The 115,343-nt window shown below is 46.4% G+C and carries 88 protein-coding genes and 1 tRNA gene (2 of these 89 cut by a window edge); 45 read left to right on the forward strand and 44 right to left on the reverse strand.

What is annotated here, in order from left to right; all coding sequences use genetic code 11:
* A protein-coding gene (locus H6F56_RS20590; protein WP_190671965.1) for a stage II sporulation protein M crosses the window boundary here: on the reverse strand, window positions 1-141 show its 5' end (the start). It extends 816 nt beyond the left edge of the window; only the first 141 of its 957 coding nucleotides appear in the window; its start codon is at window positions 139-141; its stop codon lies beyond the left edge, outside the window.
* Between the two features lie 227 nt (window positions 142-368).
* On the opposite strand from H6F56_RS20590, the gene H6F56_RS20595 reads away from it, so the two are divergent.
* Entirely contained in the window at window positions 369-1,151 is a 783-nt protein-coding gene (locus H6F56_RS20595) for a hypothetical protein (protein WP_242032103.1), read from the forward strand.
* Between the two features lie 18 nt (window positions 1,152-1,169).
* Entirely contained in the window at window positions 1,170-1,952 is a 783-nt protein-coding gene (locus H6F56_RS20600; RefSeq protein WP_190671971.1) for an RDD family protein, read from the forward strand.
* Between the two features lie 113 nt (window positions 1,953-2,065).
* Here H6F56_RS20600 and H6F56_RS20605 read toward each other — a convergent pair whose 3' ends face one another.
* The 5 genes from H6F56_RS20605 to speB form a co-directional block, all read right to left on the reverse strand.
* On the reverse strand, window positions 2,066-3,193 hold the full coding sequence (locus tag H6F56_RS20605) for a geranylgeranyl reductase family protein (RefSeq protein ID WP_190671976.1): 1,128 nt from the start codon (window positions 3,191-3,193) through the stop codon (window positions 2,066-2,068).
* A 105-nt stretch (window positions 3,194-3,298) separates the two neighbouring features.
* Window positions 3,299-3,847 (reverse strand): ribosome recycling factor, encoded by a 549-nt coding sequence (gene frr / locus H6F56_RS20610; RefSeq protein WP_190671979.1) that lies wholly within the window; start codon window positions 3,845-3,847, stop codon window positions 3,299-3,301.
* On the reverse strand, window positions 3,834-4,562 hold the full coding sequence (pyrH, locus tag H6F56_RS20615) for a UMP kinase (protein ID WP_190671982.1): 729 nt from the start codon (window positions 4,560-4,562) through the stop codon (window positions 3,834-3,836). Before pyrH ends, frr begins: the two co-directional genes overlap by 14 nt.
* Window positions 4,563-4,763: 201 nt before the next feature.
* Entirely contained in the window at window positions 4,764-5,303 is a 540-nt protein-coding gene (locus H6F56_RS20620; RefSeq protein WP_190672274.1) for a thioredoxin family protein, read from the reverse strand.
* Between the two features lie 103 nt (window positions 5,304-5,406).
* Window positions 5,407-6,318, reverse strand: a complete 912-nt coding sequence (speB, locus tag H6F56_RS20625) for an agmatinase (RefSeq protein ID WP_190671985.1) — start codon at window positions 6,316-6,318, stop codon at window positions 5,407-5,409.
* A 215-nt stretch (window positions 6,319-6,533) separates the two neighbouring features.
* Between speB and H6F56_RS20630 the strand changes: the two genes are divergently transcribed.
* The gene (locus H6F56_RS20630; RefSeq protein WP_190671988.1) at window positions 6,534-7,481 is read left to right on the forward strand and encodes an alpha/beta fold hydrolase; all 948 of its coding nucleotides are present in this window, start codon (window positions 6,534-6,536) and stop codon (window positions 7,479-7,481) included.
* Window positions 7,482-8,008: 527 nt separating this feature from the next.
* On the forward strand, window positions 8,009-8,731 hold the full coding sequence (locus tag H6F56_RS20635; RefSeq protein ID WP_190671991.1) for a rhomboid family intramembrane serine protease: 723 nt from the start codon (window positions 8,009-8,011) through the stop codon (window positions 8,729-8,731).
* Window positions 8,732-8,778: 47 nt separating this feature from the next.
* Here the strand turns inward: H6F56_RS20635 and H6F56_RS20640 are convergent, their stop codons facing one another.
* From H6F56_RS20640 to H6F56_RS26970, 6 genes are all read right to left on the reverse strand, one after another.
* Window positions 8,779-10,980 (reverse strand): GumC family protein, encoded by a 2,202-nt coding sequence (locus H6F56_RS20640; protein ID WP_190671994.1) that lies wholly within the window; start codon window positions 10,978-10,980, stop codon window positions 8,779-8,781.
* 176 nt (window positions 10,981-11,156) lie between these two features.
* Window positions 11,157-13,064 (reverse strand): polysaccharide biosynthesis/export family protein, encoded by a 1,908-nt coding sequence (locus tag H6F56_RS20645; RefSeq protein WP_190671997.1) that lies wholly within the window; start codon window positions 13,062-13,064, stop codon window positions 11,157-11,159.
* A 209-nt stretch (window positions 13,065-13,273) separates the two neighbouring features.
* Window positions 13,274-14,008, reverse strand: coding sequence for a cyanoexosortase B system-associated protein (locus H6F56_RS20650; RefSeq protein WP_190671999.1), 735 nt, complete (start codon window positions 14,006-14,008; stop codon window positions 13,274-13,276).
* A gap of 111 nt (window positions 14,009-14,119) precedes the next feature.
* Window positions 14,120-15,004 (reverse strand): cyanoexosortase B, encoded by an 885-nt coding sequence (crtB, locus tag H6F56_RS20655; RefSeq protein ID WP_190672002.1) that lies wholly within the window; start codon window positions 15,002-15,004, stop codon window positions 14,120-14,122.
* Between the two features lie 85 nt (window positions 15,005-15,089).
* Entirely contained in the window at window positions 15,090-16,238 is a 1,149-nt protein-coding gene (locus tag H6F56_RS20660) for a DegT/DnrJ/EryC1/StrS family aminotransferase (RefSeq protein WP_190672004.1), read from the reverse strand.
* A gap of 169 nt (window positions 16,239-16,407) precedes the next feature.
* The gene (locus tag H6F56_RS26970; protein ID WP_255513762.1) at window positions 16,408-16,533 is read right to left on the reverse strand and encodes a hypothetical protein; all 126 of its coding nucleotides are present in this window, start codon (window positions 16,531-16,533) and stop codon (window positions 16,408-16,410) included.
* A gap of 131 nt (window positions 16,534-16,664) precedes the next feature.
* On the opposite strand from H6F56_RS26970, the gene H6F56_RS20665 reads away from it, so the two are divergent.
* On the forward strand, window positions 16,665-17,501 hold the full coding sequence (locus H6F56_RS20665; RefSeq protein ID WP_190672006.1) for a dienelactone hydrolase family protein: 837 nt from the start codon (window positions 16,665-16,667) through the stop codon (window positions 17,499-17,501).
* 50 nt (window positions 17,502-17,551) lie between these two features.
* On the opposite strand, the gene H6F56_RS20670 is transcribed toward H6F56_RS20665, so the two are convergent.
* Together H6F56_RS20670 and uvrB are read right to left on the reverse strand one after the other, a co-directional pair.
* A complete protein-coding gene (locus tag H6F56_RS20670; protein ID WP_190672008.1) occupies window positions 17,552-18,661 on the reverse strand; it encodes an acyltransferase family protein in 1,110 nt (369 codons plus the stop codon).
* Window positions 18,662-18,774: 113 nt separating this feature from the next.
* Window positions 18,775-20,778, reverse strand: coding sequence for an excinuclease ABC subunit UvrB (uvrB, locus tag H6F56_RS20675; protein ID WP_190672278.1), 2,004 nt, complete (start codon window positions 20,776-20,778; stop codon window positions 18,775-18,777).
* A 337-nt stretch (window positions 20,779-21,115) separates the two neighbouring features.
* Here uvrB and H6F56_RS20680 point away from each other — a divergent pair, with 337 nt between their 5' ends.
* The 4 genes from H6F56_RS20680 to H6F56_RS20695 all read left to right on the forward strand — a co-directional run bounded on the left by H6F56_RS20680 (window position 21,116) and on the right by H6F56_RS20695 (window position 23,132).
* Window positions 21,116-21,298: a CsbD family protein gene (locus tag H6F56_RS20680; protein ID WP_190672011.1), complete on the forward strand. Its 183-nt coding sequence runs from the start codon at window positions 21,116-21,118 to the stop codon at window positions 21,296-21,298.
* 462 nt (window positions 21,299-21,760) lie between these two features.
* A complete protein-coding gene (locus H6F56_RS20685; protein ID WP_190672015.1) occupies window positions 21,761-21,949 on the forward strand; it encodes a CsbD family protein in 189 nt (62 codons plus the stop codon).
* Window positions 21,950-22,072: 123 nt separating this feature from the next.
* Window positions 22,073-22,513 (forward strand): hypothetical protein, encoded by a 441-nt coding sequence (locus H6F56_RS20690; RefSeq protein ID WP_190672018.1) that lies wholly within the window; start codon window positions 22,073-22,075, stop codon window positions 22,511-22,513.
* 106 nt (window positions 22,514-22,619) lie between these two features.
* Window positions 22,620-23,132, forward strand: a complete 513-nt coding sequence (locus H6F56_RS20695; protein ID WP_190672021.1) for a hypothetical protein — start codon at window positions 22,620-22,622, stop codon at window positions 23,130-23,132.
* Window positions 23,133-23,293: 161 nt separating this feature from the next.
* Here the strand turns inward: H6F56_RS20695 and urtA are convergent, their stop codons facing one another.
* Window positions 23,294-26,113, reverse strand: coding sequence for an urea ABC transporter substrate-binding protein (gene urtA, locus H6F56_RS20700; RefSeq protein ID WP_190672024.1), 2,820 nt, complete (start codon window positions 26,111-26,113; stop codon window positions 23,294-23,296).
* Window positions 26,114-26,516: 403 nt separating this feature from the next.
* Here urtA and H6F56_RS20710 point away from each other — a divergent pair, with 403 nt between their 5' ends.
* Both H6F56_RS20710 and H6F56_RS20715 read left to right on the forward strand, forming a co-directional pair.
* A complete protein-coding gene (locus tag H6F56_RS20710) occupies window positions 26,517-27,947 on the forward strand; it encodes a DNA-methyltransferase (RefSeq protein ID WP_190672031.1) in 1,431 nt (476 codons plus the stop codon).
* A 185-nt stretch (window positions 27,948-28,132) separates the two neighbouring features.
* Window positions 28,133-29,008 carry a DsbA family protein gene (locus H6F56_RS20715; protein WP_190672033.1) on the forward strand — a complete coding sequence of 292 codons (876 nt, stop codon included), beginning with the start codon at window positions 28,133-28,135 and terminating at the stop codon, window positions 29,006-29,008.
* Between the two features lie 46 nt (window positions 29,009-29,054).
* On the opposite strand, the gene rpe is transcribed toward H6F56_RS20715, so the two are convergent.
* On the reverse strand, window positions 29,055-29,762 hold the full coding sequence (rpe, locus tag H6F56_RS20720) for a ribulose-phosphate 3-epimerase (protein WP_190672036.1): 708 nt from the start codon (window positions 29,760-29,762) through the stop codon (window positions 29,055-29,057).
* A gap of 100 nt (window positions 29,763-29,862) precedes the next feature.
* Here rpe and H6F56_RS20725 point away from each other — a divergent pair, with 100 nt between their 5' ends.
* The 3 genes from H6F56_RS20725 (at window position 29,863) to H6F56_RS20735 (ending at window position 33,600) form a co-directional block, all read left to right on the forward strand.
* Window positions 29,863-31,524: a S8 family serine peptidase gene (locus H6F56_RS20725; protein ID WP_199313118.1), complete on the forward strand. Its 1,662-nt coding sequence runs from the start codon at window positions 29,863-29,865 to the stop codon at window positions 31,522-31,524.
* 95 nt (window positions 31,525-31,619) lie between these two features.
* A complete protein-coding gene (locus H6F56_RS20730; protein WP_190672040.1) occupies window positions 31,620-31,982 on the forward strand; it encodes a hypothetical protein in 363 nt (120 codons plus the stop codon).
* Between the two features lie 259 nt (window positions 31,983-32,241).
* Complete coding sequence (locus H6F56_RS20735) at window positions 32,242-33,600, forward strand: LCP family protein (protein WP_190672043.1); 1,359 nt, start codon at window positions 32,242-32,244, stop codon at window positions 33,598-33,600.
* A 48-nt stretch (window positions 33,601-33,648) separates the two neighbouring features.
* Here H6F56_RS20735 and H6F56_RS20740 read toward each other — a convergent pair whose 3' ends face one another.
* The 10 genes from H6F56_RS20740 to H6F56_RS20785 all read right to left on the reverse strand — a co-directional run bounded on the left by H6F56_RS20740 (window position 33,649) and on the right by H6F56_RS20785 (window position 40,341).
* Complete coding sequence (locus H6F56_RS20740; RefSeq protein WP_190672046.1) at window positions 33,649-34,452, reverse strand: COP23 domain-containing protein; 804 nt, start codon at window positions 34,450-34,452, stop codon at window positions 33,649-33,651.
* A gap of 893 nt (window positions 34,453-35,345) precedes the next feature.
* Window positions 35,346-35,678, reverse strand: a complete 333-nt coding sequence (gene petJ, locus H6F56_RS20745; RefSeq protein ID WP_190672049.1) for a cytochrome c6 PetJ — start codon at window positions 35,676-35,678, stop codon at window positions 35,346-35,348.
* A gap of 177 nt (window positions 35,679-35,855) precedes the next feature.
* Window positions 35,856-36,359 carry a photosystem II cytochrome PsbV2 gene (gene psbV2 / locus H6F56_RS20750; RefSeq protein ID WP_190672052.1) on the reverse strand — a complete coding sequence of 168 codons (504 nt, stop codon included), beginning with the start codon at window positions 36,357-36,359 and terminating at the stop codon, window positions 35,856-35,858.
* Between the two features lie 145 nt (window positions 36,360-36,504).
* Entirely contained in the window at window positions 36,505-36,996 is a 492-nt protein-coding gene (psbV, locus tag H6F56_RS20755) for a photosystem II cytochrome c-550 (protein ID WP_190672056.1), read from the reverse strand.
* A 46-nt stretch (window positions 36,997-37,042) separates the two neighbouring features.
* Window positions 37,043-37,189 carry a hypothetical protein gene (locus H6F56_RS20760; RefSeq protein ID WP_190672059.1) on the reverse strand — a complete coding sequence of 49 codons (147 nt, stop codon included), beginning with the start codon at window positions 37,187-37,189 and terminating at the stop codon, window positions 37,043-37,045.
* Window positions 37,190-37,192: 3 nt separating this feature from the next.
* Window positions 37,193-37,390, reverse strand: coding sequence for a translation initiation factor IF-2 (locus H6F56_RS20765; protein ID WP_190672062.1), 198 nt, complete (start codon window positions 37,388-37,390; stop codon window positions 37,193-37,195).
* 191 nt (window positions 37,391-37,581) lie between these two features.
* Entirely contained in the window at window positions 37,582-38,523 is a 942-nt protein-coding gene (gene accD / locus H6F56_RS20770; protein WP_190672065.1) for an acetyl-CoA carboxylase, carboxyltransferase subunit beta, read from the reverse strand.
* Between the two features lie 383 nt (window positions 38,524-38,906).
* Window positions 38,907-39,116, reverse strand: coding sequence for a hypothetical protein (locus tag H6F56_RS20775; RefSeq protein ID WP_190672068.1), 210 nt, complete (start codon window positions 39,114-39,116; stop codon window positions 38,907-38,909).
* A gap of 67 nt (window positions 39,117-39,183) precedes the next feature.
* A complete protein-coding gene (locus H6F56_RS20780) occupies window positions 39,184-40,005 on the reverse strand; it encodes a prepilin peptidase (protein WP_190672284.1) in 822 nt (273 codons plus the stop codon).
* Window positions 40,006-40,080: 75 nt separating this feature from the next.
* On the reverse strand, window positions 40,081-40,341 hold the full coding sequence (locus H6F56_RS20785) for a hypothetical protein (RefSeq protein ID WP_190672071.1): 261 nt from the start codon (window positions 40,339-40,341) through the stop codon (window positions 40,081-40,083).
* A 97-nt stretch (window positions 40,342-40,438) separates the two neighbouring features.
* Here H6F56_RS20785 and H6F56_RS20790 point away from each other — a divergent pair, with 97 nt between their 5' ends.
* Together H6F56_RS20790 and H6F56_RS20795 are read left to right on the forward strand one after the other, a co-directional pair.
* Window positions 40,439-40,696: a hypothetical protein gene (locus H6F56_RS20790; RefSeq protein ID WP_190672074.1), complete on the forward strand. Its 258-nt coding sequence runs from the start codon at window positions 40,439-40,441 to the stop codon at window positions 40,694-40,696.
* A 145-nt stretch (window positions 40,697-40,841) separates the two neighbouring features.
* On the forward strand, window positions 40,842-44,006 hold the full coding sequence (locus H6F56_RS20795; RefSeq protein ID WP_190672077.1) for a HEAT repeat domain-containing protein: 3,165 nt from the start codon (window positions 40,842-40,844) through the stop codon (window positions 44,004-44,006).
* Between the two features lie 142 nt (window positions 44,007-44,148).
* On the opposite strand, the gene H6F56_RS20800 is transcribed toward H6F56_RS20795, so the two are convergent.
* Window positions 44,149-44,220: transfer RNA gene (locus H6F56_RS20800), tRNA-Val, on the reverse strand.
* Window positions 44,221-44,336: 116 nt separating this feature from the next.
* A complete protein-coding gene (gene radC, locus H6F56_RS20805) occupies window positions 44,337-45,068 on the reverse strand; it encodes a RadC family protein (protein ID WP_190672081.1) in 732 nt (243 codons plus the stop codon).
* 417 nt (window positions 45,069-45,485) lie between these two features.
* On the opposite strand from radC, the gene H6F56_RS20810 reads away from it, so the two are divergent.
* The 5 genes from H6F56_RS20810 to H6F56_RS20830 all read left to right on the forward strand — a co-directional run bounded on the left by H6F56_RS20810 (window position 45,486) and on the right by H6F56_RS20830 (window position 50,555).
* The gene (locus tag H6F56_RS20810; RefSeq protein ID WP_190672287.1) at window positions 45,486-46,832 is read left to right on the forward strand and encodes a DNA phosphorothioation system restriction enzyme; all 1,347 of its coding nucleotides are present in this window, start codon (window positions 45,486-45,488) and stop codon (window positions 46,830-46,832) included.
* 246 nt (window positions 46,833-47,078) lie between these two features.
* On the forward strand, window positions 47,079-47,252 hold the full coding sequence (locus H6F56_RS20815; RefSeq protein WP_190672084.1) for a hypothetical protein: 174 nt from the start codon (window positions 47,079-47,081) through the stop codon (window positions 47,250-47,252).
* Window positions 47,249-49,321: an AAA family ATPase gene (locus H6F56_RS20820; RefSeq protein WP_190672087.1), complete on the forward strand. Its 2,073-nt coding sequence runs from the start codon at window positions 47,249-47,251 to the stop codon at window positions 49,319-49,321. Before H6F56_RS20815 ends, H6F56_RS20820 begins: the two co-directional genes overlap by 4 nt.
* A gap of 100 nt (window positions 49,322-49,421) precedes the next feature.
* Window positions 49,422-50,063, forward strand: coding sequence for a Uma2 family endonuclease (locus H6F56_RS20825; protein WP_190672090.1), 642 nt, complete (start codon window positions 49,422-49,424; stop codon window positions 50,061-50,063).
* A 21-nt stretch (window positions 50,064-50,084) separates the two neighbouring features.
* Window positions 50,085-50,555 carry a DNA phosphorothioation-associated protein 4 gene (locus tag H6F56_RS20830; protein WP_190672093.1) on the forward strand — a complete coding sequence of 157 codons (471 nt, stop codon included), beginning with the start codon at window positions 50,085-50,087 and terminating at the stop codon, window positions 50,553-50,555.
* 118 nt (window positions 50,556-50,673) lie between these two features.
* Here H6F56_RS20830 and H6F56_RS20835 read toward each other — a convergent pair whose 3' ends face one another.
* Window positions 50,674-52,278, reverse strand: coding sequence for a DGQHR domain-containing protein (locus tag H6F56_RS20835; protein WP_190672096.1), 1,605 nt, complete (start codon window positions 52,276-52,278; stop codon window positions 50,674-50,676).
* Between the two features lie 341 nt (window positions 52,279-52,619).
* On the opposite strand from H6F56_RS20835, the gene dndB reads away from it, so the two are divergent.
* Complete coding sequence (gene dndB, locus H6F56_RS20840) at window positions 52,620-53,672, forward strand: DNA sulfur modification protein DndB (RefSeq protein ID WP_190672098.1); 1,053 nt, start codon at window positions 52,620-52,622, stop codon at window positions 53,670-53,672.
* Here dndB and H6F56_RS20845 read toward each other — a convergent pair.
* A complete protein-coding gene (locus H6F56_RS20845) occupies window positions 53,630-53,827 on the reverse strand; it encodes a hypothetical protein (RefSeq protein ID WP_206753421.1) in 198 nt (65 codons plus the stop codon). The genes dndB and H6F56_RS20845 overlap by 43 nt on opposite strands.
* A gap of 76 nt (window positions 53,828-53,903) precedes the next feature.
* On the opposite strand from H6F56_RS20845, the gene H6F56_RS20850 reads away from it, so the two are divergent.
* From H6F56_RS20850 to H6F56_RS20880, 7 genes are all read left to right on the forward strand, one after another.
* Entirely contained in the window at window positions 53,904-55,157 is a 1,254-nt protein-coding gene (locus H6F56_RS20850; RefSeq protein WP_190672105.1) for a DNA sulfur modification protein DndB, read from the forward strand.
* Between the two features lie 208 nt (window positions 55,158-55,365).
* Complete coding sequence (dndC, locus tag H6F56_RS20855; protein WP_190672108.1) at window positions 55,366-57,045, forward strand: DNA phosphorothioation system sulfurtransferase DndC; 1,680 nt, start codon at window positions 55,366-55,368, stop codon at window positions 57,043-57,045.
* Between the two features lie 36 nt (window positions 57,046-57,081).
* Window positions 57,082-59,076 (forward strand): DNA sulfur modification protein DndD, encoded by a 1,995-nt coding sequence (gene dndD / locus H6F56_RS20860; protein WP_190672112.1) that lies wholly within the window; start codon window positions 57,082-57,084, stop codon window positions 59,074-59,076.
* 83 nt (window positions 59,077-59,159) lie between these two features.
* A complete protein-coding gene (gene dndE, locus H6F56_RS20865) occupies window positions 59,160-59,552 on the forward strand; it encodes a DNA sulfur modification protein DndE (RefSeq protein WP_190672115.1) in 393 nt (130 codons plus the stop codon).
* Between the two features lie 120 nt (window positions 59,553-59,672).
* Entirely contained in the window at window positions 59,673-61,277 is a 1,605-nt protein-coding gene (locus H6F56_RS20870) for a DNA phosphorothioation-associated putative methyltransferase (RefSeq protein WP_190672118.1), read from the forward strand.
* An 819-nt stretch (window positions 61,278-62,096) separates the two neighbouring features.
* A complete protein-coding gene (gene hppD, locus H6F56_RS20875) occupies window positions 62,097-63,218 on the forward strand; it encodes a 4-hydroxyphenylpyruvate dioxygenase (RefSeq protein ID WP_190672121.1) in 1,122 nt (373 codons plus the stop codon).
* Between the two features lie 464 nt (window positions 63,219-63,682).
* Entirely contained in the window at window positions 63,683-68,788 is a 5,106-nt protein-coding gene (locus tag H6F56_RS20880) for a DUF11 domain-containing protein (RefSeq protein ID WP_190672123.1), read from the forward strand.
* Window positions 68,789-68,867: 79 nt separating this feature from the next.
* Here H6F56_RS20880 and cutA read toward each other — a convergent pair whose 3' ends face one another.
* The 3 genes from cutA to H6F56_RS20895 form a co-directional block, all read right to left on the reverse strand.
* Window positions 68,868-69,209, reverse strand: coding sequence for a divalent-cation tolerance protein CutA (cutA, locus tag H6F56_RS20885; RefSeq protein WP_190672125.1), 342 nt, complete (start codon window positions 69,207-69,209; stop codon window positions 68,868-68,870).
* A 62-nt stretch (window positions 69,210-69,271) separates the two neighbouring features.
* The gene (locus tag H6F56_RS20890) at window positions 69,272-70,156 is read right to left on the reverse strand and encodes a pentapeptide repeat-containing protein (RefSeq protein ID WP_190672128.1); all 885 of its coding nucleotides are present in this window, start codon (window positions 70,154-70,156) and stop codon (window positions 69,272-69,274) included.
* Window positions 70,157-70,760: 604 nt separating this feature from the next.
* Complete coding sequence (locus H6F56_RS20895; RefSeq protein WP_190672131.1) at window positions 70,761-73,178, reverse strand: VIT domain-containing protein; 2,418 nt, start codon at window positions 73,176-73,178, stop codon at window positions 70,761-70,763.
* Window positions 73,179-74,027: 849 nt separating this feature from the next.
* On the opposite strand from H6F56_RS20895, the gene H6F56_RS20900 reads away from it, so the two are divergent.
* The 6 genes from H6F56_RS20900 (at window position 74,028) to H6F56_RS20925 (ending at window position 80,479) form a co-directional block, all read left to right on the forward strand.
* The gene (locus H6F56_RS20900) at window positions 74,028-75,230 is read left to right on the forward strand and encodes a methyltransferase domain-containing protein (RefSeq protein WP_190672132.1); all 1,203 of its coding nucleotides are present in this window, start codon (window positions 74,028-74,030) and stop codon (window positions 75,228-75,230) included.
* 404 nt (window positions 75,231-75,634) lie between these two features.
* Window positions 75,635-76,675 (forward strand): methyltransferase, encoded by a 1,041-nt coding sequence (locus tag H6F56_RS20905; protein ID WP_190672135.1) that lies wholly within the window; start codon window positions 75,635-75,637, stop codon window positions 76,673-76,675.
* Between the two features lie 28 nt (window positions 76,676-76,703).
* Window positions 76,704-77,819, forward strand: a complete 1,116-nt coding sequence (locus H6F56_RS20910; RefSeq protein ID WP_190672139.1) for an inorganic phosphate transporter — start codon at window positions 76,704-76,706, stop codon at window positions 77,817-77,819.
* Between the two features lie 70 nt (window positions 77,820-77,889).
* A complete protein-coding gene (arsS, locus tag H6F56_RS20915) occupies window positions 77,890-78,900 on the forward strand; it encodes an arsenosugar biosynthesis radical SAM (seleno)protein ArsS (RefSeq protein WP_190672142.1) in 1,011 nt (336 codons plus the stop codon).
* Between the two features lie 26 nt (window positions 78,901-78,926).
* Entirely contained in the window at window positions 78,927-79,661 is a 735-nt protein-coding gene (locus H6F56_RS20920) for a TVP38/TMEM64 family protein (protein WP_190672145.1), read from the forward strand.
* Window positions 79,662-79,807: 146 nt separating this feature from the next.
* A complete protein-coding gene (locus tag H6F56_RS20925; RefSeq protein ID WP_190672147.1) occupies window positions 79,808-80,479 on the forward strand; it encodes a TVP38/TMEM64 family protein in 672 nt (223 codons plus the stop codon).
* 66 nt (window positions 80,480-80,545) lie between these two features.
* Here the strand turns inward: H6F56_RS20925 and H6F56_RS20930 are convergent, their stop codons facing one another.
* The 3 genes from H6F56_RS20930 to H6F56_RS26515 form a co-directional block, all read right to left on the reverse strand.
* Window positions 80,546-81,214, reverse strand: a complete 669-nt coding sequence (locus H6F56_RS20930; protein ID WP_190672152.1) for a glutathione S-transferase family protein — start codon at window positions 81,212-81,214, stop codon at window positions 80,546-80,548.
* Between the two features lie 411 nt (window positions 81,215-81,625).
* Window positions 81,626-83,278, reverse strand: coding sequence for a serine/threonine-protein kinase (locus H6F56_RS20935; RefSeq protein ID WP_190672155.1), 1,653 nt, complete (start codon window positions 83,276-83,278; stop codon window positions 81,626-81,628).
* 408 nt (window positions 83,279-83,686) lie between these two features.
* The gene (locus tag H6F56_RS26515; protein ID WP_190672158.1) at window positions 83,687-86,062 is read right to left on the reverse strand and encodes a methyltransferase domain-containing protein; all 2,376 of its coding nucleotides are present in this window, start codon (window positions 86,060-86,062) and stop codon (window positions 83,687-83,689) included.
* Between the two features lie 370 nt (window positions 86,063-86,432).
* Here H6F56_RS26515 and H6F56_RS20945 point away from each other — a divergent pair, with 370 nt between their 5' ends.
* From H6F56_RS20945 to H6F56_RS20955, 3 genes are all read left to right on the forward strand, one after another.
* Window positions 86,433-87,038, forward strand: a complete 606-nt coding sequence (locus H6F56_RS20945; RefSeq protein ID WP_190672161.1) for a peroxiredoxin — start codon at window positions 86,433-86,435, stop codon at window positions 87,036-87,038.
* A 235-nt stretch (window positions 87,039-87,273) separates the two neighbouring features.
* Window positions 87,274-87,816 carry a peroxiredoxin family protein gene (locus H6F56_RS20950; RefSeq protein WP_190672292.1) on the forward strand — a complete coding sequence of 181 codons (543 nt, stop codon included), beginning with the start codon at window positions 87,274-87,276 and terminating at the stop codon, window positions 87,814-87,816.
* A gap of 55 nt (window positions 87,817-87,871) precedes the next feature.
* Complete coding sequence (locus tag H6F56_RS20955; RefSeq protein ID WP_190672164.1) at window positions 87,872-88,477, forward strand: glutathione S-transferase N-terminal domain-containing protein; 606 nt, start codon at window positions 87,872-87,874, stop codon at window positions 88,475-88,477.
* Between the two features lie 272 nt (window positions 88,478-88,749).
* Here H6F56_RS20955 and H6F56_RS20960 read toward each other — a convergent pair whose 3' ends face one another.
* Together H6F56_RS20960 and H6F56_RS20965 are read right to left on the reverse strand one after the other, a co-directional pair.
* Entirely contained in the window at window positions 88,750-90,168 is a 1,419-nt protein-coding gene (locus H6F56_RS20960; protein ID WP_190672167.1) for a hypothetical protein, read from the reverse strand.
* 451 nt (window positions 90,169-90,619) lie between these two features.
* Window positions 90,620-92,830, reverse strand: a complete 2,211-nt coding sequence (locus H6F56_RS20965) for a GAF domain-containing protein (RefSeq protein ID WP_190672169.1) — start codon at window positions 92,828-92,830, stop codon at window positions 90,620-90,622.
* Window positions 92,831-93,342: 512 nt separating this feature from the next.
* Between H6F56_RS20965 and crtR the strand changes: the two genes are divergently transcribed.
* Window positions 93,343-94,251 carry a beta-carotene hydroxylase gene (crtR, locus tag H6F56_RS20970; RefSeq protein WP_190672172.1) on the forward strand — a complete coding sequence of 303 codons (909 nt, stop codon included), beginning with the start codon at window positions 93,343-93,345 and terminating at the stop codon, window positions 94,249-94,251.
* Between the two features lie 245 nt (window positions 94,252-94,496).
* Here the strand turns inward: crtR and H6F56_RS20975 are convergent, their stop codons facing one another.
* Window positions 94,497-95,768 (reverse strand): hypothetical protein, encoded by a 1,272-nt coding sequence (locus tag H6F56_RS20975; protein WP_199313120.1) that lies wholly within the window; start codon window positions 95,766-95,768, stop codon window positions 94,497-94,499.
* 83 nt (window positions 95,769-95,851) lie between these two features.
* Between H6F56_RS20975 and H6F56_RS20980 the strand changes: the two genes are divergently transcribed.
* The gene (locus tag H6F56_RS20980; protein ID WP_190672174.1) at window positions 95,852-98,452 is read left to right on the forward strand and encodes a dynamin family protein; all 2,601 of its coding nucleotides are present in this window, start codon (window positions 95,852-95,854) and stop codon (window positions 98,450-98,452) included.
* Between the two features lie 367 nt (window positions 98,453-98,819).
* Here the strand turns inward: H6F56_RS20980 and aroH are convergent, their stop codons facing one another.
* Window positions 98,820-99,200, reverse strand: a complete 381-nt coding sequence (gene aroH, locus H6F56_RS20985; RefSeq protein WP_190672177.1) for a chorismate mutase — start codon at window positions 99,198-99,200, stop codon at window positions 98,820-98,822.
* 256 nt (window positions 99,201-99,456) lie between these two features.
* Window positions 99,457-100,272 carry a signal peptide peptidase SppA gene (gene sppA / locus H6F56_RS20990; protein ID WP_190672180.1) on the reverse strand — a complete coding sequence of 272 codons (816 nt, stop codon included), beginning with the start codon at window positions 100,270-100,272 and terminating at the stop codon, window positions 99,457-99,459.
* Window positions 100,273-100,621: 349 nt separating this feature from the next.
* Between sppA and H6F56_RS26975 the strand changes: the two genes are divergently transcribed.
* From H6F56_RS26975 to H6F56_RS21010, 5 genes are all read left to right on the forward strand, one after another.
* Complete coding sequence (locus H6F56_RS26975) at window positions 100,622-100,750, forward strand: hypothetical protein (RefSeq protein ID WP_255513764.1); 129 nt, start codon at window positions 100,622-100,624, stop codon at window positions 100,748-100,750.
* A gap of 5 nt (window positions 100,751-100,755) precedes the next feature.
* Window positions 100,756-101,847, forward strand: a complete 1,092-nt coding sequence (locus tag H6F56_RS20995) for a DMT family transporter (protein WP_190672182.1) — start codon at window positions 100,756-100,758, stop codon at window positions 101,845-101,847.
* Between the two features lie 247 nt (window positions 101,848-102,094).
* Entirely contained in the window at window positions 102,095-103,387 is a 1,293-nt protein-coding gene (locus H6F56_RS21000) for a peptidoglycan-binding protein (RefSeq protein ID WP_190672186.1), read from the forward strand.
* 81 nt (window positions 103,388-103,468) lie between these two features.
* Window positions 103,469-104,584 (forward strand): glycosyltransferase family 4 protein, encoded by a 1,116-nt coding sequence (locus H6F56_RS21005; protein ID WP_190672189.1) that lies wholly within the window; start codon window positions 103,469-103,471, stop codon window positions 104,582-104,584.
* Window positions 104,585-104,665: 81 nt separating this feature from the next.
* On the forward strand, window positions 104,666-105,601 hold the full coding sequence (locus H6F56_RS21010; RefSeq protein WP_190672193.1) for a S66 peptidase family protein: 936 nt from the start codon (window positions 104,666-104,668) through the stop codon (window positions 105,599-105,601).
* Between the two features lie 131 nt (window positions 105,602-105,732).
* Here H6F56_RS21010 and H6F56_RS21015 read toward each other — a convergent pair whose 3' ends face one another.
* The 3 genes from H6F56_RS21015 to H6F56_RS21025 form a co-directional block, all read right to left on the reverse strand.
* On the reverse strand, window positions 105,733-106,509 hold the full coding sequence (locus tag H6F56_RS21015; RefSeq protein WP_190672196.1) for an MBL fold metallo-hydrolase: 777 nt from the start codon (window positions 106,507-106,509) through the stop codon (window positions 105,733-105,735).
* 50 nt (window positions 106,510-106,559) lie between these two features.
* A complete protein-coding gene (locus tag H6F56_RS21020) occupies window positions 106,560-113,873 on the reverse strand; it encodes a putative Ig domain-containing protein (protein ID WP_190672200.1) in 7,314 nt (2,437 codons plus the stop codon).
* 722 nt (window positions 113,874-114,595) lie between these two features.
* Window positions 114,596-115,343: the final stretch of an Ig-like domain-containing protein gene (locus H6F56_RS21025; protein ID WP_190672204.1), read on the reverse strand. 3,131 nt of this gene lie beyond the right edge of the window; the window shows 748 of its 3,879 coding nt (coding positions 3,132-3,879); its start codon lies beyond the right edge, outside the window; its stop codon occupies window positions 114,596-114,598.

The following is a 115,343-nucleotide window of genomic DNA, read 5'->3' on the forward strand; positions in this document are numbered from 1 at the left end:
TACAGAACGATATAAACTAGCCATTTGCCGGATTTCATCTGCTTTTAAAGATTTCAAACCTTTTTTCTCAATTTGCATTAAAAGTGCATCCAACTGCTTCCAGTTCGGTTCCCGTCTTGCGATCCAGCGCTGAATATTCATAAAGTTTCTTAAAACCTTGCCGGTGACTATGCCTAGGGTAGCTTAAGATAGCGTCAAGCAAGCACGTCATTATCAACGAGAGGATTTTACTTATGTCTAAAAATCTTAGTCCCCAAAGTCCAATCCAACCGCTGGGTATCGGTAATGTAGTGAGTGCAGGAGTGCGAATCTATCGCTCTCATCTTAAGTCCTATTTGGGATTAGCTATCCAAGCGTCTTTGTGGGTGATGCTTCCCTTGGTACTGCTGGCGCCTGTCAGTGCATTTCCTGCTTATTTTCAAGCTAACCCTTTAGCTACGTTAGCTCTTGTTACAATTGCGTTAGCTCTACTGATTTATGGCTTTGCAAAATATTACGCTCTTTCCGCGCTCATCTCGCGCTTAGCTTTTACTGAATTAATAAACAAACCTGAAAGTGTCACTACAGCAAAAGACAAAATAAATTCCCATTTCTGGTTATTCTTTTGGTTAAATGTTCGGATTGGATGTTTGCTTTTTCTAGTTTACTTTGGATTGGCAATTTTAGGAGGTATTGTTGCTGTTATTCTGGGCGCTGTGCTAGGTTCAATATTCGGTCAAGCCGGCTCCCTTTTATCCTTAATTCCACTTGTATTAATTATCTTGTTTGGACTGACGTGGTTTTTCTCTCGATGGCTGATTGCTGAAGTTCCACTAGCCGTTGAGGAAGGAGTTAACATCCGGCAAAGCATTGCCAGAAGTTGGGAACTAAGTAAAAATTCTGCTTTTAGAATTCAAGCTATCGTCCTAATTTGTTTTTTAGTAACCGTTCCTCTTGTTCTGGTTACTAATTTTTTACCCTCAATCTTTCTCCTCAGAATTGAGCCAAATTCTCCCCGCTATTGGATTGTGTATTTCATTTCTTTAATTACGGGTTTATTAGGGGGTGCTTTGGTATTGCCGTTCTGGCAAGCTATCAAAGCTGTTTTATATTATGATCTTCGCAGTCGGAGAGAAGGGTTGGGTCTAAAACTGCGTGATCGGGAAGTTTAATAATCTATACTAGGTGCCATGCGTTTTTTTAATCGGGTCACACTTCAGACACCAGAAAGTGTAGAACTGGAATTCACACTAGCCGGCATTGGAAATCGATCCTTGGCGCTGCTAATCGATTATTTGATCTGGGGTTTAATTCTCTTTCTAGTTTTGATTGTCTGGTATTTTTTTGCAACTCAGTTAGTTGATTTGTTGGACACACTGATCAACATTAACGATCTGCAACTGTGGCTGATCTCGATTTGGATTCTGATTACATTCTTTATCTATGTGGGGTATTTTGTTTTCTTTGAAACCCTATGGCAAGGGCAAACACCGGGCAAACGCTTTGCTGGGATTCGCGTAATTCGAGATGATGGGCGCACAGTTGGATTGCAACAAGCGACGTTGCGGGCGCTGCTGCGGCCTGTTGATGATACTTTGTTTATCGGAGCAGTTTTGATAATGCTGACTCGCCGGGAGAAACGCTTAGGAGATATGGCAGCCGGCACGGTGGTGATTCAAGCAGATCGAGCAGTTGCACCGGCACGCTTTCCCATATCTGAGCCGGCACAACAGCTAGCAGAACAGTTGCCATATTTGGCCAATTTACCTGCGTTGCTACCAGACGACTTTGCCGTTATTCGAGAGTATTTGCAACGGCGTAGCGCGATGGAACCCAAAGCTAAATCTGAATTAAGCCGGCAGCTAGCGAGTCAGGTTAAAAATGTAATTGCCTTAGAAGAGTTACGAGAGAAAGTCAGCGCTGACGTGTTTCTAGAAGCTGTGTATCTGGCTTATCAATCGAATAGGACTTAAGAAAAAATGAGGGGAGAAATACATCATCACCCTCATCTATTCATTGCTCAGAAATACTAGGCACTGGGCATTGGGCATTGGGCGCTTAGAAACACTCAGCACTCAGATGTTAATCACCGGCCACCCGTTAAGAAACTCTTACTCAGGCGTTTAATTGCACGATCTGCTACATCAGAGTAACGCAAGTCTCCACACAAGACTCTCCCTAGCGTCTGAGTGGCTGCGGGGCGCTTGACACCAACTCTATAAGCAACACCGGGGAATTGGAAGAAGACGCCCGATAAGCGCTGCGCCCAAACCATATCACTGCCCCATTCTTCCTGGATCGTCTGGGTGTATTTTTCCAAAGCATCACCGGCACCAGAAAGTGCCCGATCAATTGCTTCTGAGGCTTTTAAACCACTAAACATTGAAGGGCGAATTCCTTCTGCCGTAAACGGATCAACCACACAAGCTGCTTCGCCAGCTAAAACGGCATTTTGGGTGTGCAGCTTTTGGTTGCCATCCCACAAACAAAGTGGATGAGTGTATTGCTTGCCTGTGCCGGCATTCAAACCCAACCCAGCCGCATACTCAGCTAAAACGCTGTTGAAATCTTTCGGGTCACCGCCTCGGAAAGTGCTAATCCCAATCGAATAGCCATCTGCTTTCGAGAAGTTCCAAATAAACCCATTTTTCTGCAAGCCAAATTCAAAATTGACTAGCGGATTGGTTGCCGCTTGCGCGGAGTCAATTTCCAATGCGCCGGCTAACCGCTTTTTTGGTTCCTTGAAGCGCAACCACTTGGCCATTGGCCCTTTGGCTCCATCCGCTGCAATCAAATAACGACCTTCAACCGGCCCATTTGCCGTATTTACTTGCCAACGGTCATTTTTGAACTCAATGCCGGTGACTTCCGTATTGTCTCGCAGTTCGGCTCCCTGGCTTTGTGCTTGCTGGATCAGGAAGTGGTCAAATACATCCCGCCGCACCATCCAAATTGGCTCTTTGACTTGCAGATCCACTTCCACAGGATCTTCCATCTTCCAAGTGGAGCGCACTCGGTTAACTTTTAAAGAAATCGCTGGCGAAAAATCAAAATCAAACCACTCAGCAATCGCGGGAGACACCCCACCGCTGCAGGGTTTATATCGTGGCAGAGATTCTTTTTCCAGCACAAGAACCGAGCGCCCTCGCTTTGCCAAGTGATAAGCAGCAGTTCCACCGGCGGGTCCTGCACCGACAATGATGCAATCAAACATCTTTAGGTAATTGTTAATTGTTAATTACTAATTGCCAGCTCTCATGTGTAAGTTACCGGATAAAATCTTCCTCAACTTTACACATTTGAGCGCTGAGCGTTAATTTTAGACCGTCGTGATATCTTTTTCTTTTTCTGCTAGCAATTCCTCAACCCTTGCGATGTACTTATCCGTCAGCTTTTGAATTTTATCTTGCAAATCCCGCGATTCATCTTCTGTAATGTCTCCATTCTTCTCCTGCTTGCGAGTAGAATCGACACCATCGCGCCGGATATTGCGAATCGAAACTTTTCCTTCTTCCGCATATTTCGCAGCAATCTTAACCAATTCCTTGCGGCGATCACTCGTTAGCGGCGGAATGTTCAACCGAATCACTGATCCATCGTTATTGGGTGTCAAACCGACATCTGACAGAGAAATTGCCTTCTCAATCGTGTTCAAGCTGCCGCGATCATAGGGCTGAATCGTGATCGTGGTTGAATCCGGTGTGCTGATATTCGCTAAGGATTTGAGCGCGGTTGGAGTGCCGTAATACTCCACCGTCACCCGATCAAGCAGCGACGCATTCGCGCGACCTGTGCGAATTGTATTAAACGAGCGTTGAGTTGACTCAACGGCCTTTTGCATATGGCTTTCAACGTCAGCTAACTTCACAAAAACCTCCCACAATTGTTCCGACAGGTTCACCCATAACTGCTCGGTGGATGTTGCCTCCGACCGAAATATCAAAGACCATGATAGGAATGCTGTTTTCTTTACACAGCGCGATGGCTGTACTGTCCATCACCCGCAGGTCATGGGCCAAAACATGGCCATAGGTCAAGCTTTTAAACCGGCGAGCGCCTGGATTGAGATGGGGATCGGAATCATAAATCCCGTCTACCTTGGTCGCTTTAAAAATTACATTGGCATCAATTTCAGCAGCCCGTAAAGCGGCTGTTGTGTCCGTGGTAAAGAAAGGGTTTCCAGAGCCGGCACCAAAAATCACAGTCCGTCCCTTTTCTAAGTGGCGAATCGCACGCCGCCGAATATATGGCTCTGCCACTTCCTGCATCGCGATAGCTGTTTGCACCCGCGTTGGCACCCCAACTTTTTCTAGGGCATCTTGTAAGGTCATGGCATTCATGACTGTAGCAATCATGCCGATGTAGTCTGCTGTGGCCCGATCCATCCCCGCAGAAGCCCCTTTGACTCCCCGAAAGATATTACCGCCACCGACTACAATGGCTATTTGGACGCCACTAGCCGCGACATCGGCCACCTGTTGAGCGATTTCATGAACCACTACTGGATCGATGCCATAGCCCAGGTCGCCCATTAGGGCTTCACCGCTCAGCTTCAGCAGAATCCGCCGATAAACTATCCCCATGCTGCGACTATGTTATTAACGTCAAATTCCTCCACCTTAAGATACCAGTAGAGGGGCATTTTGCAACGTTTCTACTCAAAATCCCAAAGAAAAAATAGGGGCTAGATGAGAAATCTCTCTAATCCTCAATGCCCCTACCTTTAGGTTGGCGAAGCCTTGACCCTACCTTTAGGTTGGCGAAGCCTTGACCCATGCCCTTCATTACTGTCTCCACTTGACAGAGCAGCCGATTGCTTCGGTGAAGGCAACACTCACCGGCTCTCCCTGAAGCAATTGTGTCAGTGCGTTCCGTAAATAAGGCACTCCCACTGCTTCTGGGTCATTAGCATTATCATCAATTTGTCCCCGGTAACGCACGAGGCCGTTTGTGTCTAACAAAAATACCTCAGGCGTTTTCTGTACTCCAAAGCAGTGAGCCACATCTTGGGTGACATCCCGAATATAGGGAAAATTCACTTGATTGCTGGCTGCGAAGGTTTTCATATTCTCAAAGCTATCTTCGGGGTACTGGATCGCGTCATTGGCGTTAATCCCGATTAAAGTAAAGCCTTGAGCTTGAAAATCCGCTTGAATTTGTTTGAGCCGGTCGAGATAGAGGCGCACATAAGGGCAGTGATTGCACATGAATATGACGCCTACAGCCCGAAAACTTTCGAGATATCGGGCTAAATGGTGTACCGTATCGTCAATTCCCGGCAGTTCAAAATCGGGAGCGTAGCTGCCAATCGGAGTATCTGTCATTTCCATGAGAACTCACTTTCCATCGCGCGTAAATCACAATAACTCATATCACTGTCATCGGCCATCGTCGTTTTTACGCAATTGACCGATGACAAATGACCAGCTACCAGCCTTGAGCCAACGCTTGGTATCCAATAAGTTTATAAACCAGTTTGGCCGCTGTGAATTCTGAAACCACGGAATCGGCAACCGGCGCTAATTCCATCACGTCACAGCCAATCACTTCGTGGGATTTGCACACTCGGCGTAAAAAGGTTGTCAAACTGTACCAATTCAACCCGCCCGGTTCTGGGGTGCCAACGCCCGGTATTAAAGTGGGATCAAGTCCATCAAGATCAATTGTGAAAAATACCCGTTTTGTGGGGATGCTGGCAATCGCGCGTTCCATCCAATCGGGTTGGCTGACAATATCGCGTGCTCGGAACACCGGCAGCTGTTTTTCTTTGATCAGATCGGCTTCTTCTTTACAAATGCTGCGAATGCCGATTTGTAAAGTTGGCAAACCCATATCTACGATCCGACGCATTACACAGGCGTGGTTGTGAATCGATCCGTGGTATTCATGGCGTAAATCCCCGTGAGCGTCGATTTGAACGACAGTAAACGGTTCATTTGGATAGGCCATCCGATAAGCTTCTACAACGCCGGTGGTGATACTGTGTTCGCCACCCAAGGCAATAACAAATTTACCTTCTTGAATCAGATGGTAAATTGTCTTGCTGGTCACTTCCAGCATTTCCTCTGAGGAAACGGACTGGCCATTGCGGGTATCTGCGATTGCGGAATGAGTGAAAATTCCTACTTCATAGCAGATTTCCCGATCTAATTCCTCGTCATAGCATTCAAGCTGATCCGAGGCATTGAGAAGGTGAGCCGGCCCGTTTTCGCAACCTCGCCGATAGGTGGTTGTTGCTTCGTATGGAATGGGCAAAATGACGACGCGGGACTCATCGTAGGCAACCTCGATCTCAGACCCAAGAAATGGCTGCAAAGCAGCAGAAGTTTGAACCGGCATGGCAGAAGTAATAAAAAGCGAGTTGCAACATTTCGATCCTTACATACTGTGCTGCGGTTGGTACACTCTCCTGAGACCCCTGATAACGATGTGCGCTTGCCTGATCGCAATCAAAGGGGTGCTGCGGCTAATGGCATTCTTCTGGAATTTATTACAAAATTTTAAGAAGACGCCCGCTGACGATTGGCCATTAGCTTTTAGATAATTTTTCTCCCATGACTTTCTCTGCTGCAACCCCATCAACCCCTGCTGCCGGCACGACTGCAAACACTCACACCTGGACTTGGCGAGGCTTTCCCATCTGTTACCAAACCCAAGGCGAGGAAGGGCCAGTGGTTGTCCTTATACATGGTTTTGGGGCTTCTTGTGGCCACTGGCGCAAAAACCTGTCGGTGTTAGCGGCCAATTGCCGCGTCTACGCCTTAGATTTAATTGGCTTTGGTGGCTCAGCTAAACCTACCCCAGGCCCTGAAATTTCCTACACGTTTGAAACGTGGGGACAGCAAATTGCAGATTTCTGCCGAGAAGTTGCCGGCACTCCCGCTTTTTTAATCGGCAATTCCATCGGTTGTATTGCCGCAATGCAAGCGGCTGTTGATCATCCCGATATTGCCTTGGGGGTGGCGCTGCTAAACTGTTCCTTGCGGCTGCTGCATGATCGCAAACGCGCCCAACTTCCCTGGTATCGCAGCTTGGGTGCACCCATTGCACAGAAAATTCTAGGGATCAACTGGATAAGCCAGCTATTTTTTAACCGGCTCGCTACACCGGCAACCGTGCGGAAGATTCTTTTGCAAGCCTATAAGCGCCCAGAAGCCGTGACAGACGAACTTATTGAGATGCTCCTCGTGCCGGCTCGTGATCCGGGTGCGGTGGGCGTATTTGTGGCGTTTACCGCCTATTCTCATGGGCCGCTGCCAGAGGATTTGCTGCCTCAGCTACTTTGTCCGGCGCTGATGTTATGGGGAACCGCAGATCCGTGGGAGCCGGTGGCGTTGGGGCGACAGTTGGCCCAGTTTTCTACTGTACAGAAGTTCATTCCCTTGGAGGGAGTGGGCCACTGTCCTCAAGATGAAGCGCCAGAGTTGGTCAATCCAATTTTGCAGCAATGGATTTTGGAGCAGTCAGAGTTGCTAGATGCGCGTAATTCAGGTCACTTTTGATTGATTAACTACTCTACTGATTAAAAAGATTTTGGAAGCCAGCTATCAATCCTGAAACATCAATGTCAGGATTGAACGTGCCGGTAACCCGGCAATTTACTGAGCAGTGTCCACTGTGCTTTCTATAAACCAGCCATAGGTATAGTTGCCGGTTTTAGGCGCTCGCTTACCCTGATGCCTATTGGTCAAGTCAAGTGGTTGTCAGTGGGAGCTGTTGATGCATGATTTTCCACAGTGAACGGTCTATCACGACTTTTAATTGCTCTCAATGAGGCGCTGAAATAAATAGAAATTCGTTTCGTTTCATAATTGGTTTTGCTAGTGTTATTTTTACTTAAGCTTAAATTTCTAAAGGCAATAAGAATTCTTTTTAAGAATCCAAAACTTTAGTTAAATTGGGATAATTTTTGAATCTAAAATTTAAAATCTAAAATTTAGAATTCAATAATCTGCCGATTGGCAGACGGAGAGAGCCGGCCAAATAGAGTATCTTGTTGGGAACTTTATCATAGTGAGGAAAAGCAACTGTGGTTCCCTTACGCGATGTAAATCCAGTCCGCATCACCCCATACGTTACTTACGGGTTGATTATCACCAATATCTTGGTATTTATTTATGAGATAACTTTGCCTCCGCCGGTGCTTGAGTCCTTTTTCAGAACTTGGGCTGTGGTTCCTAGAGACTTAACAATGGTCTTGGAAGGAACAGGCGTGGGATCTTCCCCTTTTCCGGAATGGCTGACCCTGATTAGCTCCCAATTTCTACACGGTGGCTTTCTCCACATCGCCGGCAATATGCTATTCCTCTGGATTTTTGGCAACAACGTAGAGGAATCTTTAGGTCATATCAAATACCTGATTTTTTACCTGGGTTGCGGTGTACTTGCCGCCCTAACTCAATGGTTTTTTGCCAGTGGCTCTGATATCCCTTCTCTGGGTGCAAGTGGAGCAATTGCCGGCGTGATGGGAGCGTATATTCTCAAATATCCCAAGGCAGAGATTGTCACCTTAATTCCCCTCGGTTTCTTTTCAACCCTGGCTCGCATTCCTGCTTACTTCTTTCTGGGTTTTTGGTTTGTGCAGCAAGCATTTAACGGCATCGTTGGTCTGAATGCGCCGGCAGATATCGGGATGCAAGGTGGCGGCATCGCTTATTGGGCGCACGCCGGCGGCTTTGTTTTTGGAGCCATTTTAGGGCCGTTGCTTGGCTTATTTAATGATTCAAAAGAGTCAAGGGCTGAACAACTTTAGATTTGAGATTTTAGATTTTGGATGCGTTATCTAAAATCTAAAATCTATTATTTAAAATTCCTAACGTTATGCACTTCAGCTTGAGGGCGTTGTGGTTTGCGTCCATCTTGAGGAGACTGTGGCCCACTCATCGGCACATAATCAGCCGGCTCAGGGAACGGTGCAGTGCTGTAAACTTCCACTGTCGTATCCGCGCCGTTAATAATGGCTCCCAAAAGTTGAATTTCTTCCGATTCAGTTAATAAATCAACATACTCAGTCATTAAACCCGATTCTGTGAACAGGGGCCGAGCCACCAGCACCATACCATCGGTGTGAGGTTCCAGCAACAGGGCATCATTACACGCACTCAGCGCCGGCGTATCTACAATTACAAAATCGAAGCGGCCCCGAACATCCTTGAGTAGGCGTTGCATCTCACTCGATTCCAAAATCCCACCCGGTTGCCGAACCGGCCCTGGTGATGGCACCACATACAGGTTCTCAATTTCTGGAACCAGGCGAATGCAGCTATTTGGCTGGCCATAGTAGCGCAGAGGCTCAATCGAATTTTCAGGATCGGTGGCCACCTTCAAACATTGCGCCTGAGAAGGGGAACGCAAATCCGCCTCAATCAGCAGCGTACGTTTGCCGGCCCTTGCTGAAGCAATTGCCAAATTATAAGCACAAAACGTCTTACCTTCCTTTCTGCCAACACTGGTCAGCAACAACACCTTCACAGGTTTCTCAGTAACGCGACGCAGATTTGTCCGCAACCGCTCGTAAAATTCCAGATAAGGAGAATCCGACTCCACCATCACCGGCATCTCGTGACTGTCTAGGTCAAAAACCATGACAGCCGGTAAAATTCCTAAAAGCGGCACCTCCCGTTCCTGTAGAGATCCGCGCACCTCTTCCATCGTGTAAAACTTGCCATCTAGCATAGACAGCAAAAAGATCAGCACGCCACCGCTGAAAATTCCCACCACAGCGCCGGCTGCCAGCGTCATCACGATCCCCATCCCCGGCTTATTGTGGCGAGCCACCTTGATCCCTTGCGGCGCAATACTCAAACTGCTAACCGTTTCCGCCCCTGCAGTTCGCGTATCGGCTAACAGCGTTTGCATCTGATCGTAAAGCGCTTTTTGAATCGCCACCTGCTGCTGCCGGCGATCCCGTTCGAGCTGCTTATTCGGAATACTCGCATATTCGTTCCTGAGTTCCTGTTCTGTGCGAACGGACGCCTCAAATTGCTGTTGCAGCCGCTCTCGCTCGGTTTGCAAACCCATTAGTGACCCAGCCACCTGCTGCCGCGCCGGATCTAAACTACTGTTTTGCCGGATTTCCGAACCGCTCATCAGAGGCGCTGCCGCCCCATTTCCGCCGATCACCTCAGCCGAGCGCTGCCGCAATAACTCCTCATAAGCTTGTTGCTTGCGGCGTAACTCCACCATTCTGGGGTGATCGTCGCGCAAATCTCGCTTCAAAATTTCCATTTCCGATTCAGTGGCGTGCATTTGCACGTGTAGGTTCGCCAGAATCGGATCAGCACTCAGCGCTTGAGAAACATAAGCCTGATCCGGCGTCAATCCCAGCCGGCTCGACAAGCTGCGAATTTGCGCCTCAGTTCCCTCTATTGCCAGTCGCAGTTGCCGTTGCTGTTCTTGAGAAGTCGCAATCGCACTCGGCAACGCCCCAATCCGGGCCACCGATAGCGCCGCCCCTTCAATGCGATCAAACTGTTCGAGTTCTTGTTCAGCCGCCTTCAGCGCCTCTGTTACCGGCACTAAACGTTTTTGAATTTCTTGAACGGTGACATCCACGCGGGTTGAGTTGACCTTGTTGCTATAGTCAACCATTGCCTTCATCAGCGCAGCCACCGTTGCTTTCGCTTTATCTTGATCGGGCGAGGTGTACTGAATTTGAATAAACGGCGGTGCCCCTTCCTTAGGCAGCCAAACTTTGGCGTTTTTTTGAATATTATTGGGAGATTCCTTCATCTGAGCTGACACTGATTGGATCACATCAGGAGATAACAGAAACCCCTCCGTAATGGTTGAGCCTTGCTCTTGAATTTGAGGCGTTGTTTTCGCAAAAGTCACCAGAGGCCGGTTAGACGTGAGCACTCCATCAGCGAGATAGATAGGAGCCGGATCGGGCTGGATCGCCACGACCCCTGAAGCGCCGCACACCGCCACAAAAGCAGCCACTCCAAACCATTTGTATTTGCCTACGGCGATGAGATAACGCTTAACAATTGGGGGGGTCATAGCAGCCGGCTCCGGAAGATTTTAGATCTTAAATTTTGGGTTTTAAATCGCTGATTTATTCAAAAGTCAACCCTTAATTAAATTATGACGCGAATGAGTATTTAACTTATCCAAGTTCTCCCTTGCATTCCCATTTTTTTATCCGTCTCCCCTTGTCCCACTTTTCTACTCCGGACTCATCTCCGGCTTCCTGGAGGGGCAAATATATTTCCAGCGCTATTTTGTAAAGAATCAAAAAATAGGAGAAAACCGAGAATATCGCGGAAAGGCTGAGTAAACGTATTGAGGGCGTAGGTAATTCGAGAAACAAAATTCCGACCAATAACAATTACATCGTTATCTTGCAGGAGAGGATTTTGAGCCGGCTCGCCTCGAAGTGCCTGTTTACCGTCAATTTCTAGGGTGACTGCTCTGCCTTGTTCTGGATCAAACCGAATCAGGGCAATTTTTCGCAGGTTGGCGGTGTCTAGAGGAACGTTGTTCAAGGCATCGACAAACGTACTACCACTGGGAAGCGTCACTGTACCCGCCGCACCACTAGCGTAACTTAAAACTCGAACGATGATGTTGGGTTTGGCCAGAGTAGATCGGCTGACGAGCTGCCGGTCATAGGCCCGATCTTGGCCCGGTTCCAGTCTGGGGACGATCACTGCATCGCCGGTTGCCAAGCGTAAATCGGGTAAAGCGGCTGAAGTTTGCAGGGGGGTAAAAAGGTCGAGGGTTTCCTCGCTGAAGCGCCCATCAGCGAGTGCCCGACGCACCCGCACCGCCCGCAAATCTGCATTTTGGGTAATGCCACCGGCAGTGAGTAAAGCGTCTGAAACCCGCGTTGCGCCGCCCTGTAGCGGGTAAAAACCGGGCTTTGCGATTTCGCCGGTGATGGTGACTTGAACGGGTGCCTGGGATGCTAACGTCGAATTAGCGACTAACTCGCTGACCTCATCGCTATCTGAGCTAATAGGCCGTTTTGGCACAATAATCGCATCGCCTTCTGCTAGAGGAAATGTCGGCAGAACGCCTCCTTGCAAAGCGCTGAGCAGGTCAAGATTTTGCTCAATCACAGACCCATTTCCTAGGGCACGGCGCACCCGCACCTGTGCCAAATCTGAGGCTGCTGTGGCCCCACCGGCAGCCAGCAACGCGTCATACACGCGCGAAAATCCGGGCTGTAGGGCATACAAACCCGGTCTGCCTACTTCTCCCGTGACGCTAACGGCAACGGGTGTTTTTGCCGCCAAATTTGAGTTAGCGAGCGCCGCAGTGTCGTAACCCTGAGCTTGAGGAATTGTCTGTTTTGGCACGACGATTGCATCACCGTCTTCTATCCGAATACTGGGGGGTGTGCTGCCGGTTTGCAAAGGCGTGAGCAAATCAATATTTTGCTCAACGACGGAACCGTTGGGTAAGGTGCGGCGCACGCGCACAAAGCGCAAATCTGCGGCGGAGGTGGTGCCCCCGGCTAGGAGAATTGCCGAAGACACTCTTGGTAAAATATTGGGTGGAATGACATAAAAACCCGGTTGGGCAACTTCACCAACGACTGTTATATCCACCGGGCGCGGCACCACTAATGCCAGGGAAATCACTGGATCGACCACATACTGATTGAGCCGCCCGCGAATTTCTGCCTGCGCTTCTGCTAAGGTTAACCCGTCTAAAAATATACTTCCGATCAGGGGCATGACGATGTTCCCTTCCGGGTTAATTGCGCCCCCAAAATTCAGGTCGGGAAAGCGCTGCACTTGAATTTGAATTTGATCCCCCGGCCCTAAGCGATAGTTTGTATAGTCTTCTGCTCGACCGGCATCAAAGGTTGATCCTGGTAAAGGCGCGTTCTGAATCGGTTGAAGTGGCGGCTGCCTGGGAATTTCGAGGGGGGGTGGCGCTGGTTGGGGGTAGCTGGGAATCGGTGTTGGGGAAGCCGGAATCGTTGGCCCGATTTGAGCCTGGATACTGGCGGGGTAAGCTTGGGATGGGGCGCTCCAAACAAGGCCGGTAAATAATAGGGTGGTGGTGCCGGCATAGAGTCCGGCAAGGGAAAAAGCGGTTAACTGCTGAGTGGAAACAGTGGGCGATTTAAACATACACAGATGAAGACAATTAAAAGGTTATTTTTAACTTTAAATTTTTAATAATTTATTTTAAATTTTGAGTGTATTTTGTACCTAGCTCGTGTTAGATTTGCTTAACTTTTAGACAACAGGGAGCATAAATTTACTTCACAAAACCCAAAATTGTGAAGGTATTCAAGGCGCTAGATTCAGGCATTTTACGATTTATTTTGCCCATTTTTTTATAAATTCTCTAAAGGGCCGGCCATTAAGGCAGCTTGAACCGTTTTGCCCAAGGATTCAGCCAACTGTCGGGATCGATCAATGTTGCCGAACGGTTCGATAGTAATTTGAATGCTCACCGCCACCCAAGGAACGCGCCGGTTCGATAATTGCGCCCTGCGATCTGCCCAGAACCACTGACTCGGTGCCGGATGGCCACCGTTAGGCCAAGCGTACCATTGCAAGACGGCATAAGTCTGCCGCTCGTTTCTGGCTCGTAAAAAACGCGCTTGGACGGTTGCAACCTGTTGTGCTGCAAATTTAGCTTCCCCACTGCTACCGGCTGGGTGAGGAACTGCAACAGTAAACTGCATCTGACTGTAGGAATCTGAGATCCAGCGCTGCAAACCGCTGACGTCTGTCCACTCAACTTGCGGCTGATCACTTGGATCAGATTGAGGTAATAACAGAATCAATGCTTTAGTCTGGGGAGCGTGCTGAACTTCAAGCAGTAACCAATTGTGACCGCCGATCAGGACATTATCCTGCTGAAGCGTCTGCCAACCGGCAATGGTTAAACCTGTTTTCCGCAACGCTTTTAGCTGTTCAAGGGTGGGGACTGGGGGGGGACTTGCCCAGCGCCAATTTCCTGCAAGGTAGCCCGGAACTGCCCCTATGCCGATCAGTCCTAGCAGAAATCCCAGCAAGATAATTTTAGACAGTGGATATCGATGCAGTAGCTTAGACAGGGGCATAGCTAGAACTTTAATTTTCACTTGACTGTGATCTGTCAGCTATTTGCTAACAGCTAAGTGGGGAGAACCAAACCCTAACAAAACCCACAAGGCTTGAGGTAATTTTTAGGATCAATCGGAATCAATATAAAAATACTCTTTAAATTTTTCAATTCCATTGAGCAAGACCATTAATAGTGCTAGCATACCCGCAGAATAAAGATCGCCGCCCCATCCTTCGTGCAGCCAATTAAATGCCTGTTCTTGGCCAGTTCCATAAAATAAGGTAAGCAGGGTATTGCGGAGAATATTGGCAGTGACGCTAACCACAACAGTTAGCCACAAAAACACGAGGGTCGTTCCACGGGAGCGATAGGTGTCAGTCCAGTAAAGCAGCATTAAACTGACATAAAGACTGGTGAACAACATTTTAAGACCGGCACAGTGGGGAGCGACTTCAACAATGCGTCCTCCAACAAACAGATTAATGTTCTGCACCGTAACATTCAGCCCAAATTGCGTCAAGATAAAGCCTGCGGTGCCGGCGATGAAGCTTTGCAGGGGTAAGGTATAAGGAGCAATTAAATAGGGAATTTCTGTGGGAGTGGCAAGAAAGACTAGCAGCAGTGGAAAGGCTTGCAGCCGGATGCCTTCCTTACCTTTTATCCACAGACAAGCGCCGGCAAGAACCGTTGGAAAAGACAAATTGACCAGATCCGGAAGCCCGCTAAGATAGAGGACACCCCCCAACCCTAGTAAGAATCCACCTAACGGATGGGTGTGATCGCTCAGTTTGACCCATCGATCTCGGTTGATCCAGCTGATGTAGGCGGCAAAGGGTAAACCGATCAACCCGTGGCTGAAATATTCGTGTTCGAGGCTAATTTTAGTAATTTTCAGCCAGCCAGAGTACCAGTGCATCAGCAAGGGTGCATAGAGAATGGCCAGTAGGCTGAGGCTCAGGCTGGTGAACAGGTATCGCTCAACAGCATCGGGAATTTTACGATCAAGGTGCATAATGTCAACTCAGGGAATTGTGGCTTGTCGTGTCCGTTGCCAACAACCAAGGACAAAAGACAAGGAACTCTCGAACCCTCTAAAATCAGCGAAGGGCTGCGGCTTGGCGAGTGATGAAAGATTCGATGCCGGCAGCGACTTGGGAAATTTGCGTCTCCTCCAGTCCGGGATACATTGGCAACGAGAGAATTTCCCGGCACAAGGCTTCTGCGTGGGGAAAATCGCCGGCTTTGTAGCCCAAATACTCGTAAGCCGGCTGTAAGTGGCAGGGAATGGGGTAATGGATGCCGGTTTGGATGCCGACTTTGGCAAGTTCTTCCTGAAGCGCGTCGCGACTCACACAAGCGAGGGTGCGGATCGTGTAGAGATGGTAAACATGGCCTGCACCGCTTTGGTTTTGAATAGGAGTAATGCCGTCATACTGGGAAAGTAACGCGTCATACCGCTGGGCGGCTTCGTTGCGGGCGCGGTTCCAGCCGGCTAAATAGGGCAGTTTGACCTTAAGTATAGCGGCCTGTAAAGTATCGAGTCGGCTGTTTGTCCCGACTTCAGTGTGTAAGTATTTCTGCGGTGCGCCGTAGTTGCGAAGCGTTCGCATTTTTTTGGCCACCTCTGGATCACTGGTTACAACTGCGCCGCCATCTCCAAAGGCACCCAAATTTTTACTGGGGTAGAAGCTAAATGCTGCTGCCGTGCCGATTGAGCCGGCGCGGTAGCCTTCTCGTTCCGCTAAATGAGCTTGGGCAGCATCTTCAAAAATCAGTAGGTTGTAGGTGCCGGCGAAGTCTCGTAGTTGCCGTGGGGAAACCATCTGTCCGTAAAGATGGACGGGTAAGATCGCGCGTGTTTTAGGTGAGATGGCGGCTTCGGCGGCTGCCAGGTCTATCAGAGCAGTTTGCGGGTCACAATCGACTAAGATTGGCGTCGCGCCGGCACGTAGGACGCCGATTAAGGTGGCAATAAACGTGTTGGCCGGTAATATGACTTCATCGCCGGTATCGATGCCACAGGCTTGCAATCCCAGGGCAGTCGCATCGGTTCCACAGGCAACGCCAATGCCATAGGGGACACCGCAGGCTGCTGCGAAAGCGGACTCGAATTCTGCCAGCGTCTCACCGAGAACGAAATCTCCCCGCCGCAGGACAGTTTGGATCGCCTGTTCTATCTCAGCTTGAATTGGCTGGTGTTGCAGTGTGAGGTCAACAAACGGAACTTTTACAGAGGCGCTAGTCATAGGGGGAGAATTGAAAAATCAACGGTCTCGCTCATTTCAAGTAAAAGACCTGGATATTACTGTTATGCCGGATCGCCACGGTGTTCACCACATCCAAGTTATGAAGAATCTGTAAAGGTTTTCACTTTTCTTTAAAGATCAGCCTTGTTTAACCTTTGGTTAAGGCGTTTCACGTTAAAGAAACTACGATTGTCAGGAAAAATTTCTCGCGGCGATCAGATGAAAAGGTAAGGGTTTCTGTTTTGCGGCTAATGGTGCTAAGAACAAAGCGCAGATCCGCTTCAGACAGTGGCATCTGTGACTGTTACAGTTGCTTTACCCTGGAAAAATAGCCGCCTCCCGATGCCGGTAAAAACACGCAGTTGTTCCACTAGAAATTGGGTAATCGGTTAAAATCCTTTCTGGTGTCCTAGGAGAGAACAGCAAATGCCTGATTTTACACGCCGGAAATTTATTATTACGAGTGCTTTGGCGGCTGGATTTGCGTTAGCCGTTCATCCGATTTCGGCTGAAGTGATCACGACAGATAGTGAAAGTTTGGTGGCGGGTGAGGTGATGATTCCTGTCACCGATGGTGAAATCCCGGCTTATCGGGCAATGCCGGCAACGGGTGAGAATTTTCCCATTGTGCTGGTGGTGCAAGAAATTTTTGGGGTACATGAACACATTCAAGATGTTTGCCGCCGATTTGCGAAGTTGGGATATTTAGCCATTGCGCCTCAAATGTTTGCTCGTCAAGGCGATGTTTCTCAGCTAAGTGATGTTCAAGAAATCATTTCTAAAGTTGTTTCTAAAGTTCCAGATGAGCAAGCACTGTCTGATTTAGATGCGGCGGTTGCTTGGGCAAAAACATCCAGTAAAGGTAATCCGGATAAGATTGGTATCACCGGCTTTTGTTGGGGGGGTCGAATGGTTTGGCTATATACTGCCCATAATCCCAATGTTAAAGCTGGAGTTGCTTGGTATGGGCGTTTGGTGGGGGAATCTAAGCCGTTAACGCCCCAGCATCCGATTGATATTGCTGCTGATTTGAAGGTGCCGGTTTTGGGGCTTTATGGCGGCAGTGATCAGGGAATTCCTAATGAAACCGTTGAACAAATGCAGGAAGCGTTGAAAGCCGGCAACAGTGGTTCGGAAATTATTCTATATCCGGATGCGCCTCACGCTTTCTTTGCTGACTACCGGCCCAGTTATCGCCAAGAGGCGGCTGAAGATGGCTGGCAGCGCTTACAGGCGTGGTTTAAGCAGCATGGCGTTGCTTAATCGGGTTTAATTGGGGTTGCCGGTTTAACCCCAATTAAACCTTCTTTAAGCTATTTCAAAAACAAAATACCAAGAATCTCTGAGTGCTTCTGACCGAATTGCGAGGTTTCTATCAGCCTAGACATTACTTTTTTTTGCCAGTAAGTTGTTGCGATTGATAAAACCGCAACAACTAAAAAGAAGACCACAAAGTTATTCAAGACTTGCGGTAACTTGACTCTAATCAAATACCAGTTGTATATAAAAAAAATATGCCATAAGTATATCCATAATGTGGATGAGCTGATGAATAATATCCAACTACTAATCTGACGATTTTTATTCAAAAATTGAGACATTTTAAACTTATCTATGGTTAGGTAGATAAAAATCGTCATAAAAATTCCATAAGCCACATAGTAAACTCTGGGAGGAAACTTCAATATCCGCAAGGGAATAAAATGACCAAAATAAGAATATTTATAAAAGAGTATAAAGAAAAATAAAGCTCCAAAGAAGGATGCAACCCAAACTAACTCTTTTTTAGTCATTCTAGGCACACACATTCCTAAACCAAACAAGAAGCCATAGGGAATGATAGAAAATAATATAAAAGTTGTCGATTCTTGGAGTGAACTTTCTAAGTTGTTTGTGTAGATAGCGCTAATGATTGCTTCATGAACTGTGAAAATTGCCAAAATCGCGATGAAAAATTGACTAATGTTAGAAAATGAGCTGCGTAATTTGAGAAGAAAAACTGATAAAATAGCGACTATCACAAATACTCGAACGATCCAAACGTACCCAATTCCATCTATTAAAAAAAACGTGTCTAGAATTTTTTGAGAAGAAAAAGGATATTTTGTTAACTTTCCAAGTAGCAAATAGTAAATATAGTAAAAGCCAAAGAAAAAGGCTAAAAATAACCAAACTGGAGCGATGAGACGGGGAATTCTTTTTTTCAAGTAATCAGCAAATTGATAGGTTCTATTCTTACAAGAATAATCAAAAAGGATTCCTGATACAATCACCATCATTGGCACGTCAAATTCTCGCAGCCGGTCGAAGTTGGTGGGAAAATCTGTGTGGGCCATAATAATTAAAATCAGGCCCAGAGTTTTCAAAATATCAGCAGTAATGTTTCTGTTGGGTTTTTGAGCGACTTCTTCTAATTTGTTCATAGTTTCCTAACACTAACCTCAAATAGGCAATTTTGGAAACGGGTCATAGATAATGGGCAAATTTTACGCTCATTACCCATGACCCTTTAATGGGGATAGTTAGAATGTCTTGATTATCCGTGATTTCCGAGCATTCGATCTCGCAAATTTTTAATGCGATCTCGATACTTCGCTGCCTCCTCAAATTCCATTTTCTTCGCCGCTTCTTTCATTTGAGCTTCCAATTGGCCGATTAACTCAGGAATCTGATCTATAGAAAGCTCATCCGCCTGTTCACAAACGGTTTCCAACTGCTGAGCGTTGAGCCGGCGCGACAGATCTAAAAACGACAAAATAGCATTTCCTGATTTCTTGGCAATTGACTGCGGTGTAATTCCGTGCAGTTTATTATACGCGGTTTGAATCCCCCGCCGGCGATCCGTTTCATCAATTGCTTTGATCATGCTGTCGGTGAGATTATCGGCATATAAAATCGCTTGCCCCTGCACATGACGCGCCGCCCGCCCGATGGTTTGAATGAGGGAACGCGCCGCCCGCAAAAACCCTTCCTTGTCTGCATCCAAAATTGCGACGAGAGAAACTTCTGGCAAATCTAATCCTTCCCGCAGCAAATTGACGCCAATTAGCACGTCAAATTCACCCTCACGCAACGCTTGGAGAATCTCAATGCGCTCAATCGATTGAATTTCAGAATGCAGATACCGAACTTTAATCCCGCGCTCTTGGAGATATTCTGTCAAATCTTCTGCCATGCGCTTGGTTAAAGTTGTAATCAGCGTGCGTTCTTTCCGGTCAACTCTGTCTTTAATTTCTCCTAATAAATCATCAATTTGACCAGATGTTGGCCGCACAAAAATTTCTGGATCAATCACGCCGGTGGGGCGAATCACTTGTTCCGCCACCTGACCTTCTGATTTTTCGATTTCCCAGTCTCCGGGGGTAGCCGAAACAAAAATACACTGGTTAACCTTTTCCCAAAATTCATCAGCTTTTAGGGGGCGATTATCGGCTGCGCTGGGAAGGCGAAATCCATGCTCAATTAACACTTTTTTCCGTGCTTGGTCGCCATTATACATCGCCCGAATTTGTGGGACTGAAACATGAGATTCATCAATCACGAGTAGCCAATCTTTCGGGAAATAATCAATTAAACATTCTGGGGGTTCACCGGCAATCCGCCCTGCTAAGTGACGAGAATAGTTTTCAACGCCATTGCAGTAACCCACTTCTCGCAACATCTCCAGATCGTAGCGGGCGCGTTGTTCTAGCCGCTGGGCTTCTAATAATTTCCCTTCTTTTTGCAATTCTTCCAGCCGGCTTTCTAATTCCGACTCAATGTCTTGGCAAGCAATATCTAGGCGATCTTGTGGGGTAACAAAGTGACGCGCTGGGTAAATATTCAGGGCTTCTACGCTTTGGATGATGTTGCCGGTTACGGGGTCAAGATAGCGAATCGCGTCAATTTCATCGCCGAAAAACTCTACTCGAATAATTCGGTCTTCATAAGCAGGGCCAATTTCTAAAACATCGCCTTTTACACGAAACCGGCCTCGACCTAAATCTAAGTCGTTGCGCGTATATTGCACGCCGGCCAATTCTCGTAGCAATTGACGTTGATTAACTTCGCTTCCCACTTTTAAAGGGATAGAAGCTTTTAAATATTCTGAGGGAATTCCTAATCCGTAAATGCAGCTAATTGAAGCAACGACAATTACATCCTGGCGCTCAAATAACGAACGAGTGGCTGAGTGCCTCAGCATATCAATTTCATCGTTAATTGAGGCGGTTTTTTCGATATAGGTGTCGGTGACGGGAATATAAGCTTCCGGTTGATAGTAGTCGTAGTAACTGACAAAGTATTCAACGGCATTGTTCGGGAAGAAATCCCGCAATTCGTTGCAGAGCTGGGCAGCGAGGGTTTTGTTGTGGGCAAGTACGAGGGTGGGTTTGCGGATTTGCTGAATCACTGAGGCGATGGAGAAGGTTTTGCCGGTGCCGGTGGCCCCCAGCAGGGTTTGATAGGGGTGACCGGCTTGAATACCCTTAACCAGTTGTGCGATGGCTTGCGGCTGGTCGCCGGTGGGTTGAAAGGGGGCTTGGAGTTGAAATTGCACCATAACGTCTTTCGCAGTGGCTTCCAAATGGAATGTTAACACCGGCAGCCCGATACAGGGCCGGCTAGGACAATGTTTTACTTAATATAGGCAAAGAAAGCGTTTCAGGCCGGCAGAACTTCAACTTCTGCTTTTATGAACTTTTTTAACAATTATTAACTCGAAAAGTTTAATCCCATCCTTCTCTTATTTTAACAGAAAATTAATAAAAATTACTGAATTTAATCAGCCTTCAGGTAGAGGGCTGGCTCAACTATATTGCTTAAGCTAAGAATAGACTTAAAATTAAAGTTGCAACTTTCACTTAAGTTCAAAGCGCTCAAAAATAAGGAGAAAGCTTATGAGCATCCAAGAAAGAGCAAAAGTGATTGGAGAGAATTTTGAAGGCAAGGCTCAAGAAGCGGTAGGTGAAACTACCTGCGATCCTGAAGATCGAGTTGAAGGTAAAGCGAAGGAACTCGACTCGCAAACTCGCCATGCTGCAGAAGAATTAAAAGAAGAGATCGACCACAGGCTGGACTAACTATCATACTTTTACTGGAGGGTTTGGGTAACTCATTGGCTATCCAGACCCTTCTTCTATTAAACAGAAGATTTAGAAGCTCAGCTAAAGCGCATTTGATTCGTGATTTATATCGGATGCGACCAAATCTTCCATTCCTCTCCCCTTATCCCCTTCAATCTGGACAAAAAAATAAATGCTTAGCAGATGAGGGCGGTTGCCGCTAAATCTGGAACCTACAGCTTTAAAAAAACTTGATATCTTTAATTCATGACTAACTTTAGCAGATGATTAGCAGGAATATTCTGCTTTTTCATCATCTTGTCCTGCAAACCTACAAGGAAACCCGCGATCCCCAACTATCCCCCAAGAGTCGGAGACAGCGTTTATCTTTAATCCGCCTGCGGGTAGATGGCTTGATGAAGACCAGCCAATACGATGATAAGTAGATAAAACGATATCAAACAAATACGGAGTAACAAAATGAGCATAGAAGATAGAGCCAAAGCAACAGCCAGCAATCTTGAAGGCAAAGCTAAAGAAGCGATGGGTGAAGTCACCGGCGATCCTCAAGATAAAGCTGAAGGCAAAATGAAACAAGCAGAAGGCCAAACCCGCCACGCTGGTGAAGATCTCAAAGATAAAGTCAAGGACACCATTGACAAGCTATAAGTCTTCCTGTCGAGGTCGGCTGGATAAATCATTTCTTATCTAGCCCTTCGACCTTTTTTAGTGCTTTAAATACACGGTGGTCTAAAAGTCACTTTACAAACACAGTTTTTAAAGGAGGTTAAAGTGGGTTTCTTTCAACAAATTCGGAAAGCTTTGATAGCGCTTGTTTTGGTATTAGTTCTCAGCACAGCAACAGCTTGTGGGGGAGCAACAACTGCCCAAAGTCCAACAAGTTTACCTGGAAGCACCGGCACCTTGGCTTATTCCCAATTAGAACGTGGTAATAGCGCAGCCGGTCAAGAGTTTGGTGCTTGGGTGGTGCAGACAGCGAAAGGACTGGTTCAAGATGCTTACGTGCGTGACGACAACAAGCTGGGTGTTGTAATTACACCGAAAGTCAGTCCAAACGAAGTAAAAGATTTAGCTCGTTCCTTAGCGCAGGGCTTTCATCACAATTTCCCGAATCAGGATGTTAGCGTGTTAGTTTACGCCCCTGATAAGAAACTAATTTTGACAGCTAAGTACGATCAACAGTCAAACAAAATTGACTATAAAGCCGGTTAATAACAGGCAGTTTCAGACATTTTGAAAAGCGGGTAAAGTTGCCGCCATTCATGAAAATTTGATGTCTGAGCAAAAAGCAATTGACTCAAAGCAGGAGAAAAATCAAATGAGTACAAGCGACCAATACAAACGCCATATCATGAGTGATTTGGCCCAGGGCGATAGCGAAATGATGAGCGACGCCCCTACCCAAGATTACCAAAACTTTGACGATTTCGCTCAACGCTCAACGCCTAATGAGCGTCGCCAATTGTTCGGTAAGTCTCTTCAACACAGTAATATTCCTCCCAGCCAGTTGGAACCCGAACTGCAAAAAGCAATCGCACAAATCAAACCCAATGAACGGGATGATGTTGCTCGCGAATTCTTCAAGCATTTGGAAAAGAGAGGTCTTAAGGACAAGCAGCTAGAGCAACAACTGGGACTTTCAACACATCATGCTAGCCACATGACTTCTGATGATGTTGCTAAACTGGCATCCTTTACCTATCACTCACATCCCGATGTGTTCCAAGAGGTATTAGCCGATAAGCCTGATTTAATGAAATTCCTCGGCAATCCCCTTGTGGCTGCTATCGTGGGCGTAGTTGCTGCTAAGTGGTTGGGCAATCGTCACTAAGCTCAGCTTCAAAAGCTGTCAAAAAATTTGTTTTTCTGGGTATTTAAGGGTGATCATTTATGATCTCCCTTTTTTTATTGCCGGCATCCAATCCTCAAATTCATTTGCGTTTATCAGCGGTTAAAAAACAAATATTGTCGTGTCCCAGAAGCAGTAAAATTCTAACTGCTGCGTGATGAACTTAAAGCATTGCGATCACTAATTTTATTCAAAAGATCCGTAAAAGTTTTGTAATCAACCGGCTTCATCAAATACTCGGTTGCCCCCAGAGCAAATCCCTGATTTTTATCCTCCACAAACGTCAGCACAATCACAGGAATATCAGCCAGAATCGGATTGGCTTTAAGCGCTGAAAGTACCGCCCAGCCATCCATACGAGGCATCATTACATCCAAAATAATCGCATCTGGACGCAATTCCTTTGCTAGTCGCAATCCCGCCTCGCCGCCTGCCGACGCCACTACCCGAAATCCTTCTTTAACCAAGCACCGCGCAATCAGTTCCCGTGCGTCAAGATCGTCATCAATCACTAATACAGTTGTAACAAGACTCAGAACACAGCTATCCCAAACCTGAGACTTTACTTCAGCATCACCTATCTCAATTTCTTCCTCAGTTTTAACCACCACCGGCAGGCGAATCGTAAAAGTAGATCCACAATCGGCTTCGCTTTTGACAGAAATTTCGCCGCCCTGCATTTGGCAAAATTTCTGAGTAATCGCAAGCCCTAAGCCGGTGCCTCCATAGGTACGCGACATGGAGGCATCTGCCTGGGTGAATGGCTGGAAAAGATTCGCCATCTGTGCCGGTGTCATGCCAATGCCGGTGTCGCTGACAGAAAATACAATAAACGATGAATCCTCAGCATCGCCCTCTCCTGCACTCACCGTCAGGGTAATTCTACCTTGGTGAGTAAATTTAGCGGCGTTACTGAGCAGATTAAAAAGTGATTGCCGCAGTTTCGTTAAGTCAGCATACATCGTGCCGAGGTTGTGGTCGCAATTGACCGTCAAAGTGTTACCATTTTTTGCAATCAAAGGCCGAAAACTCACCGCAATCTCATCAATTAAATCTGCTACATCAAAAGTTTCTGGACAAAGAATCATTCTGCCGGCTTCTATTTTCGAGATATCAAGAATATCGCCGATCATTGTTAGCAAGTGTTTTCCAGCGATGCAAATCCTATCGAGATCGGGTTGCATATCCCCATAGCCTAAATCTATGGCTTCCTCTTGTAGCATCTCGCTGTAGCCAATAATGGCGTTGAGAGGTGTGCGTAACTCATGGCTCATATTCGCCAAAAATGTGCTTTTGGCGCGGCTAGCGGCTTCTGCTGCCTCTTTAGCAGCTTGCAGCTCAAGGCTACGTTCTTCAAGTTGCCGGCTTCGCACTTCTAAACCCTTGAGCAAGCTGCCCACTTGCTGAGCCATTGTATTCAAAGTTGAGGAAAGCAGCCCGATTTCATCCCTAGAAGTCACCGGCGATCGCACGCTCAAATCGCCACTCGATAGCAGTTGAGCCGTGTGCGTCACTTCAGCCAAGGCACGGGTAATCCGAGAGACGACAAGCAGCGCCACCGGCATCCCCACCACGTTTAAAAGCAGCGCCAGCAGCAACAAAAACTGACTGTGATTTGCCGCTGCGCTCGCCTCCAGCACCAACTTTTGCGCTGTCTCGTCATTTGCCACCGAGAGCGCTGCACTCGCGCTTTTGAGTTGCGTTGCGCTGATCCACCCAACCCACACCGCCAGCGAGGTGAGCATTCCCAGGGCGCTAAACAGCGCGATCAAGGAGGTGCGAATTCCTCCCCGGAACCTTCGTTTAGAAAATCCTGCCGCCCAAGGATAAAGTTTGAGGAACGGATCGGGGCACACCGGCTCTCCAGAATTCCAGATTTCCCGGATCAAGCCGTCTGCTCTTACCTTGCCGACGCGCACGGTTTTCCAAGTATGCTGGGTTTTGCTATCTATCTTAACAATGCCTCCCGGCGCGGCAAACTCGATATTTTTAGCAGCCGCCTTCACCTTCGCCACGTCTGTTGAACCTGCCTTTTCTACGGCTTGCTTCCACAGATAAACGCCCAAGTATGCCGCCTCGATGGGGTCATCTGTGACGCGATTTTGACCGTATTTTTCCTTGTAAGCTTTGACAAACTGCCGGTTTTCTGCTGTCTCAAGGGTTTGAAAATAGTTCCAAACCACCAGATGTCCAGCAATATTTTCAACGCCAATTTTTCGCACTTCTTCTTCTGCCAAACTCACAGACATCACCGGCAAATCTTCGGCTGTAAAACCGGCTTCTCTCAACTGTTGGAAGAAAACGATGTTGCTATCGCCATTGAGACTATTAACAATTGCATCGGGTTGCGAAGCTTGAATGTGGGCGATTGCCGTGCTGAAATCTGTACCACCCAGGGGAATATAATCTTCTCCCGCCAACTCTCCCCCCTGTGCCGCCAATTGCGCTTTGATAATGGGGTTGGCGGTACGCGGAAAGATACAATCCGAGCCAATCAGGTAAATTTTCCGCTTGCCCTGAGCCAGTAAGTAATCTACTGCAGGGATAATTTGCTGGTTAGGCGCAGCGCCGGTGTAGAAGACATTCGGAGACTGCTCTAAACCTTCATACTGCACGGGATAAAAAAGCAATCCATTCAACCCTTCAAACACCGGCAGCACGGCTTTGCGACTGGCAGAAGTCCAGCAGCCAAACACGACGGCTACCTGTTCCTGTTGCAGCAATTTCTTCGCCTTCTGGGCAAAGGTTTGCAAATCGCTCGCCCCATCCTCAATAATTGCTTCGAGCCGGCATCCTAAAACTCCGCCTGCGGCATTAATTTCATCAATTGCCAGCAGGGTTGCATCTTTGACTGAAATCTCACTGATCGACATGGTGCCGGTGAGGGAATGCAGCACGCCAATTTTAATCGGGGTAGTGCCGGTGTTCAGTTTCCGAGTAGGGTGAGTGCTGTTTGCTCCCATACGGTTTTCTATTAATTTTATGGCTCTAACCCTGAAATTTTAATTCAATCTCGCCAAATCTGGGTTTTAACGCAATTTGCACAAATCTCTAAATCGAATATACAATCAAAAATTTAAAACCGAGAACTGACAGGTGAGCATTCATGGCTGATCTTCAATCCCTCAAAATGTTATGAAACGACTGCCGGCTCAGAGTAGACTTCTGACAAACGTAAATTTTTTGATTGCAAAGCTGTAGATGTTGGCCCAATCTGGCGTGCCGGTATCCAAAAATAGGGAACTCGAATCAATATCCTTTCTAAGATAGCGGCAAACCGGCAAGATGTCTGCACTCCACATTTAATCCAATGAGTTAGGCTCGTCGGCTATCCTAATATCGGTTAATTTATGCGCCCTTAATTCTATGACTAACCGATTATTTTACGGCGACAATCTTGAAATGCTGCGTCAGTTCATTCCAGATAATTCTGTAGATTTATGCTATATTGACCCACCTTTTAACTCCAATCGCAGCTACTACCAACTTTATAACAATCAAGGGAATCAATGGAAAACGCAAGCTTTTACAGATACTTGGGCTTGGGATGATTTTGCAGAGGTCGGCTTTTCTCAAATCATTAATAATTATCGAAATAAATTTACAACCCAAACGATTGATTTAATGGCCGGCTTATCAAAAGTATTGAGCAAAGGCAGCTTACTGGCTTATTTAGTCAGCATTACTTTGAGAGTTACTGAAATTCATCGCATTTTAAAGCCAAATGGGAGTTTTTACCTCCACTGCGATCCGACTGCCGGCCATTATCTTAAGCTAGTCCTTGATGCCGTTTTTTGCCCTTCCGGTGGCGATTTTAAAAATGAAATCGTTTGGTGTTATTCCATTGGCGGGAAAAGTAATAAAAAGTTTGCAAAAAAGCATGATATTATTTTATTTTATACGAAAAATGCTGAAACTTACACGTTCAATGAAAAAGCTGCATCAATATGTAGAAAACCAAACTCTCATATGAAAGTGAGGATAGATGCAGCAGGCCGACAATATCAGCAAAAAACTGATAAAAAAACAGGGAAACTATATAAATACTATTTAGATGAAGGAAAAATTGCTGAAGATTACTGGACAGATATCGAGACATTAAATCGGCAAGATAAAGAACGGTTAGGCTACCCAACCCAGAAACCAGAAGCGCTCTTAGACCGTATTATCAAAGTTAGCAGTAATGAAGGCGATGTTGTATTAGATGCTTACTGCGGTTGCGGAACAACTTTAGCCGTTGCTCAGCGCCTCAACCGGCAGTGGATAGGAATAGATATTACCTATCAAAGTATTAGTCTAGTTCTTAAACGCCTTGAAAATTCTTTTGGCAGTCACGTACTCTCCCAAATTCAACTGATTGGCATTCCCAAAGATAGGGAGTCGGCAATCGCCCTTGCCAGCGTTCAAAGCAATTGCCGGCGCACTGAATATGAAAAATGGGCGATTCTTACCTATTCAAATAACCAAGCGCTCATTCAAGAGAAAAAAGGTTCCACCCCAGGAATAGAAGGTATTGTCTATTTTTTAGGAGAACATGGAGAGCTTCATAAAATAATATTGCAAGTTAAGCGAAATAATATAAATTTTTCAAATATAGAAGAAATGCATAAAATTATAATAAATGAAAAAGCTAGTCTGGTTATTTACATTGTTTTGAAAAAAAGTAGGGCTGTTATAGAAAAAGCTCAATCTTACGGATTTTATTATTGTAAAATAAATGGAAATATCCACCCTCGTTTGCAACTTGTCACAATTCAAGAAATCTTGGAAGAAGGAAAGCGTCTTAAGAGTCCTTGAAATTTCAAATTTATTAAATTTATCTAAAAAGTCGTCAAATTGAAATCGAATTAGATAAAATTGAATAGGTCAAATTGTAGTTGTACAATCTCTAAAATTATTCCAGGCCGGCTGCAAGATGCCAGTAAAGTATTGAGAATTGCCGATCCCCAAGTCTAAAATCTAAACTCGCTCCGAGGTTTTCTATGCGCCGGTTTTTCCTGAATAGCCTTGCTACCCTTCGCCTGACAGTTGGGCATTTATCCCGCCCTCAGCGCTCATTCTGGCTGGCTGGAGTGCTGGCAATCTCCCTATCATTAATCAGTTGCACAGCCAACAAGCCGGCAGCCAAATCAACGCCGGCAGCAGATGCAGCGTTAAAAGCGCAAGTTTTGCAAATCATTCGGGAAAACCCGCAAGTGGTTGTAGATTCAGTTCAGGCGTACCAGCAGCAGCAACAGCAGCAGGTTCAGCAGGCACGCCAAACATTTTTGCAGCAAATGATCGTAAATCCTGCTTCAGTAATCGGGGATTCCCCCACCACCGGCGCAGCGGATCGAAAAGTCGTACTTGTGGAATTTTCAGACTTTCAGTGTCCCTTTTGCTCCAAAGCTCACAAAACTGTGAAGCAGTTCATGGACAAACATAAGGATAAAGTCACGTTAACCTACAAGCATTTGCCGCTAACTCAGCTGCATCCAGAGGCACTACCGGCAGCTAAAGCCGCATGGGCAGCGCAGCAGCAGGGCAAATTTTGGGAGTATCACGACGCCCTGTTTAACCAGTCAGACAAGTTGGGCGAGCCGTTATATGGAACAATCGCAAAAAACTTGAAACTTGATGAAGCCCGGTTCAACAAAGATCGTCAAAGCGCAGCTGCCGAGGCTGCCATTCAAAAAGACGTTCAGATGGCTGAAAGTTTGGGCATTTCTGGTACGCCTTTCTTTACCCTCAACGGCGAGACGCTTGCCGGTGCGATTGAGTTACCAGAATTAGAAAAAGCTTTAGAGCGCGTCGTCGGTGCAAGTCCAACGCCGGCACAGACAGAGCAGCCGGCTGAACCCCAAACAGAAACCCCATAGAAAAGCATTCTCGTTCCCAGGTTTAGTCTGGGAACGAGACATCTAATTAAACCGCCGCCAATTCTGGGGTAGGACGCTTGCTATTGCGAATTCCCTCAATCGCCTCAGCATAATCCTTAGCCTTAAACACAGCAGAGCCGGCCACAATGGCATTGGCACCGGCTTCCAAAACCTGCCAAGTGTTATTCCCCTTCAAACCACCATCCACTTCAATCCAAGGATCAAGTCCACGCTCATTGCACATTTGGCGAAGCTTTTGAATTTTAGGCACCACAGCCGGAATAAAACTCTGACCCCCAAAGCCAGGGTTGACGCTCATAATCAACACCAAATCGCAGACTTCGATCACATACTCAATCAGTTCCAACGGCGTAGAAGGATTGAGTACCACACCAGCTTGCTTGCCGAGTTCTCGAATTTGGCAGAGCGTACGGTGCAGGTGAGGCGAAGCGTTATGCTCTGCGTGAACCGAAATAATATCCGCGCCGGCTTTAGCAAAATCTTCAACGTACCTTTCTGGTTCCACAATCATCAAGTGGACATCCAGCGGCTTTTGAGTCACCGGGCGAATGGCTTCCACAATCAGTGGCCCAATTGTAATATTAGGGACAAAGCGACCATCCATGACATCGATGTGAATCCAATCTGCCCCAGCCTTATCCACCGCTTGAATTTCTTCTCCTAGACGGCTGAAATCGGCTGATAAGATGGATGGAGCGACAACAATAGATTTGCTTGAGGGTGTTTGAGTCATGGCTGGCGGTGTCTCCTGCTTCCTGTGTGGTAACAAGTTTAACAAAATATTTATAGTTATCAGAATTGAGTTAATTACCTAACTTTAGAAATTTTTGGAAATGGCAGCCTTAAATCAGCGGCAAATTGTAAAAAAACTTGTGTGCATTGTTTGGAGTCTGGGCGCAGCCGGCTTGTCGGTGCCGGTTTTGGCCTTAGAAACTTCATTGGGAGAAGCCGGGATCGATGCGGGGCGGTTGCAGAACCCCCCCTTTAACTTGCTCGGTCGCAAAATCGCCATTGGCCAAGTGGAAATAGGCCGGCCCGCCCAGTTTGGCGTAGACAAAAAGATGTCCCAAAATATCGGCATTGCCGTAACCAGAGTCTTCCAAGGCAATAACCGGCCCAAATCAGATACCAATGTTGATCCCCATGCCCAAAGCGTTGCCGGTGTCATGATCGGGAATGCCAAAGGTTTGCGGGGAGTCGCACCGGCAGCCAGACTTTACTCCTCATCTGCCATCAGTACCCGCACCAAAAACCGACAGTTCCTTGAATGTTTAGCCACTCAGCACGTCGCGCAGCAAAACAGCGGCGACGTCCGAGCCATTAACTTTAGCTTTGGCGAACCCTTAACCCTTGATCCCCGGCCTGATGCCGTCTTAGATGGCAATTCCCCACTCACCCAATGCATCGACTGGTCAGCCCGCGTCCACGATGTTCTTTATGTTATTGCCGGCAATCAAGGTAAAGGCGGAATTCCCATTCCCACGGATAACTTTAATGGCGTCAACGTTGCCTTTTCCAACCTGGATCAAGGAATGTTTTCCAAAGTTGATGTTGCCAACTTAGGCAGCACATTTACAGGATTTGCCAGCCGGCTAGCCGGTGTAGAAGGTAATCTGGGAGAGCGCCGGTCTATTAGTCTGGTAGCACCCGGTCGGGATATCTCAATGCTGAACCCAGACGGCAGTGTGTCCCGCACCACCGGCACCAGTTTTGCGGCCCCTCACGTCACCGCTACGGTCGCTCTGCTACAAGAATTCGGTGATCGTCAGCTTCGCAGCCGGCAGCCCCACTGGAGCCTAGATGCGCGACGCCAGGAAGTCATGAAAGTCGTGTTGCTCAACTCAGCAGAAAAAGTCAAAGATACAGGCGACGGGCTGCTGCAAAATATGACCCGCACCGTCACAGACAAAGACAACCGCAATTGGTTAAACTCTGATGCCTATAAGGAGCAAACGATCCCCCTGCACGCCCAAATCGGAACCGGACATCTCAACGCTTTCCGAGCTTACCAGCAGTTCAGTCCCGGCCAGTGGAAGCCAGATGCTCCCGTACCGCAGGTGGGATGGGATTACAACACAGTTGGCGCACTTTCAGACAGTTCTGAGAGCGCTCAGAACTCAACACTCAAAGCTGGGGATTCCTTCCGAGACTATGGGCTAGAGAAACCCTTAAAGCAGGGAAGTTTTGTAGCGATTACCTTAGCCTGGAACCGGCGGGTTGAGCTAGAGGATACCAACAAAAACGATCAGTATGATGAAGGGGAAGAATTTCGTGATCGCGGCTTGAACAACCTCGACCTTTACTTAATGCCAGACGGTGAAAACGACATAGCAAAGAGCATCCGAGCCTCCATTAGTTCCGCAGACAGTGTTGAACACATTTTTTACCCCATCCCTCAAGCCGGTCGCTATAAGATCCGCGTACAATTTCGCCAGCAAGTCAATGAAGCAAGCCAACCTTACGCCCTCGCCTGGTGGACTGTGCCGGCACCTTAGTCATTCATCACCGTCATTGACTTTTTGCTCAACACCGAAAATAAATGACAACAAACAAAAAACCTAAAAGCCAAGCGCAAGTTGAGAATATTTTTATGAAAAAAGACCCTGATCCATTTGACAATCCCCACACACAACATTTACATCTATATCTGTATTTAATTCCAGTGCTGGGCTTTTTTCCAGCTATCTGGACTTTGTCCCGGCGTCAGGGCAGCCGGGAACAGCTGGCAGCAAGTCGATTAGCCGTAACTTTAGCTCTAGTGTGGCTCTCGACTTACATTTTGTTAGAAACAGGAGTCAAATCTTCGGAAACCTTGACGCTTCCCCTGTTAATAATAAGTAGCGTCCTGACCTCTAGCTATTTTGTGGTCAGTATTGGCTTAATGATCCGTCTGTGGAAACGCCAGCCTTTGTGGCTGCCGTGGTTCAGCCGGATGGGCGATCGTCTCCCTTAGAACCTAGAGGCTAGGAACTAGGGATAGGGCGTGGGCACAGAGTATTTTTAGGAGACTGAAAAGTAGGGATACCAGAGTGCGGGCTTGCAAAAGCGCCCCTCTCCCTCTCTTCCCCGCTCTCCCTCTCCCCTCCTTCCCCTGTTCCCCTAACCGCTAGCCCCTAGCCCCTAGCCCCTATTTTTGTGTGTGAGGAATAAGCGTGCCAGCTCAGAACATACCCAATCAGCATTCAACCGGGGAACCCGCCTCTAATAGCCCCATGACCAAATCCATTGAAGTAACCCGTGGACATTGGCTGTGGCTGGGGCTGGGCTTGACGGGTGTGGCCATGTTGTCGGCTACAGCAGGCGCACTGCTAGCTGTCTCGCTCTCAAGTACGCCGCTCATGCAAAGCCGGCTTAGTGCTGAGGATGCAGCAGTGTTTAGCCAAGGCGAGCGCATCTCAACTTCAATGAGTATGCAGATGCCACAACTGACTCGCTCAGTCAATATTCTCATTCTCGGCACTAAGGTGCTGACCTCAGACCTTGAGGATAATCAGCCGCAGCAGCAGGGGTATCATGCCCTAGTGAACTCCTTGGACGGTCTTACAGATAGCAATCTCTTGGTGCGGTTTAGCCCAGAAAACCACAAGTTAGCTGTACTTTCAATTCCTCGCGATACGCGAACTTTTGTTGAAGGAGTCGGCCTCACCAAGATTAATGAAGCGAATTACTATGGTGGGCCGGCGCTCAGTGCTAAGACAATCAGTGACCTCTTGGGAGGCATCGGCATTGACCGCTATATCCGAGTGAATGTGCAGGCAGTAGAAAAATTAGTTGATGCTTTGGGGGGTGTGACGGTCTACGTTCCCAAGGACATGAAATATCAGGATGATAGCCAGCATTTATACATTAACCTGAAAGCCGGCAAACAAAAGCTCAACGGCAATCAAGCGCTGCAATTTATGCGCTTTCGCTACGATGACTTGGGAGATATTGGACGGATTCAGCGGCAGCAGATCCTGATGAGAGCTTTGATGGAACAGACTTTAAGTCCAGCTACTGTGGTTCGGCTGCCTAAAATTCTCTCCGTGATCCAAGAATACATTGACACTAACTTAACGATTGAGGAGTTAGTGGCTTTAGTGGGTTTTGCCTCCCAAACCCAGCGGGCGAATGTCCAGATGTTAATGGTGCCCGGTGAATTTAGCGATGCAAAAGACTTTCAAGCGAGTTACTGGTTGCCTAGCTATGAGGGGATTGATGCTCTGGTAACGCAGCACTTTGATATGAACCAGGACTCTGCCGGCTTCCAAGCCATTGAACCAAGCCGAATTAGGGTGGCAATTCAAGATAGCACCGAGCAAGATACTGCAGTCGATGCGTTAATCGGAAACCTGCGTGAGGCCGGCTATCGGAATGTGTATGTGGCCAAGCCTTGGACTGAACCGTTAAAAGTGACGCGCATCGTGGCTCAATCTGGAGATATGGAGAGTGCAAAATCCCTGCGCGACTCTCTCGGATTTGGAGAAGTGCGGGTGGAAAGCACCGGCACTTTGCGTTCAGATATCACAATTATGCTGGGCCAGGATTGGCTGACCCAGCAAGACCAAATCAAACCCGGTCAAAATTGGTAAGTCAAGCGTCCTTAGTCAGGGTGCGAATGACAAAGGACACAAAACCATTTAGCGGAAATTGTCCGGGTTCAGGCTGGGGGAGGGTCGGCTGGGCGCGGTTGAGCGCAATCTGGTGCCGGTGCCACCATCCTCACGGTCTAGGAAAGGCCGCAAATTAATTCCGTCAGGTCTTAGCTGGGAATTGCTCCGTTCTCCTAGTTTCGAGGGGTCTACGCCTAAAACCTGCTCCAGCAGTTCGCCGGCCTGGCTACCATCTACGAAGGTGTTCACCGCATCGGTTTGCCCGCCACTGTCGGCAACTGTTAAGTTCTGGAAGACACGATCTCGCGTAATCTTTGGATCTTGACCGGGAGGAACTGTCAGCACAATCCGACAGGCAGAATTGTTCTGAGTCGTCACACAAATTGTGTTGTAGTTATTTTCAACCGCAGTCCGCAGCTCCTGCAACCCATCAGGCCGGTAAGCCTCTAACCGGCGGCTAATTTCGCTGCATCGAGCTTCCGGTGTCCAACCGCCCCCTAAAGCAGTTGGGGTTGCCCAAGCGTAAGATTCACCGTCTTGAGTCTGTGGGTGGTACATCACGGTGTATTCCCCATTGACTAACTCACAGGTAAACCGAGCGCCGTCAGCCGTTTGGGTTTCACCATTCGGATTTGAAGGATCATCCGCTTGGGGTTCTTCCGGAATTCGGACATTGGAGCGTGTAGACTGGGCGATGTTCACAGGTGCAGTGGAGCTAAAAGCCGCGCCGGCACCCCCGGCAACCAGCAACATCCCTGCGCTCAACGATAAACTGATATTTCTAATAGCCAAGACCGAAAAAGCATTACGAGATTTAAGCTGCGGGGACATAATAAAAACCCTCCAAGATTCGGGACATTAATCGCTACACTATCAAACCACTCGAAAAATCTGGAGATGCCCCTTTCTTTAACTTTAATAGCATTTACAGCACTGAGCGGGCATCTTTACAAGCCTTAGGGCCACGGAGAGCGCTACTCTTGAGAATAGGCCACTGCTGAGATTGCCGGCAGGAGCGATCTTTAGATCATGACGTAATTGCGGAAAAAAAGATTCTGCCGGCGGTGCCGATGTAACTCACATCACGCGGCTCAGTGCTTCATACGCCCAGTCTGCCGGTTCTACATCTAGCAACGTTGGTGACTTGACCGAAGAGGGCCTTTTCTTCTGAAAAATCTGGCTGCTGCGCTACTGGTTGAGAATCTGAAGTGTTGTAGGCTTCTTCAGAAACAGGCAGTTGTCCAATTTTTGGCTTTTCTTAAGCAATTGTTGTAAAAAATTAGTAGATATTTCTATATTTGCCGGCAGCTTCTCTGAATTTATTTGCTGCTAAGATAATTCGGAAGCGTTTGTAGTCGTAAAACATACAGCTTCTTGGTTAGGTAAAAAGGAAGACCAAGTTCGGTTTTCCAATATGATTAAAAATTTTCTCAACACGAGTCTTCTAGAAATAAATTCAACAAAGATAGGTTATAAATGAATTTAAAATAGCGACGTATTTGCTGCTGACAAAGCTAGTTGAGTGATTATTTAGGCTGAAAATTTGTTTAAGCTTTGTCCATCTCATTAATTAGACAATCTGTCAAGACAATTAAATTAGAGTATTAGTAAGCCGACAAAACAAAGAGAGTGAAAAGTCAAAAGAGAAAAGCCAGAAAACACTAACTCTTCCCCTTTAACCTTTCACCCTCAGCGTCACTGGTAACAGCGAAAGCGAGCGCGACTTACCAGCCTTTTTCTGTTTGTTCTAAAACGTAAGTGGCGACATCTTCAATTTGCTTCTCATTCAAACGTCCGCCAAAGGCCGGCATGGCATTTTTACCATTCTTCACCTGAGTGGTGATAGCCTCTAGAGAGTTCATGTTGTACTTCTCCAGAGCTTCCTTCTTCAGGGTTTTGTTGGCCATAACTACGTTACCGCCGCCCATGTGGCAAGCAGCACAGTTGGCGCTAAATACTTTGGCACCGCTGGCGGCGTCACCGGCAAGGGCGGGACGACCTAAGAAAAAGGTTAGCGTTGCGAGGGCTAACACGACAACCGATAATAATCTCTTCAAGGGAGTTCTCCTCTATTCAACAAAATTCGCACAGACAAACTTCATTTTATCTTGCTTGTTGACACCAAATGCGGTTTCAATTCGCTTAAGGGCAATCGCGGGGATCAGAACAAGCACAGTGCTATTGAGTACCGGCCTCATTTTCTCTTCTTGAGAAACGGTTTTGTGTTGTGCCGATTATAGGCCAAACGTTTCCGTCCCCCATCCAGGGGCTTTTTGGGCAGCTCTGAGAACAAAAGCTGCTAAATTTTCCACCTGTTCCTGAGACATCCAACTTTCGGGCACCTCGCGACACCAAAAGGTTGGTTCGCTGCCATCATAAGTCATGGGCTGACGAAAGTAGGCAACCAAGGCGTTGATGTGGTCGCGGGGTGGCGTCGCTCCTTTAAGATCGCTCAAGGATAGAGACACTGTGGGATCGGGCAGAGTCACTCCCCCGACATGGCAGTTTAAGCAACTTTGCGTAAACAGACGTTTGCCGGCAGACAAATCTTCCGGAGAAAACAGACGCGTATTGCCCTGATCGTCCACCTCTAGCGGCACCGGCTCAGTTGCTTTTAAATACCGACTCACGTAAGCATCGACACCGGCAGCTTGAGCCGGCAAGCAGCTCACCATCAATATAAGACTCGCAGCTAAAACCGTTAACAGTCTGCGAACTGAAAACCATCGGCGCAGCATGGGGGTGAACCTCTTTTCATGTTGGATGAGCAGAGCCAGGAGGAGGGGCATGATTAAGGGAAAAGGGATAAGGGAGAAGGGAAAACACGTTTCCCACTTCACACTTCACACTTTCCCCAGTCGTCAATTGCTGACAGATCAAGTATCAGCGGATAGCTTTACCGCCGCCCCATTGTTCGCCCACAATCTTCGGCTGTATGAGAATATGACCTGCGATTTCAAACAAGTCATTGTCTGTGAGATTTCTCATCTCTGGGAAGATGTCAGCGCTTTCAATGCTGGGGTGGTATTCAGAAATGTCCTGAAACCCATCGTAGGTGGTGGGTTTTTTAATGTAGTCTACAAGCGCTTCAACGTTATCTCGCGGCGGTGTAGCGCCGGCGAGGGAATCTGGCCCTAGTCCCACGTTGGGATCTGTCTTCGTAGCGCCTCCTATGTGACATTGAGCGCAAGTATCGTTAAACAGGCGTTTGCCCTTCTCTACTTGTTTGACGCTCAGCACAACCGTTTCACCGTTGTCGTTCAGGGGGATGGTGCGAGTTGCTTTGTCCAATTCGACAGCACCGGCTTCACTAACAAATATTTGAAACGTGAAGAATACAGTGGCCACAACAAGCCAGATGTACCTTTTCAGCATGGTTTTCCTCAAAAAATTCGGCGAGAGTTTTGGATGCTCAACACAGCTATGATTCAATTCGCTCAACCGCTGTTGTGGAAACGCCTTGCATCTGCTCACGTCTCCAGAACAGTTTTGAAAGCCGGCCCATCGTTGCAGCAGGGACAAGGATTTTACCGGAGAAACTCAGCGGTAGAACGTCCCAGCAAGGCATCGCTCAGGCTTCCCCATCAGAACCGGCATCTTGGCGTTGAGCCATGATGTTAGCCATAATTGCCTTGGCATCCTCCAAAGCAAGACGGGTCTGAGGGTTTTTATAAGCAATACCCAAGTGGTCGCACAGACTACACACGTCTGCGACAGGTAGGTTGTAATCCTCTGCAATTTCTGCAATTGACAGGTCTGCAAACCCCATAACAATGATGGTTGGCTAAAAGGTTAAGTAAGATTGAGCCACGTTAATATCAATATCATGCCACCGAGCGGCACCTTTCTTAAAAGAACCTGTATCAGAAGTTACGAGAGAGTGGGGGAATGGGGCATGGGGAATGGGGCATTGGGTATTTCTCCCCACTTTCCTAGTCCCATGCCCCTAGTTCCTAGATGCTATTCACTTCTGACTCTTCGGGCACCGTCATACTCAAGAAGATGGGTGTGTGGAAGTGGCACGAGGTGAGATGCGGGTGGCAGAGGAGTTGAATGTAGGCGAAGTAGCTGGGCGAGGGTGTTTTTTAACTGGGTGCGGGGCACAATTGCGTCAACAAAACCGTGCTGCAAGAGATCCTCGGCACTTTGGAAATTTTCGGGCAGCTTTTCACGTAGGGTTTGCTCGATCACTCGGCGACCGGCAAATCCGATGGTGGCTTTGGGTTCTGCTAGGATCATGTCTCCCAACATGGCAAAGCTCGCGGTGACGCCGCCGGTGGTGGGGTCAGTTAAAACCGGGATGTAAAGCAGTCGCGCTTGCCGGTGTTGCTCTAAAGCGCCGGAGATTTTGGCCATTTGCATCAGGCTTAACATTCCCTCCTGCATTCTGGCACCGCCTGATGAGCAGACAATCACCACCGGCAAGCGTTCTCGCGTGGCGCATTCTATTAAACGGGTGAGTTTTTCTCCCACCACTGAACCCATACTGCCGCCCATAAACCGGAAGTCCATGACGCCGAGTGCGACTGGAAGGCCATCGAGTTGACCGATGCCGGTTTGCACGCCATCTTTTAGGCGGGTTTTTTCTTGGTACTCTCGCAGACGATCCGCGTAGGATTTGCGGTCGAAAAACTTCAGCGGGTCTGTCGGGGAAAGTCCCTCGTCTAAAGGCATCCAGCTGTTGGCATCAATGAGCTGGCGGATGCGCTCATCACTAAATACTCGTGTGTGATGGCCACACTCTAAACAGACTTTTTGGTTGGCCCGTAAGTCTTTGGTGTAGGTAAGCACGCCACACGCTTCACATTTGTTCCACAGCCCGTCGGCTATTTCACGTTCGTGCCGATCTTGACTAATAGGGCCGGCTTTTCGTCGATTTGCAAACCAATCAAATAGAGACATGAAAACGCCTAATTCCTCACTAAATCCTTATACCTTTTTGGTTTTTATGCGTGATCGCTCGTTCCACCTATCGTTCCCCGTAAAAAGGTGAAATAAGGCATTCTCCTTTTTACGGCGCTTAGGTCGGATCTTTTGCTGACCAAAGAGAAAATGGGATTCGCACTGCCACTGCCCATTCAGCCTTTAGACTTTCTATCCTATAGCTGTTAGGGACATCTGGTTAAAAGGATTGCTATTAACGGTTTATATAAGGTTTGGGGCGTACAGGCTTATGCTATGCCGCTAGAGGTATGACAGTATGACGCCCTCAAGGAAGCGAGAATACACAACGTTTAGCTAACTCAACCGGCACTCCACCCGCCCAGAAAGCACCGGCAAGGATATTACTCTTCTGTCTCAATTGGACTCAGCAGGAGTAGCGCTGTCCATTGATCTTGTGAGCGAACTTGCAAAGCGGCAGGGCTTCCCATTCCTAGATAAGATACTGCCCCCAAATCAATAATGCGACTGGGGATTTGATGCGCGGCGAGGACTTGCTGCATTAATTCAGCTTCCCATCGATGAAGTGTGGTTTTTAGGGTAATCCAAGACACAACGGCATCCTGAAAAGAGCAACTGGGGAAATGCGGGCAAGTTGGATAAAAGTTTGAGTTTTGAAACTTAGGTAATCGGGAAAAACAGCCGCAGGTAGCTACTCAAAATCACTTCGCCCCAAAGTGCTGTGACACCGGCACCTAGGGCGAGAAAAGGGCCAAAGGGCATGGGTTTATTACGTTCTAGCCAACCTAGGGCAATTGCACCGCCCCCGGCAAAGGCACCGACGGTACAGGCAAGGAAGCCGGCGATGAGCAAATACTTCCAGCCCAACCAAGCGCCCATCATGGCGGCTAATTTAGCATCACCGGCACCCATTGCTTCTTTGTTGAAAATCCGGGAACCGACTAAGCGGATAATGTCTAAGAGCCAGACTCCCACCACTGCGCCGATGATGCCGGCCATGAGTTGTTTGAGCGAATCCGTTGGGGAGTTGGCCGGCAGAAAACCGGCAATTGCTTGAAAGGCTAAACCGGCAACGACTCCCGACTGGGTGAGGGGGTTGGGTAGCGTCATGGTGTCCAGATCGATCAGTGACAGCGCTAGCAACCAACTAAAAAAAGCCCAGTAACCCACGGTTTGCCAAGAGGCGTCAAACGTCCAGAAAACGAGTAAAAATAAGATGCCGGTGGCGGCTTCTACAATCGGATAGCGCACGGAAATCGGACTTCGGCAATGGCTACAGCGCCCCCGCAGCCGCAACCAACCGAACACCGGCACGTTTTCCGAGGCTTTGAGCCGGTTTAGGCAGTGGGGACAGCGAGAAGGTGGCCAAAGCAGTGATAAGCCTGCCGGCAGCCGGTAAACGACGACATTTAAGAAACTGCCAATCGAAGATCCCAACACGAAGACAATCAGACCCGATGCAACCGCAACGAATGTATCAATTAACACACAAATTTTAAATGTAAATGATCAAAATGCGACGGTAAGATTTTTTGTCAAGACCTAGCTTAAGCGCTCCTAATAGATTTCTGATTCCATTTGCTCAAAAGGTACAAAACATTCATCGGGCAGCAGGATCGGCTTGCCGACGAAAATGAGCTGTCCGCGATAAGTAAATCGATCAAGTGCCACTCCGAGGGGACGCTGGTTATATTCAGGATGAACTTCCAGGTAAGCGCGATAGATTTTTCTCGCTGCCTTAAGTATGGAAGGATCGAGCAACTTGGGAACATCCAAAGTCGCTAATGGAGGTTGTGACCATTGCTGTGTCGCGTACACTACCCCTACCTCTAATTTTTTAGTTTGTACTTAAACCATATATATGAAAATATAGCAAGACTTTACGAAAGTTTTGAGGGGTGATACCCACTGACGGTTGCCAGATCAAGTAACAGTAGTTTTACCCATCAACCAGATCTCTCCTACTTTCGCAGAGGTTTCACTTAAATCGGTTTGCGAGCGGGAAGGAATTGGAGGCGTTGGGGTGGGTTGTGGGGTTGAGGCACAGAGGTTGCAGGAAATGTTGCCTCCCCAGGGAGTTGGGATGAAGTGTGATCCGATTCGGTTGTGTGGGGTGTGTTATGCCGGCTTGCCTTGTCATCGGATAAAGTGGCAGTTTTATCGCCAGATGTGATGGCAAATATTTTATGCTCGCGGATTTGTATTTGAGGCTTTTGAAAAATTCTTGAGCCAGAATCCCAAGAGTTACCTTTTTAAGGTATGTGCTAAGATTGGCACATTTTCTTCCCAGAATTTATCGTTTTGCGTATTCTAAATCTATGACCAAGCCGTCTAAACAGGGTTTATTAGCTTTGCTGAAATTAGCCCTCTTGGGTGTTTCTTTTCCGTTAGTAATAACAAGCTTTTCCCTGGTAAACGCCGGCATTAAGCCCGATAATAGTCTGGACTACGCTCAAGCAACGACTAAGTCCACACCTCAACCGAGTCAAAGCGCTACACCGGCATTAGTTAAACCCGCTACACCTAAACCGGGTGCTTCTGCTGAGTCCAAAAAGAAAAGTCAGCCGGCTGAAGAGAAAGTAGAGGAGAAATCGGAAAAATCTGATGAGGAGAAAGAGCCGGCACCGTCGCTAATTTTAACCCTGTCGGTGCTGGCGGTTGTCATGGGTTTGTATTTGGGAGTTCTTCGGTTTCGTCCTCTGTGGCTGCTGTGGCTGCCGGCAGAATTAAACCTACCTAAAACACCCATAACTCCAGAAGTTAAACTACCTGTTGGGATTTTACGGTTTCTTAAGTATCGTCCTAGAGTATTAGATGCTTGGGTTGAGAAACATCTTGAGACTTTTCAGAAAAAGTTTTTGGAAAATGAAACGGTTGAGGAGCGAAAGGATTATGTTTCTCTGCCGGTGTTATTAAATGGTAAAGAAATTGATGAAATAACTGCCGAAACCTTAAGTGAAACTTTTAAAAAAGACAAGCGAGTGCGAGTGCTGATTAGGGGCGAGGGAGGTTCGGGAAAAACAACCATTTCCTGTCAAATTGCTAAATGGGCGATGGAAAAACAGCATAAGTCCAAACGCTTAGCCGAGCATTTGATGTTACCTGTTTTGATAGAGGAAGAACTTGACGCAAACGCTGGAGAAGGCATCAAGCCTTTAATGGAAGCTGTTGTAGGAGAAATTCAGGAATTAATCGACAGCGAACAAACGATAGTTGATGAATTATTGGTCGAGCAACTTCTTCGACAGCGCCGAATTCTATTGATTGTGGATCATTATTCAGAAATGAGTCAAGACACTCAAAAGAATATTAATCCTGACCTCCGAGAGTTTCCAGCCAATGCTTTAATCGTTACTTCAAGAATTGACGAGAAATTTAAAGGAATTGACATTAATATTGAAACTCTCCGGTTTGATGGGGGAAAGTTGGCGTACTTTATCGAGCAGTATTTGAAGCAGTGCGGCAAGTGGGATTTGTTTGAGGCGGATCAGGAGGAATTTTTGCAAGAATGCGCCCAACTTGCACGCATTGTAGGTGAACAGAAAACCATTACAGTTTTGCTAGCAAAGCTTTATGCCGAGCGGATGATTAATGCGAAGCAGGATTCTTTTGCATCTGGGCGTTCTCTTGACAATATCCCTGATTTGATACTGGCGCATTTAGAAAAGCTTAATTGTCAAGGCGAAAGAAATACTAAAAATGAATATCCTACAGTTAAACAGGATGCCAAAGTCATTGCTTGGAAATGCCTGGAGCAAAGCTATAAACCCTCCCCTGTTGATCGCGAAGTAGTGGTTAAAGCCTTGGGGAGCAATAATGCAGCATCATGCCTTGATTATTTTGAGAAACATCTCCGTCTACTCAAGTCAATTGGATACGCTGAAGAGAGAAAAAACAGAGACAAAATCCGCTTCGCTCTCGATCCACTGGCTGAGTATCTGGCTGCACTATATCTGGTACAAGACCACTGCAAAGACGATGAGAAAAACTGGCGAGAATTATTAGCAGAAGTCGAGAAAAAATCAGGAAATTTAGAAGAAATAAAAGGTTTTTTGCTAGCAGTAAGAGACTGCTGTCTGGCTAAAGGCTCAGAAGTCAGAGTCCCCAGTTTCGTAGCTGACGAACTTGGTAAATTGGCAGGATTAGATTTAGAAGCTTTGGAACAAGAACGACAGCGACAACGGATTAAACGTCTCCGCCACAACTTGTTTGCTCCAGATGCAACAGTACAAGATCGGCTGCACTATCTTGGAGAAATCGGAGAAAGTGGTTCAGTCGCTAAATTTGCCGCTCCTGCTATTGTCCAATTTCTAACAAATGATAATTCATCCTTGCGTTTGTCAGCCGCAGAGGTGTTGATCAAGTTGGGCAATGCTTCAGAAGCCGTGGTGCAATCGCTATTGGCGCTTCTTGAAGATGACAATTCATCCATGCGTTTGTCAGCAGCAAAAGCGTTGGTCAAGTTAGGCAATGCTTCAGAAGACGTGGTGCAATCGCTATTGGCGCTTCTTCAAGATGACCATTGGCCCGGGCGTAAGGATACCGCAGAGGCGTTGGGCAAGTTAGGCAATGCTTCAGAAGAGGTGGTGCAATCGCTATTGGCCCTATTTCAAGATGACCATTGGCCCGTGCGTTTGTCAGCCGCAGAGGCGTTGGGCAAGTTAGGCAATGCTTCAGAAGAGGTGGTGCAAGGGCTATCGGCGCTACTTCAAGATGACAATTCATCCGTACGTTCCTTAACCGCACAGGCGTTGGGCAAGTTAGGCAATACTTCAGAAGCCGTGATGCAATCGTTATTGGCGCTACTTCAAGATGACGATTCATCCGTGCGTTTGTCAGCCACAAAGGCGTTGGGCAAGTTAGACAATGCTTCAGAAGACGTGGTGCAATCGCTATTGGCGCTTCTTGAAGATGACAATTCATCCATGCGTTACTTAGCCGCACATGCGTTGGGCAACTTAGGCAATGCTTCAGACGCCGTGATGCAATCGTTATTGGCGCTACTTCAAGATGACGATTGGGCTGTGCGTTGCTTAACCGCAGAGGCGTTGGGCAACTTAGGCAATGCTTCAGACGCCGTGATGCAATCGTTATTGGCGCTACTTCAAGATGACAATTCATACGTGCGTTCCTTAACCGCAGAGGCGTTGGTTAAGTTAGGCAATGCTTCAGAACCTGTGGTGCAATCGCTATCGGCGCTACTTGAAGATGACGATTCAGACGTGCGTGAGGCTGCCGCAGAGGCGTTGGGCAACTTAGGCAATGCTTCAGACGCCGTGATGCAATCGTTATTGGCGCTACTTGAAGATGACGATTCATCCGTGCGTTACTCAGCCGCAGAGGCGTTGATTAAGTTAGGCAATGCTTCAAAAGATGTGGTGCAAGGGCTATTGGCGCTAGTTGAAGATGACGATTCAGACGTGCGTGAGGCTGCCGCACAGGTGTTGGCAAAATTGGGTCATCCTTCTGAGCCTGTTAGTTGACCACTTTACAATTGAGTTCCTCTGTAGAACCTACTTCCTCTAAACTTGCGATCCCACAAATCTTTAGCGGCATTAATTTCTTAAGAGACGACATCAATGTATCATCGACAACATTTAATGTGTCACTATAAAACTTTTTAAATGGGCGATACAGGATTTGAACCTGTGACCCCTTCCGTGTGAAGGAAGTGCGCTACCACTGTGCTAATCGCCCGTGAAAAATTAATATAACATAGACAGCATGAATCAATCAACTATTTGAATAAATTTTGTGCTGTAAATTTTTCCTACAGGTGAAGGGAAACTACCCTATTGCCGACTTTATTCCACTCAATCTGCCTGGGGACACTCATCCCACAAACTTGTCGTTTGGCGCAAGCTTTTGTGGTTGCCATTACCCAAAATTAAATGATCCAGCAGGGGAATGCTGAGAAGTTGCGCCCCAGCCAGCAGTTGGCGGGTAAGAGTGATGTCTTCGGGACTGGGATCGACGCTGCCGGTGGGGTGGTTATGGGCGATAATCGCACGGGTGGCACCTTGGCGGATCACTTCGCGGAAAATGTCGCGGGGATGGGCGAGGGTTTCCGTTGCTGTGCCAATCGTAATCACTTTAGTGCCCAGCAAGCGATTTTTCACATCTAGCAGCAGTACGGCAAATTTCTCCTGATTTTGCCACATGAGTTCGTGACTGAGGGCGGCGGCGGCGGCGGCGGGACTGTCAATTTCCGTGCGATCTGAGGGGCGAGATTGAAAAGCGCGTTTACCGAGTTCGACGGCGGCTAAAATAGTGGTTGCTTTTGCCGGCCCGATTCCATGAATTTGCGTTAATTCTTGAACGCTGATATCTCTTAAAACTTCCAGTGGATCGCGCTGGTGTTCGCTTAATTTTTGCAAGATGTATTGCCCAAGTCCGACAGCAGAAAGTTTTCCCGCACCTTGGCCGGTTCCTAATAAAATGGCAATGAGTTCGGCTGTGGCTAGATTTTTAGGGCCATGAGACATTAATCGCTCACGAGGCCGTTCGCTTAGGGGGATATCTGCAATTCTTAGGCTGTAGGTCATTGATGCACCGGCATCCTCTGAGGATCATCTTTTATTAAATCGCTAAAGCTGTCTGTCCCCAACCGAGAAAATGCTGAGTTGGGAGGTTTAACAAGATAAGTGGCGCGAGGATTAGAAAGTCTGTGTTGTTATCGATGCCTCTATTGAGAGGCAACACCTTCTAAAATTAATTCAACAGTTTAAATGGTAGGGGCATCGCTTGTGAAGTTACCTTCTAAGAATATTTATAAAGTTCAGAAGCAAGCTAAGGCTGAAATAGTTTCTAAAAATGCCAGTTACTCTCAAAATTTATATGAGATTGGGGTGCCGGCGCAGGATGATAACAATGCTATCAATAAGCTTTTAGCACTAGCGGAAGCAAAGGGAACTTATTATATCAATCCCGCTGATGGTGATGTGCCGGCAGGATGTCCGAGGATGCCGACTTTTATTGAATTGCGACAATATCAAAAGCAAGCGATTGCGAATTGGTTAGCAAACCAAGGGCGAGGAACTTTAAAAATGGCAACCGGCAGCGGTAAGACAATTACGGCGCTGGCAATTGTCACAGAATTATATCGAAAAATCGGCTTACAAGTGTTGTTGGTGGTTTGTCCTTACCGACATTTGGTGACGCAGTGGGCATCTGAATGTGAAAAGTTTGGATTATTGCCGGTTTTAGCATTTGAAAGTGTGCGTAATTGGCAAAGTCAACTTTCAACCCAACTTTATAATATTCGTGCCGGCAGTCAACCATTTCTCACGGTGATTACAACCAATGCTACATTGATGGGCGACGGCTTGCAATCCCAATTAAAATATCTGCCGGTTAAAACACTCATTGTCGGAGATGAAGCGCATAATTTAGGTGCGCCAAAGTTAGAGGAAAGCTTGCCTCGCAACATTGGGTTACGGTTAGCGCTGTCTGCCACACCCGAAAGATATTTTGATGAATTGGGGACAGAAGCAGTGTTTGATTATTTCGGGCCGGTTTTGCAACCCGAATTAACCTTAGCGGATGCAATTCGTCAAGGGGCATTAGTTCGTTATCTTTACCATCCCATTCTTGTTGATTTAACTGAGTCGGAAAGTCGGACGTATTCCCGGTTAACCACAAGAATTGGTTGGGCATTAAGTGAAGAGACAAATTTTGAGACAAATGAAACAGTAACAGCGTTGCTGATGCAGCGAGCACGGTTAATTGGGGCAGCTGCAAATAAGTTAAATGCGTTGCGGCAGTTAATGGCAAAGCGCCGGGATACAACGCATACTTTATTTTATTGTGGGGATGGTTCTGTAGAGGGGGCAATGAGTCAAAGAAGTAATCGGCAATTGGCAGAAGTGGCGCGAATTTTAGGGGGAGAATTGGGCTATCGCATCAATACTTATACAGCAGAAACGCCTTTAGCAGAACGCGAGAATTTGCGCCGGCAATTTGAATCGGGAGAATTGCAAGGATTAGTGGCCATTCGCTGTTTAGATGAAGGAGTAGATATTCCCGCAATTCAGACGGCTGTGATTTTAGCAAGTAGTAATAATCCTCGTCAATTTATTCAGCGTCGCGGTCGAGTTTTGCGTCCCCATCCAGGGAAAGAACGGGCAACTTTATTTGACATGATTGTCATGCCTCCAGATTTGGGGCGAGATACGTTGGAGGTGGAACGCAATTTGTTAAGAAAAGAGTTAGGCCGATTTTTAGAATTTGCAGATCTAGCAGATAATGCGGGAGAAGCAAGAGTAAAATTACTGAGTCTTCAAAACCGATATGGATTGTTAGATATTTGAAGCGACAAGTTCGCAGTGAAAGTTTAAGCAAGCACTGCGAATTTGAACCGTAAAAATTTGTAAATGCTTGTATGAGAATTAGAAATTTTAATGGTAATATACTCATAATGAGATAATTACAAAATTTTTAGATACGCACAGATTTTTATTATGAAGTAAAGCTGTTATTTCATCTAGGTTAATTGTATCACACAATTTTTTCCAAAAATCGCTCTAGCTAAAATCATTTTTTATCAATTTGGAACAATGAATCAAGATTCAAGTATGCAGGATATTCAGGAGCCAATTCTAAACGCACCGCCGGAAATTCGCCAAATTATTGAGCGGGTATTGGCAGCAGAAAAAGACAAACTTTATATGAAAAATCCCCGCAACATTAACGACGATATTTTAAGGATTATTAAGGAATCAATTCGATGAAGCTGATTTCAATCACGCTGTGTAATTTTCGTCAGTTTTATGGCAAAACCCCAGAAATTTTTTTGGGGTGTGGGGATGAGAAAAATACGACGATCATTCACGGCAATAATGGTGCCGGAAAAACGACACTGATGAATGCCTTTACCTGGGCGCTTTATGAAAAATTCAGTACAGCGTTTGCGGCGGAAACTCAACTGGTAAATAAACGCGCCATTACAGAAGCTGAAGTGGGAAAAGCTGTTGTGTGTTCTGTAGAAGTTATTTTTGAACATGATAGCAAACGCTACCAAGCCAAGCGTGTTTGTCGTGCCTACCGCAATGAAACCGGCAACGTTGAGCAGGGTGATAGTAAGTTACAAATGCTTATTGCTGGAAATGAAGGCCGGTGGATGCCACCGCTGCAGCCGGCAGAAGATATTATTAATCGGATTTTACCCGTAAGTTTGCACCAGTATTTCTTTTTTGATGGAGAACGAATTGAGCAAATTGTCCGGCATGACAAAAAAGAAGAAATTGCGGAAGCTACAAAAGAATTGCTAGGGATTGAGGTATTAAATCGTGCGATTCGGCATTTGGGAGAAGCGAGAAAATCCTTAGAAACTGATTTAAGAGGAATTGGCGATCCTCAAACAAAAAAAATGTTAGCCACCAAGCAAAGGTTAGAAAAAGAAGTTGAGCGTTTGCAAAACCGACAAACGGAAATTGAGGGAGAGGTTCAAAACCAAGGAGAGTTAAAAACAACCCTAAGCAGCCGATTACTAGAATTAGGCGGTGCTGAGGATTTACAGCGTCTGCGGACTGAATTAGAAACTCAAAAAGAGTCGCTACAGCAACAGCTTAAGCAAGCGACTGAAGGACTTAAAACAGCAATCTCAACGCGAGGCTTTACAGTTTTGCTGCCAGATATAACCGCTGAATATCATGCCATTGTTGAAGGGTTGCGGGAACGAGGCGAGTTACCCACCGGCATCAAGCGTCCATTTGTAGAAGAGTTGCTACATCGGGAACAATGTATCTGCGGTGCAGAGTTGAAAGACGGCACCCACGCACATCATTTGGTGCAAGCTTGGATGGATAAAGCGGGAGTTGCGGATGTAGAAGAAACGGCAATTCGCTTGAGTGAACAGGTGAGCGAAATTGACAAACAAGCACCGGATTTTTGGGAAGAAGTGGATCGGCAGCAAGCAAATATTGATCGATATCGCACTGAACTTTCTCGCATTGAAACGCAGTTAGATGATACGAAGAAAAAATTGCGAGACTTTCCAGATGAAGATGTGAGTCAGTTGCAAAAGCGTTTAGATGAAATTGATAAAAAAATCAGCGAACTCAATAAAGAGACCGGTTCTAATGAGCAACAGCTTAATAGCCTAAAATTGGAAATTAAAGAATTAGCCAAGCAAATTGAAAAGCAGCAAATGAATGAAAGCCGGCAATTACTGGCACAGAGCCGGATTGGAGCAGCTCAGGATGCGATGGATCGCTTAACTGAGGTGAGAACGCGCCTCGAACAACAGTTTCGTTTGCAATTAGAAAAACGGGTGCGTGAAATTTTTTCCTCGATTTCGTTTACTCCCTATATTCCAAAGCTGACAGAGAAATATGCTCTAAAGTTAGTGGAAAACACATCAGGAAAAGAGGCAGATGTCGCCGCTTCGACGGGAGAAAATCAAATTCTTAGTTTATCGTTTATTGGGGGAATTATTGATCGGGTGCGGGAATGGAGTAAAAAAAATACTCTAATGGGTCCCGATAGTAGCACATTTCCCATCGTCATGGATTCTCCCTTTGGGAGTTTGGATGAAATTTCGCGCCGGCGTGTGGCAAGTTCAATTCCAAAATTAGCCAATCAGTTGATTGTGTTGGTAACAAAAACTCAGTGGCGCGGTGAAGTTGCCGAGGAAATGGCAAATTGTATTGGTAACGAATATGTTCTTTCTTACAATTCTCCCAAACCCGATTGTGAGGAAGATGCGATTGAGTTAAATGGGGTGCGTTATCCACTGGTGCGGCAAAGTCCGAATGAATTTGAATATACGGAAATTATTGAAGTAGAACGCAAATTTTAAAAGTTTTTGTAAGACAAGTTTTCGCTGCTGAAAGAAGCTGACCCACAAGATGCCGACGCTACAATATAATTAAAAACAAATGATGCAGGAGGGAATCTTAATGGTTGCTCCAACGCTGCGGGATTTTATAACAGATGCCTGGGTAAAGGCAAGCTGGGAAGAATTTTTAGCCATAGCTGACGATCCAAAATATGAAACGAGCCGGTTTTATTATGATCAAGGGGATATGAGGATTGAAATGGCACCCATTGGGTCAAGCCACAGTCAGGATAATGGCATCATTTATAATCTTGTGAGTCTTTATGCCACGCTTAAGAAGATCCGCATTAAAGGATTTGTCAATTGCAGTTTTCGCAAAACAGGTGTGCAGGAATGCCAACCGGACTCGGCTTTCTATATCGGCGCAGAGATTCGATTTCCACCCCGAACAAATTCTCCAATTGATTTGAATGAGCTTGAAGCACCAATACTCGTGGTAGAAAATGCAGCTACCTCTGTTAATGATGATTTAGGGAGAAAGCGGTTACTTTATGAACGCTTAGGAGTAAAAGAATACTGGGTTGTGGATGCGAATAAATGTGATGTCATTGCCTTTGAAATAGACGATGCCCGCAGCGGTCAAATTCAGGAGTCGCGGGTTCTACCAGGACTAGAAATCGCAGTCGTTGAGGAAGCTTTGGAACGTAGTCAGAATCAGGATGATGGAGAAATCAATCGCTGGTTGATTCAGAAATTCAGTTAAATATCAGGTAGAAATAATCAGATGGGTGCGAATCGAATTAGAATTGCCAAGGATAAGGCGGATTTAGTCAAAGCCTTAATCGATGCCAAAGAAACAACCGGCCCTTTTCAAACCTATGCCGATGTCGTCGTATTTGCGGCAGCATTGGGCGCGAAACGGAAAAAACGAGTGCCGCTAGAAGAAATTTCCACAAAAGAGCCGGCACCTATTGCCCTAGAAATTTTTGATTCCAGAGGCTATGATCGCGCCATCAAGTTGCTAGCAGTAACCGAGACAAAAGACCCAAAAATTCTTTCGTTGTTTGATGAAAAAGCCGAAGAGAAACGCATCCATATTTTTGAAGAATATGCGAATGGGGGGTTAGAAATCTTGCGAGAAGAACTTCGGGGAGCAGTAGACTATTCAGAGAGAATTTTATTAATGTTAATCTCTGACCGGCAGAAGCAAGAGCAGCCAACAGAAGAATTTGATCTCAGCCGGTTTCTCAGTTAAAAAATCAGCTAGCTAACCGGGAAATATTAAGAATATAAAACCCCAGATAAACACAGATGGCGTTATTTTATCTGTGTCCATCTGTGTGCATCTGTGGTTAAAAATAAAAAATATCCTGCTAACTCAACACAGGCGGAAGCCCTACCTTTTTCAAATCAACAAACTTACCCTCAAAACTCATCGCTTGATTCGCCCCCACTCTCCTCGATTCCGCTAACTCCAAGCGAAGTTCTGCACGTTCCATATCATCTTTAATTCCCCCCAAAATATACACAATTAGCCTTGCCGCTAAATCACGACCGGCAACGACGATTCGCTTCTTATTTGGATCATACAAAACCCCATACCAAGGAGATTGGGGAAACTCCATTCCACTGAATCCGCCGTCTATATCATACCGCTGGAGTTTTTTAAAGATATCCTCTAGAGAAAAACGTTTTTTGAAAACTAAAATTCCTAAAGCTTGAGCCACCGCAATTTGACCGACGGGACGAAATAAAATATTTCCTTCTCCCCCATCTTTTTCAAAACTAAATCGGCGTAATTGGGGCGTTTCTGCACCATCTTCGAGTCTTTGATAGCTGACTAAGCTTGATAAAGAATCGAAAAGCGCTCTAAACTCTTTCAGTCCCTCCTCAAGTTCCTCATCCTCCGGACGCATGGGAATTAAACCTTTTTTATCCACCGGCTTCCAGTGAGGGAATTTATGGCCCAAGTAGCGCTCAGACATATCTTTCATCGCCTGAAGCGTTGTTAAAACAGTCGATTTGGTCGCAACTGTGGCGCTATCCCAATTTACGCGAGGATTGCGACCTTTCTTTTCTTTAAATAGCGGATGTGTGACAGCAACTTTTCGAGCAATAATGGAAAATCCATCATCTTCATTTAAGAGTGCAAGCTGACCCTGACTTAAATTCACAGCCATTAAATTGACATGAACGAAGATCGATCTCACTCGCCGTCGTGCTTCTTCACGGGTTTCTCCGGCGACAACTGCGGGAATAAATTCAATCCCGATTTTTTCCTTTGCTAAGCGCTGTAAATCTGCCGGCTCAACTTGATATTGCTGGGAAAGATCGTCAATTGTAATCGCATTCCCCACCGCCTTTTTCGTTTTGTTATAGGGTTGCAATCTGCCGGTTTTGAGTAACATCATTAGACCTTGCACACCCATGAGCCGGTGTTGTCCGTCTAATGCGAAAATTGCCACAGTTTCAGAAACATCTAAAAGCCCAATTGTGCTGTCTTTATCCAAAGGCGTGAAAATCGCAGCCGGCTTGAGTGCGCGTCCATTTTTATCCCATTCAGGAGCCTTTGGATCGTCTACCCAAGAAGGACTTTGCACCACCAAAACAGCCGGAAATTTGTGCGCCTTTCGTCCCGCGAGATACTGAGTCAAGGATGCCTGACGCGACCAGTCAAGGGGACGTTGCAAAATTTCATCAACAGTTTGCTCATCCCGAATGACATTGTCTGTTTTTGCGTCGAACTTTTTTTGGAATAACGGTAGTTGCGAAGCGAAGCGAACCCGACTGTCGAGCCATTCCAGGGTGACAGACCCAATAAACGCCTCTGTGCTCCCCATCTGGGTTTTCTGAACCAAAAGCTGGTCACTTCGGGAAAGGTGCCGGTCTAGCAGGAGTGCGAGTGCCTCTCGCTCTTGATTTTGCTGTTCCAGTATTCGGCTGGCAATGTCTGGCTGTGGGTTGCTGGCGCTGCTCATGGAAGCGTTTTATGAAACTCAAGGTTGCTTTTTTAAAATTAGCTGCTAGTATGATTAATGTCAATCTGTGTTTTTAAAAACCAAATTAGCAAAGTAAAAGCGCGATTTAGCTAGCACTGCACAAGCTGTTTTATGTCAATACCCCTTAGAAATGCCAATACGATGTATAAACATTAATTTAGAAGTTGAGCGAGTAACAGGTTGCTCAAAAATCAGCAAGGGAAATTATGAAAGTTAAATTAAGCATGAAAAATTTTCCTAGGGGAAATTGACGGCAAAGGTACAAGAACTCTGAAGTTTTTTATCAAAATCCACACATTGCTATCTCCAAAATTGATGTTATGCCGGCACCTTCTTTTGAATACATTTTGCCTGTAATTCGAGGAATCCAGTCAGGGCGCGAATACTACGTTTCCATGTGTCCCGTGCGACTCATTCCCAAATTATTTGTGGTTGAGGATGAAGAAATCCCCCCAGAAATGCGGGCACAGCGCACGCTGAATAGCAGCCGTGTAGCGGAAATTGGCAAATATATTCTTAACAATCCCAAGAACTATACTTTCTCGGCAATTACGGCTTCAATTGACGCCGATATCACCTTTGAACCGATCGGATCGGAGGCAGAAGCGCGGAAAATGGGGCGCTTGAGAGTGCCAATGGATGCGAAATTTACTATTAATGATGGAAATCACCGGCGCGCGGCTTTTGAATTAGCTTTAAAAGAAAATCCTGAACTTGGATACGAGACAGTGGCGGTGGTGTTTTTTCTGGATATTGGGTTAAAGCGTTCTCAACAGATATTTAGCGATCTCAACCGCTATGCAGTTCATCTTGATCCTTCGTTAAATATTCTTTATGATCGCCGCGATCAAAATGCTGAATTGGTGAGAGAAGTGATTAAGCAAGTCAAGGTTTTGCGAACCCTGACGGATACTGAACACAGTACACTGCCGGCCAGATCAGGTAAGCTATTTACGCTCACGAGCATTTATAATGCTACTCTTGCCCTGCTGGCGAATGATCAGGACACTGAGTTGCGCCGGCAAATTGAACTGGCTGCCGGTTACTGGAATACTGTCAGCAGTTATCTCCCAGATTGGGAGTTGGTTTTGCAGCGCAAGATCAATGCCGGTGAGGTGCGGCGGGATTATATCCACACGCATCCGACTACTTTGGCGGCGTTGGGAGATGCCGGCAGTGTTTTGATGTCGCTTTACCCGGAGAATTGGGAGAAACATTTGGCAGGACTGGCACAAATCGATTGGTCACGTTCCAATCCTGATTGGGAAGGGCGAATTTTATCTAAAGGTGGGGTTTCTCAATCTCGTGCTAGTGTTCGTTGGATGAGTGCTTATATAAAGGAGCGTTTGGGGATGCTGATGCCGGTGGAATAGGAAGATTGAAAGAGTGCCGGTTTCAGTGGGGAGGGGTTGAACTGGTAGCTCACTTCTAAGTTAGAAATTCGGTTTAAAACTTCCAAACCCAAATTTCTACAGTCACGCAAAGCTGGCAGTCCTAATTTTAACTGATAATCAGTAACGCAGCTCATAATAGAGCTGCATTGCTTGACGTATAGAATTTCTAAGCTTATCGTGGGGATATGGATAACATAAGAGGCTACCATCATGGTTAACAGTTCTTTTCAAACGTTAAATAATACAGAAGCTAGCAACGGTAAGCGTTCTAGCACTAACCTGATTGCCCTACCAACGCAGCAGGATGCTCAAAGTCAGGCGTGGGCAGACGCATCCACTTCCGGGGCAAGAGTCTTTGTATGTCACATATATGAGCAGGGCAAAAGAAACCATCTCGTATTTTCCTTACCCTTCAACCTTCTCCTCGAAATGGCAAAATTACAGACTGCCGATACCAAAAAACACAAGTCTAATGCCGAGGAACTCATCAACCGTCCTCTTATGTCGCCGCACGTTGATGAAATTGCTAAATATCTGCTGGAGACAGATAATTATATTCTTCCGCCGTTTATTTTCAATTCAAAAACACCTATTAAAGTGTTTGCTTTTGGGCAAGGATCAGTGAAACTCGGATATGCTGTACTCCCAGCAAGTGTTGAACTTTATGTAACTGATGGGCAACATCGACTTAAAGCGATTGAGAAAGCTGTTAAAGAGAGACCTGATTTACTCAATGACAGCGTAACTGTTTTAGTTGTACAAGAAGACGATATTGATCAAATTCACCAAGATTTTGCTGACTGCGCCAAAAATAAACCGATTCCCCCAGCGTTATTGGCAGCTTTTGATGTAAGTAATGTGCTGTCAAAGTTAACTCGGCAACTTACAAAAGAGTTAATAATATTTGATGGGCGTATTGATAAAATATCCAAAACCCTGGGAAAAGATCCAAATTATATGTTTACGATGAACCAGCTTCGCGTTGGTATGGCAGAGTTTTTATATGGTTCATCAAGAAAACAGGTAATTGAATCTCGCTCTAACCAGCAAAAAGATGAATCAAGGACACTTCTAGAAAAAGCCAAGGATTTTTATTTGCAATTCGCCGAAATAAATGATGCATGGAAACTACTTCTCAAACCCGCAGCACAAACCGTAAATCTCGATTTGTACAGCATGCGTCAAGAAAGAATTGATTTCAATACGATTGGTCTTCAAATCATTAGTCGGGTTGGATATCTCATCTTTTTTGGTAAAACTTTTAGCAATGAGCAGCGAAAGGAATTGATTCATGCACTAGCCAGTCTTGATTACCGACGCAACTCAGAACTGTGGAAAAATAGTGTAGTGATTGATGATGGAAATGGCATCAAGAAGATAATTTCTCAGGCTGCAGCAGTCGATAAGGCTTTTAAAATTGCGGTCAACCAAGTTGAGGCAAGGACAGGAATAATACTCAAATAAGATGAATCAATGATGTGTGATTTGTGGGGTGAGCATTGTTCCTCATCCCTTCTTTTACACAATATTCTGACAAACAAACAGCAGCAAAAATTTATCCGCTTTCGGGCGGGTGCGAGCCACAAAATCAAAGAAATAGTCGCCTCTTTCACTATTTCGGGAATGGCTTATAAGTATATAATAACTTAATGGCTATCAGCAGAGGCGAACTATGGAAGGAATTCAAAGCTTATTATTGCCACAGCGGACTGTTACCGAATTAGTGGAAGATATAGAAAAGCTAAGTAAAGAAATTCAAGAGTTATATTGTCTGGATGAAATACCCTGGGTGATCGGATACAGTGGGGGGAAAGATTCAACCGCAGTATTGCAACTTATCTGGAATGCAATCGCGGCTCTTCCTTCAGAAAAACAAACTAAAACTATCCATGTAATTACAACAGATACCTTAGTAGAAAATCCTATTGTTTCTGCTTGGGTTCGCAAATCCATAGAACGGATGAAGACGGTTGCTCAAGAACAAAGAATGCCTATTGAACCTCATCTGCTTCATCCCGCAGTTAAAGACACATTTTGGGTGAACTTAATGGGCAAAGGCTACCCAGCACCTCGTCATGGATTTCGTTGGTGTACTGATCGGCTAAAAATTCAGCCTGTTAATCAATTTATCCGCGACATGGTTCGAGTCAGTGGTGAAACAATCGTTGTCTTGGGTACTCGCAAGGCTGAAAGTACCAAACGTGCAGCGACAATGCTTAAGCATGAAGCTGGTAGGGTGCGTGATCGTCTCAGCCCTAATGGCCGTCTACCTAACTCGCTAATTTATAGCCCTATTGAAGACTGGCGAAACGATGAAGTTTGGATTTATTTAAATCAGTGGCAAAATCCTTGGGGACACAGCAACAAAGACTTATTCACAATGTATCGAGGTGCAACAACAGATAATGAATGTCCTTTAGTTGTTGATACCACTACTCCTAGCTGTGGCGATTCTCGCTTTGGTTGCTGGGTTTGCACAATGGTAAACCAGGATAAATCAATGGAGGCGATGATCCTGAATGATGAGGAAAAAGAATGGATGCAGCCTCTACTTGATATCCGTAATGAATTGGATATGGAGGATGATCGGCACAAGAGAGATTTTCGCCGCATCTATGGTAGAGTCGAACTTTTTGAACGCAATGTCGAGGGTGAAACCTCAATTGAGCCAATTCCTGGGCCTTATACTAAAAAATGGCGTGAGCATTGGCTGCGGCGAGTCTTAGAAGCGCAAACACAAATTCAAAAAACCGGCCCTGAAGAAATGCGTGATATTGCCTTAATTACCCAAGAAGAATTAATTGAGATTCGCCGCATTTGGCTGGAAGAAAAACACGAATTTGATGATAGCTTGCCTAGGATTTATCAAGAAGTCACCGGCACACCCTTTGAAGACACGCGCCAAGGTGTCGATAAAAAACTCCTAGGCAGCGATGAATGGACTGTCCTTACCGAAGTCTGTGAAGAAGACGAAATGCACCTGGAATTAATGGCAAGATTACTTGATACCGAACGCCAGCATTTCACAAAACCACGTCGCACCGGCATCTATGGGGATTTAGAAAAATGCTTCGACAGTAGTTCTCGTGACAAAGAAAAAGCCATCGACAATGCCCACTACCAGCGCAACATTAAAACTGCGGTTCAAGCTGTTAGAGAAAGTGACCCTGAAAGCCTCCAGCAAGTCAGGCAAGCCCTCGAACAAACCGGCAGCCCCCAAAAAGACCAGCCTGGAAATGCCGGCAAAGCAAAAAACACCGTTGAAAGCGACAGTAACCAACCGAAACAGCTATCTTGGGCAGATGTAAAATTCGCACCGACAAATGCCGGTGATCAAGACACTCAAGACTAGCCCATTCTTAACAGAAAATCCTGCAATCTTCACCCAATGATCTTTCGCGAACTCATCCTAGAAAATTTTGGCCCCTATCAGGGCAAACAAGTTATCAATCTCACCCCCGAAACCGGCAGCACAACCCGCCCAATTATCCTATTTGGCGGCATGAATGGGGGTGGCAAAACAACCCTCATGGATGCCCTTCGTCTCTCCCTCTATGGCATTCGCGCCCAGTGTTCCACCAGAAGCAATTTGAGCTACGCTGACTTTCTCTCCCAATGCGTTAATCGCAACACTCCACCGACAGAAAAAGCCCGCATTGAATTAACTTTTGAACAAGTTCAAGAAGACGGGTTAGCTCAATACAAAATTGTCCGCTATTGGGAAAAAGAACCCAAAGAGGGAAAAGATACATTAGGCATTCTCACCAAAAGCGAATTTCAGAAAGAATGGTGGAAAGATGACGCCCTAACAAATACCTGGGATGAGTATATCGAAACTCTGCTACCGCTTGGCATTTCTAACCTGTTTCTCTTTGACGGGGAACAGGTAAAAGAACTGGCAGAAGTCGAAACTCCCCCAGATTTTGTTGTCGGTGCAATTAAATCTCTTTTAGGATTAGAACTTGCGGAACGCTTATCTGTTGACTTAGATATTTTACTCACCCGCAAGCGCAAAGAAGCGGCTGGGGCAAAAGATATCACAACGCTGGATAAAATCGAACAAAAATTTCAGCAAATTGCCGCAGAAAAAGAAATTGCCGCAGAACAGCAAGGCAGCTACGGGGACAAGTTAAAACGGACTGAAGAAAACCTGAAAAAAGCCACCGATAAATTTATTTTAGAAGGCGGAAAAATTGCCGGTGATCGCAGCCGGCTGGATGCCGAAAAAGACGACTTAAAAAAACAGGCAGAAACAACCCGCGAGTCTATGATTGACCTCGCTGCAGGTGCTTTACCCCTAACACTGATTACTCCCCTATTAGAACAAGCAAAAACCCAAGCGGAAACAGAAGCCGGTCAACAGCAAGCAAAAATTGCAGCAGATGCTATCCAACAGCGAAGTAATCGTCTGCTTACTTATATCAATGAACTGTCAATAAAACCTGATTTATTTGAGAAAATTAAAACCTTTATAGACAAAGAAAATCAAGAATTAGAAGTCCAAGCCCTTGCAGAACCCTGGCTAGATGCCGATGCCGAAAGCCTCAGCCAACTGGAAACCTTACTGCGATACGAACTGCCGGCATTCTCAAGCAATGTTGGCAAACAATTACAGTATCTTAAACGCATTGAAACCGATATTGATTTTAAAGACAGAGAACTCGCCGCCGCCGCCTCGCCGGAAGCCTATGAAAAATTAGAAACTGCGGTGAGAGAAGCCCACAAAGAAGTCGCATACGCCAAAGCCGGCAGCGAAATAGCCAGCCGGCGCATCGAAGAATTAAACCGAGAACTCGCTAAAACTCAAAAAGAATTAGAAAAATACAGCGATGAATATATCCAGCAAAAAAATAGCCAGCACATCATCACCTCAATTACTAAAGCCCAAAACACTCTGAAACAGTTTCGGGAAAAATTAACGATTCAAAAACTCACCAAATTAGAAAACGCCGTCACCGACTGCTTCCGCTATCTCCTGCACAAATCAGACTTAGTGCATCGCGTTGCCATAGACACCAACACTTTCAGCCTTTCCCTCTTTGATCCGCAAGGACAGCCGGTGCCCAAACACCGTTTATCTGCCGGCGAAAAACAACTGCTTGCCATTGCACTGTTATGGGGATTAGCCCGCGTTTCCGGGCGTCACTTGCCGGTTGCCATTGACACTCCTTTAGGACGTTTAGATTCATCCCACCGGCAGAATTTAGTTGAGCGTTATTTTCCCTCTGCCAGTCATCAAGTTATTCTGCTCTCTACGGATACTGAAGTGAGAAAAGTAGAAGTAGAAAAACTGAGAGAATTGGATGCAGTTGCTCGTGAATATCTGTTGAAATATGATGGAAATGAGCGTCAGACGAGGGTGGAAAGTGGGTATTTTTGGTAAGAGACTTTAGCTGCAGATGGACACAGATAAATTATCCATAGTTAAATAAAGTTACCCCAAACCCCCAACCTTAAGCCTAAATCATGGAATCACCAATCGACCGAATTAAACTCTCCCAAACCGGCAAAGATCAACTCACGAAGCTCAAACGCCTCACCAAAGTCGATCAGTGGAATATCCTCTGCCGGTGGGCATTTTGCCGTTCCCTTGCCGAACCCAGCATCCCCTCACCCGTTCCCATCCCCGCCGATAGCAACGTCGAACTCACCTGGCGCGTCTTCGGTGGAGAAATCTCTGATATCCTCTTAATTGCCCTCAAACAACGCTGCCACAACGACGGATTAGGCACCGAAAAAGAAACCCTCGCCAACCAATTTCGCCTCCACCTCCATCGCGGCATCGGTTACTTAGCCGGCGATCCAAACATCAAAAAAATCGAAGACTTAATCGCAATCCCCCTAAAATCCCAACCCTAACTGCAATTCCCAATGCCCTATGCCCCATTCCCAATCCCCTCATTGTTAACTTTTAATGAGTCCCGTAGCCAAACTAACCATCGCCCGCTATATTAACCAAAACGCTCCCGATTGAGAGTTATGGTCGCTTTAGTCCCGGAAGCTTTAGAAATTGAGCGTCACAGAGCCGCAATGGTTCGCACAGACCTCTCTAAACCCGTGCGATTGGCAATCGAATCGGCAATCTTTACAGAAAATACCAGCTTTTTTGACTATGGCTGCGGACACGGCGGCGACGTTACTCGACTGGCAAACCTAGGCTGCAACAGCACCGGCTGGGACCCCTACTACTGCCCAGACGCCCCCATAATTCCCGCAGACATTGTTAATATTGGCTACGTGATCAACGTCATCGAAGATCCCGAAGAACGCCGGCGCGCTTTGCAACAAGCCTGGGAACTTACCGGCCAAGTTTTGATTGTAGCCGCCCAAGTTTTAATCAGTAACCGTAGCAGCGATCAAATCGCCTATGGAGATGGCATTGTCACCCGCCGCAACACTTTCCAAAAATATTACGAACAAGCAGAACTCAAAACCTACATCGACACAGTGCTCAATGTTGATGCGGTGCCGGTGGATTTAGGCATCTATTTCGTTTTCCGCGATGCCGCACAAGCTCAAAGTTTCCGGGTTTCCTGCTTCCGATCTTTCGCCACAACGCCCAGAATTCGCATCCCCAGCAAACGCTTTGAGGATTATCAAGAACAACTTGCACCTCTGATGGCATTTGTCACCCATCGCGGCAGGCTGCCGGTGAAGGGAGAATTACCCGAAGAAACCGAACTCAATAAAGAATTTGGCAGTATCCGCCGCGCCTTCCAAGTCATTCTCCTCGCCACCGACGAAGAAGATTGGGATACGATCGCCTACCGGCGCAGTCTCGACCTCTTAGTTTATCTTGCACTTACCCATTTTGGCCATCGACCTAGCGCCAGAAAACTTGCCCCAGAAATCAAGCATGACATCAAAGCCTTCTTTGGCACTTATGACGAAGCCTGCGAAACCGCTGACAGAATGCTCTTTAGCCTCGGGAATCCCGGCGTCGTTGCCGGCTGCTGCCAGCGCAGCCAAATCGGCAAAAAACTTCGGAACGCCCTCTACGTCCACGTTAGCGCCCTTGAACAGCTCGATCCCCTCCTCAGAATTTACGAAGGCTGCGCCAGCCGTACCATCGGATGTTTGGAAGGGGCAACCTTAATTAAATTTCACACCGATAAGCCCAAAATTTCCTATCTCTTCTACCCAGATTTTGACAGCGAACCCCATCCCGCCTTGCACACCAGTATGCAAATCGATCTGCGGGATCTTGAAGTTAAGTACAGCGACTACGACACCTCCGACAACCCCCCAATCCTGCACCGCAAAGAAACCTTCGTCACTGCCAACTATCCTAGATACGAAGAATTTGCCCAACTCACCCACCAAGAAGAAAATTGGGGCTTACTCGAAAATACCTCAACCATAGGCAGGCACAAAGGCTGGCAAGAATGCCTTGCCGAAAACTACGCCGACATCCGGGGACACTGCGTTTACTGGCGCGAAGATGCCCAGCCTTCTCAAGTAAACGCTTTACTGACTGCTCGCCCCACACTGCAAGCCGGCAACTGCCTGCTGTTTATGAAAGAGATAGATGAAGTGGGTGAGTGCAGCCAAACAATCCACGAATCCACATTAAATTTGCCCTAGCTCAAGCGGGGAGAGCAAGAAGCCGCGAACTCAAGACAGCTTTTTTGGCGGCTAGATCGGAAATTTAGATGCTCATTCGCTTCACATCCGTCAGAGCAATTTTAATTTAGGCTTAACCTGCAAATTTTTCTGCCAAACTGGCCACACACTCACCGGCTGTTGAGCCAGAATAAGAATCGAATCTCCCCCATTCGCCGGCAAATTCCTTTTCGCTCAAACAGTCTGTTCAATTCCATGCACTTATTTTAGAGAGACACCTCGGCAAATTTTAAAGCCGGCCTAAAGCTAAAATATGCAATTTAAAGTTTTTATAAATTCTCGCTTACTTTGCATTGAAAATATTAGAGGCGATTGAAAAGTTACCTTTTTGCTTGATAAAACATGAACAGTTTAGTGTAAAATTAGCTGAGAAATAAGTTTACAAATTTCTGTAGACATTAATACAAATTCATGTGTAAAATAAAGAAGATTTTCAGTTGAAGCTAGTAAAAAAGCATAGGCCCTCACTCAATCTGATTTGAAGTAAAAATCCTGTGATGCCATAAAATTAACAGAGCAACCTTTCTAGACACCAAGGCAACACATCCAGGTAACCTGACTAGATTAGTGATTAAGTTGAGTAATGTCCTTTCTCTGGGCGGCAAACCGCTAGCTTGACTGATAAATCTTGAAATATCTAAATTGAGAAAAACTGTTAAATTCTGTCCAGTTAACCGTTTCATTTTGAATCATTGACAAAGTCTAGAATGTTGTTTAAAAAAGAAAACAACGACTTGTAAAAGTCAATGAGGGCAATCCACCGGATTAGGAGCTGTCATTATGGTAGTCGGAATTAAAAACGAAGTCGCGCCGGCACAAGAAGCCGATTTTTTACGAATCAAGGGCATCGACTATGTAGAGTATTACGTTAGTAATGCATTTCAAACAATGCACTTTTTCCGCACGGCATTTGGTTTTAAACCGATTGCTTATGCCGGCTTTGAAACCGGCGTGCGTGATCACGTCTCCTATGTGTCCAGACAGCGCAACATTCGGTTTGTCTTCACCTCCTCATTCGAGCAAGAGAGCCAAGTTAGTAAACACGTCGCAAAACATGGTGATGGCGTCAAAGATATTGCCTTCAAAGTCGAAGATGCCGTTTACGCCTTTGAAGAATCCGTAAAACGGGGTGCCAAACCCATCCTGGAACCAACCGTTTGTGAAGACGAAAACGGACAAGCCATTAAAGCAACCATCGGAGTTTGTGGCGACTTTGTGCACTCCTTTATCCAGCGAGATAATTACGAAGGCGCATTTTTACCCAACTTTGAAACCATTAAAAATCCGCCCATCACCTTATCTACAGGACTCTCCTCAGTTGACCACATGGTTTTGTGTGTTCCAGAAGGTGAACTCCAAAAATGGGTTGATTACTATTGCCAATCCCTCGGTTTTCAAAATTCATACAATCTTGATGTTGCGAGTTCTGTGAGCGGAATGCATTACGCAGTCGTTCAAAACCGGATTGGCTCGATCAAAATGTCAATTGTTGAGCCGGTTTCAGGAACACAAAAATCGCAAATTCAAGAATTCCTGATGTTCAATAACGGCCCAGGAATCCAGCACATCGCCATGCTATCGAATGACATCGTGCAAACAGTGCAATCCCTGCGCGGAAACGGCATGGAATTTTTACGCACGCCCGATACCTACTACGATATGCTCGAAGAACGCATTGGCGAAATAGACGAAGATATCTCAGTATTGCGCGAACTGGGCGTCTTAGCTGATCGCGACGAAGAAGGCTACTTGATGCAAGTCTTTACCAAACCAATTCAAGGCCGGCCCACCCTCTTTTTAGAAATCATTCAGCGCCACGGCACTCGCCTATTCGGACACGGCAACATTGAGGCATTATTTAAAGCCGTCGAACGCGAACAAGCCCTGCGCGGGAATTTATAAACCCTTCGCATTCAGGCTGATATCCGACTGACATCTGTAGGGGCGACTGGCTGTAGGCGTTAAGAGCGTCGGCGTAGCCAACGCCCCTATTTTTCGTTTCTAGTGGCTAAAAGTACAGCCGGCGTGCCGGCACACCAGAATTATTGATTACTATTTACAATTCTTAAAATTATATCCTCATAAAAATTTTCAATCGGCGGCACTAACCCATCGCGCAAAAGTACGAGTAGGAGTTTAAACTACTCTCAGAGAGCGACAAGCGCTACTAAAAATCGTTACAGCAACACCGACTTTGTCTTCATAAATATGCCATGAATTGACTGATCCCGAATTTGGACATCTTGTGGCTTTATTGACATTTAACCGTGAAGCTGAACAAATTGTTTAGCAGCTTTGGGTTCAAAAGCCGGTGCAGAACCCGCTATAAACAGGCGGAAAAAGCCAACAGGGGGCAGGAGAAAATAATGGGTTCAAAAAGTATTAATTCATCTAAGAAAACAAGTCATCAACTTGAAAGTAAAAAACCTGCTAATTTTTCCACTTTTCCTATTTCCTTAATTTTGGCTGCCTGTGTCGCCGGCTACTGCACAGCGCCGGCTCATGCAGAAGGCAGCCGAGAGTTAGTCTCAAGTGGGGGAAACAGACCCTTTCTAGAGTGGACAAATCTTCCTGCCACCGCCGGCATCAACCGACGGACAACCTTAAAAGTTTACGTCAATGCCGGCGAAACAATTAACCTCGGTTCCAGCGTTCCCAATAGCTTTGGTGGCGGCATCACAGATATTGTCTACCGCAGTCCGTTGGGCGTAGTTGGCTCATGCGACGTTCAAGCGACTGGCTTCGGGTTGATTGATACCCTTGCGAAAGAAGCAGCTGGCCCACTTCCGGCAGCCGGTGGTTACACTCCCTGCACTGTCGTAGCCACTGAAAGTGGAATTTATGAAGTAGACTTTCACGCGCCCTTTTTTAGCGCAACACCCATTGGCAACCCAACCGCAATTGGTGCAAATGTCCCCTTCCCAACAGATGGCTCACAACTTCAAACAGTCGCCGCTTGGGATATCACAGTCACTAATGGAGGGATACCTATTCCAGGAGGGGGGCGAGTTTATGCAGATTACCTGTCGCTAATGATGGGAGGTACCGGCGGGACAGAAACCAACATCAGTCCCATCAGTTCCCGAACCTACATTCAAACACAGGATGGTTATCGCTACCTGGTAGACCTTAATGGTTTGCAACCATTTGGATTCATCTTTTTTGCCAATAATCGAGGCTTTACAGACACAGCCGGCAATCCACTTTATCGCTCGATCTCGCTGCTCACTGGGAGCGCACTTCCCGGTGGAGTTGGCTTAACTCCGACAGAAAAGGTTTTTTTAAACCCACCCGCTGCAGACTTACCCGGATCTGCCAGCTCTCCCAGCGGCAATACATGGCTTCTCGCATCACCGGCACCTCCTCCCACACCAACAGGATTCACATTTACCGGCATTGAAGGAACACCGAATCAAACTGGCACCACTCCTTTGGGAGGTAACTTTAGCTTTAATGCGCCTTCTGTGGGCACTTACAGCATTCAGATAGATGTAAACCAAGATGGGGACTATAACGACCCAATTGATCGGATACTGGCTGGTAATGCCGCAATTGGGGCAAATACAATTGCTTGGGATGGCAGGGATGGCTTTGGAAATCCCGTCCCTGCCAGTGTCACCCCCTACGGTGCCTCGATTACGCTCAATGCAGGTGAAGTGCATTTTCCCTTTTTAGATGCAGAAAATAATCCAGGGGGTTTGATTATCCAACGGCAGATTCCAGGAGGGGGAAACACCGATACCGTGTATTACAACGATACTGGCTTAACCGGCGGCACACCCCCCAACCCGATCAGTGCCTTAGCCGGGGTTCCCAGCAGCACTGGTGCTCACAGGTACGGGAACGCTAGCGGTTCTCAGACAGAATTTGGTAATAACAGGGGGATTGACACTTGGACAAATTTACCCTCCGCACCCGTCGCTCTTGTCGGAGGAATCACAGTCGCAGCAGCTGACCTTGTCATTGCCAAGACCGATAATGTCACCACCATAGCGGCAGGCAGCCCGATTACATATACCATTACGGTGACCAATAATGGACCCAGTACAGCCACCGGCGCGACGGTGACAGACACAATTCCAGCTAGTATTACCGGCGTTAACTGGACCTGCGCGATTACTGCCGGCACCGGCGCTTGTGGGACGGCTAATGGTACAGGAAATGCCATCAACACCACCGTTAATCTTAATAGCGGAGCCACCGCCACCTACACAGTAACCGGAACCGTCTCTCCGACCGCCACCGGCACCTTGAGCAACACTGCCACCGTGCGCCGGCCCAATGATACTGCCGATCCGGTAGACAATGACGGTAGTGGCAGTAATAACATCAGCGAAAGCGCCACCGATACCACCACCATCGGCCCTCCATCCGCTGATTTAGCAATTACGAAAACCGCGAATCAAACCAGCACGACTGCCGGCAGCGCCATCGCTTATACCATTACCGTCACTAACAACGGCACGAGCACCGTTAATAGTGTCACCGTTACGGATACAATTCCTGCCGGTCTGACTAACCCCATCTACACCCCCAGCACCGGCACTTATGACCCAGCAAACGGCGCTTGGACTGGCTTAACTCTGGCAACCGGACAAAGCATTACCCTCACGATCAACGCCACTGTAGCCGCAAATGCCACCGGCACTTTAACCAATACAGCGACTGTCGCACCTCCTGGCGGTGTCACCGATCCGAATAATACGAACAACCAAAGCCAGGATACAACCGAGATCGTTCCACCCGCCGATCTCGCCGTAACCAAAACCGTAGACAATCCCAATCCCACGGTTGGACAAAATATTAATTACACCGTCACCTTAACTAACACCGGCCCTTCAACTGCCACCAATGTTGCGATTACTGACCAAATTCCTGCCGGTTTAACCTTTATCTCGGCAACACCCAGTCAAGGCACTTACGACAATACAACCGGCCTTTGGACTGTAGGGACTCTGGCGAATGGTGCCTCTGTCACCTTAACGATTAGCGCCACGGTTAACACCACGAATCCCATTACAAATACCGCAACCATTTCGGCTTCAGATCAGCCAGATCCAGATACTACAGATAACACCGGCACGGTGACAGTACCGCAACAGCAAGCTGATTTAGCCGTAGCTAAAACCGTAGATACTCCCAATCCCACGGTTGGGCAAACGATTAATTACACCGTCACCTTAACCAACACCGGCCCTTCAACTGCCACCAATGTTGCGATTACTGACCAAATTCCTGCCGGTTTAACCTTTATCTCGGCAACACCCAGTCAAGGCACTTACGACAATACAACCGGCCTTTGGACTGTAGGGACTGTTGCTAATGGTAGTTCTGTCACCTTAACGATTAGCGCCACTGTTAACACCACTAATCCCATTACGAATACCGCAACCATTTCGGCTTCAGATCAGCCAGATCCAGATACTACAGATAACACCGGCACGGTGACAGTACCGCAACAGCAAGCTGATTTAGCCGTAGCTAAAACCGTAGATACTCCCAATCCCACGGTTGGACAAACGATTAATTACACCGTCACCTTAACCAACACCGGCCCTTCAACTGCCACCAATGTTGCGATTACTGACCAAATTCCTGCCGGTTTAACCTTTATCTCGGCAACACCCAGTCAAGGCACTTACGACAATACAATCGGCCTTTGGACTGTAGGGACTGTTGCTAATGGTAGTTCTGTCACCTTAACGATTAGCGCCACTGTTAACACCACTAATCCCATTACGAATACCGCAACCATTTCGGCTTCAGATCAGCCAGATCCAGATACTACAGATAACACCGGCACGGTGACAGTACCGCAACAGCAAGCTGATTTGTCCGTGGCTAAAACGGTAGACAATCCTAATCCGGGAATAGGCCAGAATATCACTTACACCGTTACCTTAATCAACACCGGCCCTGCCAATGCGACAGGAGTGCAAGTCACTGACCAAATACCAGCAGGCTTAACATTTGTCTCCGTAACACCCAGTCAGGGGACTTATGACAATACAACCGGCCTTTGGAATGTGGGCAATGTCGCTAATGGTGCCGATGCTACCCTCAGAATTACTGCCACAGTCAACACAACGAACGTCACCAATACTGCCCAAGTGAGTGCTTCAGATCAGACAGATCCGGATCCGACAGATAACACCGGCACTGTTACAGTACCAACGCAAGGGGCTGATTTATCTCTTGGCAAGACTGTAGACAACGCCAACCCCAGTGTTGGGCGAAATTTGACTTACACGGTAACTCTCAGCAACACCGGCCCTGCTGCGGCTACGGGCGTGCAAGTTACTGACCAGTTGCCAGCCGGCTTAACGTTTGTGTCGGCAACACCGAGTCAGGGAACCTACAATAATACAACCGGCCTTTGGACTGTAGGAAATCTTGCTAATGGTGCCGGTGCCACCCTCAGAATTACTGCCACCGTCAATACGACCAATCCAATTACCAACAGTGCCCAAGTTACCGCCTCAGATCAGCCAGATCCCGACTCGACTGCCGGCAACAGCAATCCTAGTGAAGATGACCAAGCCAGCGTGAGTATATCGCAGCCCGTGGCCGATCTGTCGCTGGCTAAAACGGTGGATAATGCCAATCCATCGGTCGGTCAGACAATTGCTTATACCGTGACTCTTAGGAACACCGGCCCTGCCAATGCGACGGGAGTGCAAGTCACTGACCGAATACCAACCGGCTTAACGTTTGTCTCGGCAACACCGAGTCAGGGAACCTACGACAATACAACCGGCCTTTGGACTGTCGGCAATGTTGCCAATGGTGCCGCTGTCACCTTAACTATTCAGGCGACGCTGAATACGGTGGGGGTGGTGACAAACACTGCTGCCATTACTGCAGCTGAGCAAAGTGATCCAGACTCAACCCCAGGGAACAACGCGCCAGGGGAAGATGACCAAGCCAGCGTGAGTGTGCCGGCAAAACCAAACCTGCGCCTGGTGAAGAGAGTGACCCAAATTAACTCGACAAGCTTTAATGATTTAGTAGACGATCCAGCCGATGTCAATGACAATGCTGCCAACTGGCCTAGCAATTATTTACTAGGAAGAACCGATGGCGGCAGGGTTCAGCCGGGTGATGAAATTGAATATACAATTTACTTTCTCTCGGATGGGTCCGCACCTGCCGGCAATGTCGTTTTGTGTGACTTAGTTCCCCCTAACTTGGGCTTTATTTCCAATGCTTTTGGTGCGGTTCAAGGAATCTCTGTTTTCCTCAATGGTAACCAGCAGTCTTATACCAATAGTGCGGATGGGGATGGAGGTCAATTTTATCCTGCCGGCACCTTAATTCCTCCCCCTCCGGGCGGTGTCTCTCCCCAACCCTGCGGGGATGCAAATACAAATGGGGCTGTGGTTGTAAATTTGGGCAACATTCCTACGGCAACGGGTTCAAATCCTGCGAATTCCTATGGATTTATCCGCTTCCGTGCCCGATTTATTGATTGATATTATTGCCTCTTAAAAACCTAAGTTTTTATTCTTCCAAACTTGAAAATACTTAGCATTTTAGAGGAGCATTCACTCTTTACTTTTCCGATTGCACGTTATCTGAAATCCATTTTAAATAGGATTGAGAGCCGGCAATAATTGGCAGCGCAATAATTTCTGGCACCTCATAAGAGTGCAGTTCTCGTACTTTATTTTCCAAATCTAAAAATTTGCTCAAATCTGTTTTAATCAGCAGTTGCCACTCATCCTCTGATTGCACTTCGCCCTGCCAAGTGTAAATTGAATGAACGGGCAGCAAGCTCACGCAAGCTGCCAGATGCGCTTCTATTAAAGCTTTGGCGATCATTTCTGCTTCATTGCGTGAAGCGGCTGTCACCATCACCACACCGTACTGAGGTGCCCTAGAATCTTTTTCCATCCCCCGTCCATTGCCTAAAATTAAACATTAAAGATGAAAATTTTTCTCTTTCATTTTAAGTTTTAAGTTGAGACTGCCAGGGTTGGAGAACCATCAGCAGTTAAGTAGAAGTAGCGTCTTGTCAACTCCGGTAGTGTTGCGCCGGCAAATTCAGCTCCATCAATGGAAGCGCCCATCAGTGTGGCTTCGCTTAAGTCGGCTTCTGTTAAGTCCGCCCGGTTGAGTCTTGTCCAATCCAAGTTAGATTTATAAAGCGAGGCTCGCGATAGGTTGGCACCTGTCAAGTCTGCCCCTATTAAGCTAGCCCAACGCAGCTGAGCTTCGCTAAGATTAGCAGAAACTAGGTTGGAGCCTTCAAGATTTGCGTTATTGAGTTTAGCTTCACTCAGGTTAATTCCGTTGAGATCGCTTCCATTGAGATCAACGCCGTTTAAGTAAGCTTGGCTTAGGTTCACGCCGCTTAAAATTGTGCCATAAAGCATCGCGCCACTGAGCCTCGCACAGGAAAGGTTAGCCCAACTTAAATTAGCTCCCGTGAGTTTTGCATTCCGAAAGTTAACACCCTGCAAATTTGCTCCGCAGAGGTTGACACTCCAAAGATTCGCACCTGCGAAGTTAACGCTGGTGAGGTTTGCGCCACTGAGTTTCGCTCTCGGTAATTTGGCTTTCACCAGGTAGGCACCCGTTAAGGTGGCTTTGGTGAGGTCTGCATCTGCCAATTTTCCTTCGCTCATTTTGACAAAACTCAGGTTAGCCCAGTTTAAACAAGTGCCACTGAGATCGGTTTTGGTGAGTACCGCTCTACTGAGATCCGCACCTCTAAGGTTAGCTTTGGTGAGGTTAACTCCAACGAGGGTGACTCCTTTGAGATCGGCTCCACTGAGATCGGAGCCGGCAAAGTTCCTTTCTCCAGATTCATACCGATTGAGTAAATCCCGAACTTCCATCTGTGTTGACTCCGGTACTCGCAAATTTATTTCTTTAAGCGGGGAATATTCACTCGCCCGCTGACTGTAGAGCAAGCATATAATTCCCGTTTTGTTACTGAACAAAACAGCTTGAATGAGATTTTAAATAAAAATTTAATCTCTTCCGTAATACAAATTTTACAGCACTCTGCTTTTCACGTGAGTGGCCACACTCGTTTCTGTAACAAATATTTTTTTAATGAGAAACAGCTTACCTGTCTGTTAATTCCAATTTGTGATAGAAGTGCGGGCAAAGCTCCGGGAAGAACCTAACGAAGAAAGGCATCATTTGCATGAAAACAGCAGAGTTAGCTATTTATCAACTTCTATTATAGATTAAATTTTAATTGCAAGTATAAATTAATATTATGATCTTGCTGACACCGGCTCTTCTACGTTGTTACAACAGTGAGCGAATCGAAGACTAAGTGCTGAATCCTGAATCGTGAGTCTTGAGTGGGTGAGTGAGTGACGCGCCGGCCTAAAACTGGCGCTCAGGCTGCGACAGGCGAGAAAGGACTGTACGATTCAGTATTAATCTTTCTCTAACATCACTCAGGACTCAGCACTTAGCACTCAAAACTCAATTGACGCGCAGTTTAAGGCGAATGTTACCGGCTGCAGAACTCGGTGCAGACCAGCCGGCAAGCGCTTGCTTAATCTGATTGATCGCAGTCATGTCTTTGAGCGTTGAAGCTTTGTCATCTAAGATGATCCGCCCAACGCGGCCATTCTTAACCGGGAACTCCAGCACGATTTCGCCGGCAACGCCTTGAGGCAGATTTACGCTTTGCAAATATTGGGTTAGCGATGCGATCGCACTTTGATCCAATCCATCTGCACTGATAATTGCAATGCGATTGGCATCTTGTGAAAAATTCTCGGCTTCTAAGGGTGAAGTTCTTGACTCTAAATCGGGTGGTGCCGCCGAAATTGCAACATCGGCACCTGAAGAAGAACCGGGAAGGCGGTTCATTTGGCGGGGTGCGCTTGAAGGTGCCGGTGTTCCTAGACGCGTCGTTATCGAATCCTGGCCGCTAAAAATTCCTTCGTAGCTAACACCCTGTGGCAACTCCACCGGCACTTGCACTCGCTGGCGCGTTCCATCAGGATTGACGCGAACTTCTTCACTGACGGCAACAAAAGCGGTGTATTGCGACAGTAGCCGGTAACTGAGGGCGGTATCTGTCACTGCCTCAACACCAGATTTGGTTTCGCCGGCAAACATTTGATTCATCAAATCCTTAATCCGCGAGCGCCCCCACAGTTGCGCGATACCTGGGTTGCCGGTGCCGGCAAAATCAACATTCAAAGTCTTTTCATAGCGCTTGCCACCCGCTGCGGTGCCGGTGATTTTCAACTGCCCTTTACTGCCATCTTGTTTGCGTCCAAATAACACTAATGGCTGCTGTGCAAATAAGTCTGGAACCGCGTTTGGATAAAGGTCTGGTTTTCCCTCACCTTTCCAGTTCACTTGAATATTCGTCAAGACGGGATTATTAATTTGGCGGAAAAACTTCTCGGCAATTTCTTGGGTGGGTTCATCTTGACGAATCACTTGAGAGGTGCCTCTTCCCACTTCGGCAAGGCGATTCAGCAAAAACCGATTAACAGAACTACCCACGCCAAAACTATATAGCCGGTTGCCAGATTTTAACCCGCTTTGTACTTCAGCCATTACTTCATTTTCATTGCCAATGTAGCCATCGGTGATCAGAACAACGCTGCGAAGCCGGCCTTCTTTTGCGGCGGGGAAATTCAACACTGCACGGATACCGTTAAGCAATTCTGTACCGCCATTGGCGTCTAGCTGGTCGATATAAGCCATTGCCTTCTGCCGATTGGCGGGGGTATTGGGGAGAGGTGCCGGTGACAGTTGTGTGGCGGTATTGGCAAAATCAATGATAGTAAATGTGTCGTTAGGATTGAGTCCGTTGATAAACCGGCGCATCAATTCCTTCGATTTTACCAGCGGATCGCCTGACTGAGAGCCAGAGGTATCCATTAAAAAGACAACATCTTTAGGGACAATTTCGTTAGATTTGTAATCGACTGCGGGGATGAGATAGACGGCGAAATGACCGCCGCGATCATCTGTTTGGGTTAAGACAGTGGCTTGCGTATTTTTCCCAGCAACTTGATAGCGTAGAATCAAATCTTTGTTGGGAATATTATCTTCTGGAGCTAATTGTACTTTTGTGAGGCTGCCGGTGCGTTCGGTGCGAATTTTGTGAGAAGTTGATTGCACCTGTTTAATCGGGATGCCGGCGTCAATTTCTACGGTAACGTTAATATCATGTCCCGAACGAGTTCCGGGTTTGACGATAGGCGGGTTGATACGGGAGGCGTCGGGAACGCGATCAGTATCGCCATTCGGAGAAATGGGGTTGCCGGGAATGTAGCGTGGCCCAACAACCATTGGGAAGACGAATTCGTAGTTTCCTCCCTCAAATTTTAAGCTATCGGTATATCGAATTGTCACATCAATTTTTTCACTGGGTTTGATGTTAGCGAGGGATTGGGTGAAGATGTTATCTCGTTCTTGTTCTAAAAGGCCGGCAGTGCGTCCTTCACGGACAGCTTGTTCGTAAATTTTTTGCGCTTCCTCGCGTTTTTTTATATCGCCTTTAATAATCCGCTCACCGATTTTTATTTCCATGTCATCTACCGCTGCTTCATCGGGAAGCGGGAAGACATAAATGGCTTCTAAGGGTTCTTTAAAAGGGTTTTCAAAGGTTTGCGTAACTTCAACACGGGAAACGTTGCCGGCAATTTTGGCTTTAACGTCAGTATGTTTGAGGGGAAAAACTTGTTGTTTGCTTTCTTTTGAAAGGACAAATAAGCCGCCGGGTGGGGTGTCGGGTTGGTTGGCGGGGGTAGTGCTGGGGTTGGTTTGGCTGATTTGAACTGCCGACTGATTAATTTGTGGCGGTTGTAGTGCAACGGTTCCGACAGTGCCGGTTAGTAGTGCGATGGCTGGTAATATATAAGCTAATTTCATAGATGCTTCTTTATTTGAGATATTGAGTTCGTTCGCTTTAAAGATGACACGGCTTCAGTGCAAACGTTCCTCAGTTGCATTTTTTGTAACAAGAAAGGCTTGGCATAGCTGAAAAAGACAGGAAGAATGCAATAGCCTTCCTTTATATACGGGAGATGCCGGCATACTCAGCAAACTTGTTGCGACAATTTATCTGTGTATGCCTGCCGGCACGCTGCGCTATCATCTGTGGTTTTATACTTGACGGTGTAACAACCCTGTCATTACTGGTAGTAAACCTAATTATTGGAATTTACAATTCCGAACTAAAAATGGCTAGATAGTATTAATTTTACAAGAGTCTAATCAGTTAACTTGCTTTCCCTTAAGTTTCTGCTTTAGCTAGGAAAAAATTTAGTTTTTTATCAAAAATTGCTCATTTCTATAGAACTTTTTATTTGGGTAAAATGAATTATTTTGATATTGAGGAAGATATGAGGTTTCGCGGTTTTCTAACTTTCGATTGTAAAGCGATTTATTCGCGTCAGCATCTTTGTTGAGGGGATTCAGTAAAAAATGTCAGGTTGGTCTATCTAGCAATCCTACATGGGTTGTAATATTTCTAGCCGGCATCTTGACGGCACGACAATTTTTTATGACTAATGAGCATTGACAAATCACAGATAATTGTTCTATACCTGCTGATTGCAGAGTAGGCCATTTAGTCTAATCTCTAGCTAGCTTCTCTGAGAAAAAATTTATTTGGCTAGATTTGTATGAATTTTCCATAATTTCAATTTTATGTAAAAATTATAGCTTTGACTCACCAGACCATCAGAATAATTTGAACGTTTTAAAGGAAAAATCTCCATGACTGAGATTGCAACGAATGATCTGCCGGCACCGACAACCGCTTATGATGTTGAAAATGCTGTTCTAGAACGATACAAAGCGGGTGCCCGTGAAGCACAACCGGCTCTCTGTTGCCCCACAGAATACGAAGGCGGTTATCTGGAAGGCTTGCCGCAAGAAATCATTGAAAAGGATTACGGCTGTGGTGATCCAACACGCTATGTAAAAGCCGGCGAAACAGTGGTAGACCTCGGTTCGGGGGCTGGAAAAAATTGCTATATCATAGCCCAAAAAGTCGGATCTCAAGGCCAAGTGATTGGAGTTGATTTTAATGACGAGATGCTGGGTTTGGCAAAAAAATATCAAGATGAAATCGCCAGCAAATTAGGATACAGCAATGTTTCTTTTGTCAAGGGAAAAATTCAAGATCTTGCATTAAATTTAGACAAAGTTCAGTGGTGGTTAGATAAAAATCCAGTAACCTCCATCGAGGGAATTGGGGCATTGGAAGCCGAATCTGCTCGCCTTCGGATGGAATCGCCGTTAATCCCGGATAACAGTGTTGATGTTGTCATTTCTAATTGTGTGCTGAACTTGGTTCGCTCACAAGATAAGCAACAGTTGTTTCAAGAAATATACCGAGTGCTAAAACGCGGCGGCAGAGCGGTAATTTCTGATATTGTTTGCGACGAAGATCCGACACCGGCAATCTTGAACGATCCGGAATTGTGGAGTGGCTGTATCGCTGGCGCTTTCCGGGAAGATGAATTTCTAGAAATGTTTGAGCAAGCCGGCTTCTATGGAATCGAGATTTTGAGTCGGCAGGAAGAACCTTGGCAAGTGATTGAGGGTATTGAATTTCGTTCCCTTACGGTACGCGCTTTTAAAGGTAAAGACGGCCCTTGCCTAGAGCGCAACCAAGCCGTAATTTATAAAGGCCCGTGGAAACAAGTGCTTGATGATGATGGCCATACCTATGAGCGGGGGCAGCGCATGGCTGTGTGCGACAAGACTTACAAGATATTAACCGATGGCAATGGCCCTTATCACCGCGATATGGTGCCGGTGGAATCCTATCAAAACATTCCCCTGGAAGAAGCTCAAGCCTTTGATTGCCAGCGCACCGGCATCCGTCATCCACAAGAAACCAAAGGATTAGACTATCGCATAACTGTGACGAATGAGGGTGCGGCTTGCTGCGCCCCAGAAAGCTGTTGCTGAGCGATCTAGCCCATCACTTTAGTAAGATGACCCCCAACACTTAATGAAGGAGAATCTTATATGAATCGTCCGAGTCGTCCTACATTTTAGGGATTGTTGCCTTGGTGTTTTGTTAGAGGCTTTGGTAATTGAAGGCTTGGGCTAAAACAAGTACGCTGATTTTGCAGGGAATTAGCGTTGTTTTGTCGGTTTTTGGCCTGATTACAGGCGGAGGCTCGAACGCGATCAGCATTCTTTTTGCCGGCGTGATGGTCTATTGCCTTGTAACGCCCAGAGGTAAAATTAGCCATCGGTAAATAGTCTCAACCGGACTGTAACCGATGGCGGGTAAGTTATCGGGCGGGCATCTTGCCAGCCCTAAACCCATAACACGTTAAAAATTAACACCAAAAAAGCGAAAAACAATGTCCCAAAGCAACCCGATACCAAACTCGAATGAAACACCGGCACCAATGGCGATGATGCAGATGATCTCTAGCCGCTGGGTGTCACAACCGCTTTACGTTGCCGCACAACTCGGCATTGCTGATCTGTTGAAAGATGGCCCTAAAACCATTGATGAGCTTGCAAATGCCACCGGCACCCATGCGCCATCCCTCTATCGTTTGCTCCGTGCCCTCGCCAGTGTGAGTATTTTTGCTGAGGGGGAGGATGGCCGGTTTGAACTCACCCCCCTCGCCAGCTGCTTGCAAACTGGGGTTGAGGGTTCCGTGGGTGCGATGGCAATCATGTTCGCCCAGGAGTGGCACTCGCGTCCTTGGGAGCATCTGCTTGAAAGTGTAAAAACCGGCAAAACGGCTTTTGAACTTGTCTATGGCAAGAAGGCATTCGAGTATTTGGCACAGAACCCCGAAGCCGGGAAGATTTTCGACAACGCAATGACCGGCATTACGGTAACGCATAATACTGCTATTGCCGCCGCCTATGACTTTTCTTCTATTAGCAAACTTGCAGATATTGCTGGAGGTCATGGCGGTTTAATCGCTGCAATTCTTAATGCTAACCCCAAAATGGAAGGGATTTTATTTGACCAGCCACACGTGATTGCCGGTGCCTTGCCCTTGCTCGAATCTCAAGGTGTTGCCAGTCGCTGCAAACTGATTGCCGGGAACTTTTTTGAGTCTGTTCCTGCCGGCTGTGATGGCTATATTCTCAAAAGCATTATCCACGATTGGGATGATGAAGAAGCTTTGGCAATTCTCAAAAATTGCCGCAAAGCCATGATCGGGAAAAATAGCAAACTGCTGTTGGTGGAGAACGTCATTCCTGCTGGTAATGAAGCTTCGATGAGCAAGCTAGTTGACTTAGAAATGCTAGTAATGGCTGGGGGTCGGGAACGCACTGAAGCTGAGTATCGCACACTGTTGGGAGCAGCCGGTTTCGAGTTAACCAACATCGTCCCGACTCAAATGCCGGTAAGTGTAATAGAGTCCGTGTCGAGCTAGTGTTAGAAAACAGTTTGGGGTGTAGAAAATGCTATTGGCTGTCCTATTTTTTGCAACGTTTTTTTTAGCTTATTCCAATGGTGCAAACGATAACTTTAAAGGTGTGGCAACTTTATTTGGTAGCCAGACAGCCAATTATAAGACAGCCATTGGTTGGGCGACGATCACAACTTTTGCCGGCTCAGTTTTTTCGATTTTTCTAGCACAAACACTGATTAAAAGTTTTTCTGGCAAAGGACTGGTGCCGGATGTGATCGCCGATACCTCAGATTTTCATATAGCCGTTGCGTTTGCGGCGGGTTTGACTGTGATCCTTGCCACCGTGACAGGATTTCCGATTTCCACCACCCACGGACTTACAGGCGCGCTTGTGGGTGCCGGTTTGAGGGCAATTGGCACTCAAGTTAATTTTACCGCACTCCAGAAAACCTTTTTATTGCCTTTGTTGCTGAGTCCAATCGTTGCGATTGCTTTAGGAACTTTCATTTATGGTTTGTTTCGCTACCTGCGAATTTATTTAGGGATAGAGAAAGAATGGTGTGTCTGTGTGGGGGAAACTCAACAGGTGATTCCGATTCCCCAGCCTGATGCGGCGAATGTGCTTCAGTGTGTGACGACGACTGATATTGCTGTTGATTCTCAAGAGAAATGCACGCAAAGATATACGGGAAATTTTCTCAGCCTTAATAGTCAAAAATTGGTTGATACTTGCCATTATTTGAGTGCGGGAGTGGTCAGTTTTGCCCGAGGTTTGAATGATACTCCGAAGATTGTTTCATTGATGCTGGTAGGGGAAGCGCTTTCGATGCAGTGGGGAAGTCTAGCAGTCGCTTTGGGAATGGCCGTGGGCGGTTTGCTGAATGCTCAAAAAGTGGCCGAAACCATGAGCAAAAAAATTACAAAAATGAATGCCGGCCAGGGATTTTCAGCCAATTTAGTGACGGGATTTCTGGTGATTGCTGCCAGCCGGTATGGACTGCCGGTTTCTACAACTCATGTGTCTGTTGGCTCTATTTTTGGAGTGGGATTGATTTCCCGGAAAGCAAACGCTCGGGTTTTCTATCAAATTTTACTATCATGGATTTTGACGTTACCCATTGCTGCTTTATTAAGTGCTAGTATTTATTGGGGATTGCAGCGTTAAAAAGATTAACCGCTAAAGCAAAAAGTTTAGCAATTTCTAGATAAAAATTTGATAATTCAGGAAAATTAAAATGGTGAAAATAACAAAATTACAGCCCAATTCAGTAGTAACTCCTTTTGAAAAAAAACTAGAATCACCTTTAACGAAGCAGGAAATTACAGTTTTACAAGTTAATTTAGGCAAACGCTGTAACCTCGCTTGTACTCATTGTCATGTGGAAGCCGGCCCAAAACGGACAGAAGAACTTTCTCCGGAAATTTGTGAGCAGTTGATTGAGATTATTCGGCGGTTTCCCCAAATAAAAACTGTCGATCTGACTGGCGGTGCACCTGAGATGAATTACGGGTTTAAACCGCTAGTGGAAGCTGCGCGGTTGGAAGGCAAGGAAGTAATTATTCGCTCAAATTTAACGATTTATTTTGAGCCTGGGTTTGAGGAGATTCCAGCATATTGTGCTGAACACCGGCTGAGAATTGTTGCGTCTCTTCCCTGTTATTTACAAGATAATGTTGATAAGATGCGGGGTGCCGGTGTTTATGATGCTTCGATTCGGGCAATTCAATGGCTAAACCGGCTCGGTTACGGTGACAATCCAAATTTGATTTTGGATTTGGTTTATAATCCGACCATTCCTAGTTCTCCCGAAAAGTTTTCTCTGCCGCCGGCTCAGGGTAAGCTTGAGCAGGATTACAAAAGGTTCCTGCAAGAACATTTTAACATATCCTTTAATCAGCTTTTTACGATTACGAATTTGCCCATTGGTAGAACGAAGTTTCATTTAGAACACAAGCAACTTCTTAAGCCTTATCTGAGTTTTCTAGAAGAAAGTTTTAATTCTGATACGGTTGAGCGTTTGATGTGCCGCAATGAACTTTCGATTGACTATTTAGGAAATGTTTATGATTGCGATTTCAATCAAATGGAAAGGCTGCCGGCAAGAACTGCTGCCGGAGAGGTTGTAACGGTGGCGAAGCTTCTGGAAGCGGGGACATTGGATTTGATTGAAGAAATTAGGACGGCATCTTACTGTTATGGTTGTACGGCGGGTTCGGGTTCTAGTTGTGGGGGTGCGTTGATTTAGGCAGATCGAGTGTATTGATGTGAGGGATGATGGAGAACCCAAATCCAAGAGAAGGAAATTCAAAAAGAAGCCAAGCTATTTTTAAAGTTATTTTGGCGATCGTGTTTGTGGCTGGGTTGATTTTTGCGGCTCAATATTTGGGTGTGCGAGAACGGTTGCTCGATGCTTTGGAGTGGATTCGCGGTTTGGGCATTTGGGGTGCGGGGATATTTATTATGATTTATATCCTGGCTACGGTGCTGTTTTTACCGGGTTCTATTTTGACGTTGGGTGCCGGTGCGATATTTGGAGTGTTTTGGGGTTCTGTATGGGTATCGATTGCAGCGACATTGGGCGCGACTGCTGCTTTTTTTGTGGGACGATATTTGGCGAGGGGTTGGGTTGAGCGACAGATTGCCGGCAATGAAAAGTTTAAAGCAATTGATGAAGCGGTTGCCGGCGAGGGATGGAAAATTGTGGGTTTAACGCGATTGTCTCCTATTTTTCCTTTTAATCTATTAAATTATGCCTTTGGTGTGACTCAAGTTTCTTTAAAAGATTACTTTTTTGCATCTTGGATTGGAATGATGCCGGGAACAGTTATGTATGTTTATTTGGGTTCTGTCGCGAAAGATTTGGCTACGATTGGAACCCAGGAACAACCGGCTACACCGGCACAGTGGATTTTGCGGCTAGTTGGATTAATTGCGACGGTGGCAGTCAGCGTTTATGTAACACGCATTGCTAAACAAGCTTTAGCGGGTAAAAGTAGTGAGGGATGATTTCAACTTTGATGAAAAATTAAAATAAGGAGGCTTTCTATTGTTGTTAATATTGATGCAGAAAAGGCAACTCATTTTAGAAATTTTTCCTCTATTGTAAGACGCTCCATCTAGGATGAAAAAATCTTAAATATAAAATCGAGATAATGCTAGGGAAAGTAATAAAAAATCCGCGCTTTTGGTTAGGAATTGCTCTGGCAATTTGCTTGCTGCTTTGCGCTTTAGGACCACTCAAAGCGCTGTTTGATTACTCTTTTTTAGTGAAGCAGTTGGAAACCAGGGGAAACCTAGCAGTTTGCTTGTTTGTGGGAGTGTTTGCGCTGGCGACTGTGGTGGGAATTCCTGGAGTTCTTTTTCCCGTTGTTGCCGGCGCAGTGTTCGGTTTATTCTGGGGCACCTTCTGGTCAGTTGTTGGGGCAACTTTGGGAGCAGTGGGTGCTTTCTGGGTGTCGCGTTATCTGCTGCGGGATTGGGCGGAACGTCGGTTTGCTGATCGTGGCGTGCTACACCGGCTGAATCAGGCAATCACCGGCAATGCTTTTGCGTTTGTTGTTGCTATCCGCTTTGCCCCAATTTCTCCATTTACAGTGGTAAATTTTTTATTTGGCTTAACGCCAATTAACTGGATTCCCTATTCTACCGGCACGTTTATTGGCATTATCCCCGGTACGGTTGCTTACACTTGGGTCGGTGTCACCGGCAATCAAGTTTTACAAACAGGTGATCGTGTGCCTTTTATCTTGGCATTGAGTTTTTTAAGCGTGTTGTCTTTGCTGCCGATTTTAGCGCGTAAAAAAGGCTTTTCTTCGGCAAAATAAGCCACTAATGAATCAGTGAGCAAAGTTCTAGACTGAAACAGAGGCATCGAGCAGCATAGGACGTTGTCAAAATGCGCCTCGCGTCGTGCCCCAGTCGAGCGCCGGATCTTGTTCGTGTCCCGCTGCTTTCATTGCTCGCTGGTAGCCGGCGCGAGCACTGATCCTTGCCAACCACGCCTTGATGTTGGGTCGGCTGTCGAGACCGACATTGTAGAATGCCTTCATCGTGCCGAACGGGAAGTGCATCATAATGTCGGCGACTGTAAATTCAGAACCGGCGAAGTAGGTTGCTTGCCCCAAGTGATCTTCAACCATTTGCAGGTGCCGATCCAGCCGTTCGTGTAGGGCAGATAGCAACGGCGAACTGCTTTCGGGTGCTGCCGCCATCCCTGCGATCCAGTACACGCTGATCTGCGTCATCAGACTGCCGTTCGCGTAGTGAAACCAGTACAGGTAGTCAGGATACTGCGGTGAGGTGACAGGAACGGCGAGCCGTCCGTTTCCGTAGCGAGCCAGTATATACTCAATGATCGCGCCGGACTCGGCCATCACAATCTCGCCATCGCACAGCACCGGCGCACTGCCGATTGGATGAATGGATCGCAGTTCGGTCGGAGCGAGTTGCGTGGCCTGATCGCGTTGGTACACACGCAGTTCATAGGGTAACTCGAGTTCCTCAAGTAGCCAGATGATTCGCTCGGACTGAGAGACGTTGAGATGATGGACAGTGAGCATAATCCCCTGAAGGTGGCTGCGTGGACTTTGGTTTGAGTATAGCAGCGCCGGCGGTCACTGACAGATGCGAAGTCTCGATGCCGATTTGTCTGCTTCCTTGAGCGCCGCGCAAAGCACATTGAAGTCTCAATGCCGATTTGTCTGCTTCCTTGAGCGCCGCGCAAAGCACATTGAGGAGATATCTAGTAGAGCGCTAACTCGGTTTCATTATTGATGTGCCGGCGGCTTCAGTGGTTAAAATTTCCTTCAAAAACCGCCGCGATTTCTAAAATTTCTCATTGAATCGGCTTCTAAAATTTCTCATTGAATCGGCTTGTTTATTTTTTTCTGCCTATGATTCAAATTTAGCAAAATTTGATTTCCTCTTTCTTTTTGGGTTGCTCAATGGGAGAAAGACTCATGAATTTTGGGTTATTTTAATCCAGAATTTTGCTTAACATACAAAAACGGTACACCAACGAATAGGCAAGTGAAAAGTATGCCAACCGCACCTGTAACCAGCAACCTGATATTGAACAAGCTGACAACTAAAAGCGTTGCGACTAATTCCTGAAATAATTTATCGGTTTTAATTTCTTTTGCTTGATTCAGGGCATTTTTTACCACCATAAAACAGCCGGCTAAAACGATAGCGTTTTGGGGGCTAAAAATGATCACATGATTAAAAATTGCGGCGATTGTGAAAAAGATTAAAACGTCTTGCAGGAACGCAGGTTTTTTGACTTTCTCTAACCATTGTTTGGAGCTAGTTTTAACAAGATTTTCTTCTGGCTCGATTGGAACGGGTTCAGGGAGCGGTGTAACTTTTAAAACTTTTTGCCACTCTGGAGTGCTCTGTTTATTAACTCTTCCAAAAACTTTAACTCTTTCTAAGGCGTTGAGTTGCAGTTCATTTAATTGTGATTGAATGACCCGCGTGACCTCGAAATAATTAACTTTATGTTCTTCTTCCCGATTGATGACAATTGTTAACTGAGCTTTTGCCAAACTTACTTGAACTTTTACCTCATAAGGGTTGAGGGCTTCTTGCAAAACCTTCTGAATTTCTGTTCGCCGGCTTTGAATGGGGGGTTTGGGAACAATTGCAGAAGCAACTGGCACAGATGCGGGCAAAGATTTTACAGCCGGTTTTAGCATCGCTGGGGCAGCCGATCCAGCGGCTACAGGGCGCAACCCAATTGGGACGGGCGGTGGATTTAATGCTTTAATGACTTGGGCTGCGGACAAATAGCGCCGATTGATTGCCGGCTGCAACAATTTGTCTAAAATATGACCCAGCGGATCGCTAACAATTTGACCTAGATAATCGCGCCAAGCCCATGTTCCTTCCCGACTATCAAATAAGTCGAAGGGAGGCATTTGAGTCAGTAAATGAACGCAAGTCACGCCTAAGCTGTAGAGATCGCTGGCAAAAACCGCTTTACCCATGAGCTGTTCGGGTGCGGTGTACGCTGCTGAACCGATGACGGTGCCGGTTCTTTGCAAGGCAGTTCGGTTGACAAACTTTGCCGCGCCAAAATCAACTAAAACGAGTTGCCGGTCGGCGCTGCGGCGGATAATATTTTCTGGCTTAATATCGCGGTGAATCAGTTGGTTTGTATGGACAAATTGCAACACCGGCAGCAGATCATTGAGCAATTGCCGGATTTGCTTTTCATTAAAAGCACCCGACTCTGCCAATTCTTCAGCTAAATTGTGTCCATCAACAAATTCTTGCACCAAATACTGCTGCTGTCCTTGTTCAAAATGCGCCAGCAGTTCCGGTATTTGGGGATGTTTGCCTAAAACGTCTAATCTTATGGCTTCTTGGCGAAATAACTCCGCCGCTTTCACAGAATGAAGAAATCCCTGATCTTGCGGGAAAAATTGTTTAATCACGCAGCGCGGTTGCGAGGGTTTCATCTCATCCACCGCTACGAAAGTTCTGCCAAAACCGCCGGCACCAATTGGTTTTATCGCCCGATAGCGTTCGCCCAGCAGTATTTTTGACCCGCAACTCTGGCAAAACTTGGCATCGTTGGTATTTTGGGGCTTTTGGCAATCAGGATGGAGGCAATAGCTCATACTGGCAAGCAATCAGCTGATTAAGTCTATAGTAAGTCTTCCCCACAAGCCGGCGCTTAGCCGCTCATAAAAGTTATGAATTACGACTTTTGAGCGTGAAATCAGCATTTTTACTCAAAAATCTTGGTTGCGGCGACGCTCTTAGGGGTGTAGTTATGATGTGCCGGCGGATTGCACTTAAGGCAAATCTATGACATCGTTCGATTACGCTAACACACTCTCCAGTGAACAGGACTGGCTGAGTAAAGCTTTCAAGCGTATGAGCAATTGTTCAGGCAGCTTTGATAGCGGTGTCAGCTTTACCAGACTTCCGGCATCCTCAATCACTAAACCCACCCTACTGAGAGTTTGGCAAAACTGCGCCTAAAATTTCCCCTAAGCCGGCAAGATTCAATATTCCCTAATTCCCTAATCCTGTATCTCTTCAACGGTATTGACTGGGGCGATTTTTTTGCCAACTAAGTAATTGACACTCGCTAACTCTTCCTGCGCGGCTGGGCTAAGCTGGACGACAAAATCTTTAGCCAGATAAAGAGTGGGGTGTTCGAGCAGTTCCGACACTTTCATATTTTTAAACTTTTGGGCGATGGATGCCGGCAGTCCCTGAATGTAAGAGTTGAGAAACCAACTGAGACACCAAATCGGCGCACCTGCGTCTTGAACCCCACATTCTATAATGTTTAAATCTTCGGCAAAAAGATTCTTCAGACCGCTGCTAGTCATATTGTAGTAATGATCCGGATAGCCGTGAAAAGGTTGCAAAAAGGGAACTTGGATGTAAAGTTTTCCCCCTGGCTTTAACACTCTAATAATCTCTTGAGCGCATTCAAATGGATTTTTGACGTGTTCTAAAACCGCAAAAGAAAACACGGCATCAAAAACATTGGATTGAAACGGCAGTTTTTCCCCAATTCCTACTACGTCAGTTGTTGCGTATTCAACGATTTCAAAATTGATCACATTTGAATGCGGTGAATATTTTCTCAATCCACAACCGTTATCTAAAATTAACCCCTCTGGAAATTCTCGGATGATCTGCCGGCACAGTTCGTCGTAGCCACTGCTAGAAATATTTGTTGTTGGCTTAACTTTTCCGTACTCGATTAATTCTTTTGTCAGAAAATTATAACTCGTTCTATTTTTGCTAAACTCCTCACCACAATCACAGCAACGCAAAGCACTCTCTAAATCTTCTAATTTTTCACTCTCACAAATCGGACAGCGCAGAATTGTGCGAAGGGTTTGAAGTTTATGATTTTTAACTTCCCAAAAATTTTCAAATGCTTGACGGGAAATTTTAAACGGTAAGGCAAAACTGCACTCTCGATTCTCAACGAAAAAGTGGATCGACCAAACATCGCCCGGAGAAAAATCCGCAATTGACAGGAAATGCTGGAACCCCAGCACATAATTATACGGAGAGTGTGCTTTTAAATCGGGACGCGTTTCAATGGCTAGGGGTTGAATAAATGTGCCGCCGGCATTTTGCAGGGTAGGCTGTTCGATGGGATGTGTTGCTGTTACCCACCCACGAATTATAAGAAAGGTGGCTGTCACTTCTTCATTTAAAGCAGGTGAATCCAGCCAGTATGTAAAGGGTTGAATTTCTTGGTTTTGGATATTTAAATCTGCCAAAACTGTATTTGCAATTGAAAATGTTAAAGGGAATGTGTGTTTTTCACCATTGATTAAAAATCGCAAAAACCAAGATTCTTGGGATAAAAGGTTGCGAGTTGACAGATAATGTTGGAACCCCACAACATAAGAATGGGGATAATCCGCTTCCACATCTTGCCGGTTGAGAATTTCCAGCGGTTCAACCCAGGTGCCGGTGTTGCAAAGGGTTAACTCTGCGATGGGTGAATCCGAAGTCATCCACCCCCGCAAGAAAACCCCACCTGAAGCGATTTTTTCGTCTGATTTTGGAGATTCAATCTTGCAAGTAAAGGCTGCTTCAGATAAATTATTATTTTTTAATTCTTCAATAACTTGTCTAGAAATTGCAAAAGGCACGAGAAAATTATATTTTTTTCCTTTAATTGAAAAATGGATAGACCAGGGATCAGACTCATCGGATAAAAGGTCAATCGCTGATAGATAATGTTTAAATCCTAGTACATAATAATGGGGAGACTCAGCCGCAACATCTGGACGCTTGGTTATTTGTAACGGTTGAATGCAGGTGCCGGCCTGATTTTGCAAAGTCGGATTTTCTATAAGATATTCAGACTTAATCCAGCCTCGAACGGCAATAATTCGTGAATTAACTTCTTCGTTGAAGGTTGGGGAATCAATACAGTAGCTAAACGGCTGTGTGAAACGAGTTGGATTTTTTAGTTCGTCTAGCAAGTTTTGGGAAACTGTAAAGTTAACGGGAAAGTTATGAGGTTTAGAGTTAATTAAAAACTCAACATTCCATAAATCGCCTAACAATAAATCAAAAATAGAAAAATAAGATTGAAAGCCTACCACATATTGGCCGGCATAATCGGCTTCTACATCTGGACGACTGACAATTGCTAAGGGTTGAGTGTAAGTGCCGGCAGCATTTTGAAGCACAGGACGTTCTATCGGATACTCAGACGTAATCCAGCCACGAATCGCCATTAAAGTAGACGAAATTTCTTGATTAACTTTTGGGGAATCTAAGTAGTAGTTAAACGGGAAAGAAGATAAATTAGGGTCGCTTAAGTTTAAATTTAGATTGTTTTCACCCTCTCCAGCTAATTTTTTAGCCGGCAGTGTCTTTGAAACTAACTTAAATAGATTTTTGATTGGCTTCATAAATTTTCTAAGTGATTATTCAGGGCTTCAAGCTGCCTGAGTTCTTAAAAAAGTATCACAGATTTGCCACTTTGCTGTACCGCTATCCTAAACCATCGCCTCAGCCCAGACAAATTGAGCCGGCTGGAGCCACATCTGCACCGGCTGGCTTAAGCTAAGAGTACGTGCGACATCGTCTCCCTTTCTCAGAAGTGCCGGCTAGCTGCCCAATTAACTGTCTACTCAAAATCGTTATGAGTATGATATATTTGTTACAGTTCTTAAATAAGCAGTCGGTGCGCGTGTGGCTGTAAAGACGCACCAGAGGCGTCTCTACCTTGCCTAAACTCCCGCACAAGTAGAGTGTAAACATTCAAGGAGATAACGGTTCATGACTCATCACGCAGAAGGATGTCTCCGGGTTGGCCAAACTGCCCCAGACTTCACCGCAACAGCTGTGGTCGATCAAGAATTCAAGACGATTAAATTGTCTGATTATCGTGGCAAGTATGTAGTCCTGTTCTTCTACCCCCTTGACTTCACCTTTGTGTGTCCCACAGAGATCACAGCCTTTAGTGATCGTCACGGAGATTTCTCTAAAATCAACACCGAAATTCTTGGCGTTTCAGTTGACAGTGAATTTTCTCACTTGGCATGGATTCAAAGCGACCGCAAATCCGGCGGCGTCGGCGATTTGAACTATCCACTTGTCTCTGATATTAAGAAAGAAATTAGCACAGCTTACAACGTGCTCGATCCGGAAGCTGGAATTGCCTTGCGAGGTCTCTTTATTATCGATAAAGAAGGTACAATTCAGCACGCAACCATTAACAACCTTGCCTTTGGTCGTAACGTGGATGAAACTCTGCGGACACTGCAAGCGATCCAGCACGTCCAGTCTCACCCCGATGAAGTCTGTCCCGCTGGCTGGCAGCCTGGTGATCAGACGATGACTCCCGATCCAGTCAAATCCAAAGTCTACTTTTCCGCTGTATAATTTTCAGAATTTAGCTGGAAATTAGGGCGATTAAGTAGCGAGTGGCAGGGGCAGTTTTATGAAATTAGATTATTGCTTATATTTTGAATATTTGCGGTCTAAACGCCCCTGCTGGACTACCGATTTGAAGAAATAAAATAGCCCAAGATCGATTGCCGGTAATGAGTAAACGGTGAATAAGTATTACTCATTACCGATTATTCATTGCCAAACTTTAGCAGGAGATATCGACTTTATGCTGACTTCTACTGACTTTAGCGGCTTAATCAATCAGCGCTTCTTCAACAACTTTTTGCCGAAGCCGGCAGTCAATAAGCTATACATGGAAGTCTGTCCGCCAGACTTTGAACTGCCTGATATCAAAGGCAACCGCCGACTCAAATTATCAGAATATCGAGGAAAGCAACCCGTCATACTCGCTTTCACACGCATCTTTACAGAAAAGCAGTATTGTCCCCTGTGCTTTCCCCATATCAAAGCCATGAATCAGGCTTACGAAAAATTTACCGAAGCCGGCGCAGAAGTTTTAATGATTAGCAGTACCGATGAGCAACAAAGTAAAATTGTCATCGAAGATTTGCATATCAAAATGCCGTTGCTAAGCGATCCTAAATGCGGCGTGTTTCGCGCCTATGGAACAGGTCAAGCCCTCGGTGCTCCCCTGCCGGCACAATTTGTCCTCGACAGACAAGGAAAACTCCGCTACAAGCACTTGTTCTCCTTCCTCGATCCCAATGCCGGTGTCGAAAAACTGCTAGAAGCACTGAAGAATTTGTAGATGTTTCCTAGCTAAAAATCCCTGATTAACTCGCCTCAAAACGAAGGAATAACTGATGATAGAACTCTACACCTTCACCACACCCAACGGACGCAAAGCGTCAATCATGCTGGAAGAAACCGGCCTTCCCTACAACACCCATAAAATTGACATTACCAAAAACGATCAATTCACCCCAGAATTCATCGCCATCAACCCCAACAGTAAAATTCCCGCGATTGTTGACAATGATGCCGGTATCACCGTATTTGAATCCGGCGCAATACTCATTTATCTCGCCGAAAAAACCGGCAAATTCCTCCCCACAGACACCAAAAATCGCATTCAAGTTATCCAATGGTTGATGTTCCAAATGGCAAGCGTCGGGCCAATGTTCGGCCAACTAAACCACTTCAAACGCTTTGCCCCTGAAAAAATTCCCTACGCCATCGAACGCTATGAAAAAGAAACCCTGCGGCTTTACAGCGTCCTCGATAAACAACTAGAAAACCACGAATACATCTGCGGCGACTACTCAATTGCCGATATGGCTATATACCCTTGGGTTGCCATTTATGAATTCCAAGGACTCACCCTCGACGCACACCCCAGTCTTAAACGCTGGGTAGAAACCGTCCAGCAACGCCCCGCAGTTCAGCGCGGGATGGCAGTTCCAGTATAGTAGGGGCATGGGGCATGGGGCATGGGGCATGGGGCATTGGGCATTGGGCATGGCTTCGCCAACCTAAAGGTATGGGCAAGGCTTCGCCAACCTAAAGGTACGGGCATGAGAGAGAGGGAGATAGAAAAACTTGGCATCATACCCTCATATTATCTCTAACACAAACAGATAAACCATCTGCGTTTATCTGCGGTTAAAAAATAATTGATCTTTGACACAAACAGATAACCCATCTGTGTTTATCTGTGTGCATCTGTGGTTAAAAAAATCTTTTAACCAACAAAAAAAGTAATCCCTATCGGGCGCACTAAATCATCATTAGGCGCAACAAAAATCGCCCCATTATTACCCGATGAAGGCAGAGAATTCCCATTCTCTGCCTCATAGCGCAAAATGGCACCCCGATTATTTGCCCCCTCACCATAATCAAACCCAACCGTAAAAAGATTACTATTGGGGGAAAACGCCAAGCTGCCGGTGAAATTCTGACTGGGTGAAGTCCCCGTGTAATTAGTCGGTAAAACCTTAACTAATTCACGCGTTTCTAAGTCATAACGCCGAATATCATTGGCAAAATCACTGACGTAGAGATCGCCATCTTTAGGGCCAATTGCCATTCCCAGAAGGCTGACAAACCCCGCACCATCCGGTGGAGTTGCCGGCGATGCAAATACTTCCGACTGCCGGCTTTGCACATTGAAGCGCAACACCTGACTCGGCAAGCCGGCACTAAAATCAGGTTCACCCTCCCGTGCAACACTCCCTTGAGTCGTCACGTAAAGATTCCCATCCGGCGCAAAAAGCAAACCATTTGGCCCATTTAGCCCACCGGCTTGCGCGTTTCCAGTTGCAAAAACATCAATAAACTGGCCGGTTGTGCTGTTGTAACGCAGGATGCGATCAGTCAAGAAACTGCTGACATAAAGATCCCTATCCTCACCAAAAGCCAAACCATAAGGCCGGTGCAATCCGCCGCTTTCATCCACATCCGGCGTGTTAGGATTATCCCCAACAAACACATCAATAAATTCTCCAGTTACCCCGTCATAGCGCAAGACAACGGAAGCACCTTGTTCTTGAGACGTTGCCGGCTTATCCCCACTACTGATATAAAGGTCTTGGATACCATCAGCGTTGCCATCCGGGCCGTAAATCAAAGTATCTGGAGCAAACAAACCGCCACTGTTCGCTGGGATAAACTCCCCTAAAATTTCGCCGGTTTTAGCATCAACGCGTTGCACATTATTTCCCCGGCTATTGCCAACGAGAAGTGTGTTTAGCACTTGCAAAGCTTGAGCTGGATCGCGTCCTTCACCAATGCCAAATTCAACAAAATGTTCAATGCCGGTGAGTTGATCTTTTTCGACAGCAGCGGCAACATCTGGGTTTCGCTCTAGATAAATCCGGGTGTTAAACAGAGAACTCGGATCGCGCTCCTCAAATTGACCAAATTTAATAAAATGATCGAATGCTGTAATTTTATTAGTTTCAACTGCCGCAGCAACATCTGGATTGGTTTCTAAATAAAAGCCCGTGTTAAACAGTTCGTTTGGATCGCGACCTTCAAACCGGCCATACTCCTTAAAGTGGGCAAATCCACTGCTAAAGGCTCCACTCTTCACAGCCTCAGCGACATCCAGGTTGCTCTCTAGATAAAAACTTTCATCAAAAAGTCCGGTGTTTTCCAACATTAAATATATTTTGTCCTATTAACTTGCAAAATTGTTTATTATTCCAATACCTAACAAAAATGACTGATAAATTCTGAATCGATTGATTCTGGCTTGTTCGGATAATTTTTAAGCAAGCTAAAGCATTGTTCAAGAGAAAAGATTGTCAGTTATCTTTATCTTGAATCTTAAAGCGATTGGCTTAACAGTAAACTTGATAATCTCACTGCTGGGCTGGGTTGTCAAGTAGGAATCAGAGACTCTTAAACATAGGAAAGTGTCCCGGAAGAGGCGGATGAATTTCCAGCAAGGCTAACGGAAAACGATGTTTGCTGAAGCGATTGAAGCTGCGTTCAATATCAGGCGAGTTTGTGCCTTGCAAAGCGTGATGTGCGGTTGGTAAAAGGTGCCAGGGTGAAGCGTTGCGATCTAGCCGGCACCTTTTGTTTGTACAGCCGCAAGTGTTTCTCCCTCAAGCCGAAACTCCTGCCACAGATTTGAGTTCAGCCGGCACCTCACAGTGTTTCAAAGCCGGCCTGACGGGGATATCAATTCTAAACTCAGTTCCCTGTCCTGGTTCAGATAGGCAAAAAATCGCACCGCCGTGCTTATCCACCACAATTTGATAACTGATCGATAAACCCAATCCCGTACCTTTGCCCACCGGCTTTGTCGTGAAAAACGGGTCAAACAATCGCGATCTAACGCTTTCACTCATCCCCGGCCCATTATCTGCAATCCGTACCGTCACATAATTGGGATGCGAGATCTCTGTGTGAATCCAAATCGTCGGAGTTGTTGATTCTGGGAGTTTGCCGGTTTTCCAATAACCACTGAGCACTGATTCTTCAAGCGCATCAATGGCATTGCTGAGAATATTCATAAATACCTGATTCATCTGGCCGGCATAGCACTCGACTTGCGGCAACTGCCCGTATTCCTTCACCACTTCAACACCCGGATACGCCCCGTGAGCCTTCAGCCGGTTTTGTAAAATCAACAGCGTATTATCCAGCCCTTCATGCAAATCCACCCGCTTCATTTCCGCTTGGTCAAGTCGTGAAAAATTCCGCAGGGATAACACAATCTGGCGAATTCGATCAGCCCCCATTTTCATCGAGGCTAGCAATTTCGGTAAATCTTCATTCAAAAAATCAAGGTCAATCTCTTCAGAAAGCTCCTCAATTTCAGATACTGGATTGGGGTAGTGCTTTTTGTAGAGCATCACCAGTTGTAACAACTCTTTGATGTAGTTGTTGGCATAGTTAAGATTGCCGTAGATAAAATTTACCGGGTTATTAATTTCGTGCGCCACTCCCGCCACCAATTGACCGAGACTCGACATTTTTTCCGTTTGAATTAATTGCGCCTGACTTTGCTGCAAATCGTGAAGCAGTTTCCCTAATTGTTGGGCTTGAGCCGTTGCTGTTGCAGCCGCACTGTGTGCCTGAGCGTAGAGATAAGCTTGGTGGATAGAAATCGCCAATTGATCCGCCACCGCTTGCGCTAAGTCCCGATCATTTTTCGACCAATAGCGCGTGTGCGAACATTGATTGAGATACAAAATCGCGTGCAGTTGACCGTTTGCCTGCACCGGCACGACGAGAGACGATTGAATTTTCGCCCGTTTATACTCAGCATTATTACTGCCGATGCGAGGATCTTGCGCCACATCCGAGATTGCCACCAGTTGCCGGTGTTCAATCACCCACTGACTAATCGGCCCATGTGTGTCAAATTCATGAATAGAGGGAGGAAACGGATCTCGGCAAACTTCAAACAGATGCCGGCGTCTAAACGCGACTCCCTCCGCCGCCGCTTCCACATCCTCTTCTGAAAGCGGGTAACTGAGCTTCCCGTCTTCAAGATCCTCAACTAAATGCACCAAGCAGCGATCTGCCTTCAGCGCTTCCATTAGCTGGGCGATCGCCTCAGTCAGAATCGTTTCCAGATTTAAACTTTGACGGGTTTGGGTGGTAATTTGGTTAACCAACCGCTCACGCGCTGCTTGTTTTTGCGTTTGCTCATAGAGTTGAGCTTGGCGAATCGCAATTTCTAGTTGTTGCGCCATTGACTGAAGAAACTCAATTTCCTCTGCACTCCACTGCCGGGGTTGCTCGCATAAACAGGCAATAAAACCAATCCAGCCAGATTGACTTTTCACCGGCACCAGCAGATTGGCAACAGCGCCCAGCAATTGACACGACGTTTGCGGCTGGAAATTCTGTGATTCGCTTGCTGCCGGTGGCGTTTTGCGAAGCGGCAACCGAGACATTAGTCGCGCCACCGCACTCACCCCACTGGGATTGCTTTCTGGCCCATAATTAATAATTAAAGCCCCCTCAGCAATTGCCGTTGCGGCTGCCCCAAAGCTTTCCAGGGGATAGTATCCTAATTGAGAAGGTTTTTGATTGCTGCCAAGCCGTTCGCACACCACTTGCACCCGTTGCGTATCGTTGTAATACCAAAGAAAACTACAGCGTTCGACTTGCAGTAAACTGCCGACTTCATCCACTGCCGTTTGCAATACGACTTTCAACTCCAGCGAGTTGCGGATGCGGTCTATAATTTTGCGTAACAGAGCGCTTTGCTGTTGCGGATCTCCAATTTGACTCGGCTGTGCTTGATTGGGGAAAGGAAAGACCGAGGATAACCAATTGAACCAAGAGTTAGTAATTGCCATGAGATAACTTCACTAAATAAAATAAAACCCTTATCCTGCGTTAACGTGCCAGTCCAATCGCTTGTGGGTTTTATCGTTGAACATCCTACGGTTGGGTTTTAAATCGAGTCAGCACGTTTGATTTATTGAGGATTGTTCTAAATAAATCTAGAAAAATTTAGCTTCTTAAACTTCAAAGTTGTGGTAGAAGGAGATTTTAATCAAATGATCCGGGAATTCAACGCACCCCGATTCTTGAATTTAGACAATATTTAAATTCATACAATATTTAGCAGTGCTAAAAATGTTCACTGCGAACTCAACTGCTAAGCTTAAGAAGCTGTAAAGGAGTCGGCAGCAGTCTCTCGTCGCGCAGGCACCCTGTCAGAGCATGAATGTTTAAGCAGCCTGAGAATCTTTTAAGATTTCTTACTTAAGCGTGATTACCGAATGAGATGTCGTAATAAAACTTCATTTTTAGACATTTGTATCGTATACTACGCGTGAGTAAATCACAAGGAGTTACAACTAAAATGTCGCAGCCCCGGCAGCCGCTGACAGTTCCGAAAGAATTCCTCGGCCCTCCGGGCGACGTGAATCCCACGCTACTGATGTTTGTGGCGTCGGTCGTAATGTTCTTCAGTTCACACACCGGCTATTGGTTTTGGAACTGGCCGGGGTGGTGTTGCTTTTGTATTAATGTGCTTGCGGCACACATGGCCGGCACGGTGATTCACGATGCCTGTCATAACGTTGCCCACCGCAACCGCACTGCAAACGCTGTTTTAGGGCATGGTAGCGCCTTGATCTTGGGTTTTTCCTTTCCGGTCTTCACCCGCGTCCACCTGCAGCATCACGCCCATGTGAATGACCCCAAAAACGACCCGGATCACTTCGTTTCCACCGGCGGCCCACTTTGGCTGATTGCTGCTCGTTTTTTCTATCACGAAATCTTCTTCTTCACAAGGCGTCTGTGGCAGAAAAATGAGCTGTTGGAATGGTTTCTGAGCCGGCTGGTGTTCTTCTCTGTGGTTTATGTTTGCTGCCAGCATGATTTATTTAGCTATTTTCTCACTTACTGGGGATTACCCACATTAGTTGTGGGAATCACACTGGGATTATTTTTTGATTATCTGCCTCATCGGCCTTTTGAAGAACGCAGCCGGTGGAAAAATGCCAGAGTTTACCCCAACAAGGTTCTCAATGTGATGATTATGGGGCAAAATTATCATTTAGTTCATCATTTATGGCCTTCGGTTCCTTGGTATTACTACGAGTCAGCTTACTGGGCGATGAAGCCTTTGTTAGATGAGAAAGGTTGCGCTCAAAGTTTGGGATTGCTGAAAGGAAAAGACTTTTTGGGTTTCCTTTATGACCTTTTCTTCGGAATTCGATTTCATCACTTATTGCCGTCTTTAAAGCAGGCAGAAAAAGTACAATAATAAAAAAAGTCACTGGCTATTATTAATGTCGGTGACTTTTTATTTTTGGTATTTTTAACCGCAGATAAACGCAGATAAACGCTCACTCCCCTAGATGCCAGCGCTAACTTTCTAACAAAATTTTCCTTACCCAGTGTGAATTATCATATACCTGAATCCAAATGTCTAGGGCTTGAACGTATTGGGGAAGATTCAGCAAAAACGTTAGGAGTAGTGGTATCAGTTGTAGTTTCATCTGAATGTAATTATGATTCGTCTTCCGATTCATCCCGGACTCTGAAATAGTAAAACAGATTAGCAACAGCCAAATCAGACGCTTTTTCCAAGTTTGACGATACTAAACTTTTATGACCAGCTATTTGCCCTTGCTCAAGGATATAATCTTCGTACTCTTGACGCTGCTGCGGAGCGAGGATTAATTCGAGTTGAGTGCGAAGAGAATAAAAATGAGACTTAGGTTTCAAATTTTCATAAAATAACTGTTCATCCGGTATTGCTGAAGCTGTTGTGGCTGAATTTTTATCCCCCATAACAGCTAAGTCTGATTTACTAAAATCAGCACTCTGTAACTGCTTTAACTCACTTTGGGACAAAGATTTTATCCAGTCAATCTGATTTTGCCAAGTGTCTAATGCAGCTAAATCGTGATTGTGAATTCGTGTGATTTCTGGGAAGAGAAAATCTAGTTCCTCGTCCGAGTCGCAGCCAGCAATTACTGTTAAGCCATCTTGACGGATTTGTTGTTGAAGCTGAGAGATGCGATCGCCCGCAGCACCAAATTCATTTTGTACCTGATACGTGCCGATAATACTTTGCTCGATCGCCCAACTGCACTCTAACCGCCGCAACTGTCCCGCCGCACAATTTTCTTCTAATAAATGCGGATTTCTGTAATCTGCTAAAGCTTCAAACAACATCCCCCGCGCTGCATTAATTTCAGCATTCCGGCGGTTGATATCTTGCAGTTGCAAAGCCGATCGCATTCGTTGAATTGCTTGATTAAATAACCCGTAAGCCCGCACTAAGACTAGGCGATGGTTCTCAAATTTTATATCTGCAAGGACTTCGGAAATTAATTGCTTAATTTCCGCGCCTTGGCCTTTCAAAAGTTGTTCTAAATTGATGAAACCATTTTCTACTTTAACTTCCAGCCTTTCTACTGCTTTTTTTAGTTTCAAAGTCTGGTGCAAATTCACCGCCGACAAAGCTACCCCAGCCGCAACTCCCACACCAATGACGGCTGTTGTCGCTTGCAGCACACCCAAACTGGCTTGGACGGCTTGAAAGCCCATGTGGTTTTGGTACATCTGCAAGCCGCCCATTGCAAGCTGCACGGGAGACACTAAGGGCGATAGCGGGCTGTTATTGACAACCGCACCAACGGCATGGGCAGCAAACTGTCCCGTTGCTGCATCCCTCGCTATGCCGATCGGCACTCCAGCAGATGTAAAGACTTGTGCGTATTTACCAGCCTCGATCGCAGCCTGTACCGCTGCGGGAAATACAAAGTTCATCATAAATTTTTACCCTGGTAGAAACCAACGCAATAACTGATCTATTATGATCCATTTAATAAAAGAAATATTATTAGGGGCTGCAAATGAATACTTCGTTAATTAGTCCCCAAACAATTGAGCTTGTTTCGCTGCTGACAGGGCAAAAACTACGAAAAGAGGATATTACTCCGCCTGTGCTTTTTCTGGGGGGGCTGGTGACGGTGTTGTTGGGAGTCATCTATGTTGACGGTACGGTTGGCGCTGAGGAAATGCAGCGGCTGCGGGCAACTTTGACGGAACTCATCCCCGCTAACAACAGTTTGCGCCAATTGGTAATGCCGATGGTTAAGGGCGTGCAAGCTCAGCAACTTTACAAGAAATTGACGGAGTTTCTGGCGCTGACATCGTGCTTTTCCGAGGAGGAAAAACTGCTGCTAATTAGTTTTGGGTATCAAATGTCTACAGCAGATGGGGCAATAGATAAACGCGAAAAAGAGTATTTGAAAATCATCGCCAACAGACTCGGAATCGATGCGCGATTTTTGACTGTTTTGGAAGCGAGTTTTAGCAATCAAGCAATCAGCGATACAGCAGCTTTAGCAGAAGTCCACTCGTTACTCGATCCTGCACAATTTCAAACTCTAGATTCTTTGTTTGTCCGTGCGGCTAGTCACATTATCGAACATTTGCCAGCCAAACCGAAACAGCAAAAAAATCAAAAGCATTCAGTCTCGTCATATCAGAACTTGAAAAAGTTTCAGGAGTATAGACAACAATTGGATGTAGTTTGTGGCAAACTTTATTTGACTGTTCTAGATGGAAGCGAGCGTAACGTGCTATCTCCTAATTTAACAGAAGAAGTAACAAAGATATCTCGTAAATTACAATCTCAGCGGTTTCGCGTTGCTGTTGTCGGCGAGTTTAGCAAAGGAAAATCTACTTTACTCAATGCTTTGCTGGGCGAAGAAATTCAACCTGTGCGGGATATTCCCTGTAGCGGTACGGTGACTGTTTTGAAATACGGGCCGCAGCAGCGGGTTATCTGCAAATATAAAGACGGACGCGAAGAGGAAATTTCACCTGAGCAATATAAAGATAAAGCCTCGATTTCTGAGGAAGCAGCTTTAGGTTCTTTTGGAGATGAAATTGTAAATTCAGAAATCAAAGAAATAATTTTCGAGCATCCGAATCTCGAATTGTGCCGCAATGGTGTAGAAATTATTGATTCTCCCGGATTGAATGAACAAGCGGAACGCACGTTAGTTACGGAACAGGTTCTCAAAACAACTGATGCGGTGATTTTTTTGACTCATGCTCAAAATGCTTTGACAGAAAAAGAGCGAGAACTGCTGTTGTATTTGAAAAAAGAGTTGAATCCAGGGAAAGATGATGAAGGTGTGAAGAGTATTTTTGTTTTAGTTAATTTTGCCGATTTGCTGCGTCGGGAAGAAAGCCGCAAACAGGTAAAACAAAGGGTAGAAACGATTCTTAAGAGTCAAAATTTGATGGCTGGTGAAAGCCGGATTCATTTTATTTCGGCTCAATCTGCACTCGATGCGATTTTGGACGGAACGGAAAATGAGTATGTGAAATCTTTTCAGGATTTTACAAAATCTCTGGAACAGTTTTTGACAGAAGAACGGGGGGCCATCGCACTTCAGCAGTCGGCATCTGGAATTAAGCAAATTATTAATACTGGCTGCGAGGAATTGAATCAATGGCGGGAAATGTTAGAGGGAATATTGACAGTTGATCAAGGAGATAAGCAAAAAATATTTGAACAAATGGCGGAAGCAAGCGGACGCGATGTAAAAATTAGATTGTTAGCTGATGAACTGATGGAGCAATCGGCAGACGAAGTTATTGAATCTTGGAATGAATGGTTGGAAGGGTTGGGAGAACGCCTGATGGCAAAAAGTCATCACTGGACTTCCGAACACGGACACATCATGAGTCGAGACAAGTTGACTAAAGATTATGCAGATCAATTTGTACGAGACATCACCGAAGAAATTGATGACTGGGGCAATCAAAAAGTACAGTCTATTTTAAAACAAAATATGGGAGTGCTAGACAGCAAAATTGGTGAAGATATTTATGCAATACGGCAACAATTTCAACAGTTTGACAAGCAACTCAGCACTAGCCTTGTCACTCAATTCAATAACTTAGCAACAGCAGGTAGCTTAGGCGGAATTGGCAGCAGTGGAAGCGGAATAGCTTCATCAATTGGCGAGATTGAGGATAGTGGATTTTTTGGGGGTTTAGGAATTGGTGCAGCAGTTGGTGCTGCGTTGCTATTTTTTACAGGACTTGGTTTTATAGGAGTTATTTTGGGTGGCTTAGCGGCTGGTACTGGTGGCGGTTTGGGCTTGAGTTTTTTAGATGGCGATGCTGTTAAAGCTCAGATTAAGGAAAAAGTTTGTGAGTTAGGCTTTGAGAAATTTGGCGAATCGGCAGAGTCTATTTTTGAGAAGGTACAACAAAGAATTATTGCAGTATTTGCCGATCACGCTGATGCGAATAGCGATGCGATGTTAAAAGCTATCTCGCTGTGGGAAAATTTATTAGAACAGCAGGAAAAGCGAGAGCGCCAAAATCAAGCAGAATGCGAAGCCGAAAAGGTTTGGCTGGCTGACAAACGTCGGGAACTTGAACAAGTACAGAATCAAATTGAAACAATCTTAAATCAAAGTGCCTGCTAATTCAATGGGTAATACGAGATCCGGTTATGTTCTACTACTAACAAATCAAGCCCAGTTCAACCAGAGTTAAACCAGTAATAATTGATAATATTTTTGATTTCCTGACTCATTGTTTGAAGAACAAAACATCTGGTCGCCAAAACATCTTCTAACTCATCTTGACTTTCAAAATGCTCGTTGCGTGCATCTCATTTTTGTCAATTTGGCGTGCCGGCATCTTTCTCACGTGTTGGCAGATCAGGGAGAAAGGTGCTCCCACTCCCATATTTTTGCAAAAATGAGATGCACCCAGGACAAAACAAAAAAAGAAGAATTAGAAACTAAGAAAACTCTCAATTTTTAATTCTTCTTGGTTGCCGGCATAACACTAACTGGGTGCTAAACTCCAATCAGGTCTAAGGTTTTTCGCAAGTCTTAAATAAGGATGGTGAATCTCGACTTGGGAGGCTGAGATATTGACATGGATGAGAAAGCGGATGCAAAGTTCTAAGCCCCCCACCACGTGCATTTGCTGTACATCCAACAGAGGCACACAGTCCCATCCGGGGCGAGCACGGGCAATCGCTGCTGGAAAAATTACATCCAAATCACGGGTGGCTGAAAACGTGGCACTAATGATCTGTTCCGGATCTAACTGATTTCGCGCTTCCAGTTCATCTAACAGTTCTGTCACCGCTTCTCGAATCGCTTCAACCGTATTTTCCGAAACAGTTGTTGCCCCACGAATCGCTCGAACTCTCCACTCCACGCCAAACTTCTCCTATGTATATTTGTATTGATCAGCACCCCCACCGGCAATGAGAATTGAAAAGTGAAAATTCAGAATTGAGAGTCGCAAATTGGGGATTGCCGGCTAAAAAATTTGTTTCTTTTTTTCTACACATTCAATTCCCAATCGCAGAAAATCTTCAATCTAAGCGAAATCTTTAAACATTCAAAAATCGCTCAGACTTAATTCTTCACTTTTCACATTTTTCCCTTCTCACTGACCGCTCAATCCTAAATTAAGGTCGATACATCCACAAGGGCAAACCACTGGCAGACATCTCAAAATCCATCCACTCAATGCCGGCAGACAGACTGGATGTCACCTGACTTTCTCCCAAAATCCGGCTTAATAAGGGTTTACGTTCTTCCAGGGTGTAACACTGGGTTTTTTCCGGATCGAGTCCCACCAATTCTGCTGCCCAGCGGCGAGCGTCCTCTTCTGTTCCCAGCCGGTCAACAACGCCCAGTTCTAAAGCTTGTTGTCCGGTAAAAATTCGACCATCGGCAAAGCTTTTTACCGTATCGACTGCCAAATTCCGCGCCTCAGCAACGGTTTGAACAAACTGTTGGTAACTGGTATCGATCAACTGTTGCAGAATATCTTTTTCTGGCTCAGTTAATTCTCGATCAAACGCCAAAATATCTTTGTAAGGGCCGGATTTAATAACTTTGAAAGAAACCCCAACTTTTTCCAGTAGGCGTTCTAAATTATTGCCTCGCAGAATTACGCCGATGCTGCCGGTGATCGTCCCCGGATTCGCCACAATATGCTCGGCACCCATCCCGATATAGACGCCTCCAGAGGCCGAAATATTGCCAAAACTAGCAACAATTTTGACTTTCTCTCGGAGCCGCTTTAAAGCGCTGTAGATTTCCTGGGAATCACCCACCGTGCCTCCGGGACTATCAATTCGCAGCAGCAAGGCAGGAAAGCGTTTTTCTTCAACAGTTTTGAGAGCTTCTAGCACTCGTTTGCGAGTGGCACCGGCAATCGCGCCGTTCACTTCAATTCGGGCAATTTGTTTGCGAAACTTGTTAAATGGCCAAATCATGGGCGGTCAAACAGCAGTTGTGAGTCAGTTAATATCAAGTGTTTTAAGTTTTGAGTTTTGAATGTATCACTCATCACTTTGGCGAACGGTGGCCAGATGGGAGCGGCTGAGTATAAATACTTCCAGGTTGCCCAATTGGTCGAAGAACTCTCAGGACTTGCCACAAGAGCGCACGCGATTAATTGCGTGCTTATTCTAGTTTGCCTGAATATTATCGAGTTGTCGGCATTCTGCTGAGCCGGCTGGCTATGAAATCGTCGATATCACAGCGTTAACACGATACTCTAAAGTCTAGACATCTTTAGTAGCATTTCTTAACATAATTATACGATTGGGTACAATTAAATAAATGAACCCTCGACTTCGCAATTCAGGCTTGGAGCGCTATTTGCCCTTGCAAGAAGCGAAAGATCGTGTTGAAGGCTCCCACAGCCGGCAGCTTTTGCAATCCTTTCCAAACGCCCTATTTTATCGCTAAACCCCATGTATCTAAGACTGAGTGAATCGAAACGGCCTCTGGCAACACTGCTGCTAATCGCCCCGTTTTTCCTGTGGGGAACCGCAATGGTGGCGATGAAAGGTGTTATCCCGAACACAACCCCGCTATTCATGGCAGGCGTGCGTTTGCTACCGGCAGGCGTCTTAGTTCTGATCGCAGCCGCAATGATGGGCAGGCCGGCCTTAAAAGGCTGGGGGGCATGGCTGTGGGTGGCCTTTTTTGCCCTCGTGGATGGGGCAATGTTTCAAGGTTTTTTAGCCGAGGGATTGCTGAGAACCGGCGCAGGGTTGGGATCAGTGATGATTGACTCCCAACCCCTAGCCGTGGCGATTTTATCGTGGTGGCTGTTTGGCGAACGCATTGGCTTATGGGGCTGGCTGGGGCTAGGGGTTGGCGTCCTGGGGATCGCGCTGATAGGCTTGCCCGATGCGTGGATTTTGGGGCTGTTCCAGCAAGGGATCGCATCGGTGCCGGTGGAAATCGGGAATTTGTTTGAAAACGGGGAATGGCTGATGCTGCTGGCGGCGCTATCGATGGCCGTGGGGACGGTAACCATTCGCTACGTCTGCCGGTATGCCGATGCCGTAGTCGCCACCGGCTGGCACATGATTTTAGGCGGAATCGCCTTATTGACCCTTTCACTGGCGACAGAATCCCAGCAGTGGGTGAATATTGATCTTTCAGGCTGGGCGGCTTTAGCCTATGCAACGATTTTTGGCAGTGCCCTCGCTTACGGGTTGTTCTTTTACTTTGCCTCCACCGGCAGCCTCACCAGTTTGAGTGCCCTGACCTTCCTCACGCCGGTGTTTGCCCTATTATTTGGAAACTTATTCTTAGCCGAAGTTCTTAGTCCCCTGCAATCGATTGGTGTTTGCCTGACAATCGTGAGTATTTACTTAATCAATCAACGTGATACGATAGCCCAAAAGCTGAGACTAGGGCGTACAGTGGATCAAACCATTGCCTCTGCGGAGGAAACTGCTGCTGAAAATCGACTCCTGCTACAATCGTCTGAGAGCAAATCGGTTGAGCTGCCGGTGACGGTACGCATTGCGGAATCCGAACCGGAGATTTAACCTCAGCCGATCCAATCTGACCGTCAACAGGTCGATGAACCGGCACAGCTAGCTGGTTAATGATTTTAGATTTTTGATAGGTAATTTCCTCCAAAAAGCAACCAAAATCATCGAAAATCAAAGTTCCACCAGCAGCAGCCACAGCTGATCTGTGATTCGCGCAGGATGCAGAACGGGTAGGATTGAGCTAGCTTAATTACACCTGAATCGCTCACGCTGGTTGACTCCCCCACCCCCGCGTTAGAATATGGTGCTTTACCGCTCCACCGTGTTGCTCGTTACCTGCGCTAGTTGCCTGGGTTTGCCCAGTCCAGCCAAAGGATTAATTCACCCAAACCGAACCGGGGAAATTTCGATAACGCCCCTTATAAAAGGCGCAGTGGTTCTGAACACCCTGCAAGTGGCTCAAGCAAACGCCCCCGCCGGCATAGAACGCCCTCCCCTCGGACCAGGTGATCGGCAGCCGGCAGTGCGAGAACTGCAAAAGACACTGAAAACTTTGGGATACTACAACGGTGCCGAGGATGGCGTCTATGAAGCCACAACAGCCGAAGCCGTCGCGCAATTTCAAGCCGGTGCCGGTTTAGAAGCAGATGGGGTTGCCGGTTCCACAACTTGGGATCGCTTGCAAATCGCCCAAAACCAAGCAAAACCCGCCCCTTCCCCAGACACCCAAAAAGCATCGAATTCAAAATCTAATCCCTCAAGATTGCTGCAAGGCAAAACAAAATGGCTATTGCTAGGTTTGGGTGTAATTGTGATTGCTGGAATTGTCGGCTTGATATTTAATTTGCTCATGCGTTCTGGGGAAAATGAAGAGGATTCAGATCTCGATAGCCGAGGTGAGCGATCTTCCCAACATCCCCAACAAAATTATTCTGAAAACCCACACCATCTGCAAAATAGAGAAGCGAATTTAGGCAGTCACCAGCCTAATTATGACAGCAACGGCTATCCGATATCCGGTGCCCTCGATTCAGAAAAAAAGGAGCGAAAAGAGCCGGCAGACTCAACTCCCCCAGAATATTTAGCCGTTGAAGAAATTACTCGTCTACAAAAAATCGATATTATTGATGAATTAATTCGAGATTTACAAAAGCCCGATCCTGCCAAGCGACGTAAAGCAATTTGGGATTTGGGGCAGCGGGGAGACTCCCGCGCTGTACAGCCTTTGGTGAATTTGATGGTTGATTCAGATTCTAAACAGCGCAGTTTAATCCTGGCAGCTTTATCTGAAATTGGCACCCGCACCCTAAAACCGATGAATCGAGCTTTAGCCGTTTCTCTGCAAGATGACAATGCTGAAGTAAGAAAAAATGCGATTCGGGACTTAACACGTATTTATGAGTTAGTCTCTCAAATGAGTCAGCTATTGGGTCATGCAATTGACGATCCAGACGATGAAGTGCGGGAAACTGCTAATTGGGCATTAGCGCAGTTGAGCAATATACGTGGGTTGCCGGTTGGAGAAAATCGACCCAGCCGGTCAAATTCTGCAAATCCGCCGCAAGACTCTGGAGGGGAGAATCTTAGGGATTAGGAACATGGGGTGAAAGAACAACGGGGATCGGTAATTATTAAGGATTGATCAACTAATCGCACTTAGCAAAAAACGCAAATCGTGACTGGTAAATCTGCAAACTCACTCAAACTTCTATTTCTTTCCACACCTGTTGGCCAATTGGGTTCAGGACTTGGCGGCGGAGTGGAACTGACTTTGTATAACATTGCCCTGGAAATGCACCGGCGAGGGCATCATTTGGATATTGTCGCGCCGGCAGGCTCTCGTTTAGATTCATTTCCAATTAAAGAAATAGCCGGTGAATTGCAAATCACAGCCCAAACTCAGGAACGCGACGCTTTGATTTGTATGCCGGGAAATTCTTTACTGGCAAATATGTGGGAATGTGCTCGCCAAATTCAAGGAAATTACGATTTAATTGTTAATTTTGCTTACGATTGGTTGCCGTTTTATCTAACACCTTTTTTTAATTGTCCCATCGCCCATTTTGTCAGTATGGGATCGCTCTCTAATGCGATGGATCAAATTATTGAACAGGTAGCAATTCAGTTTCCCGGTACAATCGGTCTTTACACAAAATCCCAAGCAGAAACCTTTGTTTTAAAATCTTCTGAACTCAACGCCTCATGGTGCGAGGTTTTAGGCAGTGGCGTTGATTTATCCCTTTATGATTTTTGTGATTCTCCCGCCCCTCAGTTGGCTTGGTTAGGTCGAATTGCCCCAGAAAAAGCCCTAGAAGATGCCGTCGCGGCAGCTCAAATTGCCGACATTCCGCTGAAAATCTTTGGCAAAATGCAGGATGAATCCTATTGGCAGCAGATTTGTCAAGCCTATCCAGATGCGCCGGTGGAATATATGGGATTTTTCTCAACTCAAAAGTTGCAAGAACAGTTAGGCAAATGTCAGGCGATGCTGATGACTCCGCGCTGGGTAGAAGCCTTTGGAAATGTCGCAATTGAAGCGCTGGCGTGTGGAGTGCCGGTGATTGCCTACCGGCGTGGAGGGCCGGCTGAAATAATCCAAGATTGCAAAACCGGCTTTTTAGTAGAACCAGATAGTGTCGAAGGCTTAGTAGATGCAATTAAACGCTTAGATGAAATTGACCGTCTAGAATGCCGGCGGCAAGCAGAAACAGAATATTCTTTAGAAGCCTTAGGTGATCGCATGGAACAATGGTTCCAAAATATTAAACAGCGTGCCAACCCAACTTCTTAAATAAAACCGCAAATAAACATAGCCTTTAACAGACAATCTATCTGTGTCCATCTGTGGTTATAAAATCTTTATCTCGATAAAATGCAATCCCAAATCCCAAATCTCAATTCTAAAATTCAACTGCCACCGGCTCTCAAACCAGGCGATCTGCTGCGGGTGATTGCGCCGAGTGGTTGTCTGCGAGAATTTGAAGCCTTTGAGAAAGGAGTGGAAATTTGGCGAGATCGTGGGTATCGAGTAGAACTGAGTGCCGGTTACGATAGCCGGTGGGGTTATTTAGCCGGCAACGATGAAGATCGCCGACAGCAATTAGCAGACGCCTGGAAAGATCCAGAGTGTCGCGCCATTCTCTGTGCCAGAGGCGGTTACGGGGGTGCGAGAATTCTGGAAGATTGGAACTGGGATGAATTACTTAGCACTCCCAAATGGTTAATCGGCTTTTCCGATATCACTGCTATTCTTTGGAGTCTCTTTCAAACCGGCATCTCAGGTGTTCATGGACCCTTGCTAACCACGTTGCCGGCTGAACCTGAGTGGACGATGCAGCGGTTATTTGACTGGGTAGAAAGTCATTCTATAAAACCTTTGCAAGGAACCGGCTGGGGTGGGGGACAAGCGAGTGGGTATTTGCTGCCGGCAAATCTAACCGTCGCAACCCATCTGGTAGGGACAGCCGTAGAACCACCGTTAGAAGGCGCAATTTTAGCATTTGAAGATGTTGCAGAAGCACCCTATCGAATTGACCGGATGCTAACTCAGTGGCGGATGATGGGAAAATTTAAAGGAGTGCGAGGAATTGCACTGGGGCGCTTTAGCCGGTGTACGAATGACCCGAAAATTCCCAGTTTTACAGTAGAAGAAGTCTTGCGAGATCGCTTAGGAGATTTAGGGTTGCCGGTTGTTTCCGGCTTACCTTTTGGTCATGAGGGAGAAAACGCAACCCTGCCAGTCGGAGTGCCGGTTCTCCTAGATGGAGATAAAGGCATATTAGACTTTCCCACAGTGCCGGCAAAATAGGCCGGTAAAAACCTAAAAACCGACACAAGCGCCATCTGCGTTTATCTGTTTATCCCCAACTACAGACTATCGCCTACATCTGCGTTTATCTGCGTGCATCTGCGGTTAAAAATCTCATAAATCCCACCAACCTAAATCACCGCCCGTTTTTGCAATTGAATCTCAAACACTTCCCCAGGCGTAGCGTCAATAACTTGCGTGGATAAATTATTCTGAGCTAACAACGAGCGAAATTCATCAATACTTCCGATACCCCGAAGTATAGACATGAGCAATCCTTCAAAGATGACATCACCACCGGCAGCCGTGGGTAACATCACTTGCGGTTGCAGAAGTTTAGCCACTTCTAAGGCACTTTGGCTGCCTTTAATAATGGAACCCACTAGCGGCAGTGCCAGGTCAACAATCGGGACAATGACGACATCCACCGGGGCAGATGCTTTGAGAGTGGGGGAATGATACCCGTGAGGCTCATAGTAGAGAGTCGTGCCGGCAGCCAAATCTTTAAGGAGATACCCATTTTCCACAAGTTGCGGGCCAATGGGAGAACCAGGAGTCGCTTTGATTTCTACTTTATTGGCAAGGGTAAAACTACTGCCGTGGTTGAGTGGAGTAACTTCAGTGAAACCCAATTCTTTCACAACTTTAGCGGCGCTGGGGGAACCCACAACCGGAATGTTGCGATTGAGTTGTTTGAGGGTAGGTGGATGTGCGTGGTCTTCTAATCCCTGTGAGAGGAGAATCAGGTCAATGTTTTCTGGAATTTCTCTGGCTTTGGGGCGATCGCCTTTAAACAGCCAAGGGAGGTTGCCAAAGACCAAAGGGCCAACTAACCAGGGATCGAGGAGTATCCGTAGGCCGGCCATGTTAATCAGCCAAGAGTTACTGTCTAGCCAAGTTAGCTGCATTGCATTTACAAAATAATATCTGAACTGTATTTTAGGCAGTTATGACATTTCTACAACAGAACATTAACCGTTACACCCGTCTGAACCAGAAGCGTCGCACTGCTGCTGGTGTATTGATTGAAACCGTTGGCTGTTGTGCTGGCGAATGCAAAGCCCGATGCAGTTACGATATCGCCGACATTGCCCTCTACAGTCAAGGTGCTAGTCGAACCAGACAAGCTGATCACATCTCTCACGCCCAAGCTCAGGGTGTTATTACCGGCACCCGTCATATTGATTCGCTCAATGCCCTGGATGAGAGGGTTACGAATCGCTGTCAGATCGAGGGCCATGCCGGCACCGACAAGCAACAAGGTGTCAGTCCCCAAACCCCCATCAATTCGCCGGAAGCCGGTATCGCTAATCGTCACAATGTCCTCACCGGCACCCCCATAAAGCACATCAGCCCCGCCATTGCCGATGAGTTGATCGTTCCCCAAACCCCCAACCAAAATATCTGCTGCGGTGGTGCCGGTGAGGACATCTGCTGTTGCAGTTCCCATCCCTGTCACCGACGCCGTGAAATCGCCGCCATAAACCACGTAGGAGGTGCCGGAATTCGCTCCAATTGGTGCTGCTCCAAAAGCCCCTACAATCAAATCAGCAAAGCCATCACCATTGAGATCCCCCGCCCCACTCACAGAACGACCGGCTAAGTTATTTGCCGATGCGCCATTCAGCGCAAAACCACCAATACCGGCTGCGACTGCGCTTAGGTTCACGGCTGTGTTATCCGCCTTCCCGAACACCACATAAGATTTGCCAGAGAAAGCCCCATTTGGATCGGCCCAGCGAGCCCCCACGATCAAGTCATCCAGACCATCGCCGTTGACATCTCCGGCTGAACTTACTGAGATGCCGGCATGATCGCCTGCTGTTTCCCCATTGATGGTAAAGCCGCCGTTATTGCCTGATGGGCCGCCAAACACGACATAAGACGTGCCTGAGGAAGTTTGATTGGGGCCAGCATTATACGCGCCCACAATCACGTCAGCGAAGCCATCACCATTAACATCTCCGGCTTCGCTCACAGAACGGCCCAATCGGTCGTTTGCCGCTTGACCGTTGATGGCAAAGCCGCCGGTATTTCCTGCTACTGCTACAGCGCCCAAAGCTACCGCCGTGGTAGTTGTTTTGCCATACACCACATAAGCTTTGCCGGCGGAAAAATTTCCGTTCGGGTCGGCCAAGTAAGCGCCTACAATCAAGTCAGCCAAGCCATCTCCGTTGACATCCCCAGCTGAACTGACCGAGTTGCCGGCTTGGTCATTCACCCCCTCGAATGTAATCGCAAAACCGCCCGTTCCGTTGGAGATCGCGTTCAAGTTTATCGGCACTGTGTTGTTCGCCTTGCCAAACACAACGTAAGCTCTGCCGCTTCTGAGATACTCTTGCTCAACAAGCACGCCATTGTTATTGGCATCAAGGCCAAAAGCGGGAGCACCCACGATCAAGTCATCCAAACCGTCGCCGTTGACATCACCGGCCCCGCTGACGGAAAAACCGGATTCAATGCCAATCCACTCGCCGTTGATCACAAAGCCGCCGGTTCCGGGATTGGCTGCCACAGCCGTCAAATTCACTGGCGCGTTGTCCGCCTTACCAAATACCACATAGGATTTGCCGGAGGATAGCCTAGTGGCAATAGTGGGATCGTCGGCCCGATCTGCACCGATAATCAGGTCAGCCAGTCCATCGCCGTTGACATCGCCGGCCCCGTTGACTGAGATGCCGGCCCGATCATATCCGGCCTGACCATTGATCACAAAGCCGCCATTGCTGCCTGATGGCCCTCCAAACACGACATAAGATTTCCCAGATCCAGGGGCGGGTGCGCTGGCAGAAGGCGCACCGATAATCACATCAGCAAAGCCATCCCCATTCACGTCTCCTGCCCCATTCACCGAGAAACCCGCCCATTCAAATGCGGCTTGACCGTTGACACTAAAACCCCCGCTTCCGACTGGCACATTGGTGCCGGTGGCAATGGCGCTTAACTGGACTTGTGAGGCGACAGTTAGGGTTACGGTTCCGGTATCGGTGAGGCCGGTGCTATCGCTGACAGTGTAGTTTAAGGTTGTCGTGCCGGCAAACCCTGGAGTTGCCCGGTAGGTAATAATGCCGTTGTTGATCGAGGCCGTCCCATTCGCTGCGGTTACTGCGGTAATGGTAAGCGTGTCTGCCGGCAGGTCAGCATCTGTATCATTAGCCAGCAAAGTAGCGACTGGAATTTCTAAGCGGCTACTTAATAGCACTGGCGTGGTAATGATGTCGTTCACCGCTACTGGCACGTTGCTAGTGCCAACTGTCAAAGTAAATGTATCGATGACACTGCCGCCGTTGCCATCTGATGCTTGAACATTAATTGAAAGGGGGGTGGCAGCTCCATTGGGTGGAGTGCCACTAAAGGTGCGGGTAGTTGGGTTAAATGTTAACCAGGCCGGCAATGGTGCGTTGTTATCTAGGGTGGCACTGTAAGTTAATACATCGCCATCAATATCATTGAAAGTTGTAGCGGCAAATGTGTAGTTGAACGCTGTGCCGGCGTTCGCGTTTTGATCGGCAATGGCGGTGACCACCGTTGGGGCATCATTGGTATTTATCACACCCAAATTGAATGTCTCTGTAACACTGCCCCCGTTGCCATCTGATGCTTGAACATCAATTGAAAGGGTGCGCACATCTCCATTGGCTGGAGTCCCGCTAAAGGTGCGGGTTGCTGCGTTAAATGTTAACCAGGCCGGCAATGGTTCGCCGTCGGCTAGGGTGGCACTGTAGGTTAACGCATCTCCATCTGGATCTGTAAACGTATTGGCCGCAAACGTGAAGTTAAAGACACTATCTTCTAGTGTATTTTGGTCACCGATGGGGGTAGCAACGATTGGGTCATCATTGACATTATTTACCACCAAATTAAATGTATCAATGGCACTGTCGCCTGTGCCATCTGATGCTTGAACATCGATTGATAGGTTGCCCACATCTCCATTGGCTGGAGGGCCACTAAAGGTGCGGGTTGCTGCGTTGAATGTTAACCAGGCCGGTAATGCATCCCCGCCGGTTTGGGTGGCGGTGTAAGTTAACGCATCGCCATCAAGATCGTTAAAAGTTGTTTCGGCAAATGTGAAGTTAAAGGTAGCGTCTTGAGTGGCACTTTGATCATCAATAGCAGTGACAACAACTATGGAAGACTCCGGGCCATTCCCAACTGTCAAATTAAATGTATCTGTGACACTGCCGCCGTTACCATCTGATGCTTCAACATTGATTGAAAGTGTGGCGGCATCGCCATTGGTTGGAGTGCCACTAAAGGTGCGGGTTGCTGCGTTAAATGTTAACCAGGCCGGTAATGCATCCCCGCCGGTTTGGGTGGCACTGTAGGTTAATGTGTCGTTATCAGGATCTGTAAATGTATTGACAGCAAACGTGTAGTTAAAAACACTATCTTCATCGGTATTTAGGTCAATGAGGGGGGTAGCAACGATTGGCGGATCATTGACATTATTTACCACCAAACTAAATGTATCGATAGCAATGCCGCCGTTGCCATCTGATGCTTGAACATCAATTGAAAGGGTGCGCACATCTCCATTGGCTGGAGTCCCGCTAAAGGTTCGGGTTGCTGCGTTAAATGTTAACCAGGCCGGCAATGCTGCGCCGCCGGTTTGGGTGGCACTGTAGGTTAATGTGTCGCCATCTGGATCTGTAAATGTATTGGCCGCAAACGTGTAGTTAAAGACACTATCTTCGGGGGTATTTTGGTCACCGATGGGGGTAGCAACGATTGGATTGCTATTACCCTTAACCACCAAATTAAATGTCTCTGTAACACTGCCACCGTTGCCATCTGATGCTTGGACATCGATTGAAAGTGTGGCGGCATCGCCATTGCTTGGAGTGCCACTGAAGGTGTGGTTCGCTGCGTTAAATGTTAACCAGGCCGGCAGTATAGAGCCATTGGTGAGTTTGGCTGTGTAGGTTAATGGATCTCCATCAATATCGTTAAAGATATTAACATCAAATGTGAAGTTGTACGCTGTGCCGGCATCCGTGTTTTGCTCGGCAATGGCAGTGGCAACCGTTGGAGCATCATTGACATTGTCAATCACTAAATTAAGTGTATTGATGACACTGCCGCCGTTGCCATCTGATGCTTGAACATCGATTGAGAGGGTGCCCACATCTCCATTAGCTGGAGTGCCACTGAAGGTGCGAGTTGTTGGGTTAAATGTCAACCAGGTCGGCAATGCTGCGCCGCCGGTTAGGGTGGCACTGTAAGTTAACGCATCTCCATCAATATCGTTGAAAGTATCAACGTCAAATGTAAAGTTAAAAGTAGCGTCTTCTAGGGTATTTAGGCCGGCAATGGGGTTGACAACCGTTGGCACGTCATTAACATTGCCAATCACCAAATTAAATGTATCGATGACACGGCCCCCCTTGCCATCTGATGCTTCAGCATCGATTGAAAGGGTGCCAACATCTTCATTGGTTGGGGTGCCGCTAAAGGTGCGGGTGCTGGGATTAAAGGTTAACCAAGTCGGCAGTATAGCGCCATTGGTGAGTTTGGCTGTGTAGGTTAATGGATCTCCATCGGGATCTTCAAAGGTTGTGCCGGCAAATTGGAAATTAAAAGTAGCGTCTTCTAGGGTATTTTGGTCAGTGATGGGGTTGACAACTATTGGCTCAGTACCAGGTGGAACAATAGGGTTAATCACCAAATTAAATGTATTGATGACAATGCCCCCATTGCCATCTGATGCTTCAACCTTGATTGATAGGGTGCCCACATCTCCATCAGTTGGGGTGCCACTAAAGGTGCGGGTTCCTGGGTTAAATATCAACCAGGCCGGCAATGGTTCGCCGCCGGTTAGAGTGGCTGTGTAGGTTAATGGATCTCCATCAGGATCGTTAAAAGTTGTCTCTACAAAGGTGAAGTTAAAGACACTATCTTCACGAGTATTTAGCTCAGCGATGGGGTTGACAACCGTTGGCGGATTGTTAACATTGCTAATCACCAAATTAAATGTATCGCTGGCACGGCCCCCCTTGCCATCTAATGCTTCAACATCGATTGATAGGGTGCCAACATCTTCATTGGTTGGGGTGCCACTAAAGGTGCGGGTGGTGGGATTAAATGTCAGCCAGGCCGGCAGTGTAGCGCCATTGGTGAGTTTGGCTGTGTAAGTTAATGGATCTCCATCGGGATCGTTAAAGGTTGTGCTGGCAAATGTGAAATTAAAAGTTACATCTTCTAGGGTATTTTGGTCAGCGATGGAGTTATCAATCGTTGGCTCATCATTGACATTGTCAATCACCAAATTAAATGTATCGATGGCACTGCCCCCGTTGCCATCTGATGCTTGAACATCGATTGATAGCGTGCCAACATCTGCATCAGTTGGAGTGCCACTAAACGTGCGGGTGATGGGATTAAATGTCAACCAGGCCGGCAATGGTTCGCCATTAGTAAGTTTGGCGGTGTAGGTTAACGCGTCGCCATCAGCATCTGTAAACGTTGTGTCGGCAAATGTGAAATTAAATACACTATCTTCGGGCGTATTTAAGTCAGCGATGGGGTTACCAACCGTTGGCTCATCCTCGATATGGCCAATCTCCAAATTAAATGTATCGCTGACACTGCCGCCTTTACCATCGGATGCTTGTACATTGATCGTAAGGGTGCCAACATCTCCATTGGTTGGGGTGCCACTAAACGTGCGGGTGGTGGGATTAAATGTTAACCAAGCCGGCAATGGTTCGCCGCCGGGTAGAGTGGCGGTGTAGGTTAACGCGTCGCCATCGGGATCTGTGAAGGTATTGGCAGCAAATGTGAAGTTAAACGGTGTATCAGCATCTGCAAGTTGGTCAACGATGGGGTTACCGGTTGCCGGCGCTTCATTAATATTTTGAAGGGTGATCGGGAAGTCTTTGTCAAAAATGTTGCCGGCTGCGTCAGTCACGCGCACTTTTATGGTGTGACTGGGTTGGGTTTCAAAGTCTAACGACGCGCCTGGGGCGACTTTTAACTGATTGCCGTTAATTATAAAGCGACCACCGGCATCGTCGAGTAATGCGTAAGTGTGGGTATCGTCTGCATCGGGATCGGAAGCCGATAAACTGCCAATTAGTGTGCCGGCTGGACTATTTTCATTAACGGCGACACTGGACAGCAAAATATCGTTCGGGGATGATGGAGTAGGATCGGGAGGGGGATCTCCTCCACCTGGAGCGGGAGGTGGTGTTTCTGGATCTTCTCCTGGGGAGGTGGGAGGAGTAGGGGTTAAGGAGATGAAATTTTCCCGGCTAAGAGTGCCGGTGAAGCCTTTTAAGATGGCTAAATATTCACCAAGTACCTTGTCTTGAATAATGGTGTAACCGGCATACTCGCCTGTGCCGGCAAATATATTTAAATCGTCGAAGGTAATTCCGCCGATTAACTCAAATTTATCGCTGCCGGTGCCAAAATCGAGCACCCAGTCGGCATCGGCAATATTGATTCCACCCGTTGTGCGATAACCGGCAACATCGTCCCGTCTGCCAATTACGAAGGTGTCGTCTCCTTCACCTCCGTTGAGTATGTCCGAACCGAGATCGCCGATTAAAACATCATTGCCTAGATCGCCAAATAGCAGATCGTTGTCTTTGCCGCCGTGGACTGTATCGTTGCCTTGCCCACCGTGAACGGTATCATTGCCTTCGTTGCCGGCAACCCAGTCATCCTCAGTATTGCCGTTTAAGTAATCTTCCCCTTCGCCGCCTACAAGTTGGTCGTTGCCTTCCCCGCCGAGTCCCGTATCATTACCGAGATCGGCTCTGAGTTGATCCTCGCCTAAATTACCAAATAGCTGGTCATCATTTTTGCCGCCGTGTAGGAGATCATTTCCTTCGCCGCCATACACGGTGTCATTTTCGGCATTGCCGTTTATGTAGTCGTTGCCGGCATTGCCAAATAAAACGTCTGATTCATCTTCATCGATTGTCTGTTGGTCGGGGGAAGATAAGGAATGATTAGTCTTATGATTATTTCCGTTTCCACCGATAACTGTGTCATCTCCGATGTCACCGCAGACTGTATCACTCCCTAGATCGCCGTATAGCAAATCATTGTCTTGGCCACCGTGTACGATATCATTTTCCTTGCCACCTCGTACGGTATCGCTGCCGGTGTTCCCGCTCAGAAAGTCGTTGTCTGTGTTGCCACTAATCCAGTCATTTAATTCTAATCCCAGCAATCCGTCTTCGCCGGCCCACCCAATTATTGTGTCGTTTTCTAATGCGCCGTTGAGCGAATCCCGTTGAGATGAACCATTGATTTCTGGCATACTTTCAGCTTCCAAATGGTAAAATAAACCCTAAGCAATCGATTTAAAATTTCTGCAAAAAATTAAGCACAGCTTTTTTTTGCCTGTTCTACAACCGGACAAGCAATGTTTTTTTTTTACTTGAAAGTAGAAAATTTTGCCTGACAAGGAATTTCCTTGTATCCAGCAATACACCCTTAAATATCAGACCTGATAACTCTGCGATTGAAGATCGGGATTTACCCAATTTTCGCAAAAGCTCAAAGGCTCTTTAAATGAGCTGTTTTGATTCTGCCTATTTTGGTCGTGAATGTCCAGTATTTTTACTGAGACTTCCAAAAAAAAACCAAAAATTCATACAAAGCGAAGAAATACTAATTTTTGGTAAAGATAACTGACTGTACAATCACTGATTGTTCAGCCGGAGAGTTCCCGGTACAGGTGAATGGTGTTTGCAAGAACATAGTTATCGTCCATGTCTCTACATAGGAAGGTGAAAACACGGATTAGCTGTAAAAGTTTTTGTTAGCATAGAACAAAGGCTCAGTAATTGCCACAGTGTCTTGATGTGTCGCGGCCAATATGGAGCGATCCCATAAAAAAAATTAAATTTTTATGCACTTAATTTGCTTTTTTATAATCTTTTGATTTTAGATAAAGGGTTTGCAATGTAAGATAAATTGAAACTTGCTTAAGTTTCAACTAAGGCAAAATAAATGTATGCCCCTTTAAAAGGGTAGAGATTAGAGATTGGAGAATTTCTTGCCCTGTGCTATTTTATTTGCTTGCTTGTCTTCTTCTTTCTCCAACGCCGGCACTGGCTTTTGCAATCCAAAGCCGCTAAACAATTCATTCAATTTGACAGTTAACCCTAAATAAGGCCCACTGGCGGATCGGGAACCGTCAAAGTCGCGATCCGTGACATCGCCGAACACATAACCGGCAGCTAGGCGCAAATTCGGCGTTAAATAATAACCAGTTTCTAGCACCCAGCCAATTTCGCTGTAATCATCTGCCGGCTGTCCAATCCAGCGCACTTCCCCGACGGCATCCCAGCGATATCCCAGCCGGTACGTGCTGCGAAGTTGGGTTAGATAAATTGTGCCGGTGCCGGCAAGATCATTTGCTAGGTAAGACGTACTCGTACGCATGGCACCTTTGCCATAAAATTCCCACCGCCAATTCGGTGCATAGATTGCTTCTAAGGCAAAGGTATGATCGTTGGAACTGCTGCTATTGTCAAAGAAAATACTATCCGGGATGATAGAAGGATTGCTGCGATATTCATATCTGAAAAGCGCATTAAATTTGTCATCAATCGGATCGCGGTAAGCAAGTCCTAAACGTAGGTTGATGCTATCTCCCAATTCTTCGAGCAGTTGGTTGGCGCTGGAAGCTTGCTGATAGCGGAGTAGTGCAGTAACGGCGCGGGAAATTTTGCCAGTGGCTGCGGCTGAAATCACAGTATTGCCGCCGGCAGAAGAGGTGCGG

Source organism: Microcoleus sp. FACHB-672, from assembly GCF_014695725.1.
Lineage (GTDB): Bacteria > Cyanobacteriota > Cyanobacteriia > Cyanobacteriales > Oscillatoriaceae > FACHB-68.

What these genes read in the sequence shown, in the direction of transcription:
- H6F56_RS20595 (WP_242032103.1), top strand. Translation starts at nt 369, where the DNA reads ATGCTTCCCTTGGTACTGCTGGCGCCTGTCAGTGCATTTCCTGCTTAT.
- H6F56_RS20600 (WP_190671971.1), top strand. Translation starts at nt 1,170, where the DNA reads ATGCGTTTTTTTAATCGGGTCACACTTCAGACACCAGAAAGTGTAGAA.
- H6F56_RS20605 (WP_190671976.1), bottom strand. Translation starts at nt 3,193, where the DNA reads ATGTTTGATTGCATCATTGTCGGTGCAGGACCCGCCGGTGGAACTGCT.
- pyrH (WP_190671982.1), bottom strand. Translation starts at nt 4,562, where the DNA reads ATGGGGATAGTTTATCGGCGGATTCTGCTGAAGCTGAGCGGTGAAGCC.
- H6F56_RS20620 (WP_190672274.1), bottom strand. Translation starts at nt 5,303, where the DNA reads ATGACAGATACTCCGATTGGCAGCTACGCTCCCGATTTTGAACTGCCG.
- speB (WP_190671985.1), bottom strand. Translation starts at nt 6,318, where the DNA reads ATGCCGGTTCAAACTTCTGCTGCTTTGCAGCCATTTCTTGGGTCTGAG.
- H6F56_RS20630 (WP_190671988.1), top strand. Translation starts at nt 6,534, where the DNA reads ATGACTTTCTCTGCTGCAACCCCATCAACCCCTGCTGCCGGCACGACT.
- H6F56_RS20640 (WP_190671994.1), bottom strand. Translation starts at nt 10,980, where the DNA reads ATGACCCCCCCAATTGTTAAGCGTTATCTCATCGCCGTAGGCAAATAC.
- H6F56_RS20645 (WP_190671997.1), bottom strand. Translation starts at nt 13,064, where the DNA reads ATGTTTAAATCGCCCACTGTTTCCACTCAGCAGTTAACCGCTTTTTCC.
- H6F56_RS20650 (WP_190671999.1), bottom strand. Translation starts at nt 14,008, where the DNA reads ATGCCCCTGTCTAAGCTACTGCATCGATATCCACTGTCTAAAATTATC.
- crtB (WP_190672002.1), bottom strand. Translation starts at nt 15,004, where the DNA reads ATGCACCTTGATCGTAAAATTCCCGATGCTGTTGAGCGATACCTGTTC.
- H6F56_RS20660 (WP_190672004.1), bottom strand. Translation starts at nt 16,238, where the DNA reads ATGACTAGCGCCTCTGTAAAAGTTCCGTTTGTTGACCTCACACTGCAA.
- H6F56_RS26970 (WP_255513762.1), bottom strand. Translation starts at nt 16,533, where the DNA reads ATGCCACTGTCTGAAGCGGATCTGCGCTTTGTTCTTAGCACCATTAGC.
- H6F56_RS20665 (WP_190672006.1), top strand. Translation starts at nt 16,665, where the DNA reads ATGCCTGATTTTACACGCCGGAAATTTATTATTACGAGTGCTTTGGCG.
- H6F56_RS20670 (WP_190672008.1), bottom strand. Translation starts at nt 18,661, where the DNA reads ATGAACAAATTAGAAGAAGTCGCTCAAAAACCCAACAGAAACATTACT.
- uvrB (WP_190672278.1), bottom strand. Translation starts at nt 20,778, where the DNA reads ATGGTGCAATTTCAACTCCAAGCCCCCTTTCAACCCACCGGCGACCAG.
- H6F56_RS20680 (WP_190672011.1), top strand. Translation starts at nt 21,116, where the DNA reads ATGAGCATCCAAGAAAGAGCAAAAGTGATTGGAGAGAATTTTGAAGGC.
- H6F56_RS20685 (WP_190672015.1), top strand. Translation starts at nt 21,761, where the DNA reads ATGAGCATAGAAGATAGAGCCAAAGCAACAGCCAGCAATCTTGAAGGC.
- H6F56_RS20695 (WP_190672021.1), top strand. Translation starts at nt 22,620, where the DNA reads ATGAGTACAAGCGACCAATACAAACGCCATATCATGAGTGATTTGGCC.
- urtA (WP_190672024.1), bottom strand. Translation starts at nt 26,113, where the DNA reads ATGGGAGCAAACAGCACTCACCCTACTCGGAAACTGAACACCGGCACT.
- H6F56_RS20710 (WP_190672031.1), top strand. Translation starts at nt 26,517, where the DNA reads ATGACTAACCGATTATTTTACGGCGACAATCTTGAAATGCTGCGTCAG.
- H6F56_RS20715 (WP_190672033.1), top strand. Translation starts at nt 28,133, where the DNA reads ATGCGCCGGTTTTTCCTGAATAGCCTTGCTACCCTTCGCCTGACAGTT.
- rpe (WP_190672036.1), bottom strand. Translation starts at nt 29,762, where the DNA reads ATGACTCAAACACCCTCAAGCAAATCTATTGTTGTCGCTCCATCCATC.
- H6F56_RS20725 (WP_199313118.1), top strand. Translation starts at nt 29,863, where the DNA reads ATGGCAGCCTTAAATCAGCGGCAAATTGTAAAAAAACTTGTGTGCATT.
- H6F56_RS20730 (WP_190672040.1), top strand. Translation starts at nt 31,620, where the DNA reads ATGAAAAAAGACCCTGATCCATTTGACAATCCCCACACACAACATTTA.
- H6F56_RS20735 (WP_190672043.1), top strand. Translation starts at nt 32,242, where the DNA reads ATGACCAAATCCATTGAAGTAACCCGTGGACATTGGCTGTGGCTGGGG.
- H6F56_RS20740 (WP_190672046.1), bottom strand. Translation starts at nt 34,452, where the DNA reads ATGTCCCCGCAGCTTAAATCTCGTAATGCTTTTTCGGTCTTGGCTATT.
- psbV2 (WP_190672052.1), bottom strand. Translation starts at nt 36,359, where the DNA reads ATGCTGCGCCGATGGTTTTCAGTTCGCAGACTGTTAACGGTTTTAGCT.
- psbV (WP_190672056.1), bottom strand. Translation starts at nt 36,996, where the DNA reads ATGCTGAAAAGGTACATCTGGCTTGTTGTGGCCACTGTATTCTTCACG.
- H6F56_RS20760 (WP_190672059.1), bottom strand. Translation starts at nt 37,189, where the DNA reads ATGCCTTGCTGGGACGTTCTACCGCTGAGTTTCTCCGGTAAAATCCTT.
- H6F56_RS20765 (WP_190672062.1), bottom strand. Translation starts at nt 37,390, where the DNA reads ATGGGGTTTGCAGACCTGTCAATTGCAGAAATTGCAGAGGATTACAAC.
- accD (WP_190672065.1), bottom strand. Translation starts at nt 38,523, where the DNA reads ATGTCTCTATTTGATTGGTTTGCAAATCGACGAAAAGCCGGCCCTATT.
- H6F56_RS20795 (WP_190672077.1), top strand. Translation starts at nt 40,842, where the DNA reads ATGACCAAGCCGTCTAAACAGGGTTTATTAGCTTTGCTGAAATTAGCC.
- radC (WP_190672081.1), bottom strand. Translation starts at nt 45,068, where the DNA reads ATGACCTACAGCCTAAGAATTGCAGATATCCCCCTAAGCGAACGGCCT.
- H6F56_RS20810 (WP_190672287.1), top strand. Translation starts at nt 45,486, where the DNA reads ATGCCGACTTTTATTGAATTGCGACAATATCAAAAGCAAGCGATTGCG.
- H6F56_RS20815 (WP_190672084.1), top strand. Translation starts at nt 47,079, where the DNA reads ATGAATCAAGATTCAAGTATGCAGGATATTCAGGAGCCAATTCTAAAC.
- H6F56_RS20820 (WP_190672087.1), top strand. Translation starts at nt 47,249, where the DNA reads ATGAAGCTGATTTCAATCACGCTGTGTAATTTTCGTCAGTTTTATGGC.
- H6F56_RS20825 (WP_190672090.1), top strand. Translation starts at nt 49,422, where the DNA reads ATGGTTGCTCCAACGCTGCGGGATTTTATAACAGATGCCTGGGTAAAG.
- H6F56_RS20830 (WP_190672093.1), top strand. Translation starts at nt 50,085, where the DNA reads ATGGGTGCGAATCGAATTAGAATTGCCAAGGATAAGGCGGATTTAGTC.
- H6F56_RS20835 (WP_190672096.1), bottom strand. Translation starts at nt 52,278, where the DNA reads ATGAGCAGCGCCAGCAACCCACAGCCAGACATTGCCAGCCGAATACTG.
- dndB (WP_190672098.1), top strand. Translation starts at nt 52,620, where the DNA reads ATGCCGGCACCTTCTTTTGAATACATTTTGCCTGTAATTCGAGGAATC.
- H6F56_RS20845 (WP_206753421.1), bottom strand. Translation starts at nt 53,827, where the DNA reads ATGAGCTGCGTTACTGATTATCAGTTAAAATTAGGACTGCCAGCTTTG.
- H6F56_RS20850 (WP_190672105.1), top strand. Translation starts at nt 53,904, where the DNA reads ATGGTTAACAGTTCTTTTCAAACGTTAAATAATACAGAAGCTAGCAAC.
- dndC (WP_190672108.1), top strand. Translation starts at nt 55,366, where the DNA reads ATGGAAGGAATTCAAAGCTTATTATTGCCACAGCGGACTGTTACCGAA.
- dndD (WP_190672112.1), top strand. Translation starts at nt 57,082, where the DNA reads ATGATCTTTCGCGAACTCATCCTAGAAAATTTTGGCCCCTATCAGGGC.
- dndE (WP_190672115.1), top strand. Translation starts at nt 59,160, where the DNA reads ATGGAATCACCAATCGACCGAATTAAACTCTCCCAAACCGGCAAAGAT.
- H6F56_RS20870 (WP_190672118.1), top strand. Translation starts at nt 59,673, where the DNA reads ATGGTCGCTTTAGTCCCGGAAGCTTTAGAAATTGAGCGTCACAGAGCC.
- hppD (WP_190672121.1), top strand. Translation starts at nt 62,097, where the DNA reads ATGGTAGTCGGAATTAAAAACGAAGTCGCGCCGGCACAAGAAGCCGAT.
- H6F56_RS20880 (WP_190672123.1), top strand. Translation starts at nt 63,683, where the DNA reads ATGGGTTCAAAAAGTATTAATTCATCTAAGAAAACAAGTCATCAACTT.
- cutA (WP_190672125.1), bottom strand. Translation starts at nt 69,209, where the DNA reads ATGGAAAAAGATTCTAGGGCACCTCAGTACGGTGTGGTGATGGTGACA.
- H6F56_RS20890 (WP_190672128.1), bottom strand. Translation starts at nt 70,156, where the DNA reads ATGGAAGTTCGGGATTTACTCAATCGGTATGAATCTGGAGAAAGGAAC.
- H6F56_RS20895 (WP_190672131.1), bottom strand. Translation starts at nt 73,178, where the DNA reads ATGAAATTAGCTTATATATTACCAGCCATCGCACTACTAACCGGCACT.
- H6F56_RS20900 (WP_190672132.1), top strand. Translation starts at nt 74,028, where the DNA reads ATGACTGAGATTGCAACGAATGATCTGCCGGCACCGACAACCGCTTAT.
- H6F56_RS20905 (WP_190672135.1), top strand. Translation starts at nt 75,635, where the DNA reads ATGTCCCAAAGCAACCCGATACCAAACTCGAATGAAACACCGGCACCA.
- H6F56_RS20910 (WP_190672139.1), top strand. Translation starts at nt 76,704, where the DNA reads ATGCTATTGGCTGTCCTATTTTTTGCAACGTTTTTTTTAGCTTATTCC.
- arsS (WP_190672142.1), top strand. Translation starts at nt 77,890, where the DNA reads ATGGTGAAAATAACAAAATTACAGCCCAATTCAGTAGTAACTCCTTTT.
- H6F56_RS20920 (WP_190672145.1), top strand. Translation starts at nt 78,927, where the DNA reads ATGATGGAGAACCCAAATCCAAGAGAAGGAAATTCAAAAAGAAGCCAA.
- H6F56_RS20925 (WP_190672147.1), top strand. Translation starts at nt 79,808, where the DNA reads ATGCTAGGGAAAGTAATAAAAAATCCGCGCTTTTGGTTAGGAATTGCT.
- H6F56_RS20930 (WP_190672152.1), bottom strand. Translation starts at nt 81,214, where the DNA reads ATGCTCACTGTCCATCATCTCAACGTCTCTCAGTCCGAGCGAATCATC.
- H6F56_RS20935 (WP_190672155.1), bottom strand. Translation starts at nt 83,278, where the DNA reads ATGAGCTATTGCCTCCATCCTGATTGCCAAAAGCCCCAAAATACCAAC.
- H6F56_RS26515 (WP_190672158.1), bottom strand. Translation starts at nt 86,062, where the DNA reads ATGAAGCCAATCAAAAATCTATTTAAGTTAGTTTCAAAGACACTGCCG.
- H6F56_RS20945 (WP_190672161.1), top strand. Translation starts at nt 86,433, where the DNA reads ATGACTCATCACGCAGAAGGATGTCTCCGGGTTGGCCAAACTGCCCCA.
- H6F56_RS20950 (WP_190672292.1), top strand. Translation starts at nt 87,274, where the DNA reads ATGCTGACTTCTACTGACTTTAGCGGCTTAATCAATCAGCGCTTCTTC.
- H6F56_RS20955 (WP_190672164.1), top strand. Translation starts at nt 87,872, where the DNA reads ATGATAGAACTCTACACCTTCACCACACCCAACGGACGCAAAGCGTCA.
- H6F56_RS20960 (WP_190672167.1), bottom strand. Translation starts at nt 90,168, where the DNA reads ATGTTGGAAAACACCGGACTTTTTGATGAAAGTTTTTATCTAGAGAGC.
- H6F56_RS20965 (WP_190672169.1), bottom strand. Translation starts at nt 92,830, where the DNA reads ATGGCAATTACTAACTCTTGGTTCAATTGGTTATCCTCGGTCTTTCCT.
- crtR (WP_190672172.1), top strand. Translation starts at nt 93,343, where the DNA reads ATGTCGCAGCCCCGGCAGCCGCTGACAGTTCCGAAAGAATTCCTCGGC.
- H6F56_RS20975 (WP_199313120.1), bottom strand. Translation starts at nt 95,768, where the DNA reads ATGATGAACTTTGTATTTCCCGCAGCGGTACAGGCTGCGATCGAGGCT.
- H6F56_RS20980 (WP_190672174.1), top strand. Translation starts at nt 95,852, where the DNA reads ATGAATACTTCGTTAATTAGTCCCCAAACAATTGAGCTTGTTTCGCTG.
- sppA (WP_190672180.1), bottom strand. Translation starts at nt 100,272, where the DNA reads ATGATTTGGCCATTTAACAAGTTTCGCAAACAAATTGCCCGAATTGAA.
- H6F56_RS26975 (WP_255513764.1), top strand. Translation starts at nt 100,622, where the DNA reads ATGAACCCTCGACTTCGCAATTCAGGCTTGGAGCGCTATTTGCCCTTG.
- H6F56_RS20995 (WP_190672182.1), top strand. Translation starts at nt 100,756, where the DNA reads ATGTATCTAAGACTGAGTGAATCGAAACGGCCTCTGGCAACACTGCTG.
- H6F56_RS21000 (WP_190672186.1), top strand. Translation starts at nt 102,095, where the DNA reads ATGGTGCTTTACCGCTCCACCGTGTTGCTCGTTACCTGCGCTAGTTGC.
- H6F56_RS21010 (WP_190672193.1), top strand. Translation starts at nt 104,666, where the DNA reads ATGCAATCCCAAATCCCAAATCTCAATTCTAAAATTCAACTGCCACCG.
- H6F56_RS21015 (WP_190672196.1), bottom strand. Translation starts at nt 106,509, where the DNA reads ATGCAGCTAACTTGGCTAGACAGTAACTCTTGGCTGATTAACATGGCC.
- H6F56_RS21020 (WP_190672200.1), bottom strand. Translation starts at nt 113,873, where the DNA reads ATGCCAGAAATCAATGGTTCATCTCAACGGGATTCGCTCAACGGCGCA.